General features: G+C 64.2%; 97 protein-coding genes and 1 tRNA gene (1 of these 98 running past the window's edge). 19 read left to right on the top strand and 79 right to left on the bottom strand.

The annotated features are described in order from the left end of the window. Positions 1–499, bottom strand: partial view of a GAF domain-containing sensor histidine kinase gene (locus tag GTP90_RS10630; protein ID WP_371875042.1) — the beginning only. It extends 800 nt beyond the left edge of the window; the window shows 499 of its 1,299 coding nt (coding positions 1–499); it begins with the start codon at positions 497–499; the stop codon falls past the left edge of the window. Positions 500–810: 311 nt separating this feature from the next. Between GTP90_RS10630 and GTP90_RS10625 the strand changes: the two genes are divergently transcribed. Next, positions 811–1,275, top strand: a complete 465-nt coding sequence (locus GTP90_RS10625) for a cache domain-containing protein (protein WP_161083485.1) — start codon at positions 811–813, stop codon at positions 1,273–1,275. Positions 1,276–1,436: 161 nt separating this feature from the next. Here GTP90_RS10625 and GTP90_RS10620 read toward each other — a convergent pair whose 3' ends face one another. The 4 genes from GTP90_RS10620 to GTP90_RS10605 all read right to left on the bottom strand — a co-directional run bounded on the left by GTP90_RS10620 (position 1,437) and on the right by GTP90_RS10605 (position 4,497). Then, a complete protein-coding gene (locus GTP90_RS10620; RefSeq protein ID WP_161083484.1) occupies positions 1,437–2,162 on the bottom strand; it encodes a hypothetical protein in 726 nt (241 codons plus the stop codon). 33 nt (positions 2,163–2,195) lie between these two features. Next, positions 2,196–2,942: a helix-turn-helix domain-containing protein gene (locus tag GTP90_RS10615; RefSeq protein ID WP_161083483.1), complete on the bottom strand. Its 747-nt coding sequence runs from the start codon at positions 2,940–2,942 to the stop codon at positions 2,196–2,198. 162 nt (positions 2,943–3,104) lie between these two features. Then, a tRNA-Asn gene (locus GTP90_RS10610) sits at positions 3,105–3,180 on the bottom strand. A 114-nt stretch (positions 3,181–3,294) separates the two neighbouring features. Next, complete coding sequence (locus GTP90_RS10605; RefSeq protein ID WP_175048044.1) at positions 3,295–4,497, bottom strand: amino acid aminotransferase; 1,203 nt, start codon at positions 4,495–4,497, stop codon at positions 3,295–3,297. 113 nt (positions 4,498–4,610) lie between these two features. Here GTP90_RS10605 and uvrB point away from each other — a divergent pair, with 113 nt between their 5' ends. Further along, positions 4,611–6,683, top strand: coding sequence for an excinuclease ABC subunit UvrB (gene uvrB / locus GTP90_RS10600; protein WP_161083482.1), 2,073 nt, complete (start codon positions 4,611–4,613; stop codon positions 6,681–6,683). Positions 6,684–6,687: 4 nt separating this feature from the next. Here the strand turns inward: uvrB and GTP90_RS10595 are convergent, their stop codons facing one another. The 13 genes from GTP90_RS10595 to GTP90_RS10535 form a co-directional block, all read right to left on the bottom strand. After that, the gene (locus GTP90_RS10595) at positions 6,688–7,632 is read right to left on the bottom strand and encodes an alpha/beta hydrolase (RefSeq protein WP_161083481.1); all 945 of its coding nucleotides are present in this window, start codon (positions 7,630–7,632) and stop codon (positions 6,688–6,690) included. A gap of 2 nt (positions 7,633–7,634) precedes the next feature. Continuing rightward, on the bottom strand, positions 7,635–8,282 hold the full coding sequence (locus tag GTP90_RS10590) for an SdpI family protein (protein WP_161083480.1): 648 nt from the start codon (positions 8,280–8,282) through the stop codon (positions 7,635–7,637). Beyond that, complete coding sequence (locus GTP90_RS10585) at positions 8,279–8,566, bottom strand: autorepressor SdpR family transcription factor (protein WP_161083479.1); 288 nt, start codon at positions 8,564–8,566, stop codon at positions 8,279–8,281. Before GTP90_RS10585 ends, GTP90_RS10590 begins: the two co-directional genes overlap by 4 nt. Before the next feature lie 92 nt (positions 8,567–8,658). Next, on the bottom strand, positions 8,659–9,738 hold the full coding sequence (locus GTP90_RS10580; RefSeq protein WP_161083478.1) for an ABC transporter ATP-binding protein: 1,080 nt from the start codon (positions 9,736–9,738) through the stop codon (positions 8,659–8,661). Between the two features lie 22 nt (positions 9,739–9,760). Beyond that, entirely contained in the window at positions 9,761–13,570 is a 3,810-nt protein-coding gene (locus tag GTP90_RS10575) for a GH36-type glycosyl hydrolase domain-containing protein (RefSeq protein ID WP_161083477.1), read from the bottom strand. A 4-nt stretch (positions 13,571–13,574) separates the two neighbouring features. Then, positions 13,575–14,933 (bottom strand): GH1 family beta-glucosidase, encoded by a 1,359-nt coding sequence (locus tag GTP90_RS10570; RefSeq protein ID WP_161083476.1) that lies wholly within the window; start codon positions 14,931–14,933, stop codon positions 13,575–13,577. A gap of 24 nt (positions 14,934–14,957) precedes the next feature. Then, positions 14,958–18,107 (bottom strand): discoidin domain-containing protein, encoded by a 3,150-nt coding sequence (locus GTP90_RS10565; protein ID WP_161083475.1) that lies wholly within the window; start codon positions 18,105–18,107, stop codon positions 14,958–14,960. Further along, positions 18,104–18,934, bottom strand: a complete 831-nt coding sequence (locus GTP90_RS10560) for a carbohydrate ABC transporter permease (protein WP_217431958.1) — start codon at positions 18,932–18,934, stop codon at positions 18,104–18,106. Before GTP90_RS10560 ends, GTP90_RS10565 begins: the two co-directional genes overlap by 4 nt. After that, the gene (locus tag GTP90_RS10555) at positions 18,931–19,806 is read right to left on the bottom strand and encodes a carbohydrate ABC transporter permease (RefSeq protein ID WP_161083474.1); all 876 of its coding nucleotides are present in this window, start codon (positions 19,804–19,806) and stop codon (positions 18,931–18,933) included. The genes GTP90_RS10560 and GTP90_RS10555 overlap by 4 nt, the downstream gene beginning before the upstream one ends. Next, positions 19,803–21,065, bottom strand: coding sequence for a sugar ABC transporter substrate-binding protein (locus GTP90_RS10550; protein WP_161083473.1), 1,263 nt, complete (start codon positions 21,063–21,065; stop codon positions 19,803–19,805). Before GTP90_RS10550 ends, GTP90_RS10555 begins: the two co-directional genes overlap by 4 nt. A 2-nt stretch (positions 21,066–21,067) precedes the next feature. After that, entirely contained in the window at positions 21,068–22,498 is a 1,431-nt protein-coding gene (locus GTP90_RS10545) for a glucoamylase family protein (protein WP_161083472.1), read from the bottom strand. A 99-nt stretch (positions 22,499–22,597) separates the two neighbouring features. Next, on the bottom strand, positions 22,598–25,453 hold the full coding sequence (locus tag GTP90_RS10540) for a TonB-dependent receptor (RefSeq protein WP_161083471.1): 2,856 nt from the start codon (positions 25,451–25,453) through the stop codon (positions 22,598–22,600). 53 nt (positions 25,454–25,506) lie between these two features. After that, positions 25,507–26,520, bottom strand: a complete 1,014-nt coding sequence (locus tag GTP90_RS10535) for a LacI family DNA-binding transcriptional regulator (RefSeq protein ID WP_161083470.1) — start codon at positions 26,518–26,520, stop codon at positions 25,507–25,509. 189 nt (positions 26,521–26,709) lie between these two features. On the opposite strand from GTP90_RS10535, the gene GTP90_RS10530 reads away from it, so the two are divergent. Beyond that, the gene (locus GTP90_RS10530; RefSeq protein WP_161083469.1) at positions 26,710–28,197 is read left to right on the top strand and encodes a S41 family peptidase; all 1,488 of its coding nucleotides are present in this window, start codon (positions 26,710–26,712) and stop codon (positions 28,195–28,197) included. Here the strand turns inward: GTP90_RS10530 and GTP90_RS10525 are convergent. From GTP90_RS10525 to ndk, 19 genes are all read right to left on the bottom strand, one after another. Beyond that, a complete protein-coding gene (locus tag GTP90_RS10525; RefSeq protein ID WP_117013366.1) occupies positions 28,194–28,790 on the bottom strand; it encodes a MarC family protein in 597 nt (198 codons plus the stop codon). The genes GTP90_RS10530 and GTP90_RS10525 overlap by 4 nt on opposite strands. Positions 28,791–28,859: 69 nt before the next feature. Next, the gene (locus GTP90_RS36875) at positions 28,860–29,540 is read right to left on the bottom strand and encodes a choice-of-anchor E domain-containing protein (protein ID WP_161083468.1); all 681 of its coding nucleotides are present in this window, start codon (positions 29,538–29,540) and stop codon (positions 28,860–28,862) included. A gap of 54 nt (positions 29,541–29,594) precedes the next feature. Next, positions 29,595–30,248: a choice-of-anchor E domain-containing protein gene (locus tag GTP90_RS36615; RefSeq protein ID WP_161083467.1), complete on the bottom strand. Its 654-nt coding sequence runs from the start codon at positions 30,246–30,248 to the stop codon at positions 29,595–29,597. Positions 30,249–30,486: 238 nt separating this feature from the next. Next, entirely contained in the window at positions 30,487–31,035 is a 549-nt protein-coding gene (locus GTP90_RS10510) for a phosphoribosyltransferase (protein WP_161083466.1), read from the bottom strand. A gap of 23 nt (positions 31,036–31,058) precedes the next feature. Further along, positions 31,059–32,369: an adenylosuccinate synthase gene (locus GTP90_RS10505; protein WP_161083465.1), complete on the bottom strand. Its 1,311-nt coding sequence runs from the start codon at positions 32,367–32,369 to the stop codon at positions 31,059–31,061. Between the two features lie 4 nt (positions 32,370–32,373). After that, positions 32,374–33,534, bottom strand: a complete 1,161-nt coding sequence (locus tag GTP90_RS10500; RefSeq protein WP_161083464.1) for an ATP phosphoribosyltransferase regulatory subunit — start codon at positions 33,532–33,534, stop codon at positions 32,374–32,376. A 153-nt stretch (positions 33,535–33,687) separates the two neighbouring features. Beyond that, positions 33,688–34,599: a protease modulator HflC gene (gene hflC / locus GTP90_RS10495; protein ID WP_161083463.1), complete on the bottom strand. Its 912-nt coding sequence runs from the start codon at positions 34,597–34,599 to the stop codon at positions 33,688–33,690. Next, complete coding sequence (gene hflK / locus GTP90_RS10490) at positions 34,599–35,891, bottom strand: FtsH protease activity modulator HflK (RefSeq protein WP_254451812.1); 1,293 nt, start codon at positions 35,889–35,891, stop codon at positions 34,599–34,601. The genes hflC and hflK overlap by 1 nt, the downstream gene beginning before the upstream one ends. A gap of 17 nt (positions 35,892–35,908) precedes the next feature. Further along, the gene (hflX, locus tag GTP90_RS10485) at positions 35,909–37,093 is read right to left on the bottom strand and encodes a GTPase HflX (RefSeq protein ID WP_161083461.1); all 1,185 of its coding nucleotides are present in this window, start codon (positions 37,091–37,093) and stop codon (positions 35,909–35,911) included. A gap of 48 nt (positions 37,094–37,141) precedes the next feature. Further along, complete coding sequence (gene hfq / locus GTP90_RS10480) at positions 37,142–37,378, bottom strand: RNA chaperone Hfq (RefSeq protein WP_117013357.1); 237 nt, start codon at positions 37,376–37,378, stop codon at positions 37,142–37,144. Between the two features lie 183 nt (positions 37,379–37,561). After that, positions 37,562–38,908: a ribosome biogenesis GTPase Der gene (gene der, locus GTP90_RS10475; RefSeq protein WP_117013356.1), complete on the bottom strand. Its 1,347-nt coding sequence runs from the start codon at positions 38,906–38,908 to the stop codon at positions 37,562–37,564. A 3-nt stretch (positions 38,909–38,911) separates the two neighbouring features. Beyond that, positions 38,912–40,048 (bottom strand): outer membrane protein assembly factor BamB, encoded by a 1,137-nt coding sequence (gene bamB / locus GTP90_RS10470; protein ID WP_161083460.1) that lies wholly within the window; start codon positions 40,046–40,048, stop codon positions 38,912–38,914. A 106-nt stretch (positions 40,049–40,154) separates the two neighbouring features. Next, positions 40,155–40,808, bottom strand: a complete 654-nt coding sequence (locus GTP90_RS10465) for a YfgM family protein (protein WP_161083459.1) — start codon at positions 40,806–40,808, stop codon at positions 40,155–40,157. A gap of 39 nt (positions 40,809–40,847) precedes the next feature. Beyond that, positions 40,848–42,191: a histidine--tRNA ligase gene (gene hisS / locus GTP90_RS10460; RefSeq protein ID WP_161083458.1), complete on the bottom strand. Its 1,344-nt coding sequence runs from the start codon at positions 42,189–42,191 to the stop codon at positions 40,848–40,850. Beyond that, positions 42,178–43,449, bottom strand: coding sequence for a flavodoxin-dependent (E)-4-hydroxy-3-methylbut-2-enyl-diphosphate synthase (gene ispG, locus GTP90_RS10455; protein ID WP_161083457.1), 1,272 nt, complete (start codon positions 43,447–43,449; stop codon positions 42,178–42,180). The genes hisS and ispG overlap by 14 nt, the downstream gene beginning before the upstream one ends. A gap of 26 nt (positions 43,450–43,475) precedes the next feature. After that, positions 43,476–44,477 carry a helix-turn-helix domain-containing protein gene (locus GTP90_RS10450; RefSeq protein WP_161083456.1) on the bottom strand — a complete coding sequence of 334 codons (1,002 nt, stop codon included), beginning with the start codon at positions 44,475–44,477 and terminating at the stop codon, positions 43,476–43,478. A gap of 13 nt (positions 44,478–44,490) precedes the next feature. After that, the gene (gene pilW, locus GTP90_RS10445; RefSeq protein WP_161083455.1) at positions 44,491–45,312 is read right to left on the bottom strand and encodes a type IV pilus biogenesis/stability protein PilW; all 822 of its coding nucleotides are present in this window, start codon (positions 45,310–45,312) and stop codon (positions 44,491–44,493) included. Next, positions 45,312–46,484: a dual-specificity RNA methyltransferase RlmN gene (rlmN, locus tag GTP90_RS10440; RefSeq protein WP_161083454.1), complete on the bottom strand. Its 1,173-nt coding sequence runs from the start codon at positions 46,482–46,484 to the stop codon at positions 45,312–45,314. Before rlmN ends, pilW begins: the two co-directional genes overlap by 1 nt. A gap of 81 nt (positions 46,485–46,565) precedes the next feature. Continuing rightward, positions 46,566–46,973 carry a nucleoside-diphosphate kinase gene (gene ndk / locus GTP90_RS10435; protein ID WP_090314593.1) on the bottom strand — a complete coding sequence of 136 codons (408 nt, stop codon included), beginning with the start codon at positions 46,971–46,973 and terminating at the stop codon, positions 46,566–46,568. A 270-nt stretch (positions 46,974–47,243) separates the two neighbouring features. On the opposite strand from ndk, the gene GTP90_RS10430 reads away from it, so the two are divergent. Next, positions 47,244–47,924, top strand: coding sequence for a Bax inhibitor-1/YccA family protein (locus tag GTP90_RS10430; protein ID WP_161083453.1), 681 nt, complete (start codon positions 47,244–47,246; stop codon positions 47,922–47,924). 65 nt (positions 47,925–47,989) lie between these two features. Here GTP90_RS10430 and rlmD read toward each other — a convergent pair whose 3' ends face one another. The 7 genes from rlmD to GTP90_RS10395 all read right to left on the bottom strand — a co-directional run bounded on the left by rlmD (position 47,990) and on the right by GTP90_RS10395 (position 55,647). After that, positions 47,990–49,327, bottom strand: a complete 1,338-nt coding sequence (gene rlmD / locus GTP90_RS10425) for a 23S rRNA (uracil(1939)-C(5))-methyltransferase RlmD (protein ID WP_161083452.1) — start codon at positions 49,325–49,327, stop codon at positions 47,990–47,992. A gap of 78 nt (positions 49,328–49,405) precedes the next feature. Further along, positions 49,406–50,413, bottom strand: a complete 1,008-nt coding sequence (rpoS, locus tag GTP90_RS10420) for an RNA polymerase sigma factor RpoS (protein ID WP_117015800.1) — start codon at positions 50,411–50,413, stop codon at positions 49,406–49,408. 7 nt (positions 50,414–50,420) lie between these two features. Continuing rightward, on the bottom strand, positions 50,421–51,359 hold the full coding sequence (locus GTP90_RS10415; RefSeq protein WP_161083451.1) for a peptidoglycan DD-metalloendopeptidase family protein: 939 nt from the start codon (positions 51,357–51,359) through the stop codon (positions 50,421–50,423). 29 nt (positions 51,360–51,388) lie between these two features. Then, entirely contained in the window at positions 51,389–52,264 is an 876-nt protein-coding gene (locus tag GTP90_RS10410; protein ID WP_161083450.1) for a protein-L-isoaspartate(D-aspartate) O-methyltransferase, read from the bottom strand. After that, positions 52,261–52,998, bottom strand: a complete 738-nt coding sequence (gene surE / locus GTP90_RS10405) for a 5'/3'-nucleotidase SurE (protein ID WP_161083449.1) — start codon at positions 52,996–52,998, stop codon at positions 52,261–52,263. The genes GTP90_RS10410 and surE overlap by 4 nt, the downstream gene beginning before the upstream one ends. Before the next feature lie 69 nt (positions 52,999–53,067). Beyond that, the gene (locus GTP90_RS10400; protein ID WP_161083448.1) at positions 53,068–55,032 is read right to left on the bottom strand and encodes a KGGVGR-motif variant AAA ATPase; all 1,965 of its coding nucleotides are present in this window, start codon (positions 55,030–55,032) and stop codon (positions 53,068–53,070) included. A gap of 9 nt (positions 55,033–55,041) precedes the next feature. Next, entirely contained in the window at positions 55,042–55,647 is a 606-nt protein-coding gene (locus tag GTP90_RS10395) for a toll/interleukin-1 receptor domain-containing protein (protein WP_161083447.1), read from the bottom strand. Positions 55,648–55,824: 177 nt separating this feature from the next. Between GTP90_RS10395 and GTP90_RS10390 the strand changes: the two genes are divergently transcribed. After that, positions 55,825–56,799, top strand: a complete 975-nt coding sequence (locus GTP90_RS10390; RefSeq protein ID WP_161083446.1) for an NADPH:quinone oxidoreductase family protein — start codon at positions 55,825–55,827, stop codon at positions 56,797–56,799. 58 nt (positions 56,800–56,857) lie between these two features. Here the strand turns inward: GTP90_RS10390 and yoaA are convergent, their stop codons facing one another. Both yoaA and GTP90_RS10380 read right to left on the bottom strand, forming a co-directional pair. After that, the gene (gene yoaA, locus GTP90_RS10385) at positions 56,858–58,894 is read right to left on the bottom strand and encodes a DNA repair helicase YoaA (protein WP_175048043.1); all 2,037 of its coding nucleotides are present in this window, start codon (positions 58,892–58,894) and stop codon (positions 56,858–56,860) included. Positions 58,895–58,924: 30 nt separating this feature from the next. Beyond that, positions 58,925–59,125, bottom strand: coding sequence for a YdcH family protein (locus tag GTP90_RS10380; RefSeq protein ID WP_008450659.1), 201 nt, complete (start codon positions 59,123–59,125; stop codon positions 58,925–58,927). A gap of 148 nt (positions 59,126–59,273) precedes the next feature. Here GTP90_RS10380 and GTP90_RS10375 point away from each other — a divergent pair, with 148 nt between their 5' ends. Beyond that, positions 59,274–60,077, top strand: a complete 804-nt coding sequence (locus GTP90_RS10375; protein ID WP_161083445.1) for a PP2C family protein-serine/threonine phosphatase — start codon at positions 59,274–59,276, stop codon at positions 60,075–60,077. Between the two features lie 13 nt (positions 60,078–60,090). On the opposite strand, the gene GTP90_RS10370 is transcribed toward GTP90_RS10375, so the two are convergent. The 6 genes from GTP90_RS10370 to GTP90_RS10345 form a co-directional block, all read right to left on the bottom strand. After that, a complete protein-coding gene (locus tag GTP90_RS10370) occupies positions 60,091–60,813 on the bottom strand; it encodes a hypothetical protein (protein WP_254451811.1) in 723 nt (240 codons plus the stop codon). A 23-nt stretch (positions 60,814–60,836) separates the two neighbouring features. After that, positions 60,837–61,934, bottom strand: coding sequence for a cell division protein ZapE (gene zapE / locus GTP90_RS10365; RefSeq protein WP_161083444.1), 1,098 nt, complete (start codon positions 61,932–61,934; stop codon positions 60,837–60,839). Between the two features lie 73 nt (positions 61,935–62,007). Further along, the gene (lpdA, locus tag GTP90_RS10360) at positions 62,008–63,438 is read right to left on the bottom strand and encodes a dihydrolipoyl dehydrogenase (protein ID WP_161083443.1); all 1,431 of its coding nucleotides are present in this window, start codon (positions 63,436–63,438) and stop codon (positions 62,008–62,010) included. A gap of 14 nt (positions 63,439–63,452) precedes the next feature. Continuing rightward, positions 63,453–63,764: a PspC domain-containing protein gene (locus GTP90_RS10355; RefSeq protein ID WP_161083442.1), complete on the bottom strand. Its 312-nt coding sequence runs from the start codon at positions 63,762–63,764 to the stop codon at positions 63,453–63,455. A gap of 54 nt (positions 63,765–63,818) precedes the next feature. Next, on the bottom strand, positions 63,819–65,069 hold the full coding sequence (gene odhB / locus GTP90_RS10350; protein ID WP_161083441.1) for a 2-oxoglutarate dehydrogenase complex dihydrolipoyllysine-residue succinyltransferase: 1,251 nt from the start codon (positions 65,067–65,069) through the stop codon (positions 63,819–63,821). Positions 65,070–65,142: 73 nt separating this feature from the next. After that, positions 65,143–67,998 (bottom strand): 2-oxoglutarate dehydrogenase E1 component, encoded by a 2,856-nt coding sequence (locus tag GTP90_RS10345; protein WP_161083440.1) that lies wholly within the window; start codon positions 67,996–67,998, stop codon positions 65,143–65,145. 330 nt (positions 67,999–68,328) lie between these two features. Between GTP90_RS10345 and GTP90_RS10340 the strand changes: the two genes are divergently transcribed. Continuing rightward, the gene (locus GTP90_RS10340; protein ID WP_161083491.1) at positions 68,329–69,642 is read left to right on the top strand and encodes a leucine-rich repeat-containing protein kinase family protein; all 1,314 of its coding nucleotides are present in this window, start codon (positions 68,329–68,331) and stop codon (positions 69,640–69,642) included. Positions 69,643–69,648: 6 nt separating this feature from the next. Here GTP90_RS10340 and GTP90_RS10335 read toward each other — a convergent pair whose 3' ends face one another. Next, positions 69,649–70,566 (bottom strand): LysR family transcriptional regulator, encoded by a 918-nt coding sequence (locus GTP90_RS10335; protein WP_161083439.1) that lies wholly within the window; start codon positions 70,564–70,566, stop codon positions 69,649–69,651. A 104-nt stretch (positions 70,567–70,670) separates the two neighbouring features. On the opposite strand from GTP90_RS10335, the gene GTP90_RS10330 reads away from it, so the two are divergent. Continuing rightward, a complete protein-coding gene (locus GTP90_RS10330) occupies positions 70,671–71,534 on the top strand; it encodes an MBL fold metallo-hydrolase (protein ID WP_161083438.1) in 864 nt (287 codons plus the stop codon). Positions 71,535–71,599: 65 nt separating this feature from the next. Next, positions 71,600–71,977, top strand: a complete 378-nt coding sequence (locus tag GTP90_RS10325; protein WP_161083437.1) for a BlaI/MecI/CopY family transcriptional regulator — start codon at positions 71,600–71,602, stop codon at positions 71,975–71,977. An 8-nt stretch (positions 71,978–71,985) separates the two neighbouring features. Here the strand turns inward: GTP90_RS10325 and GTP90_RS10320 are convergent, their stop codons facing one another. Then, on the bottom strand, positions 71,986–72,279 hold the full coding sequence (locus GTP90_RS10320; RefSeq protein ID WP_161083436.1) for a type II toxin-antitoxin system RelE/ParE family toxin: 294 nt from the start codon (positions 72,277–72,279) through the stop codon (positions 71,986–71,988). Continuing rightward, the gene (locus GTP90_RS10315; RefSeq protein ID WP_161083435.1) at positions 72,267–72,560 is read right to left on the bottom strand and encodes a CopG family transcriptional regulator; all 294 of its coding nucleotides are present in this window, start codon (positions 72,558–72,560) and stop codon (positions 72,267–72,269) included. Before GTP90_RS10315 ends, GTP90_RS10320 begins: the two co-directional genes overlap by 13 nt. Positions 72,561–72,702: 142 nt before the next feature. Between GTP90_RS10315 and GTP90_RS10310 the strand changes: the two genes are divergently transcribed. Continuing rightward, positions 72,703–73,122 carry a hypothetical protein gene (locus GTP90_RS10310; protein WP_161083434.1) on the top strand — a complete coding sequence of 140 codons (420 nt, stop codon included), beginning with the start codon at positions 72,703–72,705 and terminating at the stop codon, positions 73,120–73,122. Between the two features lie 21 nt (positions 73,123–73,143). Here GTP90_RS10310 and GTP90_RS10305 read toward each other — a convergent pair whose 3' ends face one another. The 8 genes from GTP90_RS10305 to GTP90_RS10270 all read right to left on the bottom strand — a co-directional run bounded on the left by GTP90_RS10305 (position 73,144) and on the right by GTP90_RS10270 (position 82,085). Further along, entirely contained in the window at positions 73,144–75,894 is a 2,751-nt protein-coding gene (locus GTP90_RS10305) for a M16 family metallopeptidase (protein WP_161083433.1), read from the bottom strand. Between the two features lie 157 nt (positions 75,895–76,051). Further along, complete coding sequence (gene gltA / locus GTP90_RS10300) at positions 76,052–77,353, bottom strand: citrate synthase (protein WP_070268581.1); 1,302 nt, start codon at positions 77,351–77,353, stop codon at positions 76,052–76,054. A 62-nt stretch (positions 77,354–77,415) separates the two neighbouring features. Continuing rightward, complete coding sequence (locus GTP90_RS10295) at positions 77,416–77,697, bottom strand: FAD assembly factor SdhE (protein ID WP_161083432.1); 282 nt, start codon at positions 77,695–77,697, stop codon at positions 77,416–77,418. A gap of 58 nt (positions 77,698–77,755) precedes the next feature. Continuing rightward, a complete protein-coding gene (locus GTP90_RS10290; protein WP_090314620.1) occupies positions 77,756–78,466 on the bottom strand; it encodes a succinate dehydrogenase iron-sulfur subunit in 711 nt (236 codons plus the stop codon). A gap of 10 nt (positions 78,467–78,476) precedes the next feature. After that, positions 78,477–80,255 carry a succinate dehydrogenase flavoprotein subunit gene (gene sdhA / locus GTP90_RS10285; protein WP_161083431.1) on the bottom strand — a complete coding sequence of 593 codons (1,779 nt, stop codon included), beginning with the start codon at positions 80,253–80,255 and terminating at the stop codon, positions 78,477–78,479. Between the two features lie 2 nt (positions 80,256–80,257). After that, a complete protein-coding gene (gene sdhD, locus GTP90_RS10280; RefSeq protein ID WP_161083430.1) occupies positions 80,258–80,623 on the bottom strand; it encodes a succinate dehydrogenase, hydrophobic membrane anchor protein in 366 nt (121 codons plus the stop codon). 1 nt (position 80,624) lies between these two features. Next, positions 80,625–81,047 (bottom strand): succinate dehydrogenase, cytochrome b556 subunit, encoded by a 423-nt coding sequence (gene sdhC, locus GTP90_RS10275; RefSeq protein ID WP_161083429.1) that lies wholly within the window; start codon positions 81,045–81,047, stop codon positions 80,625–80,627. Positions 81,048–81,275: 228 nt separating this feature from the next. Further along, on the bottom strand, positions 81,276–82,085 hold the full coding sequence (locus tag GTP90_RS10270; protein WP_161083428.1) for a GntR family transcriptional regulator: 810 nt from the start codon (positions 82,083–82,085) through the stop codon (positions 81,276–81,278). Positions 82,086–82,321: 236 nt separating this feature from the next. Between GTP90_RS10270 and GTP90_RS10265 the strand changes: the two genes are divergently transcribed. From GTP90_RS10265 to GTP90_RS10245, 5 genes are all read left to right on the top strand, one after another. Next, positions 82,322–83,314, top strand: coding sequence for a malate dehydrogenase (locus GTP90_RS10265; protein ID WP_161083427.1), 993 nt, complete (start codon positions 82,322–82,324; stop codon positions 83,312–83,314). A 102-nt stretch (positions 83,315–83,416) separates the two neighbouring features. Further along, on the top strand, positions 83,417–84,421 hold the full coding sequence (locus GTP90_RS10260) for an HpcH/HpaI aldolase/citrate lyase family protein (RefSeq protein ID WP_161083426.1): 1,005 nt from the start codon (positions 83,417–83,419) through the stop codon (positions 84,419–84,421). Beyond that, complete coding sequence (locus tag GTP90_RS10255; protein ID WP_161083490.1) at positions 84,421–84,927, top strand: hypothetical protein; 507 nt, start codon at positions 84,421–84,423, stop codon at positions 84,925–84,927. Before GTP90_RS10260 ends, GTP90_RS10255 begins: the two co-directional genes overlap by 1 nt. A 98-nt stretch (positions 84,928–85,025) precedes the next feature. Then, positions 85,026–87,734 (top strand): aconitate hydratase AcnA, encoded by a 2,709-nt coding sequence (gene acnA, locus GTP90_RS10250; RefSeq protein ID WP_161083425.1) that lies wholly within the window; start codon positions 85,026–85,028, stop codon positions 87,732–87,734. 144 nt (positions 87,735–87,878) lie between these two features. Continuing rightward, positions 87,879–89,147: a DUF2863 family protein gene (locus tag GTP90_RS10245; RefSeq protein WP_161083424.1), complete on the top strand. Its 1,269-nt coding sequence runs from the start codon at positions 87,879–87,881 to the stop codon at positions 89,145–89,147. Between the two features lie 26 nt (positions 89,148–89,173). Here the strand turns inward: GTP90_RS10245 and GTP90_RS10240 are convergent, their stop codons facing one another. From GTP90_RS10240 to scpC, 4 genes are read right to left on the bottom strand one after another with little or no spacing between them, the layout of a single operon-like run. Beyond that, positions 89,174–89,461, bottom strand: a complete 288-nt coding sequence (locus GTP90_RS10240; RefSeq protein WP_161083423.1) for a hypothetical protein — start codon at positions 89,459–89,461, stop codon at positions 89,174–89,176. A 28-nt stretch (positions 89,462–89,489) separates the two neighbouring features. Then, entirely contained in the window at positions 89,490–89,954 is a 465-nt protein-coding gene (locus GTP90_RS10235; protein WP_161083422.1) for a CYTH domain-containing protein, read from the bottom strand. Between the two features lies 1 nt (position 89,955). Continuing rightward, positions 89,956–91,080, bottom strand: coding sequence for a M14 family metallopeptidase (locus GTP90_RS10230; RefSeq protein WP_161083421.1), 1,125 nt, complete (start codon positions 91,078–91,080; stop codon positions 89,956–89,958). A gap of 31 nt (positions 91,081–91,111) precedes the next feature. After that, the gene (scpC, locus tag GTP90_RS10225) at positions 91,112–92,605 is read right to left on the bottom strand and encodes a succinyl-CoA:acetate CoA-transferase ScpC (RefSeq protein WP_161083420.1); all 1,494 of its coding nucleotides are present in this window, start codon (positions 92,603–92,605) and stop codon (positions 91,112–91,114) included. A 93-nt stretch (positions 92,606–92,698) separates the two neighbouring features. On the opposite strand from scpC, the gene GTP90_RS10220 reads away from it, so the two are divergent. Next, on the top strand, positions 92,699–93,580 hold the full coding sequence (locus GTP90_RS10220) for a LysR substrate-binding domain-containing protein (protein ID WP_161083419.1): 882 nt from the start codon (positions 92,699–92,701) through the stop codon (positions 93,578–93,580). Here GTP90_RS10220 and GTP90_RS10215 read toward each other — a convergent pair. The 4 genes from GTP90_RS10215 to GTP90_RS10200 all read right to left on the bottom strand — a co-directional run bounded on the left by GTP90_RS10215 (position 93,577) and on the right by GTP90_RS10200 (position 101,144). Beyond that, positions 93,577–94,647, bottom strand: a complete 1,071-nt coding sequence (locus GTP90_RS10215; protein WP_161083489.1) for a patatin-like phospholipase family protein — start codon at positions 94,645–94,647, stop codon at positions 93,577–93,579. The genes GTP90_RS10220 and GTP90_RS10215 overlap by 4 nt on opposite strands. Positions 94,648–94,775: 128 nt before the next feature. Next, positions 94,776–96,239 carry a catalase gene (locus GTP90_RS10210; RefSeq protein WP_161083418.1) on the bottom strand — a complete coding sequence of 488 codons (1,464 nt, stop codon included), beginning with the start codon at positions 96,237–96,239 and terminating at the stop codon, positions 94,776–94,778. 142 nt (positions 96,240–96,381) lie between these two features. Next, positions 96,382–98,952, bottom strand: a complete 2,571-nt coding sequence (cphA, locus tag GTP90_RS10205; RefSeq protein WP_161083417.1) for a cyanophycin synthetase — start codon at positions 98,950–98,952, stop codon at positions 96,382–96,384. 26 nt (positions 98,953–98,978) lie between these two features. Further along, entirely contained in the window at positions 98,979–101,144 is a 2,166-nt protein-coding gene (locus GTP90_RS10200) for a cyanophycin synthetase (protein WP_161083416.1), read from the bottom strand. Between the two features lie 261 nt (positions 101,145–101,405). On the opposite strand from GTP90_RS10200, the gene GTP90_RS10195 reads away from it, so the two are divergent. The 3 genes from GTP90_RS10195 to GTP90_RS10185 all read left to right on the top strand — a co-directional run bounded on the left by GTP90_RS10195 (position 101,406) and on the right by GTP90_RS10185 (position 104,883). Then, entirely contained in the window at positions 101,406–103,679 is a 2,274-nt protein-coding gene (locus GTP90_RS10195) for a cyanophycin metabolism-associated ABC transporter (protein ID WP_161083415.1), read from the top strand. 12 nt (positions 103,680–103,691) lie between these two features. Continuing rightward, positions 103,692–104,159, top strand: coding sequence for a cyanophycin metabolism-associated DUF1854 family protein (locus tag GTP90_RS10190; RefSeq protein ID WP_161083414.1), 468 nt, complete (start codon positions 103,692–103,694; stop codon positions 104,157–104,159). Between the two features lie 259 nt (positions 104,160–104,418). Then, positions 104,419–104,883, top strand: a complete 465-nt coding sequence (locus GTP90_RS10185; RefSeq protein WP_161083413.1) for a hypothetical protein — start codon at positions 104,419–104,421, stop codon at positions 104,881–104,883. Here the strand turns inward: GTP90_RS10185 and GTP90_RS10180 are convergent. The 8 genes from GTP90_RS10180 to GTP90_RS10150 all read right to left on the bottom strand — a co-directional run. Then, positions 104,875–105,714, bottom strand: a complete 840-nt coding sequence (locus GTP90_RS10180; protein WP_254451810.1) for a hypothetical protein — start codon at positions 105,712–105,714, stop codon at positions 104,875–104,877. The genes GTP90_RS10185 and GTP90_RS10180 overlap by 9 nt on opposite strands. A gap of 39 nt (positions 105,715–105,753) precedes the next feature. After that, complete coding sequence (locus GTP90_RS10175) at positions 105,754–107,325, bottom strand: oleate hydratase (protein ID WP_161083412.1); 1,572 nt, start codon at positions 107,323–107,325, stop codon at positions 105,754–105,756. A gap of 96 nt (positions 107,326–107,421) precedes the next feature. Next, on the bottom strand, positions 107,422–107,583 hold the full coding sequence (locus GTP90_RS36385) for a hypothetical protein (protein ID WP_175048042.1): 162 nt from the start codon (positions 107,581–107,583) through the stop codon (positions 107,422–107,424). A 160-nt stretch (positions 107,584–107,743) separates the two neighbouring features. After that, the gene (locus GTP90_RS10170) at positions 107,744–109,033 is read right to left on the bottom strand and encodes a sugar MFS transporter (protein ID WP_161083411.1); all 1,290 of its coding nucleotides are present in this window, start codon (positions 109,031–109,033) and stop codon (positions 107,744–107,746) included. Positions 109,034–109,053: 20 nt separating this feature from the next. Beyond that, complete coding sequence (locus tag GTP90_RS10165; RefSeq protein ID WP_161083410.1) at positions 109,054–111,588, bottom strand: glycoside hydrolase family 3 protein; 2,535 nt, start codon at positions 111,586–111,588, stop codon at positions 109,054–109,056. Between the two features lie 30 nt (positions 111,589–111,618). Then, the gene (locus tag GTP90_RS10160; protein WP_371875041.1) at positions 111,619–112,977 is read right to left on the bottom strand and encodes a GH1 family beta-glucosidase; all 1,359 of its coding nucleotides are present in this window, start codon (positions 112,975–112,977) and stop codon (positions 111,619–111,621) included. Positions 112,978–113,066: 89 nt separating this feature from the next. Continuing rightward, positions 113,067–114,077: a LacI family DNA-binding transcriptional regulator gene (locus GTP90_RS10155; RefSeq protein ID WP_161083408.1), complete on the bottom strand. Its 1,011-nt coding sequence runs from the start codon at positions 114,075–114,077 to the stop codon at positions 113,067–113,069. Positions 114,078–114,166: 89 nt separating this feature from the next. Next, positions 114,167–115,343 (bottom strand): ABC transporter substrate-binding protein (locus GTP90_RS10150; RefSeq protein ID WP_161083407.1); only part of this gene is annotated, 1,177 nt, incomplete at its 5' end.

Here is a 115,343-nt window from a genome sequence, read left to right as displayed (position 1 = left end):
CCTTCAAGTCGGCGTTGCTGCGCAACAGGGCTTGGTTGGCGTCGAGCAGGCTGGCATTGCTGACCATTAATTTCTGCTGTTGCTCGATCACCTGGAAGTCGGCCTCGATCGCCCTCTTGATCTCCCACAATAAATCGACGTAGCGCTGCTGATAGTTGCGCTTTTTGCTGTCGAGCACACAGATGGTGCCGAACACCTCGTCGTTCGGCCATACCAACGGCACGCCCAGGTAGGAAATCATGTTCAGCGCGACGTCGGGATTGTCCTTCCAGTGCTCGTCCTCCAGCGCGTCGGGCACATGCAGCAGCGAGCGCGTGGCCATCACCGTCTCACAGTACAGGCCGGTGTTCAGATTGGCTTTCTCGTGCGCTTCGTAAGGATTGCCCGGTGTGTGGCTCGACACCAGCACCTCGATCTGCTGCGGCCTGACACGCATGATCAAGCCGGCCGGCACGTCGAAGACCTCCGCCATGACGTTCGTGGTTTGTTGCCACTTCACGAGGAAATCATCTGACACGACACGTTGTTCAACCATTGCGGCGGGCTCCTTGATCAGTCAACACGGCCCGTACGGCTGACCGGTAGGCAAGCACGCAGGCATGTAAATGGTAGGCCCATTTGAGGCATCTTTGTGAAAATACTGCTGCAGCAAAGCAAAAATACCAACTTGCGGTGCACGCCGATGGGAAGCGGGGACACTCGGATTGACATTGCCGTGTATTGAAGCAGAGAATACTTTCCATGGCTGTCTCAGCCATCGAAGGCAATAATGCCTGACTATCAAATTTTCAATAAAGACAGGGGAACAGCATGAAACGCTTTTTCAGGATTGTCGCCATCATCGCCGCCTTTGCGCTGTCCAACGCGGTTTCCGCGGCCGACGCCGAGCGAGGAACGCCCGAGCAGGCGGTCGCCTTGGTCAAGCGGGTCATCGCGGATATCAAGAAATACGGTAAGGATAAGGTTGTCCAGGACGTCCAGAATCAGCTTCCGATATACCGGGAGCGCGACCTCTACGTAACGATCGGCACGATGGAGGGCTACACCCTGGCGAACGGAAACACCCCCAAACTTGCCGGCAAGAACGTTCTCGACATCAAGGACGTGAACGGGAAATTCATCATGCGCGAGCGCATCGAAATCGCCAAGACCAAGAATTCGGGATGGCAGGAATACTCATGGCCCGATCCGGTGACCAAGGAAGTGCAAAAGAAATCGATGTACGTCGAGCGCGCCGGGGATCTGGTTGTCGCCTGCGGGGTGTACAAGCTCTGACCCCCGGGACGGAGTTTTCCACGCCCTGCCGGCAACGCCGCGATGGCTGCCGCGACACCCGCGGCCGCTCAACCATCATCAGATGTCCGCAACCAGGCATGACTTTCATGCCTGCGCAGCACTTGACAGCCTCACATGGCGCGCAAGGCGTAGAGTCCTTCTTAATTGGTCGGGTCGATCGACTTGAGCACCTTGCCCTGCTCGTCCAGCATCCGGATCTCGGCCTTGCCGTCGGCAGCCACCATCAGCACCATGCGCGCGCGGCCTTTGGCATCCTTCAGTTGCAACACCGAACCTTTATCGCGGGTATTGCCAAGCCAAATGCGATTCTGGCTCAGGCGACCTTCTTCCGACAATTTTTTCCAGTAGGCCTGCTGTTCGGCGGCAGGCAGCTTGCCGGCTTCCGCACCGAAGCGGGTTACATCCTCGTTCGAAGTGATCTTGAAGCTGGGCACATCGTTGATTTTAATCGCGGTCATCTGGTGCGTGCCGCTGTCATCGCTCAGGAGCTGCAGGGCCTGGTCCTGGCGGAAACGGTCGAAGGTCAGCGACAGGCCGGCCAATATCTTGCCGTCGGCTGTCATGCTGCCCCGCTGGATCAGGCCACCGTTTTCCGTGCCTTCCTCGTTGATGAATAACATGCCAGCGACGTCGCGGCGGTCAGGCCGGGCACCCTCCTTGCCTTGCTGGAAATCGCCCGGGAATTGGGCCTTGTTCGAGATGATGATGCGCTTCGTTCCGTCCGGCTCGACGATATTAATCCGTCCCACAGTGATTTCATCAAAAGTTTCCTTCTTCTGGGTCTTGGCGGCAGTCAACGCGAACACGGCGGCCAGGGCAGCGGCCATGGTGGTGGCGCCGGACAGGAAGGTACGGATCTGGGACATGTCATTCTCCTTTTTTGTTTTCGAGGGGGGGGGTTATTTGCGTTTGTTTTTCAGCCGGCGCAGGCGCCATTCGGTAATCACGCCGACAAAGCCGCACATGAAAATGATGGCGCCGAGGAACTGCAGGATGCGGTTGCCAGTCGACTGGGCACGCTCGGATTGAATCAAGGCGTAGCGGCGCACGCCCTGCCCCTCTCTCTCCGTAAAGAAGCTGCCGCGGTTCTCAGGCGTTTCCACTGTCAGCGGACTGACGCGCCTGGCCTTGAATTCAGCCCGCGCCAAAGCATACTGCTCGCCCGTCATGACCTTGGCCTGCCACCGCAGAAACAGGATGCCGTCCTGCGTTTCAAAGATGCTCTGCGGCTCGCCAGCCAGGATCACGCCAGGGGACGAATACTTGTAAATCCTGTTTGAGAAGAAAATGCCGTCGTTGGCCGCCAGCATCAATGCAAAGCCGACGATCCAGGCCAGCGCCGAGCCGTACAGCCAGCGCTTGAAGTTGTGCTCCTGCACTGCCTCGGTCCGGGTATTGAACTGGCCGACAGCCGGAATGTGGCTCAGCGTCGTGTCCAGGACTTCCTTATCAATATCCCGCAGCATGGTTGCCGCGTCGATTCCCAGGCCGGCCACGATCGTATTGAACATATCGGCCGACGGCAATGACTTGTCGTTCTCGAGTTTGGACAGATACGATTGCTCGATCCCCAAGGCCGCCGCAAACTGTGGCTGAGTTTGGGCACGCTCGGTCCTGATCTGCTTGAGCTTTTCGCCGAAATTCATAACAACCTTTCCAAGAAGTAAATCGAATGACCGTATTCTTAGTCATTCATGCAAGACTTGGAAGATGAATATTGATGAATTCCCATGAATTTGGGGAATTGCGGCGCTGAAAAGCAAAAAAGCCCAACCTTTGCAGGCTGGGCTTTTTTTCTTACTGAATTCTGGCTCCCCGACCTGGACTCGAACCAGGGACCTGCGGATTAACAGTCCGTCGCTCTACCGACTGAGCTATCAGGGATTAGAGGCAACATTTTATACTGTTTAGATCATTCCATCAAGGTTTCTGACAGAACAAGTATTTCATGTTGCCTTACGAGTTAAGCTTAGTCGCTCAACCCGAAGAAGCAAGATTTTAAAGGACTTTCGCGATGGCGTCAATAACGATGTCGATATTGCGGGAGTTGAGCGCCGCGACGCAGATCCGGCCGGTATCGACGGCATAGATCGACTGCGCGCGCAGCTGGTCCACCTGGGCCTTGGTCAGGCCGGAGTACGAGAACATGCCGACCTGGTCGCGCACGAAAGCGAAATCATGGGTAGGAGCCTTGGCCTTGAGCTTGGCCACGAAGGCTTCGCGCATTTCCTTGATGCGCACGCGCATGCCGGCCAGTTCGTCTTCCCACATCTGGCGCAGTTCCGGCGTGGTCAGCACGGTGGCCACCACTTTGCCGCCGTGGACCGGAGGATTCGAGTAGTTGGTGCGCACCACGCGCTTGAGCTGCGACATCAGGCGGCTCGCCTCTTCGCCGCTGGCCGCGACCACGCTCAGGGCGCCCACGCGCTCGCCGTACAGCGAGAACGACTTGGAGAACGAATTCGACACCAGCAGCGGACCGCCGGCTGCGGCAAAGCGGCGCACCACGGCGCCGTCTTCGGCGATGCCGGCGCCGAAGCCCTGGTAAGCCATGTCCAGGAACGGCACCAGGCCGCCGTTGGTGACCACGGCGATGATCTCATCCCACTGGGCCGAGGTCAGGTCGGCGCCGGTCGGGTTGTGGCAGCAGGCGTGCAGCAGCACGATGGAGCCGCGCGGCATGGCCTTCAGGTCGGCCAGCATGCCGGCGAAGTTCACGCCGTGGGTAGCCGCATCGTAGTAGGTGTAGTTGTTGACGGTGAAGCCGGCGCTTTCGAACAGCGCGCGGTGGTTCTCCCAGCTAGGATCGCTGATGTAGACCTGCGAATCCGGCGCGAAGCGCTTCAGGAAGTCGGCGCCGATCTTCAGTGCGCCGGTGCCGCCGATGGCCTGCACGGTCACGGCGCGCTTCTCTTGAATAACGGCGCTGTCGGCGCCAAATACCAGTTCCTGCACCGCCTTGTCGTAGGCGGCCAGGCCCTCGATCGGCAGGTAAGTGCGCGGGGCCGGCGCGGCGATCAGGATTTCCTCCGCTTTCTGCACGCACGACAGCAGCGGCACTTTGCCATTGTCGTCATAATAGACGCCCACGCCCAGATTGATTTTGGCCGGATTCTGGTCGGCGTTAAAGGCTTCGGTAATGCCCAGGATAGGGTCGCGTGGTGCCATGTCGATGGCGCTGAACAAGCTAGGATTCGTCATGATAAGATTGGATTCGATTGGAAGCGGTACGCAGCGGTTGAAGGTAGACAGCGCCCCATAAATAACTGCTTCAGGCCGCTGGCAGGCCATTATTTTAACAAAGGTCGGACAAGATGGCTGATTTACCCGTAGTTGACACCCCAAACGCAACGGTTGTGACCTTCCCGGACTCGCCGTTCAAGCTGCACCAACCCTTCCCGCCGGCCGGCGACCAGCCCACCGCGATCGACCAGCTGTGCGAGGGCATCGACGACGGCCTGTTTTTCCAGACCCTGCTCGGCGTGACCGGTTCCGGCAAGACCTACACGATGGCCAACGTGATCGCCCGCAAGGGCCGCCCCGCCATCGTCTTCGCGCCGAACAAGACGCTGGCCGCGCAGCTATACTCGGAGTTCCGCGAGTTCTTCCCGGAGAACGCGGTCGAGTACTTCGTTTCCTACTACGACTACTACCAGCCGGAAGCCTACGTGCCGCAGCGCGACCTGTTCATCGAAAAGGATTCGTCCATCAATGAGCACATCGAGCAGATGCGCCTGTCCTGCACCAAGTCGCTGATGGAACGGCGCGACGTCATCATCGTCGCCACCGTGTCGGCGATCTACGGTATCGGTAACCCGACCGAATACCACCAGATGATCCTGACGCTGCGCGCCAAGGACCGCGTCTCGCAGCGCGACATCATCGCGCGCCTGATCCAGATGCAGTACACCCGCAACGAAGTGGACTTCGGCCGCGGCACCTTCCGCGTGCGCGGCGACACGCTCGACATCTTCCCGGCGGAGAATGCGGAACTGGCGGTACGCCTTGACCTGTTCGACGACGAGCTGGAATCGATCCAGCTGTTCGACCCGCTGACCGGCCGCGTCAAGCAGAAGATCCCGCGCTTCACCGTTTATCCCGGTTCGCACTACGTCACGCCGCGTTCGACCGTGCTGCGCGCGATCGAGACCATCAAGCTGGAACTGCGCGAACGGCTGGAGTTCTTCCGCAAGGAGAGCAAGCTGGTGGAAGAACAGCGCCTGGAGCAGCGCACCCGATTCGACCTGGAGATGATGGCCGAAATCGGCTTCACCAAGGGCATCGAGAACTACTCGCGCCACCTGAGCGGCGCTCTGCCCGGCGAACCGCCACCGACGCTGGTCGACTACCTGCCCAAGGACGCACTGATGTTCCTCGACGAGTCGCACGTGCTGATCGGCCAATTGAGCGCCATGTACAACGGCGACCGTTCGCGCAAGACCAACCTGGTGGACTACGGCTTCCGCCTGCCGTCCGCGCTGGACAACCGCCCGCTGAAGTTCGAGGAATTCGAGCAGAAGATGCGGCAGACGGTGTTCGTCTCCGCCACGCCGGCCGAATACGAAAAGACCCACGCCGACCAGGTGGTCGAGCAGGTGGTGCGCCCCACCGGCCTGGTGGACCCGCAGATCATCGTGCGTCCGGCCAGCTCGCAGGTGGACGACCTGATGTCCGAGATCACGCTGCGCGTCGCCAAGAACGAGCGCGTGCTGGTGACCACGCTGACCAAGCGCATGTCCGAGCAGCTGACCGAATACCTGAGCGACCATGGCATCAAGGTGCGCTACCTGCACAGCGATATCGAAACGGTGGAACGGGTCGAGCTGCTGCGCGACCTGCGCATCGGCACCTTCGACGTGCTGGTGGGGATCAACCTGCTGCGCGAGGGCCTGGACTTGCCGGAGGTGTCGCTGGTGGCCATCCTGGACGCGGACAAGGAAGGCTTCCTGCGTTCGGAACGCTCGCTGATCCAGACCATCGGCCGCGCCGCGCGTAACCTGAACGGCGTGGCGCTGCTGTATGCGGACCGCATGACCGATTCGATGGAACGCGCCATCGGCGAGACGGAACGCCGCCGCGCCAAGCAGATCGCCTTCAACACCGCCAACGGCATCGTGCCGCGCGGTGTGCACAAGCAGATCCGCGACATGATCGACGGCGTCTACAGCCCGCAGGATGCGAAGGAAGAGCTGCAGGTGGCGCAGGAGACGGCCAAGTACGAATCCATGAGCGAGAAGCAGATCAGCAAGGAGATCAAGCGCCTGGAGAAGGCCATGCTCGATCACGCCAAGAACCTGGAGTTCGAAAAAGCCGCACAGGTGCGCGACCAGCTGCATCACCTCAAGCAGCAGCTGTTCGGCGCACCGGGCGCGGACAATATCGCCTGATCGCTTACGGCGCCTTGACGAAACCGGTCAAGGCGTCGATCAACTGGGGCGCCACCGGCAGATCGGGGCTGCTGTAGGACTTCATCTGCAAGGCCTCGTCGCTGCCGACAATCTTCAGCACGTGGTTCATCCCTTCGACCATCACCAGCCTGGCGCGCGGCGCGGCCGCCGCCAGCGCCTGCGCTTCCGACGCCTGCACCTGGATATCCGACGTGCCTTGCAGGATCAGCACCGGCATCGCCAGCGCCGCAATCGCCGCGCGCGGATCGTGCTTCAGCGACGAGATCAGGTAAGGCTGCACCGACGGGTGGTACAGCATCATCAAGCCCTGCGGCACATCATCAACCGGCTTGCCCTGCTTGAGCGCGGCCAGTATGCGTTCGTTTTGATCGTTCAAGGTCGGCGGCAGCTTGGACTTCAACTGCTCACGCAGGATCTCGTCCAGCGGGTGGCCGGCGCCGGCGATCAGCACACAGGCATCGATGGCCGCTTGCTTGCACGCCTCGGCGGCGATCTGCGCGCCTTCGCTATGCCCGGCCATCACCACGCGCGAGAAGCGCGGATCGGCGCGCAGCTTGCGCAGCCATGCGGTGGCGTCGCCGATGTAATCGTCCAGGCGCAGGTCCTGCTCCTTCCACACCGGCAGCGCGCTGGCACCGATGCCGCGCTTGTCGTAGCGTACCGACGCGATGCCGCGCTTGGCCAGCTCCTCGGCCACCATGCGCAGCGAGTCGTTGGGGCCCGGCAGCATTTTGTTGTTGCCATCGCGGTCCGTGGGGCCGGAGCCGGCGTGCAGCAGCACCACCGGCACCTTGCCGCCGCCATCCGGCAGCAGCTCCGTTCCATACAGGGTTCCGCCGCCGACATCGAGCGATACCGGCCGCTGGACGGCATGGACTTGGGCAGACACCGACAATATCAACAACGACAGCAAAAGCTTGAAGCGCATATCTATTCTCCGATCTGGTGAGGAAGACGTTTATAAAGCAGCAGCGAGTAGGCCACCGCCAGCGGCGCCCATGCCAGCATCAACGCCAGCAAGGCCCATGTCGGCGCGCCGAGCCAAACAGCGAACAGGCCAAGCGCCCCGCTGGCCACCATCAAGCGTGCCGCCAGCCTGTGTGTGGCGTACCAAACGCGCTCGCTGGCCAGCGTCCACGGCGTGCGGATGCCCATGAAGAAGTTGCGGCGCACCTTGCCCAGCGGATTGCCGGCGAGGACAAGCAGCATGAAGATGCCGGCCGGGATGGCCCGTCCCATCGGCACCTGGGCGTGCAGCGTGGCGGCCAGCGTCAGTGCATAGACGTAGGCCAGCAGGCACAGAACGACGCCGCTCACGTAGTAGTAGGTCGACTCGAAGCCGTCGATTTCGAAGCGGCGCGGCGATATGCCTGGCATTGCGGCGCCCAGCAAGGCCACCATCGCCATCATGCCGGGCCCCAGCAGCCACAGGACCGCGCGGGGACCATAGCCGTTGACATTGCCGGATGCATCCCAGTGTATCGGCACGCTTTCGGGCAGCTGCGGCCAAAAGTACGCGGTGGCCGCGCAGGCGGCGGCGATCAGCGCAAAACAAAACAGCAGATAACGTGTTCTCATTTTTTCCTCGCTTTCGTTTCGGGACCGGCCAGGTCCATCATCCACGACAGCACGTCCTGCAGCACCGTGGTGTTCAAGCCGTACCAGATGGTCTGCCCTTCCCGCCGGCGGGTGATCAGGTCGGCGTCGGCCAGCACCGCGAAGTGATGCGACATGGTGGGCTTGCTCATGTCGAAATGCGCCGCCAGGTCGCCGGCCGTCATCTCGCCAGGACGCAGCAGGCGCAGTATCTCGCGCCGCGCCGGGTCGGCGATGGCCTTGAAGGCGTTGTTGGAAGCATTCATAGTGAGACAGGCATCTAATTAGACAGTCATCTAACTATAGGCCGATAAAAAACGGCGGTCAAGCGATATCCGCTCCCCGCCGCCTTGCCAGGCTAGATCGCCAGGCCGTCCCGGTCGAACACATGCCAGCGCGCAGGGTCCACCCGCACTGCGGCCACCTGCCCGTTCTGCCAGCGCACCTCCGGATCGATACGGGCGATGAACTGCGTCGCGCCGCCGTCCGGCGTCAGGTAGACGTAACTGGTGTCGCCCAATAGCTCGGCCGCCAGCACCGTGACGGCGATGCCCTCGCCGCCGGCACTCTCCAGCGCCATGTGCTCCGCGCGCACACCCAGCGTGACGCTATCGCCCACGGCCAGGCCGGCACGCGGCGCGACCTGCGCCAGCGCGCCGCCGGCCAGGCGCACGGCCATCGCCTGCGGCGCCACCTGCTCCACTGTGCCGCTGATGAAGTTCATCGCTGGAGAGCCAAGGAAGCCGGCCACGAACAGGTTGGCGGGATGCTGGTACAAATCCAGCGGCGCCCCCACCTGCTCCACCACACCGCCGCGCAGCACCACGATGCGGTCGGCCAGCGTCATCGCTTCCACCTGGTCGTGCGTCACATAGATCATCGTGCTGCGCAGCGTGCGGTGCAGGTTCTTCAACTCGATGCGCATCTGCACCCGCAACGCCGCGTCCAGGTTGGACAAGGGCTCGTCGAACAGGAACACCTGCGGCTGGCGGACGATGGCGCGGCCTATCGCCACCCGCTGCCGCTGCCCGCCGGAGAGCTCCTTCGGCTTGCGCTGCAATAGCGGTTCGATGCGCAGGATAGCCGCGGCCTGCTCCACCTTGGCGCGAATGTCATCTTGCGGCAGGCCCGCCAGCTTGAGCGCGAAAGCCATGTTGTCGTACACCGTCATGTGCGGATACAGCGCATAACTCTGGAACACCATCGCGATGCCGCGCGCCGCCGGCGCCACCTTGGTCATGTCCTTACCGCCGATCAGCACCGCGCCCTCGTCGCTGTCTTCCAGTCCGCAGATGGTGCGCAACAACGTCGACTTGCCGCAGCCGGATGGGCCGACGAACACCACGAACTCGCCGTCGGCTATGCTCAGGTCTATACCGCGCAGTATCTGCTGCTGGCCAAACCCTTTTTTGATGCCTTGTATTTCCAGTCCCGCCATTCCGTTCCCCTGTCAACCTCTGTTAGCCCAGCACCAGTTCGACGCGATGCGCCGCGCCGTCGCGCAGCATCGGTATGCGCGCGACACCGCCGTGCACCGGCAGCGACACGCCATCCAGCGCGGCGTGCAGCACCGAGCCGGCGCGGCGCTGCGGATTGCGCACGACGATCTCGTAGCTGCCGCCCGCATCCGGCAGTTGATGGCGGATGGTGAACTCCGGCCACTCGTCCGGAATGCGGGGCGCCATCACGATGGTGTCGCCGTCTTCGATGCGGAAGCCAAGCACCGATTCCAGTCCCACGCGATACATCCATCCTGAAGAACCGGTGTACCACGTCCAGCCGCCGCGCCCGACGTGCGGCGCTTCGCCGTAGATGTCGGCGGCGATCACGTAGGGCTCGACCTGGTACACGGCCACCGTTGCGGGATCCAGCGCGTGGCTGACGGGGCTGAGCATCTCCAGCAGCCTCGCGGCGCGGTCGCGGCGTCCCGCCTCGGCCATCGCCCGCACGGCCCAGCAGGCCGCGTGCGTGTATTGGCCGCCGTTCTCGCGCACGCCCGCCACGTAACCCTTGATGTAACCGGGGTCGTTCGGCGTATTGACGAAGGCTGGCGTCAGCAGGCGTATCAGCTTGTCCTGTTCGGACACCAGGCGCTGCTCCATCGCATCGAGCGCCTGCTTGGCGCGCTGCGGCGGTGCCACTTCCGAGATGATGGCCCAGGCCTGGGCCAGCGCATCGATCTGGCACTCGTCGCTGTCCCTGGAGCCGATCACCGCGCCGTTATCGTAGAACGCGCGGCGGTACCATTCGCCATCCCAGCCGTCGGCGTTCAGCGCGTGGTCCAGATGAGCGTGATAAGCACGGTAGATCTTCGCGCGCGTGCTGTCGCCGCGCTTCTCGCAGATCGGCAGGAAGTCCTTGATGATGCGGGACAGGAAAAAGCCCATCCACACGCTTTCGCCGCGCCCTTCCCGGCCGACGCGGTTCATGCCATCGTTCCAGTCGCCCGTGCCCATCAGCGGCAGGCCATGCGCGCCTTGCGTCAGCGAGCGGTCCAACGCACGGCAGCAATGCTCGTAGACGTCGCCGCTGATGTCGGACAGTTCCGGCTTCAGGTACACCTCGTCCTCGCCATCCTCCAGCAGCCGCGCGGTCAGGAACGGCTCCACTTCATCGAGCACGCTCCAATCGCCGGTGGTATTGATGTAAAAGGCCGTTATGTACGGCAGCCATAACAGATCGTCCGAGAAGCGCGTGCGCAGGCCCTGCTCCATCGGTGCCGTGTGCCACCAGTGCAGCACATCGCCCTCCACAAACTGGTGCGCGGCGTGAATACGGATCTGCTGGCGCGTCAGGTCCGGGCGGGCGTAGATCATCGCGCTGGAATCCTGTAGCTGGTCGCGGTAGCCCAGCGCTCCACCGGATTGGTAGAACGCCGAGCGGCCCCAGATGCGGCAGCTCAGGTTTTGATAGGCCAGCCAGCCGTTCTGCATCAGGTCCACGGCGGGAGCCGGCGTTTTCACCTGCACGGCGCCGACGGTATGGCGCCAAAACGCCGTGATCTCATCGAACGCTTTTTGCACCGCGCCCGGTTCGCGGTAGCGCCGCACCAGGTCCAGCGCGGCCTTGCGTTCCACCGTTTCGCCCAGCAGGAACACACATTCCAGCCTGGCGCCTGGGGCCAGTTCATGCACCGTCTGGAGTGCAGCGCAAGGATCAAGGCCGGCGCCGGTGGCACCGTCCAGCCGGGGCGCAGCCAGCGCCGCCGGATTCGCCGGGCTGCCATGACGGCCGATGAAGGCGGCGCGGTCGGCGCTGTGACAGACGGCGGCGCCGTCGCCGGCCAGGGCGGCGGCGAAGGTCACGCCATCAGCGAACTGGCCGGCCAGCGGATTATGTGCCAGCAGCACGCCGCTGGCGTCATGCTCGGTGACGACGAAGCGGCTGCTGTCGGCCGGCGTGCCGCCCAACACCAGGCGCTGGTAGGAGAACAACGATAGCCGGCGCACTGCGACGCCGCGATTGGTCACGCACACCCGCACGATCTTCACCGGATCATGGCGCGGCACGAACATGACGGTTTCCTGCTCAAGCTCGTGGCTGGCGTGACGGAAGCGCGAATATCCGAATCCATGCGCGGCCTCGTACCCGGCGCCGGCGGGAACCGGGCCGGGAAGCGGCGACCAGAATACTCCGCTGTCCTCGTCACGCAGGTAGAGTGCTTCGCCGTGCGGATCGCGGATCGGGTCGTTGTACCAAGGGGTCAGACGGTGCACGCGGCTGTTGCGGCTCCATGTATAGCCTGCGCCGCTCTCGCTGACCAGGAAGCCGAAGCCTTCGTTGGAGATGGCGTTGGTCCACGCCAGCGGTGGCCGGTGCAGGCCACGCTCCGCATCCCAATTCATACGAATCACATATTCATCCCCAGCCTCGGAGAAGCCGCCATTGCCGTTGAAGAAACGCAGCAGCGGCCTGCCCGGCAGCGCGGAGGGTCCATCGGCCAGCGCCGCCGGCATCCGGGGCGGCGCATGGGCCGCCCCGTCGACGTCGCCCAGCGCAGGCAAGCCTCCTCGTACGATCAGCAAGGCGTTCAGTTCGATGTGCGCCATCTCGGCCGGCGGGATCTGGTCCGGCCTGCGTTGATAGACGCCATCCTGCTGCGGCACACGGCCATCGGCCACCAGCAGCACGTTCAGCGGCACGCCCAACGCGGCCCAGTAGCGGCGCGCGCGCAGCATCAGATCGACGCTCGCGTCGACGCGGCCCACGCTGCGCAGCAGTATCATCGGACCGGCGGGCAAATCGGAGCTTCGCATGCCGGTCGCCTCCGCGGTCCCGCTGACCACCGCACTGGCGATGGCCGCCGTCGATGCCGGCACGCGCACAGCCGACTGACCGTACAACATGGCGGCCACCAGGCGCTGGCAATACTCGGCCTGCGTATCCGTGAGCCCGATCCGCTGCTGCAACGCGCTGCCTGCAGCGCGCGCGGCATCGAACAATGGCTGGCCACCGGCGTCCATCGCCGATGTCAGCGCCAATGCCTGGTCGCGGCCCGGCGCCGCGCCCAGCATGAAGACCAGCCGTACCTGTTCACCCGGCCGGAGCACAACGCGGCGGCGCAGACTGAAGGCCGGATCAAGCACGTTGCCGACGGTGTCGGACAACTCGCCGTCCAGTCCCGCCGGCGCGCGCAGATCCCGCCCCCGGCCGATAAAGCGGGTGCGGTCCGTCTCGTATCCGGCCGCGGCGCCACCGGCTGCGGCGTGCGCCATCCACAGGCCGGCCTCCCCTTCGCCGCGAGGACGGCGCCGCGCCAGCAGGGCGCCGGTTGCGGCGTCGAACTCCGTCTGCACAAACAGTTTGGAGAATGCCGGGTGCGAAGCCTCATCGGACTGGCGATTTAGCACGACCTCCAGGTAGCTGGTCACTTCGATCGTGCGCTCGATGTCCGACAAATTATTCAGCAAGACGCTGCGCAGCTCCACGTCGTGCCGAGGGTCGACGGCGATTCCCAGGCGCGCCTCGATGCCATGGGCAACCACGCCGATCCAGCAGCTGCCCGCATCGCCGCCCGCCCAACGCCGCACGCCGGCAGCGTCGGTACCGTCGGCAGCGCCGGGCTGCGTGGCCAGCGACCAAAGCTGGCCGCCCGCAACGTCACGCAGATAGAAGAAATAGCCCTCCGCATCCTCGATGCGGTCGCCGCTCCAGCGCGACAGCGTGGTGTCGCCAACGCGACTGAAGCCGGTGCCGGCGCCGGTGATCAATGTAGTAAAGCTGCCGTTGGAGAGCAGTTGAGCGTGACGCGACAATTCAGGAGTAGGCATGGCGTTATACCGGTTGGTTCAGGCAGGCGCCATTGCTGGCGACGATGTCGGCATACAGCAGCGCGCTGTCCTTCAGGGTGCGCTGCTGGGTTTCGAAGTTGACGTGGATGATGCCGAAGCGCTTGGAAAAACCCAGCGACCATTCGAGGTTGTCCAGCAGCGACCACACCATGTAGCCGCGCAGGTCCACGCCCAGCTCCAGCGCCGCGTGCAATGCGCCCATGTTCTTGCGCAGGCAGCTTACGCGCAGCGGATCGTGCACCCGCCCATCCTCGGCCTGCGGCGGGTCGTAGAAGGCGGAGCCGTTCTCCATTACATACAACGGGGTGTCGCCGTAGCGCTGCTTGAAGTTGACCAGTGTATCGGTCAGGCCTTGCGGGAAGACTTCCCAGCCGGTTTCCGTATAGGTGGCCTGCGTCTGGCGAACCGGCGCAACACGCAGCGGCCAATGCGCCGGTTCGTGGCGCACCACGCTGCGGGTGTAGTAGTTGATGCCGACGAAGTCCAGCTTCTGGCCGATCAGGTCGAAATCGGCGGCGGGCCAATCGGGCCAGGCCGCACCGAAGATCTCCTTCATCTCCGGCGGATAAGCGCCGAGGAAGATCGGGTCCAGGTATTGGCGATTCATGTAGGCGTCGGCGCGGCGGGTCGCATCGAGATCGGCTTGCGACTGGCTGGCTGGGTATTTGGGTTCGATGTTGACGACGATGCCGATCTGGTACTTGCCCTCTTCACGATAGGCCTTGACGGCGCTGCCGTGGGCGCGCATCAGGTTATGGCTGGCCAGCGCCGCCTCGTGCAGGTTGCGATGGCCGGGAGCGAGCGTGCCATGCAGGTAGCCGCCGTCCGTCACCACCCACGGTTCGTTCAGCGTGGCCCAGGATTTGACGCGGCCATCGAAGGCGCGGAACAGCACACGTGCGTAGTCGGTGAACCAGTCGGCGATATCGGGATTGAGCCAGCCGCCGCGGTCATCCAGCGCCGCCGGCAGATCCCAGTGGTACAGCGTCACCATCGGCTCGATGCCGTTGGCCAGCAGCTCGTCGATCAGGCGGCTGTAGAAATCCAGGCCGGCCTGGTTCACCGCGCCACGACCTTGAGGCAGGATGCGGCTCCACGATACGCTGAAGCGGTAGGCTTTCAATCCCAGCTTGACCATCAGCGCCACGTCCTCCTTGTAGCGGTTGTAGTGGTCGCAGGCGATATCACCGTGGTCGCCGTCGCGCACGTTGCCGGGCACCGCGCAGAAACGCTGCCAGATACTGGCTCCCGCGCCATCGGCCAGCGGCGATCCTTCGATCTGATAGGCTGACGTGGCGCTGCCCCACAGGAAGTTGGCTGGAAATTGAATGGCTTTGTTCATGTAAAAATCCCTTTGAGGCGGAAGTTAAAACGGTGCGGCATCGATCTGCAAAACCGCTGGAAGACTGGTGATCGTGATCTGTTTTCCCTGCATGGCCGCTGGCTGCCCGTTCAGGCGCACGGCGACCGGTGTGCCGGCCCACGGCCAGTTGTAAATCACGCCGCCGGGGGGTATGCGCTGCAGCGCTTCTATTCGCAGCGTGAGCCGCCCGCCTTGCGCCGCCAGCGTGTAGCTGAGCGGGCCATATGGCGTGCGCAAGCCGTGCAGGCCGATGCCGTCGCCTTGCAGCCAGGCGTTGGGAATGCCCTCGCCCAGCAGCAGCGCGTGGTCGGATTCGCGTTCGTAGGCGAAGGAATCGAGTGCGGCGCGGATGTAGTCGGAAGAGATCCACCCGTGCGGCATATCGCCGAGGAAGCGCGGCTGGCGCGCGTCGCGGCCGACCACTTCGGCCCACTGGTTCCACGCGGCCGGGCGTTGATCGGCGTAGAAGTAGTCCAGCAGCTGGGCGGCGCGCTCGCGCCAGCCCAGGAGGATGAAGGCGCTGACGTTGCGCAGTTCGTAGGGAGTGTAGTCTTCCCATGCTTTGCCGCCGTCGCGGCGGGCGCGGAAGAACTCCCAGTATTTTTCGTAGGTTGCCCGCAGCAGCGCCGGCGGCAGTTGCTGCTGTTCGCCGCCTGGCGTCAACGCGATGGTGGAAGAGGTGGGATCGAAGTCGCCCAGTTCAGCCGCGCCGGGCATGTAGTCCACTTTGTGCGCGGCGGTGCTGGCGGCCAGCGACGCGTACAGGTCGTGGCGGAACTCGTCACGCTGGGTCGCGAGCCGTCGTGCGGCGGCGCCGTCGCCCAATATCGCCGCCATGTCGGCCGCGTCCTTGTAGCCGCGCAGGGCCCAGAAATCGTCCCAGTAGGAGTGCATCGGCTTTTCGGAATAGCCTTCGTGGCTGATCGATGCCGGCATCAGGCCGAAGAGCGAGCGGCGTTCCGCCGTCCGGTTGGCGTCCGTGCGTTCGGACTGGCGCAGGGATTCCATGTAGCGCGCGGCGGCATCCATGCGCGGCCAGGCTGCGGCCAGCGCGGCCTTGTCCTGCGTGTAGCGATACAGTTCGGCGGCGAGGAAGATCAGTTGGCCGTGGCTGTCGTTTTCCGGTACGGGATCGGCGCCCCGGCGGTCCACGCAGCATGGCACTTTGCCGCTGTCGAACTGGTAGGGCGCGTACCAGCGCAGGTAGTCGGCGGCGATTTCCGGCTGGCCAAGCCGCAGCAGCGCTTCGGACATCATGGCGCCGTCGCGTATCCATGAGCGGCGGTAGGAGCGTGTGCCCGGCTGCAGCGCCGCGCCTTCGCGGGTCATCAGGATGTGGGCCAGCGATGAACGCAGCGTGTCGGCCATGTGCTGGCCGGCCGGCGGCATGCGGAGCGTGACCTGATTCAGCCTGGCGCGCCATTCCTTCACCACTTTTTCCTGCTCCCGCGTCAGCCAGGCGGCGCGCGCGCCTTCCGGTGCGTGGACTTTGGCGCCGCCGGCCATCGGCAGGACGGCTCCCAGCACCACGCTGCCGTGCGGCGGTAACGTGATCTCATAGGTCAGCGCGGCCGAGGCCATGCCGGTATCGTCGTGCGCGGTTCGCGCGATGGCGGAGGGCGCGCGCAGCGTCGCAGCGCCATCGCCGCCCGGCAGCAGGCCGGCATCGAACGACGCCAGCGCCACGCTGGCGGGACGCTCCAGCGGATAGACCCTGGCGTCACCGTTGATGGCCAGCGCCTTGCCGTCCCATGCCAGGTCGCTGATCGCGCTGAAGCCGCCCGGCGTGTTGAGGAACTGGCGCGGCGCGTTCACCTGGAAGGGCCGCACGGCCAGCACCAGTTTCAATTTCCTGCTTGTGCCGGTGAGATTTTTCAGTGCGTAGCGAGCCAGCAGTTGCGACGATGCCGGCGTGCCTGCCGCCGCTGCGGTCACGTCCAGCATCCATGAGGGATGCAGCCACCGCACCGTGGGCACGGGAAGATAGCCGTCGCGCAGGCTCTGTGTGACTTTGACGTCGGCCCAGCTCACCAGCTTTCCGCCATCCTCGACGAAAGGCTCGACCGAGAAGCCGCCCTGGCGCGCCTCGATGGCGCCATCCTCCGAAATCAGTGCGCTATGATCGCCTCCGCCATCCACGCCCACCAGCGTCCAGTAAGGCTGCTGGCCAGAGAAGCCGCGCGGATACAGGCCGCGTTGCGCACCTCGCGCCACTGCGGAAATGAAATCGTTGGGCGTGGCGCCGTAGGCCAAGTCTTTCAGCTCCACTTCAGCCAGTGCATAATTGGCTGCCGGGCCGTCGTGAAGGGCAAGGCGAATGTAACGTGCTTCCGACTCGGGCAACCGCAGCGGATCGTCGCCGCCGTTGCCGTCGATGACGCGGCGCACCGTGCGCCAACTAGCGCCATCGGTGGACAGTTCAATATCGTAGCGGCGCGCATAACGGCGGCCCTGCCAGTGCAGCACCAGCCCGCCGAATTCACGCTCGGCGCCAAGGTCGACCACCAGCTGCTGCCGTTTGCCCGCTGCGCTGATCCAGGCTGTCGACGGATTGCCGTCCAATGCCAGCACCGCCCCGCCCCGCGCGGCCGCCGACGAAGCCTGCGCCGTCGCTTGCGGCCACGCCTTGGGCGCGGGTGGCAGCTCGCGTATCGCCAACTGGCGGATGTAGACCGAACCGCTACCGCCGCCGCTGCCCGCGCTGACCACGAATTCGATGCGGTCGGCATGCGTCAACGTGTGGTCCTTGGCCGGCCCCCAGGCGAACAGGATCTGGCGCTTCTTGACGCGCACCAGTTGCCACTGTTTTGGAAAAGCGTAGTTCTGCTGCTGGAACCACCAGACGTTGTCGCCGCTGGCGTCGGTCAGCTTGAACTCGAAGTGATTGACCGGCGCATCGGCGCGGATGTAGAACGATATCTCGTAGTTCTCCGGCAGATCGAGGGGCAGGCTGCGGCGCGCGAAGGCATAGCCGCCACGGCCCGCGAAGTCGAAATCCAGCCGCAGGCCGCCGTCGGCGGCGCTGGCCCTGGACTGCACGCCGTCCGAAGCCTGCGCCTGCCACAAGGCGATATTCGAAAAGTCGTCGAGCACACCGGCGTGCGCCGCCACCGTGATGCAGAACGCGGCCAATAATGTGAAGAGGCGCATCATCCCTTGACGCTCCCCACCAGCAAGCCCTGTATGTAGTACCGCTGCAGGCCAAGGAACAACAGCAGCACCGGCAGGATGGTGAGCACCGAGCCGGCCATCATCAGTTCATTGTCCTGCACATGCTCACGCGACAGCGACGCCAGCGCCACCGGCAGCGTGTACAAGTCCTTGTCGGTCAAGACGATCAACGGCCACATGAAATCGTTCCACGTGCCGAGGAAGGTGAAGATCCCCAGCGTGACCAGGATGGGCGTCAGCAACGGCAGCACGATGATGCGGAAGATCTGGAACTCGCTGGCGCCGTCCATGCGCGCCGCCTCCAGCAAGGCGTCCGGTATCGTCAAGGCATACTGCCGCACCAGGAAGATGCCGAAGATACCGGCCATCGCAGGTACCAGCACGGCGCCGTAGCTGTTCACCAGCCCCATATACTTCAGCAGCAGGAACAGCGGCAGCATCGCCACCTGGCTCGGTATCACCAGCGCACCGAGCATGGCCTTGAAGATGCGGTCCCGCCCCTGGAAGCGCAGCTTGGCGAATGCATAGCCGGCGCTGACATTGAACAGCAATGACAGCAGCGTCGCCGCGCACGACAGCAACACGCTGTTGAGCAGGTACTGGCCTATGCCCGCGTGGCTGAACAGTTCACGATAGTTATGCAAGGTGGCGGAGCGCGGCAGCAGCGGCAACGGGAAACTGCTCGATTCGCCCGGCGCCATCAACGATGTCGACACCATCCACCACAGCGGGAACAGCGTCAGCGCGCCCGCGCCCAGCATCAGGATATTGAGCAGCAGCGCACGTGGTTTATTTTGCAGGGCGCTCATGCATCCACTCCCTTGGCGACGCGCAGCTGCAGCAGCGTGACGCAGAACATGATCGCGAACAGGATGAAGGCCACGGCCGACGCCGCGCCCAGGTTCCACCACTTGAAGCCCTGCTCATACATGAAGTACAAGACGCTGACCGTGCTTTGCACCGGCCCGCCCTGCGTCATCACATACGGCTCGGCGAACAGCTGGAAGTAGCCGGACATGCTCAGGATGCTGACCATCAGCAGCGTTGGCCCCAGCATCGGCCAGGTGATGTAGCGGAACTGCTGCCACACGCCCGCGCCATCCAGTCCCGCCGCCTCGTACAGATCGTCCGGTATGCTTTGCAGCCCGGCCAGGAAGATGATCATGTTGTAGCCGAAGTTCTTCCACAGCGCGAACACGATAATCGCCGGCATCGCCCAATGCGGATCGTTGAGCCAGTCCACCGGCGAGATGCCAAGCAGTTCCAGGCCATGGTTGATCATGCCGTAGCGCGTATGCAGCAGGTAGCGCCAGATCACCGCCACCGCCACCAGCGATGTGACCACCGGCGCAAAGAAGGCGGTGCGGAACAAGCCCTTGAAGCGCGTCAGCCGCGAATGCAGCAACAGCGCGGCGCCCAGCGAGGCGGCGATCGACAGCGGCACGCCCACCACGACGAAGTACAAGGTATTGCCCAAGGCCTGCCAGAACAACGGCGTTTGCAGCAGCTCGACGTAATTGCGCAAGCCGACGAAGCGCAGGTTGCGCAAATCGGCCAGCGCGTAGATATCGAAGTCGGTCAAGCTCATGACCAACGCCGCCAGCACCGGCAGGAAGAAGAAAACGCCGATGACCAGCAGCGCCGGGCCGGCGAAACACCAGGCGGCGCGCTGCGAGTTCATTTACCCTCCTTCCGCGCCAGCATCCAGCGGCGCTTTTCGAGGATATGGTCGGCCTTCGCATCCAGTTCGACGGTGGCCTGTTCGACCGTCAGTTCGCCGTGCGTCACGCGCTCGGTCACCAGGCGCATCTCGGTCGCGATCTGTTCCCACTCCGGCACCTTGGGCGCCGGCTTGACGCGCTCCAGCTGCTCGCCGAAGGCTTGGGCGTACTTGTCGCCGGCGAGGCGCGGATGCGACCAGTTGCTGCGGCGTGGCGGCAGGTCTCCGGTCAGCTCATGGAAGCGCGCCATGGTGTCGGTGCGCGACAGGTATTCGATCAGCTGCCAGCCCGCGCGCTGGTGTTTCGACGACGCGGCCAGCACCAGGCTGGAGCCGCCCGCCACCGACGCCGCCGGCCCCGACGGACCTGGCAGGATGGCTGTCATCCAGCTGTCCTGCTGCTCCGCGGGCAGGCGGCGTTTGAACTCGCCCATATTCCACGGACCGGAAATGTAGAACGACACATAGCCCATGCCGAATTCGTGGTACACATTGGTGATGCGGTTCAACGGCGCCAGCTTCTGCGCGTACATGTCCGCATACAGCTGCAGGCTGCGGCGGAATCCCGGCGTGCGGAAATTGCCATACCGGCCGCCATCGCGCAGCAGCGGCTCGTCCTGCTGCAGGGCCAGTGCCAGCAGCGGTTCGAATTCGTCGCTGGGCAGCAGGATGGCATAGTTGTCCGGCCCGACGATGCGCTTGATCGCGGTCATCGCCTTCATCCAGTCCGCCCAGTTCTGCGGCGGCTTGGCGTAGCCGGCGCGGGCCAGCATGTCGCGGCGGTAGAACATCACGCGGGTGTCGACATACCAGGGTACGCCCCAAAGCTTGCCGTCGACGATGTTGGTGTCCCAGATGCCGGGGAAGTAGTCGGCCGGCGTGACCAGCTGCGATGTCGCCACTTCGCCGTCCAGCGCGCGCAAGGCGCCGATGGCCTTGAACTCGGGCACCCATGTATTCCCGAGCTGGAAAATGTCCGGCATGACGTCGCCGGCGAAAGCCGTCAGCAGCTTTTCATGCGCGGCGGTCCACGGCAGTTGCTGCACTTCGACGCGCACACCGGGATGGGTGCGCTCGAACTCCGGCATCAGGGCGGTGACCACCTCGCCCTCGCGGCCCATGGCCCAGAACTTCAGGACCACGCCCTCCTCCCGGCGCGGCGCGCAGGAGGACAGCAGCGCGGCGATGGCCAGCGCCAGCAGGACCGGAGAAAAACGCATCTTCATTTCGACAGCCAACCACCGGTGAAGCCTGCGCGTTCAAGCCCGCGACGGATGGCGGGGTTGCCGCGCATGACGCGCCAAACCAGATCGCTGCGGTAGTTCTCGGTCATGGCGATGATCGGTCCCTGGTCGATGCCGAGGTAGTCGTTGTCCACCCAGCCTTTGCCGGCCACCACGCGGCCCTGCTGCAGCGGCACCTTGTAGTCGAAGCTTGGATTGAACGCGTCCAGGAAGCCATAGCGGTCGTAGATGAAGTCTCCATAGCGCTGCTTCATTTCCAGCACGGCGGGGATGACGATCTCCGGCGCGAACGGCAGCGACGCGGCGGCGGCGGTTGGCGCCAGCGTGCAGTCGTCGTAGGTTTTCAGGCCGCCGATGCCGCGTGCGGCGTAGGTGCGGAACGGCAGCTTCTGGCCCTCGTAGTCCAGCGTCTTGTCGACCGGACCATCGCTGGCGGTGATGCCCCAGACATTGGCGCCATAGCCTTTGCAGCGCAGCGGATTGCTGATCGCGTAGTCGCGCTGCGCATAGGTGGCGCGGCGGCTGTTTTCGAAATAGTCGTAGCCGCGCTCGCGCATGTAGTCGTCGCGGATGTTGCGGAAGTCGATCCATACATGGCTGTACTGGTGGATGAACATGGACGGGAAGCCCAGGTGTTCCTTGTCGCCCTTGCCCTCCAGGCTTTTGGCGTAGTTGCTGGTCCATGCCTTCCACGCCTCCGGCTGCACCGGATGCGATGGCGATCCCAGTGCCAGCACGTAGATCAGCATCGCTTCGTTGTAGCCCTTCCAGTCGTAGCCGATGAAGCCCGACTCGGGATGCCAGCCCAATGCGATGGACGGCTTGCGCGCCTGCGCCCAGGTCCAGTCCACACGCTCGTAGATTTCCGCCGCCAGCTTGCGGATTTCCTGCTCGGCGGCGTCGTCGCCGTCGAAGTAGGATTGGGAGAACAAGGCGCCGGCCAGGAACAGCGCCGTGTCCACGGTGGACAGTTCGACGTTGTCGTTGTAGCGCAGCCCCGTCTTCATGTCGAGGAAGTGGTAGAAGAAGCCCTTGTAGCCGCTGGTGCTCGTGCCTTTAGCCGGGCCTTGCGGCGCATTGCGGAAGAAGCGCAAGGTGGCCAGCACACGGTCGCGCGCCTGCTGGCGCGTGATGTAGCCGCGTTCGACGCCGATCGGATAGGCGGTCAGGCCGAAGCCCACCGCCGCGACGCTGGAGAACGACGGCGTCGGATAACGGTCCGGCACCAGGCCGTTGGCGGGGTTGGCGGTGTCCCAGAAGAAGTTGAAGGTGCGCTGCTCCAGTTGGTCGAACAGCGGCGGCAGCTGGTTGTCGCGGGCGGCGGCGGTACCGGAGCACAGTGCGGAAACCACCAGGGCCAGGCCGGCCAGGACCTGCGGCGTACGTCGTAAAGCAAGGGGCAATGACATGGATCGTTTTCTTCCAATGGCGAGCGCACATGGCGCGTCAGGAAACCGCCGCTCCCATCGCACAGGGAGCGGCACCACACAACGGAACTACGGCCTGAATCAGAAGGCGTAGCGGGCGCTGAACTTCAAGGTCCGCATCGGACCACCGACCGAGTTCGGCGTGCCCAGGTTCTTGTTGTCGCCGCCGAGGCGGTTCTGCGGATTGCCGGGACCACCGCCCCAACCATCGTAACCACCGTAATTGACGCTGTTGAACAGATTGAGCACGTCAGCACGCAGCGACACTTTGCCGTAGCGGAAACCGACTTCCTTCGACAGGCCGACATCGACCTGGTGGAACGCGCTGCCATTGCCCTTGGCCGATACGCAGTGATCGAAGCCGGTCGAACAATCCGTGATGCGGTAAGGGAGGCCGGAACCCAGCGTCAGCTTCCCGGACAACATCAACCCGAACGGCAGCACGCCGTCGCTCACGCCGGCCACCACCAGCCGGTGGCGCTCGACGTCGGTCGATGGATGCCAGCCCGCGGTACTGCGGCCATAGGTCCAGTTGAAGATATCGTTGGTCCATTCCTTGTTGGTGGTCTCGCCACGGCTGTAGGTATAGGTCGCCCCCAGGCTCCAGGTGGAGGCCTTGGTGTATGGCTTGTCCATCTTCAGGTAGGCCGAATCGGTTTTCGCCTCGGTGATGAAGTCGCCCAGGATCAAGGTGCTGAATCCTGGCACAGAACCCCACAGCGGATCGATCGGGCTTTGCGTGCCCCAGCCGCCCTGCGGATCGCGATTGCCGCCAAACCAGTTGAACTGATTATGGCTGCGCGAGTTGGTGTAGCCCGCCTCGCCGTTCCACATGCCCAGCGCCTGCCGCAAGCCAAAGCTGAACTGGTCGGTGTAGGCCATCTTGTGGTCGCTCTTGATCATCCATATCTCGCCACCGGGCTGCGCGTTCTTCTGCGATTCGTCCAGCGCGTGGTTGGCGATGGTACGGTCGTACGCCCTGCCCCAGCCGGCGAACAGCACCGAGGCGCGGTCGCCCTTGATGTCGTAGGACAGGCCCAGTCGCGGCGCCCACGCGCCCTTGAACGGCTTGCGGTTGCTGCCGGTGCTGATGTAGTCGCGGATATTGACGCCGCCCTTGGCCAGCGACTGCGCATAGGTCTGGCCTGCCGGCGCGCCGTCGCGCGGGTCCTGCTTGTCGAAGATGGCGACGCGGTCGGCCGGCGTGACATAGCTGTTGTTGAGCATATTGTCTTCGTAGTCGTAGCGCAGGCCGAGATTGAGCAGCAGCTTGCTGGTGGCCTGCCAGTCGTCCTGGAAGTAAAGGCCATACTGGTTGTTGGCGAAGTCCACGCCGCTGGGGGCGATGGCCTTGTCGGTGCGGATGATGCTGGCCAGGCCGGTCACGGTGTCGATGCGTTCATAGATCTGGTCCACCGCGCGGGCCGTGCCGGACAGGTCGTAGCTGATGTGCTTGACCTTGACGCCGCCCTTCATCGTATGGCCGGCCAGGCCGTTGTAGGTCAGGTCGTCCTGCAGCAGCGTGCCGCTTTGCTCGCGGAACTGGTTGTTGGGCGAGCCGCCCACGATGATCACGTCGACCACGTTGTTGTCGGTATTGCTGGGCGAGACCTGGTAGCGGATGTACGGCTTGTTGGCGTTCGAATGCGGATTCCAGCTGTATTTTTCGTAGCCCAGGCGCGCCTCGTTGAGCCAGCGGTCATTGCTCCACTCATGCTTGAAATCGAAGCGGTCCTCGTCGTTGCTGCGGTTGAGGACATTCTCGGCCACGCTCAATTTGGCGTCTTCCGGTATCAGGTCGGTCTCGCGCCGGATGCGGGCGGTGGCCTCGACGCGCTGGTCGCGGTCGATCTGCGCGTCCACCTTCAACAGGAACAGGTTCTCCTTGAACGACGACACCGACGAACCCTGTTGCGCCAGCAGTCCAGGCACCACGCCGGCGTTGGGCAGCAGGTCGGTGCGCTGCGCCACCACCTGGCGCGGACTGTCGATCTTCTTGCCTTCATACGCGAAGAAGAAGTGCGCCACGTCCTGCTTGATCGGCCCGCCCAGCGTCACGCCATACTGGTCCTGCGACGATGCCGGGCGCGATATGCCCTGCCGCTCGGCGGCCTTCTGGAACGGATCGAGCGCGGTCAAGTTGGTGCCGGTGTGGTCCCAGAACACGTCGCCGTGGAACTGGTTGCCGCCGGACTTGGTGACGGCGGTGATCGCCGCGCTGGACACCTGGTCATACTCCGCCTTGTAGTTCTGCGAGATGACCTTGTACTCGGCCACCGCCGATTGCGGGAACGGATTGCCACGGCTGGAATCGAGGCCGGAGACGCCGCCGCGCAGGATGTTGTTCTTCTGGCTGACGCCATCGATGAAGACGTTGACGTTGTCCTGGTTCTGCGCGCCGCTCTGCACCTTGACGTTGCCGCTGTTGTCGACGTTGAAGCGCACACCCGGCGCGAGGTCGGCAAAGGACAGGAAATTGCGCGTCACCTGCGGCAGCTTCTCGATCTGCTCGCGCGAGACCGCGGTGCCGATCTCGGAACCGGCGACATCGCGCCGCGTGGCCGAACCGGTGATCACCACCTGCTGCACGCCGCCCTGCAAGGCCAGGTTGACCTGGCTGGTCTGGCCGACGCTGACGGTGACCAGCTCCGCCTTCTGTTCGCCGACCCTGATCTCGTAGGTGCCGGGAGCGACCCCGCTCAGCACATAGCTGCCGTCGGCGCGCGTGACGGTGCGGTAGACGTAGCCATTGAGCTGGTTGGTGGCGCTGACCGCCGCGCCGGCCGACGGCGCCGCGTTGGCGGCCGTGACCTGGCCCTGAATGGTGGCGCTGCTCAGTTGTGCGCCGGCGTAGGGTGCTGCCAGCAAGGCGGCGGCCAGCGAGGCCGCCATGACGGACAGGCGTAAAGCGGGTAGATGTCGTGTGCTTGTTTTCATGTTTGTCTCCTGATTTTTGTTGTGTGAATCTAGGCATGAAGCGGAACTGCGGTTTATGTGGGTGTGCTCTCCCCTGTCGACGCACGGGCCACCAGCTCTGCGCCCAGCGTCTGCGCGCTTGCGGGCACGCTGCCCGGCTGGCCGATCTTGGCAACCAGGCTTTCCAGCGCCCGCACACCCAGATCGGCAATCGGAACTCGAACGGTTGTCAGCGCCGGGCTGACATACCGCGCAATCGGAATATCGTCGAAGCCCGCCAGGGCCATGTCTTGCGGCAGCCGCAGGCCGCCCTGCTTGAGCGTCAGCAGCGCGCCGATGGCCATCATGTCGTTGGCGGCGAACAGCGCGTCGGGGCGCTGCCCCGCGTCCATCTCCAGCAACGCCTGGCCGACCACCTGGCCGGACTGCTCGGAGAAGTCGCCTTCGTAGACAAGTTCGGCGGCGCCTGGCGCCAGCTCGGACAGCGCGGCGCGGTAGCCGCGCAAACGCTCCTGCGCCTCGAAGTTGCCCGATGGCCCGGCCAGGAAGGCGATGCGGCGATATCCGCCCTCGATCAGGTGCGCCACCATGGCGTGCGCGCCGCTGTAGTTGTCGACCGAGATGGACGGATACTGGGTGCCGCCGGCGGCGGTGTTCATCAGCACGATGGGCAAATCTTCCGGCAGGTTATCGGACAGGAAGGCGGCGTCGACGTGGGGCGACATCACCAGCAGGCCGTCAACCCGGCCGCGCATGGCGCGGATCGCGAGTGCCGCTTCGTCGGCGTCGCCGTGCAGGCTGGAGACCATCAGGTGCAGGCCGCGGCGGCGCGCGGCGCCGTCTATGCCGCGTATCATCTCCGAGAAGAATTCGCCGTACAGGTCCGGCAGCAGCACGCCGATGGTGTTGGTAAAGCTGGTGGTCAGGCTGCGCGCGCCCACGTGCGGCATGTAGCGCATGCGCTTGACCACCGCCAGGATGTGCTTGCGGGTGTCGTCGGTGATGCTGGCATGGCCGTTCAGCGCGCGCGAAACGGAGGCGACGGAAACGCCCGCCTCTTGTGCCACATCCTTGATGGTGATCGCCATTGATGCCCTTTTAACGAAATGTAACCGGTTACATTGTGATCAAAAAGAAAACCGGCTACGTTTCAACGGGATGTAACCGGTTACATTTGATGTCGCAAAGTCTACGCGCCTTTTGACGAGCCTGTAAAGAGATTTTTGCAATATTGCTCAAAGCTGCTACGATTGGCTTTTTTACAAGCAACTCGCCGGATGAAAACTTTGCTGGCCGCAGCCCTGTTATTGACCGCCTCCACCACCGCTTGCGCCTTCGAGCGCAAGGACTGGCTGGACGACTACGCGGCGCTGAAGACGGCGCTGGAACAGCGCTACGCCAACCTGGCGTGGTTTGCCTCGCCTCAGGGCGGCGTGGACCTGCCGGCGCTCGACCAGCGCACCCGCCGCCTGCTGGACACCGCCGAGGACGAATCCATGGCCAAGGCCGCGCTGTCGGCCTTCGTCAGCGGCTTCCATGACGGCCACTTCTCCTCGGCCGGTTCGGTGCTGCAGCCGAAGATCGCACAACCGCTGGCGCTGCCCAAGGTGGACTACTCGCGCTTGAGCGCCACGCAGGCCTGCGCCGCGCTGGGTTACGGGCCGGTACGCGGCGCGGCGTTCTCGCTGCCGTTCGAGAGCCTGCCGGGCACCGTGCTGGAGGCCGACGGCCTGACGCGCGCCTTCCGCTCCGGCGTGGTCGCGGCGCCGGACGGCACGCGGTTCGGCGTGGTGCGCATCGCCCGCTTCCGCCAGCAGGACGCCTCCCCTGCCGCCTGCGAGCAGGCGTGGTCGGAGCGGCAGGCCAAGGGGGCGATGAGCGAGGCCGATGTCAAGCCGGTCAAGCAGGCCGCCAACGCGGCCTGGCTGCGCACGCTGGCGGCGCAGCTGCGGCGCTTCCACGAGCAGAAGGTGGCGGCGGTGATCGTCGATGTCGGCGGCAACCCCGGCGGCAACGACACCGGCGACTGGGCGGTGCGCCTGTTCACCGCTCGCGATGTGCATTCGGCCCGCATGATGATGAGCGCCGCGCCGCTGGCGGCCATGTATTTCGACGAGCAGCTGGACGGCCTGCGCCAGGCGCAGAAGGAACAGGACCCGACGCCCGAGGCGCGGGCCATGCTGGAGCAATCGATCGCAGCGTTCGAGGCGCGCAAGGCCGGCATCGCGGCGCGCGACTGCGACCTGTCGTGGGCGTGGAGCGAGCAGCGGCCGTGGAAGCCCAATGGGTGCAGCCGCCTGATCGACGCCGGCTACGCCAGCGGCCAGGCCAGCTACCTGCCGCCCAGGGCGTTCGGCAACCTGAAGATCGCCTCCAGCATTTACTGGGCGGCCGAGGTGGATGATCTGCGCGGCGCCTGGAACGGGCCCGTGTACGTGCTGACCGACGGCGGCACCGGATCGTCGGCGGAGATGTTTTCCGCGCTGATGCAGGACGCGGCCGGCGCGCGTATCGTCGGCCGTGCCAGTGCCGGCGACGGCTGCGGCTTCATGGCCGACGCGCCGCCGGTGGTGCTGCCGCACTCGCATCTGCGCTACCGCGTCCCCAACTGCGTGCGCCTGCGGGCCGATGGCAGCGACGAGGTGGCCGGCGTCAGGCCCGACCTGCCTGTCCTGCCGGCCGAAGGCGAAAACGACCGCGAACGCGCCTGGCGCCTGATGGACACGGTGGCGGCCGACCTGCGCGCGCGCAGCGCCAAGCCTTAAAGCGTCTTGACGAACTCGCGTATGCCGCCCAGCAGCATCTCGATCGACATCGCGGTCAGGATCAGGCCCATCAGGCGCTCGAAGGCGGTCATCACCTGAGGGCCCAGCACTTTCTGCAGGCGCTCGGCGCTGAGGAACACCGCCAGCCACACCACGCCCACGGCCGCCAGCGCGGCCACGTGGACCAGCACCTCGCCAGTGCTCTCGCGCGAGAACAGCAGCACCGTGGCCAGCGCCGACGGTCCGGCCAGCGCGGGGATCGCCAGCGGCACGATGAAGGGCTCGCCGCCTTCGGTGCGGCCCAGCACGCCGTCCGGATGCGGGAAGATCATGCGGATCGAGATCAGCAGCAGGATCACGCTGCCGCCGATGCGCAACGACACTTCCGACAACTGCAGCGCGGTGAGGAAGTGGCGGCCGAAGAACATGAACACCAGCAGCAGCACGAAGGCGATCGCGCACTCGCGGATGACGATGCGCGAGCGGCGCGCCACCGGCACCGGGTTGAGCACGCTGGCGAACAGCGGCACGTTGCCGAACGGGTCAGTCACCAGCAGCAGCAGGATGAAGGTCTGGAAAAAATTCTGGGTCATGGCATCTCGAAATCAAAAACAAAAAACGGGAGCCGAAGCTCCCGTTTGCAGTGTACCACCAGATCCAGCTTAAACCGACTTGCGGCGGCGTGCCACCACACCCATCAGGCCCAGGCCGGCCAGCAGCATGGCGTAGGTTTCTGGTTCAGGCACTGGCTGCGCGTAGGTGTAGGTCACACTGGCGTAGCCGTTGAAAGCGGTCACGCTCAGCGACTTGGTGTTGCCCGACGTGCCATTGAAGGACGAGGTGGCGGTGCCAGCCAGGTTGGCGTGAACGGCGCCAACGCCAGAGAACAGCGACAGCGTGTCGGCGTCCGAGAACACTGCCGAATTGCTGAACAGCTTGGCGCCAGGGGCGTAAGTCGCGCCCGACAGGCCGGCGTAGTTGGCGTTGCCGTCAAAGACGGCTTCGACGAAGGTGTTGCTCACGGAACCTTGCAATACAACCAGCGTGCCGGTCGCAGCGCTCAACACCAGTTTTTCGCTGGCGACCGCATCGATCGTCGAGCCCGAGCTGGTGCTCAGGTTTTCCACCTTCAGCGTGGGCGTGAACGAGCTGAACAGGTCAACCTTCACCGATTGCAGGGTGCCCAGCGTGGTGTCGAATTTGGTCAGGTCCAGTACGCCATTGCTCACTTTGGCGTTGGCGATGACGTTGGAATTAACGGTAACGGTCTGGGTAGCTGCGTGGGCAGCGGCAACGCTGGTGAATGCCGCGATGGCGACGAGGGTCTGAGTCAGTTTTTTCATGTTCTATCCGTAGTATGGTCCGGTTTATCGGCAAGCGTATCGTGATCGGGCGGCTCAGGCCTTGCGCGATTTGCGCTTGGCGGCAACGCCTACCAGGGCCAGGCCAGCCAGCAGCATGCCGTAGGTTTCTGGTTCAGGTACTGGAGCGGCGGTATAGGTGTAGGTAACCTTGCCGTAGCCGCCGACCTTGGTCAGGAAGTCCGATTCGACGCCATCGCCGTTGGCTTGGGTGTACGCCTTGGCTGCGAACAGCGTGGCAACGTTGCCGTTACCGGTGAACAGCGACAGGTCGCCGGCGCCGTTGTAGCTGGCGCTGTTCGACATCGAGAAGGCGTTGTTCAGGCTCAGTGTGCCGTTGCCGTCGATGGTCGCGTCCTGGTTCAGCAGCGGGGCCGAAAACAGGACCAGGGCGCTGTGATCCGGACGGTTCAGCCAGACGTCCACGCTCAGGCTGACCGGAACGGTGATTGCGTCATTGTTGTAATTGCTCAGGTCAACCTTGCCGGACACGTCGGCGAACAGATCAAACTTAACGGAGGTCAGCGTCCCCAGCGAAGCATCGAACTGGGCGAAATTCAGCACGGCGGCCAGGTCGGTCTGGGTGCTGGCTACGACATTGCTGGTGAAGGTTTGGGTTGCTGCCGATGCGGTGGCGCAAACGAGGCAGCCGGCCACGAACAGAGCTTGTGCAATTTTATTCAGATTCATAAATGTTCCAATTCAGATTATTTTTTGACAGGGAAATTTGCTTGCCCAGCTAAATGACGTGGCGCGACTTCCAAACTTGAAGTCATCATAACACAAAATATCCTATTGGCATTTCTTTTTGCACATGTAAGAGAACGAATTTGCAACTTTTATTGCTCAAAAGTATTTATTCGTTGTCCAGAACAGACAAATGAAAAAAGCGGCCAGTGGCCGCTTTTCTGCAGAGCAACAAAACAGCTTAGTTGCCGCTCTCGCCCTTCTTGATCCAGGCCGCCAGCTGGTGCGGGCGGATGCCGTCGTAGTCTTCGAACGGCTGGTGGATCCATGGGTTGTGCGGCAGTTCTTCCATCTGGTAGTCCGGCTTGAACACCGAGCTGCCCTTGGTCCAGATCACCGCCGAACGCACTTCGGTCACGCCATCGAAGTTTTCCTTCAGGTGCTTCATCACCTTGACCAGCGTGACGCCCGAATCGGCCAGGTCGTCGACCAGCAGGATGCGGCCGCTCAGCGGGCCCTTGGTCATCGTCATGTATTTGGCGATGTCCAGGTCGCCGCGCACGGTGCCGGCTTCCTCGCGGTACGAGCTGGTCGACAGGATCGCCAGCGGCACGTCGAAGATGCGCGAGAACACGTCGCCGGGACGCACGCCGCCGCGCGCCAGGCACAGCACCTGGTCGAACTTCCAGCCCGACTCGTGCACCTTGAGCGCCAGGCGCTCGATCAGGCGGTGGTATTCATCCCAGGTGACCCAGAGGTGTTTTTCATTGCTTTGTGGGGTCGTCGTCATGACTGATTCCTTTTGTTACCCAGTTACTCGAATGGATGACGCAGCACGATCGTTTCTTCACGATCAGGACCGGTCGAAACCATGTCGACCGGCACGCCGACCAACTCTTCGATACGTTTGATGTAAGCGCGGGCGGTGGCCGGCAGCGCCGCCAGCGACTTGGCGCCCACGGTGCTTTCGGTCCAACCCGGCATTTCTTCGTACACCGGCACGCAACGGGCGGCTTCTTCAGCGCCGGACGGGAAGATGTCCACGGCCACGCCGTCGATGGTGTAGCCGGTGCACAGCTTCAGCGATTCCAGGCCGTCCAGGACGTCCAGCTTGGTCAGGCACATGCCCGTCACGCCGTTGATCTGCACCGAACGGCGCAGCAGCGCCGCGTCGAACCAGCCGCAGCGGCGGGCGCGGCCCGTCACGGTGCCGAATTCGTGGCCCACTTGCGCCAGGTGATGGCCGACGCCTGCATCGGTAGGCAGTTCCGAAGGGAACGGGCCGGAGCCGACGCGGGTGGTGTAGGCCTTGGTGATGCCCATGATGTAGTGCAGCATGTTCGGACCGACGCCGGCGCCGGCGGCGGCATTGCCGGCCACGCAGTTCGACGAGGTGACGAACGGATAGGTGCCGTGGTCGACGTCCAGCAGCGAGCCCTGCGCGCCTTCGAACAGCAGGTTGGCGCCGGCCTTGTGCGCGGCGTACAGCGCGCTCGACACGTCGGTCACCATCGGACGCAGGCGCGGCACGTAGGCCAGCGCGTCTTCCAGCGTCTTCTGATAGTCGACCTTGGGCGCCTTCAGGTAGTTTTCCAGCACGAAGTTGTGGTAGTCCAGGTTCTCGGCCAGTTTTTCAGCGAAGCGCTTTTCGTTCAGCAGGTCGGCGACGCGGATCGCGCGGCGCGCGACCTTGTCTTCGTAGGCCGGGCCGATGCCCTTGCCGGTGGTGCCGATCTTGGCTTCGCCGCGCTTGGCTTCACGGGCCAGGTCCAGCGCCGAGTGGTAAGGCAGGATCACCGGCGCGGCGTCCGACACCTTCAGGCGCGAGGCGACTTCGACGCCGACTTTTTCCAGCTTGTCGATTTCGCGCAGCACGTCCGGCACCGACACCACCACACCGTTGCCGATGTAGCAGGCCACGCCCGGGCGCATGATGCCCGACGGGATCAGCTGCAGCGCGGTCTTGACGCCGCCGATGACCAGCGTGTGGCCGGCGTTGTGGCCGCCCTGGAAGCGGACCACACCTTGTGCATGATCGGTCAACCAGTCGACGATCTTGCCTTTACCTTCATCGCCCCATTGGGTACCGATGACGACGACGTTTTTTGCGTTTTTCTTTGACATCACACTAACCTAAGTTTTTAAGAATCCAGTTGCTACCATTATCGTCGAGTACCAGAGCGCGGTCGCACTCGAACTCGTCCAGCTCGTTGCTGTGACCCGGCAAACTTTGGATCACGACTTCGCCGGACTTGCGCAGTTCGGCGATTTTTTCCTTCAACTCCGGCGCGTTGCCCCACGGTGCGCGGATCGAATGCTTGCGCTCCGCGGTCGGCAACAGGCGCGCCAGTTCGCGCAGGTCGAGCGAGAAGCCGGTGGCGGGACGTGCCCGGCCGAAGGCCTCGCCTACGTGATCGTAACGGCCGCCGCGCGCCACCGCGTTCGGCAGGCCCGGCACGTACAGCGCGAACATCGCGCCGCTTTCGTACTGGTAGCCGCGCAGGTCGGCCAGGTCGATCGCGACTTCGGCGCGGTCTATGGCGGATGCCGCCAGCGCGGCCAGCTCGGCCAGCGCCTTGGCGATGCCCGGCAGGTCCGGCAGCACTTCGCGTGCGCGCTTCAATACTTCGACGTCGCCGTACAGGTTCGGCAGCGCCAGCAGCGCGTCGCGCACGGCCGGCGAATAATCTTGCGTCAGCGCCTGCAGGCCCGGCACGTCTTTGGCGCGCAGCAGCAGGTAAAGCTGGGCTTCGTCCCTCTTGGCGGCGGCGTCGCACTCCAGGATGGCGCGCAGCACGCCGACGTGCGTCAGGTCCAGCCGCACTTCGGTGAAGCCGGCCAGGGCCAGCGAGGCCAATGCCAGTTCCTGGATCTCGGCGTCCGCCTCCAGGCCGGCGTGGCCGTAGATCTCGGCGCCGATCTGCAGCGGCTCGCGGGTGGCGTGCAGGCCCGACGGACGGGTATGCAGCACGCTGCCGGCGTAGCACAGGCGCGTGACCGAGGCGCGGTTCAACAGGTGGGCGTCGATGCGCGCCACCTGGATCGTCATGTCGGCGCGCAGGCCGAGCATGCGGCCCGACAGCTGGTCCACCAGTTTGAAGGTGCGCAGATCGGTGTCCTGGCCGGCGCCGGTCAGCAGCGACTCCAGGTACTCCAGCAGCGGCGGCATCACCAGTTCATATCCGTACAGACGGAAATTATCCAGCATCAGACGACGCAACTCTTCGATCTTGCGTGCTTCCGACGGCAAAACGTCGGCGATATTCTCAGGCAAAAGCCAATTCGGCATGGGGAGGCAGTTTAAAAATGAACAATGTGGCGCACGCGCCGAGGCCCGTGAAGCGGAAGGCCGAACCTGATATTTTACGCGAAAATGCGTTGCGGGAGGGGAAAAAGATACGGGAGTAGCCATTCCCGCCCTGGGCGGAAATGGCTATACAACTTATTTTTTGGCGGGAGCGGCGGCCGGGCCGGCGGCGCCGGAACTCTTGAAGTACTTGAAGAAGTCCGAGCTCGAATCCATCACCATCACGTCGCCGTGGTTCTTGAAGGTTTCGCGGTAGGCCTGCAGGCTGCGGTAGAACTTGTAGAACTCCGGGTTCTTGCCGAACGCTTCGGCGTAGATCGCCGAGGCCTTGGCATCGCCCTCGCCGCGGATCTGCTCGGCGTCGCGGTAGGCCTCGGCCAGGATCACGGCGCGCTGGCGGTCGGCGTCGGCGCGGATCTTCTCGGATTCGGCGTTACCGGTCGAACGCAGCTCGTTGGCCACGCGGGTGCGCTCGGCCTTCATGCGCTCGTACACCGAGTTGTTGATCTGCTCGACATACTCCACGCGCTTGAGGCGCACGTCGATGATCTCAACGCCGATCTGGGCCGATTCCGCCACCACCTTGGAGCGGATCGCTTCCATCACCTTGCCGCGCTGGCCGGAGATCACCTCGCCCACGGTGCGCTTGGTGATTTCCTCGTTCAGCGCCGCCTTGACGATCTGCGACATGCGGTCGCGGGCGCGGCCCTCGTCGCCGCCGAAGGTCACGTAGTACAGCTTGGGCTGGTTCTCGGCACGGCCGATGCGCCACTTGACGAAGCTGTCGACCAGGATGTTCATCTTCTCGGCCGTGATGAAGCGTTCGGCGTCCGGGGTCTCGATGGTCATGATGCGGTTATCGAGGTAGACCACGTTCTGGAACGGCGGCGGCAGCTTGAAATGCAGGCCCGGCTCGCGTATCACTTCCTTGATCTGGCCCAGCGCGAACACGATGGCGTACTTGCGCTGGTCGACCACGAACATGGTGGACGACAGCAGCAGGAACGCGACAAAGGCCGCAATGAGGGTACTGGCTATGCGGTTCATTAACGACCCTCCCGTTCACGTAAGGCATCGCGGGCGCGTGAATCGCGCTGGCGACTGACTTCCACCTGCGGCATCACTTCGGCCGGCAGCGCGGACGACGACGGCGAGGAGGCAGCCTGCGAGGCGGCGCGGGCCGCAGCGGCGGCGCTGTCGGTGGCCGCGGCCTGGGCGATCAATTTATCCAGCGGCAGGTACAGCAGGTTGCTGCCGGACTTGGCGTCGACCATCACCTTGCTGGCGCTGGAGAAGATCTGCTGCATCGTCTCCAGGTACATGCGGTCGCGGGTGACGCCCGGCGCCTTCTGGTACTCGGCCAGCACCTGCTTGAAGCGCGAGGCGTTGCCGGTGGCGTTCTCGGTGATCATGGAGCGATAGCCTTCGGCCTCCTCCAGCAGGCGCGAGGCGCTGCCGCGCGCGCGCGGGATCACGTCGTTGGCGTAGGCCTGGCCTTCGTTCTTCTGGCGCTCGCGGTCCTGCCCTGCCCTGACGGCGTCGTCGAAGGCGATCTGCACCTGCTCGGGCGGCTGCACCGCCTGCAGGGTCACGTTCGAGACCAGCACGCCGGAGGCGTAGCGGTCGAGGATGTGCTGCATCAGCTGCTGGGTTTCGAGGGCGACCTTGTCGCGGCCCTCGTACAGCACGAAGTCCATCTTGTTCTTGCCGACGATTTCGCGGATCGAGGTCTCGGCCACCTGGCGCACGGTTTCCTCTTCGTCGCGGTTGTTCATCAGCCAGGCCACGGGGTCCTTGAGCTTGAACTGCACGGCGAACTGGATGTCGATGATGTTCTCGTCATCGGTGAGCATCAGCGATTCGCGCGGCTGCTTGTTCTTGAGGTCCTTGCGGTAGCCGATTTCCACCATGCGCATTTGCGAGACCCTGACGGTTTCGTCGCTCTGGAACGGATACGGCCAGCGCCAGTTGAAACCGGAACCGGTGGTGTGGCTGACCTTGCCGAAGGTGTAGACCACGCCGGTCTGGCCTTCCTGCACGATGAACGAGCCGCTGGCGAGCCAGATCAGCGCGATCACCGCGCCGATCGCGCCGGCGGTGGCGCGCATGCCGGCCAGGTCGGGACGGCCGCCGCCATTGCTACCGCCGCCGTTGCCGTCGGGACGGTTCTTCTGGCCGAAGAAGCTGTTCAGGCGCTGGTTGAAATCGCGCCACAGCTGCTCCATGTCGGGCGGCCCTTCGCCGGGCTTCTTGCCTTCATTGGCTTGCGGCTTGCGGTCCTGCTTGTCCGAGCCCCAGCGGGGATCGTTCAGCGACAGCTTCAAGCCGAGACGTTTCATAAGTGACGAGACACGCATTAGTGTGATCCGACATGAGTAAGGGTGGGACTGCTATCCGGCTCCGCTGCTTCTTCGCCTGCTTCTTGGTCGGTTTCCTCGCCGGTGTCGTAGGCCTGGTTGAGCCGGGCACCCGGCGCGCTCTTGGCCCATTCGACGATGGCGCCGCGCAAAAGGTCCAGTCCTTGACCGGTGCGCGCGCTGAGGAAAACGCGGGAAATCTTATCATATTCATCCCGCTCGACCGAGGGCTCCAGCCCGGCGGCGTCGATCTTGTTCCACACCAGGATCTGCGGGATATGATCGGCGCCGATTTCCTTGAGCACCAGGTTGACCTGCTCGATCTGCTCCATGCGCACCGGCGACGAGGCGTCGACGACGTGCAGCAGCAGGTCGGCATGAATGGTCTCCTCCAGCGTGGCGCGGAACGCCGCCACCAGCTGGTGCGGCAGCTCGCGCACGAAACCGACCGTGTCCGAGATCACCACGTTGCCCACTTCCTGGCCCATGTAGACGCGGCGCGAGGTGGTGTCCAGCGTGGCGAACAATTGATCGGCGACATAAACCCCGGCCTTGGTGACGGCGTTGAACAGCGTCGACTTGCCGGCATTGGTATAGCCGACCAGCGACACCGAGAACGTCTGGCTGCGGCCGCGCGAGCGGCGCTGGGTTTCATGCTGCTTGCGCAGCTTGTCCAGGCGCGCGCGCAGGGCCTTGACCCGCTCGCCGATCAATCGGCGGTCGGTCTCGAGCTGCGTCTCGCCAGGGCCGCGCAAACCGATACCGCCCTTCTGACGCTCAAGGTGGGTCCAGCCGCGGATCAGGCGCGTGGCCAGATGCTGCAGCTGGGCCAACTCCACCTGCAGCTTGCCCTCGTGGGAGGCGGCGCGCTGGGCGAAGATGTCGAGAATCAGGCTGGTGCGGTCCAGCACCCGGATGTTCAGGCGCTTTTCCAGGTTGCGCTGCTGGGCAGGCGACAAGGCGTGATTGAAGATGACGATTTCAATGCGGTGATCCTGCACGGCCAGGCCGATCTCGTCGGCCTTGCCGCTGCCGACGAAATAGGCGGCGTCCGGTGAGGAACGCTTGGCCGTGATCGTCGTCACCGGTTCCGCACCTGCCGAACGGGCCAGCAGGTTCAGTTCCTCGACGCTGGCGGCAAAGTCGCCTTGACCGAAATCGATACCGACTAGGGCTGCGCGCATACGACGGTCAAGGCTGGGTGAGTTGAAAAGAAGCGGTGTTGCAAGCGCTTATTCCGCGTCGGATTCAATGTTGAGGTTGACGGCGCGTGCCGGTACCACGGTGGAGATGGCGTGCTTATAGACCATCTGGGTCACGGTGTTACGCAGCAGTACGACGTACTGGTCGAACGATTCGATATGGCCCTGCAGCTTGATGCCGTTGACCAGGTAGATCGAGACAGGAACATGCTCTTTGCGCAAGGCATTGAGGAATGGGTCTTGTAACAGTTGCCCTTTGTTGCTCATAACAGCTCCATTTTATGTTGTTGTGTTGGAATTGGAGGCGAAACGCTTAATTTCAAGTACGTGGCCCAGCGAAAGTCAAACAATTTTCGCTGAAACACCGTTCGCCAAGCCGGGAATGGTGCTTCTAAGCCACTGTAACCTGTTTTTGCCTTTTTTGCAGGGCACACCTGCAAAAAAAACCGCTTATTTCGACTGTGTTTTTGCGAATGGATTTTTACCGGTGCGCAGTTCGATGCGCAGCGGCGTGCCCACCAGCTGGAAGGTGTCGCGGAAATGCTTTTCCAGATAGCGCTTGTACGGCTCGCCGACCGCATCCAGGGCATTGCCGTGGATGACGATCACCGGCGGATTCATGCCGCCCTGGTGCGCATAGCGCAGCTTCGGACGGATCGAACCCTTGCGGCGCGGCTCCTGCTTCTCCACGGCCTCGATCAGGGCGCGGGTCAGCTTCGGCGTCGACAGGTTGCACATGGCGGCGGCGTAGGCCGCGTCCACCGACTTCATCAGCGGGCCGATGCCCTGCGACTTCAGCGCCGAGATGAAGTGCATCTTGGCGAAGGACAGGAAGTCCAGCTTGCGGTCGATGTCGATCTTGATTTCATCGCGTTCGTCGCTGCGCAGGCCGTCCCACTTGTTGACGGCGATGACCAGCGCGCGGCCGGTCTCCAGCACGAAGCCGGCGATGTGGGCGTCCTGCTCGGAGATGTCCTGCTGCGCGTCGAGCATCAGCACGACCACGTTCGCTTCCGAGATCGATTGCAGCGTCTTGACGACCGAGAATTTCTCGATCGCCTCGAACACCTTGCCGCGGCGGCGGATGCCGGCGGTGTCGATCAGCGTGTACTGCTTGCCTTCGCGCTCGAACGGAATCTCGATCGAGTCGCGGGTGGTGCCCGGCATGTCGAAGGCGATCACGCGCTCTTCGCCCACCAGGGTGTTGATCAGCGTGGACTTGCCGACGTTCGGACGGCCGACCAGCGCGATCTTGATGCCGTGGTCGGTCTTTTCCAGTTCCTCGGGATCTTCCGGACGCTGGGCGAAGGCCAGGTCCAGCGCCTCCTCCACCAGGTCGGCGACGCCGTCGCCGTGCGCCGAGGAGATCGAGTATGGCTCGCCCAGTCCCAGCTCGTAGAAGTCGGCGACGACCGCGGTGTAGCGCATGCCTTCCGACTTGTTCACGACCAGCATGACCGGACGGCCGCTTTTACGCAGGAAGTCGGTAATGGTTTTGTCATGCGGCGTCAGGCCCTGGCGGCCGTCGACCAGGAACACGACGATGTCGGCTTCGGCCACGGCCTGCTTGGTCTGCAGCGCCATCTGATGCATGATGCCTTCCTTGGCGACCGGCTCGAAGCCGCCCGTGTCGATGACGAGGAAGGGACGTTCGCCGACACGGCCCTCGCCATAGTGACGATCTCGCGTCAACCCAGGCAAGTCCGCCACCAGCGCATCGCGCGAGCGGGTCAGACGATTGAACAAGGTCGATTTCCCTACATTGGGTCGACCCACTAGTGCGATTACCGGCTTCATTTTTTACTCGACCGCGAGAGCGGTCACTGTCCCTGATTGGGTTTGGAAAATCAAATTCGTGCCGGCGATGACAGGGTCCGATTGAATCGGGCTGCCATCGGTCGCGGCGCGACCTATAAGTGCGCCATCTTCCCGCGAGAGCAGATGGACGTAACCCTGGTAGTCGCCGACGGCCACTGCGCGGCCGTAGGAGACTGGCGTCGACAGGCGGCGGTAGGCCAGCTTGTCGTTCTTCCAGGCGTTGCTGCCGTTTTCACGGCTGTAGGCTGCAACTTCGCCTTTGTCGTCGGAGACGAATACAAAACGCTGGTCCACCGCCACGCCGACGTCGGACGAAGCAGGCTTGCTCCAGTGCGGCGCGCCGGTCTGGGCGTCGAAACAGGCCACGCGGCCCTGGTAGGACACGGCGCAGACATCTTTTTCCAGGATCACCGGCGTGCCGGCGATGTCGGTGACGCGTTCCAGTTCGGTGGCGCCGCGCGGTTCGCCGACCACCACTTCAAAGCGCGACAGGCCGGTGGCCAGGGTCAGCGACAGCAGCTTGCCGCCCGGCTGGGCCACGTACACATTCGGGCCGTTGATGACCATGCCCGGCGCGTTGCGCAGGGTCAGAGCCGGCGTCACGCGCGGCACGGTCCAGCGTTTGACGCCGGTCTTGGCTTCGTACGCGGTGATCTGGTTGTCGACGCTGCGCACCACCACCACGCCGCCGCCCACCACCGGCGACGACAGCACTTCGCTGGTCGCCTGGGCTTTCCACAGCGGCTTGCCGTTGGCGTCGAACGCCAGGATGGTGCCCTTGACGCCACCGACCACGATCACTTCGCCGTCGCTGCCGACACCGGCCGTGAGGTCGGAGCCGGTGCGCACGCGCCATTGTTCCTTGCCGGTGGCGACGTTCAGGCGCGCCAGCGCGCCGTCGGCGTCGGCCACGTACAGGCTGTCGCCCACCAGCGCCGGCGTGAAGACGGCGGTGCCGGCCTTGCCGATCGAGTATTTCCAGACCGTCTTGGGCGTGACGCCGCCCTTCAGTTCAACCAGCGGCGCCGGCTGGTTCTTGGTATCTTTGGACGAGAACAAGGAACAACCGGCCAACATCGCAAACACGCTTGCAGCAATAACTTTTTCGGTAATACGCATAAATTTTCAACCTTGATCGTTACGGACATCGTCGCCCTCGCGAAAGCGGGGGCCCATGCTGAATATGCTCAACATGGCTTCCCGCCTGCGCGGGAATGACGGTGGGTTATGCTGCGTCCTTGGCGGCCGGCACGGAGCCGCCGATGGCTTCCAGTTTCAGCTGGATCAGCTGGCGGCCAGGGTTCTTCTTGTCGGTCGCTTCCAGCGCTGCCTGGTAGGCGGCGCGGGCTTCGGTCAGCTTGTTCTGCGCGGCCAGCACGTCGCCCTTACGGTCGGCCACCGAACCGGCGAACTGCGGCGCGACTTCGCCGGCCAGCACTTTCAGCGCTTCGTCGTAGGCTTTCTCGTCCAGCAGCAGGCCAGCCAGGCGTACCTTGGCCACCGCCTTGAACTCGTCGCCGCCGTGTTCCACCGCCCATTGCAGCTGGGCCTTGGCCGATTTCAGGTCGTTGGCCTCGAAGCTGCTCTTGGCCGCCGTCAGCGCGCTCATCGCGGCGTAGGCGGTGCCGCCGAATTTGCTCTCCATGTCGCCGGCGGCGCGCAGCACCTTGGCGTTGTCCTTCGCCTCCACCGCAGCCTGCACCTCGTCGTACAGCGCCGACGCTTGCGCGGCCTGGTTGCCCTGGTATTTATTCCAGCCGACGAAACCCGAATACGCGGCCAGGCCGGCAATCAGCACCCACGAGGTCAGGTTGCCGTATTTGTCCCACCACGCCTTGAGGGTCGCGATTTGTTCTTGTTCTTCGAGATCGTATGCCATGTCAGTTCGTCTACTCGTTATAGGTTATAAAAAAACGGCTTAGTGATTGCAATGCTCGTCGTGCACGTGGTGGTGATGGTCGCCGCTGTCGGTGATCTGGTCGACCACGAAATCGACGACGTCGTCGAACGGCACCGTCGACTGCTGCTGGGCGCCCTCTTCCCCGCGCATCGCCTTGACGCTGGCGGTGTGGTTGGCCACTTCGTCCTCGCCGATGATGACGGCGAAGGTCGCGCCGCTGCCGTCGGCTTTCTTCATCTGCGTCTTGAAGCTGCCAGGGCCGTTCGCGGTCGAGGCGTGCATGACCACGTCCAGGCCGGCGTCGCGCAGGCGCTCGCCCAGCACGAACGCTTGCAGCTGCGCGGCCTCGCCCTGGTGCACCAGGTAGACGTCGCACTGGTCGGGCGCGTCCGGCTCGCCGGCTTCCTTCATCAGCTCCAGCAGGCGCTCGATGCCCATCGCGAAACCGACGGCGGGCGTCGGCTTGCCGCCGAAGGAGGCGATCAGCGGATCGTAACGGCCGCCGGCGCACACGGTGCCTTGCGAGCCCAGTGCGTCCGTCACCCATTCGAACACGGTGCGGTTGTAGTAATCGAGGCCGCGCACCAGGCGCGGGTTGATCACGTACGGGATGTTGTTGTGGTCGAGGATCTTGCGCACGCCGTTGAAGTGGGCCAGCGATTCCTCGCCGAGGTACTCCAGCAGCTTCGGCGCGGCGTTGACCATCTCCTGCATCGCCGGGTTCTTGGTGTCCAGGATGCGCAGCGGGTTGCTGTGCAGGCGGCGCTTGGCTTCGGCGTCGAGGATGTCCTCGTGCTTTTCCAGGTAGGCGATCAGGTCGACGCGGTGGCGCGCGCGCTCTTCGGCGTCGCCGATCGAGTTCAGTTCGAGGCGGATGTTTTCCAGGCCCAGGTCATCCCACAGGCGGCGGCACATCATGATCATTTCGGCGTCGACGTCCGGGCCGTTGAAGCCGACCGCTTCGCAGCCGAACTGGTAGAACTGGCGATAGCGGCCGCGCTGCGGACGCTCGTGGCGGAACATCGGGCCGGTGTACCACAGGCGCTTCGGACCTTCGTAGACCAGGTTATGCTCGATCACCGCACGCACCACGCCGGCCGTGCCTTCGGGGCGCAGGGTCAGCTTGTCGCCGTTCATCGAGTCCTCGAACGAGTACATTTCCTTTTCCACGATGTCGGTCACGGCGCCGATGGCGCGCGAGAACAGCGCGGTGTTTTCCACGATGGGCGTGCGGACCTGCTGGAAGCCGTAGCTCTGCACCACCGATTGCGCGGTGTTCTCGAACAGCTGCCACAGATGGGAGTCGGTCGGCAGGATGTCGTTCATGCCTTTGACGGCGGTGATTTTTTCAGTTTTGGACATATTCTTTACTGTAGTTCTTCTTAACGTAATTCAGCACGATTTCCTGGAACTCTTCAACGATGCGCTCACCGCGCAGCGTGGCGAACTTGGCGCCGTCGACAAACACAGGCGCGGCCGGCGATTCGCCGGTACCCGGCAGGCTGATGCCGATGTTGGCATGCTTCGATTCGCCGGGGCCGTTGACGATGCAGCCCATCACGGCCACGTTCATCGCCTCCACGCCCGGGTAGGTCTTTTTCCATTCCGGCATCTGGTCGCGCAGATAGGTCTGGATGTTGTCGGCCAGTTCCTGGAAGGTGGTCGAGGTGGTGCGGCCGCAACCCGGGCACGCGATCACCATCGGCGTGAATTTGCGCAGGCCCATGGTCTGCAGGATCTCCTGGCCGACCACCACTTCCTTGGTGCGGTCGCCGCCCGGTTCCGGCGTCAACGAGATGCGGATGGTGTCGCCGATGCCCTCTTGCAGCAGCACCGACAGCGCGGCCGTCGAGGCGACGATGCCCTTGCTGCCCATCCCCGCCTCGGTCAGGCCAAGGTGCAGCGGATAGTCGCAGCGCTTGGCCAGTTCGCGGTACACGGCGATCAAATCCTGCACGCCCGAGACTTTGCACGACAGGATGATCTTGTCGCGGCCCAGGCCCAGTTCCTCGGCGCGCACGGCGTTCTCGATGGCGGAGGTGATCAGCGCCTCGTACATCACCGCCTGTGCGGACCACGGCTCGGCGCGGCCGGCGTTTTCGTCCATGATGCGGGCCAGCAGCGCCTGATCCAGGCTGCCCCAGTTGACGCCGATGCGCACCGGCTTGTCGTAGCGCGCGGCCACTTCGATCATCTGCGCGAACTGCGTATCACGCTTGGCGCCCTTGCCGACGTTGCCCGGATTGATGCGGTACTTCGACAGCGCCTTGGCGCAGTCGGGATATTCGTTGAGCAGCGTGTGGCCGTTGTAGTGAAAGTCGCCGACCAGCGGCACGTCGATGTCCATCTTGTCCAGCTGCTCGCGGATGTACGGCACGGCGGCGGCGGCCTCGGGACGGTCCACCGTCAGGCGCACCAGCTCCGAACCGGCACGCGCCAGTTCCTTGATCTGGATGGCGGTCTCGATCACGTTGGCGGTGTCGGTATTGGTCATCGACTGCACCACCACGGGGGCGTCGCCGCCCACCCAGATCTTGCGCTGGCCGTGCGAAACCAGCACGCTGCGGCTGGCGCGGCGATTCGATGGTCCCGAAGGAATAGCTGTTTGCGTTGAAGACATGATCGTTCTATTCGTACTCGTTTAACTTATTTGATGTTCACGCGCGAGATCGTGCCGCCGGCGACCGGCGGCAGCGGCAGCGGCGCACCGCCCAGCGTCGCTTCCACGCCGCCCGGTTTGCCGACGATCAGCAGCGCCGGGTCCTTGATGTCGAAGGTCTCGGTGCTGCCGGCTTTCACCAGGCGCGAAATCAGCGGCGTGGTGCCTGGGCGGCGGATCTCCACCCACGAATCCTGCGTTACCTTCAGCACCAGCTGGTTGCCGCTGGCGGCCACCGGTGCGGCGGCTGGTGGCGATACCTGTGCCACCGGCGCGGCCGGAGCCGGAGCTACCGGTGCGGGCGCTGGTGCGGCGGCCGGCGGCGTCGTTTGCGCGGCGGCCGGCGCGGCGTCGTTGCTGGTCCCACCAGGCGGCGGCACGGAAATCAGTGGCACGCTTGGCGACTGCAACGGCGCGGTCTCCTGGCCTGGCTTGACCAGCGTGGTCTCGATCGGCGCGACGGCGGCTTCGGCAGGCTTGGACGCCTCGGCGGCCGCGCTGGCTGGCGCTTCCTTGCCCGCGCGCTGGAACAGCGTGGCCGGAATCAGGCCGGCCTGGTAGGCGTACGCGCCGGCGGCGGCAACCACCACCACGGCCGCTGCGCCCACCAGCCATGCGGTGGGCGTCGACGAACGGCCGGTCATCGACGGGAAGCGCGACTCGGTGAAGGTGGCCGCGATTTCCTTGCGCGGCGGCGCCGCTTCATGGCTGGTCGGCGAGATCACTTCGATCATCGCCACCAGCGGCGTGGCGTCGATCTTCACGACCTTGGCGTAGGCGCGCACGAAACCGCGCACCACGGCCATGTTGGGCAGCGCGGCGTAGTCGCCCGCTTCGAGCGCCTTGACCTGGCGCGGCGCCAGTTTCAGCTGGTCGGCAATCTGTTCGACCGTCAGCCCCATCGCTTCGCGCTGGGCCGCCAGTTGTGCTCCGGGCGTGGCCAGGCTGCTGCCCTGGTCCTTTGGCGGTTCTGCCCACTCTGAATTCATTGGTATCCCTGTTTCACTCATCAAACGCCCCACGTTGATAAGCAGCATACTCGGCCGAACCGGGGTGGTGGCGGCGCAATTGCGTCGCCCAGCCAGCTTCCGCACCGGTGTCGCCCAGCTTATGCTGCACCTTAATCCCGAGCCACAGCACGTCGGCCGTCAGGCTCTCCATCTTTGCCACCTTGTTCAGACGGGTAATGAAGAAATTGGCGCGGATATAATCGCGCTTTTCAAAATAAACCCGCGCCAGATTGGCGTTGGTGGCCGGCAGGTCGGGCGTCAACTGCAAGGCTTGCAGCAGATAACGCTCCGCGCTGGCGTAATCCTTGATCTTCAATGCGCAGGAACCGGCATTGTTCGCGGCGTTGGCCGGCGAACGGTAGGCGTGGTTGGCGAGGGCCGCGTCGAACAGCGGCAAGGCCTCGGCCACCCGGCCGGTCTGGCACAGGAAGGACCCGTAATTGTTGGCCAAATCCGGGTTGGCCGGCGCCAGTTTGCGGGCCCGCACGAAGTTGTCCTCGGCCAGCGCGGTCTCGCCCATGGCCTGGTAAATCAGGCCGCGCATGCCGTAGCCGTCGGCGTAATTCGGGTCGGCGGCCAGCGCCAGCTTGACTTCGTCCAGCGCGAACGGGTACTGGCCCTGTTCGTAGTAGCCGACCGCCAGCTGCATGCGGATGTCGACCTTGCGCTGGGCCGCGGTCTGGTCGGACACCGTCGCCAGCTCGGCCTGGCCGCTCTTGCCGCGTTCAGGTCCCGGCGACGCGCAGCCAGCCAGCGCCCCTGCCGCGCACAAGGCGGCGAGACTGAGCCGGCTCCGCTGCACCAGGAAGGTCATCAGGAACGGATCTCCACGATCTTGCCGAAGTTGGCGCCGAATTTTTGCTGGTATTCGGCCATCTTCTCCATGCGCTGGGCCACCTTGGTACGGTCCTGGACTTCGCCGGCCAGCTGGCCGCAGGCGGCGTCGATGTCGTCGCCGCGCGTCTTGCGGATGGTGGTGACGATGCCGCCGTCGACCAGGATCTGGGCGAAGGCCTTGATGCGCGGGTTCTTCGAGCGCAGCAGGCCCGATTCCGGGAACGGATTAAATGGAATCAGGTTGAATTTGCAGTTGACGCCGAACTCGCGGTCCTGCACCAGGGCCAGCAGTTCGCGGGCGTTCTCGTCGGAGTCGTTGACGCCGTCGAGCATGCAGTACTCGAAGGTGATGAAGTCGCGCGGCGCAAATTCCAGGTAGCGCTTGCAGGCGGCCATCAGCTCCTTGAGCGGATATTTTTTGTTCAGCGGGATCAGGCTGTCGCGCAGCGGATCGTTCGACGCGTGCAGCGAGACGGCCAATGCCACCGGCACTTCCTGCGACAGCTTGTCCATCATCGGCACCACGCCGGAGGTGGACAGCGTGACGCGGCGGCGCGACAGGCCGTAGGCGTTATCGTCCAACATCAGCTTGAGCGCGGTGGCGGTCGGCTCGAAGTTCAGCAGCGGCTCGCCCATGCCCATCATGACCACGTTGGTGATCTGGCGCTCGCCCTTCGGGCCGGGCTCGATGCCCTTGGTGCGGCGCAGTTCGAACTCCGCCATCCACAGCTGGCCGATGATCTCGCCCACGGTGAGGTTGCGCGAGAAGCCCTGCTTGCCGGTCGAGCAGAAGCGGCAGTTGACGGCGCAGCCGGCCTGGGTGGAGATGCACAGCGTGCCGCGGTTTTCTTCCGGGATGTACACGGTTTCAACCGCGTTGCCGTTGCCGACGTCGACCAGCCATTTGCGGGTGCCGTCGGTGGACGTGTGGTCGCTGATGATGGCGGGCGCCGTGACGTGGGCGCGGGTTTTCAGTTTGTCGCGCAGCGACTTGGCCAGATCGGTCATGCTGTCGAAATCCGACGCACCGAATTGGTGGATCCAGCGTTGCAGTTGCTTGGCGCGGAACGGCTTCTCTCCCAACTCGGCGCAATAAGCGATGAGCTGCGCGGGATCGAAGTCCAGCAAGTTGGTCGAAGTAGCGTTCATATTCAGGTTCAAAACAGTTCTAGAAAATTCCGTTTCCGCACGCGCTGTACAAGGCGGCGGAAACGGTGGTCTTACAAAAAATTACTTACCGAAGAAGTAAGCGATTTCAACAGCAGCAGCTTCAACAGCGTCGGAACCGTGAACAGCGTTGGCATCGATCGAGTCAGCGAAGTCGGCGCGGATGGTGCCTTTTTCTGCTTTCTTAGGATCGGTGGCGCCCATCAGTTCGCGGTTCTTCAGAACTGCGTTTTCGCCTTCCAGGGCCTGGATCATGACTGGGCCGGAGACCATGAAGTCAACCAGGTCCTTGAAGAAACCGCGCTCTTTGTGAGCGGCGTAGAAGCCTTCGGCCTCTTCACGCGACAGCTGCTTCATCTGAGCGGCAACGATCTTCAGGCCAGCGCCTTCGAAACGGCTGTAGATTTGGCCGATTACGTTTTTAGCGACTGCGTCTGGTTTGATGATCGACAGGGTGCGTTCGATTGCCATTTAAAAAACTCCAATAAAAAGAAAGGTTTAAAACAAAATTGATAACTCAATCAACCTTTGATTTTACCATAGAACACCCCATATACCGAGAATCAGGCATAGATAAGCTTGCAAGACCGGCCATATTTGCCGCCCAGGCGGGTAAATATTGGGAGGATGGCCAGATTAAGCCATCTTTAAGCGGGTATCGGGGGCAATTTTGCGCATTTTTACCCCGGCGTGCTATGCTTTTGGCAAGCGGTATTCGAATCACTCTGAAGGAGGTTCTTTATGAACAATATGCAAAACACCTACGACCTGGCGGGAAGCCGCTCGGTCCAGCACGCTGTGCTGCGCAACACCTACTGGCTGCTCGCGCTGTCCATGGTGCCGACCATTTTTGGCGCGGTGCTGGGGGTAGGCCTGCAGTTGCCACTGGGCGGCGGGTTGATGACCCTGCTGTTCCTGGCCGTCGCCTTCGGTTTCATCTGGGGCATCGAAAAGAACAAGGATTCCGGCGTGGGCGTGGCCCTGCTGCTGGGCTTCACGTTCTTCATGGGGTTGATGCTGACGCCTATCCTGTCGTTCACGCTGCGCTCCTACACCAACGGCGCCTTCCTGATCATGACGGCGTTCGGCGGCACGGCCACCGTGTTCGCGGTGCTGGCCACCGTGGCCACCGTCTCCAAGCGTGACTTCTCGGGCATGGGCACGTGGCTGTTCGCCGGCGTCATCGTCCTGCTGCTGGCGTCGCTGGCCAACATCTTCCTGCACATCCCGGCCATGTCGCTGGTGATTTCGGTGATCGCCGTGGCAATCTTCTCGGCCTACATCCTGTACGACGTGCAGCAGATCATCAACGGCGGCGAGACCAACTACATCCGCGCCACGCTGAACATCTACCTGGACGTGTACAACATCTTCGTCAACCTGTTGCGCCTGCTGGGCATCTTCGGCGGCAGCCGCGACTAAGCGTAGCAGCCACCCCATCGAAAGCCGGCCCAGCGCCGGCTTTTTTTATTGCGCAATCGTTGGGATCAAGCGAGGTTGAACACGCCCATCGATTCGACGTGCGAGGTGTGGGGGAACATGTTGACCACGCCAGCCTTGTCGAGCACGTAGCCGGCGTTGACCAGGATGCCGGCGTCGCGCGCCAGCGTGGACGGGCTGCACGAGACGTAGACGATGCGCTTGGGCAGCAGGTCGGCGCGGGTCTGACTCAACGCCACCAGCGCTTCGCTCAGCGCCATGGCGCCGTCGCGCGGCGGATCGATCAGCATGCGGTCGAACTTGCCGAGCGCGACCAGGTCGTCGGCCGTCACCTCGAACAGGTTGCGGGTGTAGAAGGTGGTCTTGTCGGACAGGCCGTTGGCCTTGGCGTTGTCCAGCGCACGCTCGGTCAGCGAGGTCGCGCCTTCGATGCCGACCACTTCGCGTGCCTGCGTGGCCAGCGGCAGCGTGAAGTTGCCCAGGCCGCAGAACAGGTCGGCCACGCGGTCTTCCGGCTGCACTTCCAGCAGGCGCAGGGCCTTGGCCACCAGCACGCGGTTGATGTAATGGTTCACCTGCGTGAAGTCGACCGGCTTGAACGGCATCTTGATGCCGAATTCCGGCAGCAGGTAGTACAGCTCAGGGCCCAGCGGGTAGTACGGCGCCGCCGTTTCAGGGCCCTTGGTCTGCAGCCAGAACTGCACCTGGTGCTGGTCGGCGAAGTCCTTCAGCTTGACGTCGTCGCCGGCGCCCAGCGGCGACATGATGCGCAGCACCAGCGCGGTCACACCCTCGCCGATCGCCACTTCGATCTGCGGCACCTGGTCGAACAGGGTCAGCGAACCGATCAGCGCGCGCAGCGGCAGCAGCAGGTCCGACACGTGCTTGGGCAGGATCTGGCAGCTCTGGATGTCAGCCACGAAGATCGAGCGCTTTTCCTTGAAACCGACCAGCACGGTATTTTTCTTGGCCACGTGGCGCACCGACAGGCGGGCGCGGTAGCGGTAGCCCCAGGTCGGGCCGTACATCGGGCGCATCACCGTCAGCGGGCGCACCTTGCCGATGTGCTGCAGGTTATCTTCCAGCACGCGCTGCTTGATCGCCACCTGCGCGGTCGGCTCCAGGTGCTGCATGGAGCAGCCGCCGCACATGTCGAAGTGCGGGCACTTGGGCGTCACGCGCATCGGCGATTCGCGCAGCAGTTCGTCCATGCGCGCCATTTCCCAGTTTTTCTTCTTCTTGAACGTGGTGAAGCGGACCGTCTCTCCCGGCAAGGCGCCTTCGACGAACACTACTTTGCCTTGGGAGCCGTCTTCATTTTCCAGATGGCCGACGCCGCGGGCGTCCATATCGAGCGACTTGATGAAGATAGTATTTTCTTGCATAACGTTCAATTCAAAAAGGGAATGGCTAGCGCCGGCGCACGATGGCCGGGGCCGACATGATAGCAGAATGGGAAGAGACTACAGCAGGGAATCGCGCACCACGCCGCGCGCGGCCATGGCCCGTTTCAGCTTGACCAGCGCTTCCTGCTGGATCTGGCGCACGCGCTCGCGGGTGACACCCATCTCCTCGGCCAGCGTTTCCAGCGTGGCCGGATCGTCGTTGTCCAGGCCGAAGCGGCGCATGATGACGATGCGCTGCTTGTCCGGCAGCTTGGTCAGCCAGTCGCGCACCAGCAGCGTCATTTCGTGGTGCTCGGCGCGCGCGTCCGGACTGTCCTCGGCGTCGCCGGGCAGCATGTCCATCAGCGACGATTGCGGATCGTTGTCCAGCGGCGCATCGAGCGAGGTGGCGTGCTCGGACAACGCCAGGATGTCCTGCACCTCCTCCACCGGCCGGCCGACCAGCTCGGCGATGTCTTCGGCGGTGGCGTCCTTGCCGTTGTGGTGCTGGGCTTCAAGGTGGTATTTGCCGCGCAGGATCTGGTTCAGCTCGCGCACCATGTGCACCGGCAGGCGCACCGTGCGGGCCTGGTTCATGATGGCGCGCTCGATGCTCTGGCGTATCCACCAGGTGGCGTAGGTGGAGAAGCGGAAGCCGCGCTCCGGCTCGAACTTGTCGATGGCGCGCATCAGGCCGATGTTGCCCTCCTCGATCATGTCGAGCAGGACCACGCCGCGGTTGATGTAGTGCTTGGCGATGGAGACCACGAGCCGCAAGTTGTGCTCGATCATGGTCTGGCGGGCGGAGAAATCGCCGGCCTTGGCCAGCGTGGCGTAGTGCACTTCCTGCGGCGCCGTCAGCAGCGGCCGGGTGCCGATCTGGTTCAGGTAGTGCTGGGTGGTGTCGGTCGACAGCTCGGCCGCCAGCACTTTTTTCAGTTCGTCGACGCTTTCGAGCACCGCGCCCGGCTCGACGGCCCCGGCCTCGCCATCCGCGGATTCGATGGCGACATCATCATTGCTCTCGTCCGGGAATTCGTCCGGGGCCGAGTCGTCATCCATCGAATCGTGCGGCGTCTGTGTCATGGCTCAGCTACCGGTTAGGCAGGAATCTGGACGGGTCGACCGGCTTGCCTTGCTGCCTGATTTCAAAGTGCAGCTTGACGGAATCGGCATCGGAATCGCCCATCTCGGCAATCATTTGTCCCTTGTTCACGCTCTGGCCTTCCTTGACCACAATGGTGCGATTGTGGGCGTAGGCCGACAACAAGCTATTACTGTGCTTCACAATAACGAGATTACCATAACCACGGATGCCGCTGCCGGCATACATCACTTTTCCGGCGCCGGCAGCCACGACTTGCTGGCCCGCCTTGCCGGCGATGTCCACGCCCTTGTTCTTGCCTTCGTCGAAAGTGGCGACGACACGGCCTTCGGACGGCCACATCCAGCTCAGTTTTTCATCCTCGGCGCTGGCGGCAACCGCAGCCGCGGCAGGCGGCGCGGCCGTCACGGCGGGCGACGGCGCCGGGGCAGGCCTGACGCTGGCTTCAGCCTTGCCGTTGCCATTGCCGTCGGCGCGTTGCAGCTCGGCCAGCGCGCTCTCCGAGTACGGCTTTTTCTCGCCCTTCGGCTCGGTCTTCTTGACCACCGGCGGTGGCGGCGGCGTTTTGTCCACCGGCGGCATGACGATGGCGCCGGTCTGCACGCCGTTCGATGCGCTATCCGGCGGCAACACGCGCAGCACCTGGTCGACCTTGATGTCGTTCGGATTGGACAGGTTGTTCCAGGTCACCAGGTCGCGGTAGTTCTGGCCGTATTCCAGCGCGATGCGGATCAGCGTGTCGCCTTTTTTAACCGTGTACAGGCCGCGCTCGTCGCGGGCGATCTGCGCCGTTTCGCTGGGGGTGGCGGGCTTGACTGGCGGCGGAGGGCTGCGGTCGACAACCGGCGCCTGATTCGGGGTGGTGGTGCAAGCGCTCAATAAAGCAAGCGCGAAGCTCAATGCGAGCAAGTTACTTTTGTTTGTCATTCTCATCTTAGTCTAAGGGTACGGGCACGTCATATCGTGCCCGGACGCAGCGGGACGAAGTGGCAATCTTCCAGCGTAACGCTGGCCCACTCCGCCTTGCCGGTGCGTGTAATTAATTCCAGGTGCTGCGCGCGGGCGCCCACCGGCGCCACCAGACGGCCGCCTATGGTCAGCTGTTCCAGCAGTGCTTGTGGCACCTCCAGGCCGGCCGCGGCCAGGATGATACCGTCGAACGGGGCCGCTTGCGGCAGGCCAAGCATACCATCTCCGTAATGCAAACGCAGGTTCGGCACGCGCAGCGGGCGCAGGTTGGCCTTGGCCAGCTCGTGCAACGGCTTGATCCGCTCGATCGAATACACCTCCTGCGCCACGCAGGACAGCACCGCCGCCTGGTAGCCGCAGCCGGTGCCGATCTCCAGCACCCGCTGCAGCGGGCCGCCGTTGCGCATCACCTCGATCATGCGCGCCACGATGTAGGGCTGGGAGATGGTCTGGTGGTGGCCGATCGGCAGCGAGGCGTCGATGTAGGCCTGCGAGGCCAGCGCCTCGTCCATGAACATGTGGCGCGGCACGCTTTCCATCGCGCCCAGCACCACCGGGTCCTTGACGCCCTGTTTGGCGATGCGCTGCACCATGGCGCGGCGCACCGCGTCCGACACCAGCGGATTGCCGCGCGGCGCCTGGACCGGCACCGGCTGCGCCCGCTCCATGGCGTAGCTGTGCGACTTGGACGGCGCCGCCACCGGCCGCGCATTGGAATAACCGTGCTGGGGCGGCACATGGCGGGCCGCGTTCTGGGTGGCGGTCTGCGGCGTGGCCACCGGCGCGAACACCGTCGCCTTCTTGGCCCCCTTATCGACTACCGAGGATAGCGGGAGGGGAAAGCTACGGTTCTTGTCGGTCATGCCAGGGCCTTTGCCAGTGCATCGAGTTGAGTTTTGTGGGTCAGGTCGATCTGCAGCGGCGTGATCGAGGTCCGTCCCTGGGCGCAGGCATGGAAATCCGTGCCCTCCCCCGCATCCTTGGTCGCGCCCGGCGGACCGATCCAGAAGATTTCCTTGCCGCGCGGATCCGTGGCCCGTATCACGGGCTCGGCCTGGTGGCGCCGGCCCAGCCGGGTGGCGACCGGCGCGGTCAGCTGATCATAGGGCCGGTTCGGGATATTGACGTTCAACAGATACGGCGCCGGCAAGGATCCATAATAGCGCTGGATGATGTCGCGCGCATGACGGGCCGCGTCGTCGATGTGCTCCCAGCCGTAGGCGCCCTGCGAGAAGGCGATGGCCGGGATGCCGAACAGATAGCCCTCGGTGGCAGCGGCGACGGTGCCGGAGTACAGCGTGTCGTCGCCCATGTTGGGGCCGTTGTTGATGCCGGACACCACGAGGTCCGGCTTGTAGTCCAGCATGCCGGTCAGCGCGACGTGCACGCAGTCGGTCGGCGTGCCGTTGACGAAATAGAAACCATTGGCCGCCTGCTGCACCGACAGCGGCCGGTCCAGCGACAGGGAATTGGAGGCGCCGGAGCGGTTGCTGTCCGGCGCCACGACCACGATGTCGGCGATGGGGGCAAGGGCCTGCGCCAGCGCGTTGATGCCCGGCGCCAGGTAGCCGTCGTCATTACTGATCAGGATTCTCATACGGAGATTTTACCTGAAGCAATGGCCTCGCTGCGCGTGCCGGCCGCCTCCGAACCAGATAAATTTACGCTAGCGCGACGGCGGCCTCCCGACGGACAAATGACCGTCCAGCGCCATCAATTCCTCGGTGGCGCGGGTCCACAGGTCGCTCGGGTGGCGGCCGCTGCGCGGGCGGGGCTGCCGGGACAAGGCGTCGCCGTAGTCGGCCATGGCCACGTCCTGATGCAGCTCGGGCACCAGCACCGGCTCGCCGATCCGGCCAACCACCGGGCCGCCCAGCTGCGCGCGCACGTCGGCCAGTTGCGCGCGCGCCTTGCGGGTATCCGCGTGATCCGGCCCGAGACGCCGGAGCTGGGCCTGATAGACGGCGTCGAACAGGCTGCTGGCGGCGTCCAGCTCCTGCATCCGCAGCAAGGTGCACGCCAGCGCAGTCTTGCTGCGCAAGGTGTCGGCGTGCTCGGCGCCCAGCAGCCGCTTGCGGGCGGCCAGCACCTGCTCCTGCGCCGCGCGGGCCGGCTCGCTGTCGCCGCGCCGGAACAGGATGTCGGCCCGGTCGGCTTTGCAGGCCAGCGTCAGCAAGTGTTCCGGGCCCAGCAAGCGCAAGTAAACTTCCAGCACCGCGTCCATGATGGTCAGCGCCTCGGCCGGGCGCCCCTGCTGGGTCAGCGTCGCGGCCAGGTTGGCGCGCGCCGCCAGCGTATCGAGGTGCTCCGGCCCGAGCAGCCGCGTGCGCGCCTCGACAATACATTCTTCGAGGAACTGCGCCTCGTCCAGCTGCCCCTGCAGGCGCAGCACGCCGGCCAGGTTGCTCTTGCTCGCCAGCGTGTCGGGGTGGTCTTCGCTCAGCCCTCGCTGGCGCAAGCTCATGCTTTCCTCGAAACAGGTCAGCGCCTGACGCAGCCGGCCATCGCGGCGATACAGCTCGCCCAGCAGATTGAGGTCGCGCGCCAGCGGTTGCGACAGCGCGCGCACGCCGCCCTCGTCCAACGCCCGGCGGGAATCGCCGATGGAGGCCAGCAGATGGATCTCGCGGCTCGATTGCCATGGGAAATAACCTCCGGCCAGCCAGTCCAGCAAGGCTTCGAAGGTACGTGTCAGCGAGAAGCGGTCGCCGCCTTGGTCGATCCGCACCGCCAACTGCTCGCCGTAAGCGAAGGTGCGCGTCTGTTGCAGCTGCACTTCGTCGAAATAGCTCTCCAGCGACATCTGCGGCATGCCGTAACAGGAACTGAGCAGCTGTTCGAAGATCGGCTGGTAGCCCTGTATGCGCTGTTGCTGGTCGCCGCGCCGCCACTGGGCGCGCTGCACACTGTCGCTCATTTCGATGCGTGATGGCAGAGGATAGACCATCAATGGCCGCTGTTCATCCTCGTGGCTGCGGCGGTAGGCGGTTGCGCGCGTGACCAGGGCCTGCACGCCCTCCAGGCTCTGCCGGTTAGGCGTGAACACCACCACCAGCTTGCGCGGCAACAGGGTAGTGCAGATGCCGGCGCTGTCGGTACGGCCGGTGCGGGAATCGACCAGCACGTAACGGAAATACCGCGCCAGATTATCGGCGAAGCAGCGGAACAAGGCCGGGCAACTGTTGAACAGCTCGTCCCAGTGCATCGCAGCCAGACGCTCGCCGTAGCTGTCGTCGAAGCGGCCGGCGCGCATCAGGTACAACTGGCTGCCCTGGTCAACCCGGCTCACATATTGCTCCCAGCCGACGGCGGCCAGCACCTCCCGCGCCAGCTCGTCGCCGTCCAGCGCGGCGGCGCCCTTGCGGCGGCGCGCCAGTTGCTCACGGCAAGCCTCGAACAGCTCCAGAACACCCGGCTTGTCCTCGTGGTGGTCGAAATAGTGATGCAGCCCCGGCGCCTCCAGGTCCCAATCGATCATCAATACCGGGGTGGTGGCGTTTTGTTGACGCGCCAGCAACACCGCGATATTGGACAGGGCCATGGTGCGCCCGGTCCCGCCCTTGTAGGAATAAAAAGTGACAACTTCGCCGGTTCCAGTCAACGGCGGCAGCGACAAGGCAGTGATGTCCATGGCAAACCTTTAGCGTGGGAAGTGTGGAGGAGGAATGGCACGCCATTCCGGCGGAATATCCGGCATGACAAAACGTCCACAGTCATGCTCCGGCGGCGTGCATCGTTTTAAGTGGTGGTAATGCTGGGCAATGCGCAACACGATTTTTTCTATGTCTGGAAGAAACTCCGGGTTGGTTTTGAGGTCGCCACTGGCCAGCGTGTAGCGGGAGAAGTCCACGTACATGCCCGGCCCGGCGATTTGCGGCGGCAAGCCGTCCGGGTGGCGGGTCATGACAACCGGGATGATCAGGTGGCTGGGCAGCGCGTACCACTGCTTGCGCTCGCTTTCAATTAGTTGCATTGCTGCAAACTCGCGGCGGGTGTAGGGGTGCGCTTCGTACTTAGGTGTATAAATGACAATCATGCAGGCGCTCTCACACATCGCGCGCGCGATCTTCTGGTCGAGGTCGTCTCCGCCGCCGAGTTGCTCACTATCAACAAAGAGCTCGTTCTCGTTGTCGAAGTGGGGCTCCAGGTAACATTTGAGCGCTTCGATCAAATCGTTCTTGAACTTGCTCATGTACGCGTGATGGCCGTGTGCATAACTGAAAAAGCAGCCGTGACGGATAGTCATGACATCCTCCGTTGCCGCCCTACAGAGGTACGGCGTTTAACCAACTCTAACAATCCCCTCGGCAGACACCTTGAGCGAACGCAAACGTGCGATAGCCCGAACTTTGCGCAAACCGGTGGCGCTTTCGGGTATCATAAAAATCTAACGATCGTTCTATTTTTAACCAAGGAGACCACCATGAAAGCTGTCGTATGCCAGGCCTGGGGATTGCCGGACACCCTCGCCGTCCAGGAATTGCCCGACCCGCAAGCCGGTCCGGGACAGGTTGTGATTGATGTCAAAGCGGCCGGCGTCAACTTTCCGGACGTGCTCATCATTCAAGGCAAGTATCAATTCAAGCCGGAATTGCCCTTCGTTCCGGGCAGCGAAGTGGCCGGCGTGGTGCGCTCGGTTGCTGACGATGTGACAACTTTCAAGCCGGGCGACAAGGTCATCGCCTTCACTTCGACCGGTGGTTTTGGGCAACAATTAGTGGCGCCCGTGCAAGCCCTGGCGCCCATGCCGCCGGGCATGGATTTCGAGACGGCGGCCGCGATTACCCTCACCTACGGTACCTCGCATCATGCGGTGGTGGACCGGGCCGCGCTAAAAGCTGGCGAGACCATGCTAGTACTTGGCGCGGCTGGGGGTGTGGGGCTGGCCGCGATCGAGATAGGCAAAGCCCTTGGAGCCCGCATCATTGCTTGCGCTTCGACCGATGAGAAGCTGGAAGTGTGCAAGGCGCATGGCGCGGACGTGCTGATCAACTACAGCAAGGAGGATTTGCGCGAGGCGATCAAGGCGGCGACCGGCGGCAAGGGTCCAGACGTGATCTACGACCCGGTCGGCGGCCAATACGCGGAGCCGGCGTTCCGTTCGATCGCTTGGCGCGGACGTTACCTGGTGGTGGGATTCGCCAACGGCGAGATTCCGAAATTGCCGCTCAACCTGACCTTGCTGAAAGGCGCGTCACTGGTCGGCGTTTTCTGGGGCGAGTTCGTCAAGCGGGAGCCAAAGGCCAACCTGGCCGGCATGCGCCAGTTGATGGGGTGGTTGCAGGAGGGAAAGATCAAGCCGCATATTTCGGGCCGGTACAAACTGGAGGAGACGGTGCGGGCGTTGAACGATATGGCGGCCCGGAAGGTCACGGGCAAGGTGGTGATACTGCCGTAGCATCTTGCCAGCCGCCGCCATCCGGGGAGGTGGCGGCGGCAAGTTTTGATACTGAAAGTTACGAATCGGAATTCTTGTTTTTGAAGAATTCGATGACCTCGGCCTGCTCGCGGGTGCGTTTGAAGGACGGCAAACTCTGCCAGATCCGCTTGCCGTAGGGCTTGGAAATCACGCGCGGATCGCACAACATCAGCACGCCGCGGTCGCCTTCATCGCGGATCAGACGCCCTGCACCTTGCTTCAAGTTAATAATCGCCTCGGGCAAAGTGTGGTGCATAAAGCCATTTTTGCCCTGTTTTTCCATCACCTCGATGCGCGCGGCCAGCACCGGATCGTCCGGCGGCGCGAACGGAAGCTTGTCAATAATCACTAAAGACAGCGCATCGCCGCGCACGTCGACGCCTTCCCAGAAGCTTTGCGAGCCGATCAGCACCCCATTTCCAGCCTTGCGGAACTGGTCCAGCAGCTCGGTACGGCCCTTGTCGCCCTGGACAAACAGCGGATACGGCAGGCCGCGCTTCTCGAATTCGTCGCGCAAGCGCTCGGCCGCACGCTTCACGGCGCGCAAAGTCGTGCACAAAAGGAAGGTTTTTCCGCCCGCCGCCTCGATGACCGGCAGCGCATGGTCCAGCACGGCGTCGGTGTACCCCATGGAATTTGGGTCCGGCAAGCCTTGCGGCACGTACAAAATGCCCTGCTGCTCGTAGTTGAACGGGCTCGGCCAGGTCTTCGACGGCTCGCCGTCCAGCCCCATTTGCTCGGAAAAATGGCTGAAATCATTCTTCACCGCCAAGGTCGCGGAGGTGAAGATCCAGCTGCGCGGCACGCCTTCACGCTGGCCATTGAAGATCGGCGCGATCGACAAAGGCGTCTTGTGCAGCTGCAGGGACGACGCGTACGCCTCCACCCAGAACACCGCCTCGGCGCCCTTTTCCACCCGCGCCTTCGGATCGAATTTCCAATCAGCTAACTTTTGCGCCAGTTCCAGGCCGCGTTGGCGGCATTGTTCCAGCGTTTCAGCGCGCGCGGCCTGGGTTTCCAGCACCGCCAGCATGCCGTCCAGCTCGTCCTTGAGCGTCTGCAAGGCCGGGAAAAAGTCGCTCGACGGCGCGATCTGCGGCAGCGACAGGCGCACGATGTCCTGCGGGAACGTCAGGCGCAGGTCGCGGGCGGCCTTCTCCACCACCGTGACGACCTTGCCCCAGTCGGCGCCGTCGCGGGCATTGGACAAGCCTTCGGCCAGCACATCGCGGCACAGTTCCAGTACCTGCGAGGTCGAAAACGTGTCGCCAAAGAACAAGGTGGCGGTGTCGGGCAGCTGGTGCGCCTCATCGAAGATCACGGTATTGGCGGACGGCAGCAGTTCGGCGATGCCGGAATCCTTCAGCGCCACGTCGGCAAAGAACAGGTGGTGATTGACCACCACCACATCGGCCTGCTGCGCCTCCTTGCGCGCCTTCATTACGAAGCAATCCTGGTAATACTGGCACTCGGCGCCCATGCAATTGTCGCGGGTCGAGGTCACCAGGTTCCAGATCAGCGCGTTTTCCGGCACGCGGGCCAGCTCGGCCTTGTCGCCGGAGCTGGTCATTTTCAAAAAACGCGAGATTTCGCGCAGGTGGCCGACGTCGTCACGCGAGGTCATGCGGCCGTTCTGCAGCGTGCGCTCCAGGTGATAGTGGCAGACGTAGTTCGAACGCCCCTTCAGCAAGGCCACCGACACCGGCGCCTGCAAGGCGGCGCGCACGGTCGGGATGTCGCGCAGGAACAACTGGTCCTGCAAGTTCTTGGTGCCGGTGGAAACGATGGTCTTGCCGCCCCACAGCAGCGCCGGCACCAGGTAGGCGAAGGTCTTGCCCGTGCCCGTGCCGGCCTCGGCGATCAGCGTGGTCTGGTTGGCGATGGCGTCCGCCACCGCCTTGGCCATCTCGGTCTGCGAGCGGCGCGGGCGGTAATCGCCGACAGCCGGACCCAACGGCCCGCCGGCGCCAAACAGGCGCTCGACCTCGGCATCGTGTTTTCCGGGGGGCTGATCGGGTGTGGCGCCGACTACGGCGGGGATGGTGTCGGCGGGCGTGGGAAGCTGTTCGGTCAAAATATACTTAGTTGGGGCACTGAGCCGGACTCAGGCCGGAACGTCGGGCACTAGTTGCATTTTCAGCAGAGTGATATGGTCTTTTAATTGCAGCTTGCGCTTTTTGAGGCGGCGCAATTGCAGTTGATCGTGATGGCCATCCAGCGTGAGCATGTCGATGACCGCGTCCAGATCGCGGTGTTCGACGTCGAGTTCTATCAGACGACGCTGGATATCTTGTACATCAGTCATAATTCTCGGTCTTTACTCACACAAATAGTTTCACTGAAACAACAAATATCTTGCAAACAAACTGCGGCACGGTGCATAGTTTAATCTACGGCGGCCCCGCCGCCAACATAATGATCGCGCGCCCGCCGACTAGGATACAGTGTTGCTTATGAGCGCATACAAAATCGAAGCCGGCACCGCCCAGCACATCGGAAACCGATCCCAGCAAAACGACCGGGTGGGCCTGTACACGGCCGCCCAGGCGCCCGGCTATGTGATGGCTGTGCTGGCCGACGGCAACCACAGCGCCATCGGTTCGGACCAGGCGCTGCTGACCGCCAAGCACCTGTTCGACGAGTTGCGCGTCGGCGACACGCCCAGCATCCCGCGCCTGCAGGACTTGATGCGGGCCATTGCCGAGGAGGCGCACCAGGTCATCAAGATGAATCCCATTGCCAAGACCGTCGAGCCGCAAAGCGCGCTGGCGATGATGGTGCTGACGCCAGCCGGCCAGGTGGTGTGGGGCCATGTCGGCGATGCGCGGGTGTACCGCTTTGCCGGCGAGGCCTGCGCCATGCGCAGCAACGACGGCGCCTACATCGAGCATCTGGTCAACGAAGACAAGCTGCCGCTGGAGGCGGCAAAGAAGCACCGTGGCTCCAAGCTGCTCAACAACGCGCTGGGCAACAGCTTCAAGTCGCCCTTCGTCACGGTCGGCTATCACGAGGGCTTGCAGGCCGGCGATTCGCTCCTGCTGTGCTCGGACGGCCTGTGGCAATTGTTCAAGGATACGGAACTGGCGGCGGCGGTGGCCCGCAACACGCCGCGCCAGGCGGCCGAACGCCTGATCGGCAAGGCCGGCGAACGCGCCCAGGGCAAGGGCGACAACTGCTCGATGGCCATCATCAAGCTGGTCGAGCAGCCCAGGGACATACCGAACTACACCATACAGAAAATGCGCCGCGCGGTGTGACGCGCGGCTCCGCTTACTGCTTCTTGGCGGCCGCTGCGGCCTCGGCGGCGTCGGCCTTCTTCTTCTCCGACGCTTCGTGGGCGGCGCGCTTGGCGTCGCTGTCGGCCTTCTTCTTGGCCACTTGCGCCTTGCGTTTTTCCGACTCGGCCTGCTTCTTCTCAAACGCCGCGACATTGGCTGCGCGCTTGCCGGCGTCGGCCGCGTCCTGCGCCGCCTGGCGCTGGACCTTGGCAGCATGCTCGGCCTCGCGGTCCACCACCGGCTTGCCTGCGTTGGGCGCCGGACGCGGCGTGTCGTCCACAACCTTGGCTTCCTTCGGCGGCATGGCGGCGCGCTGCGCTTCCTCTTCCGCGTCCTTGCGGGCGCGCACAGCCAGGTCGGCATCGCGCTTCTCGACCGAATCGGCGCGCTTGAAATGCTCGGCCTCCACCTCGGTGGCGCGCAGCTTGGCCAGCGCGGCGCGGCGTTTTTCCTTGGCCTTGTCCAGGCAGTAGTTGACGAAGAACTTGTCGTAGCACACGCGCTCGCTGGCGGCGAATTCGTCGTGGACCGCCGCGCGGTCCCTGGCCACCTGCTGCAGCGTGGCGTTGGCCTGCTCGACCGAACGGGTCGGCTGCGGCGCGGCGGCCGTCGACGGCTCGGCGGTCTGGGCCTGCACCGGCGCGGCCAGCGCCGCCAGGGCCGCCAAGGCGGCAGCCGCGATCATCTCGCCCAGCGGTTTCAAACTTGGTCTCATATTTTTATCCTGTTGCAGCTCACTTAGGCCAGCGCACCGGCCGCGGCGCGCTGCTCTTTATCCATGTACTCGCGCGATTGCATCTCGACGATGCGCGATACCGTGCGGTGAAATTCGTTGGCCAAGGTGCCGTTGGTGTAGAGCTCTTCGGGCTCCACCTCGGCCGACATCAGCAGCTTGACGCCCTGGTCGTAGAACACGTCGATCAGCCAGGTAAAGCGCCGCGCCTCCGACGACATCGCGGCCGACATCATCGGAATCCCGGACAATATCACGGTATGGAAGCGGCTGGCGATTTCCAGGTAATCGTTCTGCGAGCGGGGGCCGCCGCACAGCGTGTTGAAGTCGAACCAGATGGTGGTGCCGGCGCGGCGCAGCGCGCGGATCTCGCGCGCCTCGATGCGCACCACCGGATCCTCGTCGGCGCTCTCGGCGATGCTGGCGTAGGCTTCGCGCAGCAGGCGGTCGGTGTGGGCGTTGAGCGGCGTCAGGTAGGAATCGACCTGCTCCAGCGCGCGGCCGCGGTAGTCGACGCCGGCGTCGATATTCATCACGTCCAGCTTGTCGTACAGCAGCTGGATGGTGGGCAGGATGCGGTCGCGGTGCAGGCCGTCCGGATACAGCAGCTTCGGATCGTAGTTCGAGGTCATGATGAAGGACACGCCGTTGTCGAACAGCGCCTTCAACAGGTTGTACATGATCATGGCGTCGGCCACGTCGGAGATGTGGAACTCGTCGAAGCAGATCAATCGGTATTTCTTGGCGATGCGCCTGGCCACCTCGTCCAGCGGATTGGCCACGCCGGTCAGCTCGTCGAGCTGGCGGTGCACGCCGCGCATGAACTCGTGGAAGTGCAGGCGCGTCTTGCGCACCAGCGGCACCACGGAATAGAAGGAATCCATCAGGAAGGACTTGCCGCGCCCCACCCCGCCCCACATGTACACGCCCTTCGGCACGTCGGGACGGTTGATCAGGCGCTTGAAGGTGGACGAACGCTGGCCCTTGTAGGCCACCCACTCGTCATAGCACTGTTGCAGGCGGTCGACCGCGCGGCGCTGGGCTGCATCGGCCTTGAAATTGCGCTCTTGCAGCGCGTGCTGATAAAACTCTTCGACGTTCATGGGGTTCGGTTCTGTGCTGCGCAAATAAAAAGGGCGGACCGCAGTCCGCCCGCAGTCCGCTTACTGGTGCTGCTTAGAAGTTCAGCGTGCGCTTGTCGATCGCCAGCGCGGCTTCCTTGGTCGCTTCCGACAGCGATGGGTGGGCGTGGCAGATGCGCGCGATGTCTTCAGCCGAAGCCTTGAACTCCATCGCCACCACGGCTTCGGAGATCAGCTCGGAAGCCATCGGTCCGATGATGTGCACGCCCAGGATTTCGTCGGTGGCAGCATCGGCCAGGAACTTGACCATGCCCGAGGTATCGCCCAGCGCGCGTGCGCGGCCGTTGGCCAGGAACGGGAAGGTGCCGGCCTTGTAGGCGACGCCGTCGGCCTTCAGTTGCTGCTCGGTGCGGCCCACCCACGCGATTTCCGGCGAGGTGTAGATGACCCAAGGGATGGTGTTGAAGTTGGTGTGGCCGTGCTGGCCAGCCATGCGCTCTGCAACGGCAACGCCTTCTTCTTCCGCCTTGTGCGCCAGCATCGGGCCGCGTACCACGTCGCCCACTGCCCAGACGCCTGGCAGGTTGGTCTTGCAGTCGTCGTCGACGGCCACGAAACCACGCTCGTCCAGTTTCAGGCCAACCTTGTCCGCGGCCAGGCCATCGGTGTTCGGGGTGCGGCCGATCGAGACGATCAGCTTGTCGAACACGGCGGTCTGCGCTTCGCCCTTGGCGTTTTCGTAGGCCACGGTGACGTTGTCGGCGCCCTTGGTGATGCTGCCGATCTTGCAGCCCAGGTTGATGTTCAGGCCCTGCTTGGCGAACAGCTTGCCGGCTTCCTTGGCGATCTGCTCATCGACCGCGCCCAGGAACACAGGCAGGCCTTCCAGCACGGTCACTTCGGCACCCAGGCGGCGCCATACGGAACCCATTTCCAGGCCGATCACGCCGGCGCCGATCACGCCCAGCTTCTTCGGCACGTCGCCGATGGTCAGCGCGCCGGTGTTCGACAGGATCAGTTTTTCATCGAACTCTGCACCAGGCAGCGCGCGCGCGTTGGAGCCGGTGGCGATGATGACTTGCTTGGCGTTGATGGTCTCGTTGGCTGGCGCGGAGATGGTCAGCGGGTAGCCGTCGGCGGTGGCGGCGCCGGCGAACGCAGCGCGGCCGTGGAAGAAGGTGACCTTGTTTTTCTTGAACAGGAACAGGATGCCGTCGTTGTTCTGCTTCACAACGGTGTCTTTACGCTTGATCATTTGCGGCAGGTTCAGCGACAGGCCGGCGACATCGATGCCGTGGTCCTTGAACGCGTGGCCGGCGTGCTCGAAGTGCTCGGACGATTGCAGCAGCGCTTTCGACGGGATGCAACCGACGTTGGTGCAGGTGCCGCCAGGAGCAGGACCGCCCTTTTCATTGACCCATGCGTCGACGCAGGCGACCGAGAAACCCAGTTGTGCCGCGCGGATGGCGGCGATGTAACCGCCAGGACCGGCGCCGATGACTACTACGTCAAATTGTTTACTCATTTTTTATTTTCCAATCAGTTCTCTTCTGGTACGAAAATCCATAGCAGAATGTAGATGGCGAGTCCGAAGCCAAAGGTCAGCACGAACAGTACGAACAGCAAGCGCCAGATCCAGGATTCGACCCCGGTGATCTGACCCAGTCCGCCACACACGCCACCCAGCCAGCGGTCGGTGTTCGAGCGGCGCAATCGGGTGATGTCGTTGGCGATGCCGGGCGCTGCTTCCTTGTCCAGCAACTTGGCTTTGGCGGAGGCGAACTCCTCGTCCGACAGCGCGCCAGCCTGGTGCAGTTCGTGCAACCGTTTGATTTCTTCAGATACGCTCATTGATGACCCTCTGAAAATTCCCCAGGCCCGGACGGGCCTGGGGATGTGGCGGTATTACAGGTCCAGCAGCAGGCGGGCTGGATCTTCCAGCGCCTCTTTCATCGCGACCAGGCCCAGCACGGCTTCGCGGCCGTCGATGATGCGGTGGTCGTAGGACATCGCCAGGTAGTTCATCGGACGGATCACGATCTGGCCGTTTTCAACCACAGCGCGGTCCTTGGTCGCGTGCACGCCCAGGATGGCCGATTGTGGCGGGTTGATGATCGGGGTCGACAGCATGGAGCCGAAGGTGCCGCCGTTCGAGATCGAGAAGGTGCCGCCGGTCAGGTCGTCCAGGGTCAGCTTGCCTTCCTTGGCTTTGGCGCCGAATTCGCCGATTTTCTTCTCGATGTCGGCGATCGACATCTGGTCGGCGTTGCGCAGGATAGGCACGACCAGGCCGCGTGGCGAACCAACCGCGATACCGATGTCGAAGTAGCCGTGGTAGACGATGTCGTTGCCGTCGACCGATGCGTTGATGATCGGGTATTTCTTCAGCGCGGCAACGGCGGCCTTGACGAAGAAGGACATGAAGCCCAGCTTGACGCCGTGCTCTTTCTCGAACTTGTCCTTGTACTTGTTGCGCAGATCCATCACTGGCGCCATGTTCACTTCATTGAACGTGGTCAGGATGGCGTTGGTCGATTGCGATTGCAGCAGGCGCTCGGCGATACGTGCGCGCAGGCGGCTCATCGGCACGCGCTCTTCCGGACGCTCGCCCAGGCTGGCGATCGCAGGCGCGGCAACTTGCTGCAGCGCTGGCTTGGCAGCTGCTGGCGCCAGCGGCGCAACGGCTGGAGCCTTGGCGCCGGCGGCCAGGGCGTCGCCCTTGGTCACGCGGCCGTCTTTGCCCGAACCGGCGACATCGCCAGCGCTCAGGCCTTTTTCCGACAGGATCTTGGCGGCGGCTGGCATGGCCACGTCGCCTTTCGAACCACCGGTGGCGGCGGCTGCGGCTGCTGGTGCAGGTGCGGCGGCTGGAGCAGGAGCGGCTGCGGCTGCTGGAGCGGCAACGGCGGCGGCGCCGTCGGTGTCGATGATAGCGATCAGTTCGTCAGCAACCACGGTGCTGCCGTCGCCCTTGATGATCTTGACCAGCACGCCAGCGGCTGGCGCCGGCAGTTCCAGAACAACTTTATCGGTTTCGATGTCAATCAGGTTCTCGTCGCGGGCGACTGCTTCGCCCACTTTTTTATGCCAGGTCAGCATGGTTGCTTCTGCTACCGATTCCGACAGCTGGGGGACTTTGACTTCGATTTGTGCCATGTAAAACTCCGTATATTTTGTTATTGCGGCGCCGCCCCGCGTAGCAGGGCGGCGCTCCGTCAGTAAGTGATGCTTATTTGGTCAGGATGAAACCTTTGAGCTTCGAGAACGCCGTCTCCAGCAGGTCTTTTTGCTGGGCGTAGTGCTTGTCGTAGTAGCCGACAGCCGGCGATGCCGACGCTGGGCGGCCGGCGTACGCCAGGCGCTGGCCTGCGTCCATGCTCTCGAAGATGTTGTGCTGAATCTGGAACCATGGGCCCTGATTCTGCGGCTCGTCCTGCGCCCACACCACTTCCGCCAGGTTCGGGAACTTCTTCAGTTCGGCGGCGAACGATTTGTGCGGGAACGGATACAGCTGCTCGACGCGGATGATGGCGGTGTCGGTCTGGCCACGGGTCTTGCGTGCGTTGACCAGGTCGTAGTAGACCTTGCCCGAGCAGGCGACCACGCGCTTGACTTTCTTGGCGTCGATTTTCTCGTCGACTTCGCCGATCACGGTCTGGAACGCGCCCTTGGCCAGCTCGTTCAGCGAGGAACCAGCGTCCTTGTTACGCAGCAGCGATTTAGGCGTCAGGATCACCAGCGGCTTACGGAACTGGCGCACCATCTGGCGGCGCAGCACGTGGAAGATCTGCGACGCGGTGGTCGGCTGGACCACTTGCATGTTGTTGTCTGCGCACAGCTGCAGGAAACGTTCCGGACGCGCGGACGAGTGCTCGGGACCCTGGCCTTCGTAACCGTGCGGCAGCATCATGACCAGGCCCGAAGCGCGGCCCCACTTCACTTCGCCGGAGCTGATGAACTGGTCGATCACCACTTGCGCGCCGTTGACGAAGTCGCCGAACTGGGCTTCCCAGATCGTCAGCGTGTTTGGTTCCGCGGTCGAGTAGCCGTATTCGAAGCCCAGCACCGCCTCTTCGGACAGCACGGAGTCGATCACGGTGAACGGTGCCTGGCCTTCGGCGATGTTCTGCAGCGGCACGTAGGTGCCCGCATCCCAACGCTCGCGGTTCTGGTCGTGCAGCACGGCGTGGCGGTGCACGAAGGTGCCGCGGCCGGCGTCCTGGCCGGTCAGGCGCACTGCGTAGCCCGAAGCGACCAGCGATGCGTAGGCCAGGTGTTCGCCCATGCCCCAGTCCAGGTTCAGTTCGCCCTTGCCCATGTTGGCGCGGTCAGCCAGTACCTTCTCGACCAGCGAGTGTACTTTGAAGCCTTCAGGCACGGTGGTGATGCGGCCGGCCAGGCGTTTCAGTTCGGTCATCGGCACGGCGGTGTCGGCCGAGTCGGTCCACTTGCGGTTCAGGAACGGCAGCCAATCGACCGCGAACTTGTTCTTGAAGTTGGAGATCACTGGATCGATGGTGTGCTTGCCGGCGTCCATCGCATCGCGATAGGCAGCCTGCATCTGCTCGCCGCCATCGGCCGGGATCACGGTCTGCGTCACCAGCTTGTCCGCGTACAGCTTGCGGGTGCCTGGGTGCTGGCCGATTTTCTTGTACATCAGCGGCTGGGTCAGCGCTGGGGTGTCTTGCTCGTTGTGGCCCAGTTTGCGGTAGCAGATGATGTCGACAACGATATCCTTCTGGAACTGCAGACGGTAGTCCATGGCGATCTGCGAAGCCAGAACCACGGCTTCAGGATCGTCGGCGTTCACGTGCAGCACCGGTGCTTCGATCATCTTGACGACGTCCGAGCAGTAGATGGTGGAACGCGCATCGCGCGGATCCGACGTGGTGAAGCCGATCTGGTTGTTGATGACGATGTGCACCGTGCCGCCCGTGCCGTAGCCGCGGGTCTGCGCCAGGTTCAGGGTTTCCATCACAACGCCCTGGCCTGCGAACGCGGCGTCGCCGTGCACCAGGATAGGCAGCACTTGCTTGCCCAGGGTGTCGCCGCGACGGTCCATGCGCGCCTTGACCGAACCTTCAACCACAGGGTTGACGATTTCCAGGTGCGACGGGTTGAACGCCAGCGACAGGTGGACAGGACCGCCGGCGGTCGAGATGTCCGACGAGAAGCCCTGGTGGTATTTGACGTCGCCGGCTGGCAGGTCGTCGCCGTGCTTGCCTTCGAATTCTTCGAACAGTTCCTTCGGTGCCTTGCCCAGGGTGTTGACCAGCACGTTCAGGCGGCCGCGGTGGGCCATGCCGATAACGATCTCCTGCACGCCTTTTTCGCCGGCGCGCTGGATGATTTCATCGATCGAGGCGATGAAGGTTTCGCCGCCTTCCAGCGAGAAGCGCTTCTGGCCGACGTATTTGGTGTGGAGGTAGCGTTCCAGGCCTTCGGCCGCGGTCAGGCGCTCCAGGATGTGCTTTTTCTTTTCCGGCGTGAAGTTCGGGGTCGAGCGGATCGATTCCAGGCGTTCCTGCAGCCAGCGCTTTTCAGCCGGGTCGGAGATGTACATGTACTCCGCGCCGATCGAGCGGGTGTAGGTGTCGCGCAGGAAGTTCAGCAGGTCGCGCAGGGTCGCGGTCTCAGGGCCGAAGTAGGTGTTGCTGATGTTGAACACGGTGTCCATGTCCGCATCGGTGAAGCCGTAGAAGCTCGGGTCCAGCTCAGGGATGGACGGACGCTCCTGGCGCTGCAGCGGATCCAGGTTGGCCCAACGGGAACCCAGGTAGCGGTAAGCGGCGATCAGCTGGGTGGCGGCGACGCGCTTGCGGCCCATTTCAGCGTCGGCGGAGGCAACCACGGTGCGGATCGGGCCGGCTTTCGCGCGTTCGGCGAAGGAGGCGATGACCGAAGCGTGGGCGACGTCTGGTTTATTGGAACCGTCGACGGCCGGCACGTGTTGCATGGCGTCGAAGTAGGCGCGCCAGTTGTCTGGCACGGAACCTGGGTTGTTGAGGTACGCCTCGTACAGTTCTTCGACGTACGGTGCGTTCCCACCAAACAGGTAGGAATTGGACGTAGATTGTTGCATCATCTTGCTCACCTTTCTTCGCGCTTCGCGAGGAATTAGCGGGTTAATCTAACCTTCCGCGACACGGCCTGACCGGTTAGCGGATTGCACATCAAGTTGTGGGGAAGGGCTATAGTTCTTCAGGTACTACAAAATCGGGTCATTCAGGATAGCACCGGTATTGTATCCCAACAACCATTTATTCGACAGAAACCGTAACAAATCTTACGATATTAATCTTCGCTTAAGCCGCATGACTGCTCGGCTTGCCGGGAATGTTTTCATATTTTTAACGTCCTCTGGCGCCGGCCGCCGAGGCTGTAGAATGGCGCTTTGCCATCCCGCCCCACCTTCATGCACACCCTAGAGCAGCTACGCGCCGGAGCGCTGGCCGGCATCGTCCGCCTGCAACTATCCTGCGGCCTGACCGAGTTCCCCGACGAGATATTCACGCTGGCCGATACGCTGGAAATCCTCGACCTGTCCAACAATGCCCTGTCCTCGCTGCCGGACGATTTGCCGCGCCTGCACAAGCTGCGGGTGATCTTTTGCTCGGGCAACCGGTTCACCACGTTGCCGGCGGTGCTGGGCGAGTGCCCGGCGTTGACGATGATAGGCTTCAAAAGCAACCAGATACGCGAGGTTCCGGCAGCAGCGCTGCCGCCGCAGCTGCGCTGGCTGATCCTGACCGACAACCGTGTCGAGGCGCTGCCCGCCGCCATCGGCCGCTGCGGGGACCTGCAAAAGCTGATGCTGGCGGGGAACCGGCTGAGCGCCCTGCCGCCGGAACTGGCCGCCTGCACGCGACTGGAATTGCTGCGCATCGCCGCCAACCGCCTGACCGCACTGCCGGCCTGGCTGCTCGACATGCCGCGCCTGTCGTGGCTGGCTTTTGCCGGCAATCCCTTCTGCGAGGCGGACGAGCAAGCGGCCGATGCCGGCGCGGGCATCGCCGGCATCGGCTGGGATCAGCTCCAGCTTCAGCGGAAACTGGGCGAAGGCGCATCCGGCGTGATCCACCAGGCCGCGCTGCGGCACGCCGGCGGCGAGCAGGCTGTGGCGGTCAAGATGTTCAAGGGCGCCGTCACCAGCGACGGCCTGCCACGTTGCGAGATGACGGCGTGCGTCAGCTCGGGCGACCACCCCAACCTGATCCCCGTGCTGGGCGAGGTGCTGGGCCACCCGGACGGCGCCAGCGGGTGCGTGATGCCGCTGATCGATCCCGGCTTCGGCAACCTGGCCGGCCCGCCCAGCCTGGAGAGCTGCACCCGCGACACCTACCCGGACGGCAAGCGTTTCAGTCCAGCGGAATTGTTCGGCATCGCGGGCGGCGTCGCCTCGGCGGCGCGGCACTTGCACCAGCGCGGCATCATGCACGGCGACCTGTACGGCCACAACATACTGCATTGCGGCCGGGGCCGCAGCCTGCTGGGCGACTTCGGCGCGGCCTCGCTGTTCGCGCCGCAAGCGCCGCACGCGGCCGGGTTGCAACGGCTGGAAGTGCGCGCCTTCGGCCTGTTGCTGGACGAGCTGATGGCGCGTTGCGAACTGCCGGTCGCGCAGCAGGCGGCGCTGGCGGCGCTGCAGGCAGCCTGCGTTGTGGAAGATGCCGCCGCCCGTCCGTCGCTGGCGGAAGTGGAGCGCAGGATCGCCGCGCTGCTGGCCTGACGCCGTTCAGCGCGGCGCCGTGTGCGCCAGCCAGGCCGGGTCGCCGGCGAACCAGTCCAGCAGGAAGTCCAGCATGGCCCGCAGCGCGGGCGACATGTGCTGGCGCGAAGTGTAGATGCCGTAGATGCCCATCTGCTGCGGCACAAAGTCCGGCAGCAGCGCCACCAGCCGGCCGTCGGCGATCAGCGGCGCCGCGCTGTACAGCGGCTGCAGCGCGACGCCGGCGCCCTCCTCCGCCGCCTTCAGCAAAATCAGGTCCTCATTGGCCGACAGATTGCCGCTGACCGGCACCGAGACCGCCTCACCGTCGCGATCCGTGAACTGCCACAGGCTCTTGCCGAAGTAGGTGTAGGTCAGGCAGTTATGCCGCGCCAGGTCCTCGGCCAGCAACGGCGTGCCGCGTTCGGCCAGGTAGGACGGCGCCGCACAGACCACCGAATCGCACTGCCCCAGCTGGCGCGCGATCAGATTGGGCTCCAGCGCGTTGGTGATGCGCAGCGCCAGGTCGATGCGCTGTTCGACCAGGTTGACGGCGCGGTTGTTCATCTGCAGGTCGACCGCCGTGCGCGGATAGCGCCTCAGGAAAGCGGTGACGGCGATCGCCAACGCCGCCTGCGCCAGCGACTGCGAAGAGGTGATGCGCAGCAGGCCCTGCGGCGTATCGGCGTCGGCGCCGCTTGCCACCTCCATCGCCTCGGCCAGTTCCAGCATGCGGCGGCAGCGCGCCAGCGTGACGTCGCCGGCATCGGTCAGGCTTAGCCGGCGCGTGCTCCGGTGCAGCAGCCGCGCGCCGGCCCACTCCTCCATCTCGGCCAGATAACGCGTCACCATGGCGCGCGACATGTCCAGTGCCTCGGCCGCCGCGATCATGCTGCCGCGCTCGGCGATGCTGACGAAAACTTGTGCCGCAGTGATCCTGTCCATCGATTCATCCGATTCATGCAATTAATAGGTGCAGATTACCCTATTTTTCTCTCGGATAAAGAAATTTAAGATGGCGTCATTCCAACTCCACACGAAAGACCATCATGATCAAGCAAAGCCTGTTGTCCGCCGCCCTCGCCGCCACCGTAGCTGGCGCCACCGCCGCGCCGCTAAAACTGGATGTGTTCAATCCGGGCGAGGCCGCCATCTTCCCGGTCGCCTCGGTGATCGTCAGCGGCGCCAAGGATGCGGTCCTGATCGATGCCCAGTTCTCGCGCGGCGAAGCGCTCAAGCTGGTCGAGCAGATCCGCGCCACCGGCAAGCACCTGACCACCGTGTACGTCAGCCACAGCGACCCGGACTTCTACTTCGGCCTGGACGTGATCCACGCCGCCTTCCCTGATGCGAAAATCGTCGCCACGCCGCAAACCATCGCCGGCATCGAGAAGAAGAAGGATGCCAAGGTCGCATTCTGGGGCCCGATCCTGAAGGACAACGCGCCGCAAAGCATCATCGTTCCGCAACCGCTGAATGGCGACACCATCAAGCTGGAAGGCCAGACACTGAAGATCGAAGGCCTGAAAGGCCCGACGCCGGACCGCAGCTACGTGTGGATTCCATCGATCAAGGCGGTGGCGGGCGGCGTGGTGCTGTTCAACGACCTGCACGTGTGGACCGCCGATACGCAAACGCCCGAGTCGCGCAAGCAATGGCTGGCAACGCTGGACGGCGTGGCCGCGCTGAAGCCGGCCACCGTCGTGCCGGGCCACTTCAAGGTCGGCGCGGCGCTGACGCCGGACAGCATCGCCTACACCCGCGACTACCTGGTGCGCTTCGAAGCCGAAACCGCCAAGGCCGCCAACTCGGCCGCGCTGATCGCCCGCATGAAGGAGCTGTATCCTGGCGCCGGCCTGAACGCCGCGCTGGACACCAGCGCCAAGGTCGCCAAGGGCGAGATGAAGTGGTAAGCCGGTAGAACTGGACAAATGCATCTAGATATTTTATTCTAGATGCATCGTCCCGGAGTTCCATCATGAGCACAGCCCCACCGAAGCCCACCCCGTCCGAACTGGAAATGCTGCGCCTGCTATGGCAAAGCGGACCGGCGACCGCCAGGCAGGTGCACGAGGCGGCGGTGGCAACGCGGCCCGACATGAACTACGCCACGGTGCTGCGGCTGCTGCAGGTCATGCACACCAAAGGCCTGCTGACGCGCGATGAAAGCCAGCGCGCGCATGTGTATGCGCCGGCGCAGGAGCAGGATTCGCTGCAGACCAATCTGCTGAAGGAGCTGATCCAGAAAGCCTTCTCCGGCTCCGGCAAGGCGCTGGTGCTGGCCGCGCTGCGCGGCGGCCATGTCAGCAAAAAAGAGCGTGAAGAAATCCAGGCGCTGCTGGATCAGGAAAAATAACGGCAGGCCTAACGATTTACCTGCCGTTGGTGGAGAACTGCGAGAATCACGACGTCGTCTTTCTCCAGCACATAGTGCAAGACATATCCGCTACGACGGCCAAACGGCAGCAACAATTCCTTGCGTGGTGGCCGCTGCCCAAAGACAGGACGCCCTAGTTGCGGCTGGCTTTCCAGTAGCTTCGCCCCGCCATGAATCGCCTTGAGCGCCCGCTTGGCAAGCGCTTTATCCCGTGCTGCCAGGAAGTGGTAGGCGCGCTCCAGATCCAGCTTCGCCTCCTGAGTCCATATCAAGTGTGGCATGCTGGCGGCTCAGCATCATCGTTACCGGCATCCAGCTCGGCGATCCAATCACCGATTTCATCATTCGTGACATGCAGGCCCGTGCGCTTGTAGTGGTTCCAGGCATCGGTACCGTCCCTTAACATTGCCCGATAACCCTCGCCATGGTCCAGGTAAAAACGAATCGCGTTTTTTATGGCCTCATCCTGACTAATGCCTTCCGCCTCAGCCACTCGCGCCAGCTCCAGCAAGCTGGCGCCATCCATTTCCACCGCGATACTCGCCGACTTTAAGGTATCCATCGCCATCTCCTCCATGCATCGAGATGTTACCTTAGCATAGACCTTCGGGCACCATTCAATCCGCATCAAACACCGCTGTCCGCCGTGACGATTGCGACAAGTTCAACTACAATGAGGCCCCATTCAATAGAGTCCCCCCCCGATGATCAGCCGCTTCAATCAATGGCCCGGGCGCCCTCACCCCGTCATCGCCGTCATGCTCGCGCTGGCGATTTGCGCCGTGCCTATCCTGCTGCCGCATTTCCGCCTGCAAGATCTGATGGCCAATCTGTTCGCCTATTTCGCCTGCTGCATCGTGGTGTATCCGGTCGCGGCGCTGCTGCGGCGTCGGGTCACCAGCTTGCCGTCGATCTGGGGCATCGCCATGGTGCTCCTGTTCGGCGCGTGCCTGTATCACACCAACATCGTCGCGGAAACCGCCACGCTGCCTTGGCCGCAGCGCCAGCCGGTCGTCATCGACAAGTTCCTGTTCAACCTGCCGCAGGTGACGCTGGGCGTGATCGCCTGGTGGCTGCTGGTGGTGCGGCCCGACCGGCGCAGCCCTCCATCCGCAACGGACTGAGGCCGCGCCGCCAGGCACGCATTACTTCAGCGGCTGGCCGTTGGCGTCAAGCTTGATGACTTCGCCCCAGCCCAGCTCGCGCACACCCGCCTCGATCTTGCGCACGTCGCCCACCACCAGCCAGACCAGCTGCTCCGGATGGATGTACTTCGGCGCCGTCTCGTTCAACTGGGCCGGCGTCAGCGCGCCGATGCGGCTGGCGTAGCTGGTCCAGTAGTCGTCCGGCAGGCGCAGGTTCACGCTCTGCAGGGCCGCCGATTCCAGCGCGGCGATGGGCTCGAAGCGCGCCGCCAGGCGCGAGCTCATGTTGCGCATGATGCTGGCGTATTCGTCGCCGGCCAACGGACGCTCGCCCGCCGCGCCCTTGATCTCCTTCGCCACTTCCAGCATCGCCTCCCTGGTCTTGTCGGTCTGCACCGGCGCCATCACCGTGAAGGCGCGCTGGCCGCGCACATTGGTCAGGAACGCCGAGGTGCCGTAGCTCCAGTGCTTGTCCAGCCGCAGATTGCGGTTCAGTCGCGAGGTGCTCATGCCGCCGAAGTTCTGCATCACCGGCTCCATCGCCAGCTCGTCCGGCTGGCCGTGCGGCTGCGACACATGCGCCGCCATGATCATCGATTGCGGCGCGTCCGGACGGTCGATCAGGTACACGCGCCCGCCCTGCGTGGCCGGCGCCGCGACCACCGCCTTGGCCGGCGCGCTGCCCGCCGCCCATTTGCCGAACGACGATTCCAGCATCGGCATCAGCTTGTCCATGGTGGTATCGCCGGTGACGACCAGCGTCGCGCTGCCCGGCTTGAACCAGTCGCGGTGCCAGTTCACCAGGTCGTCGCGGGTCAGCGCCTCCACCGTCTTGTCGTCGCCGCTGGCCGGCTTGCCGTAGGCGCTGTCGGCGCCGTACAGCAGGCCGCTCATCACACGTTGCGCGCTGCCGCCAGGCGAGGACTTCTCCTGCGCGATCTGGGCGATGCGGCGCTGCTTCTGCAGCTTGAACTGCTCGGCCGGGAAGCTGGCGTTCAGCACCGCGTCGGCCATCAGGCCGAGCGAGGCGCCAAGGTTGGCGGCGGTCGATTGCAGCCGCACCAGCGACTGGTCGGCCTGCGTGGCGGTGTTCAGCTGCGCGCCCTGCGATTCCAGCGCGTTCGACAACTGGAACGCGTCGCGGGTCCGGGTGCCCTTGTCGAGCAACTCCAGCGCCAGCGAGGCCAGGCCGGACTTGGCCGCGCTGTCGCTGGCCACGCCGGCGTCGACCGCCAGCGCGGCATTGACGATCGGCGCGCCGTGGCGTTCGATCAGCAGCACGTTCAGGCCGTTGGCCAGGCGCGCGCGCTGCATCGGCGGGAAACTGACCGCAGGCGGCTCGCCCAGCGCCGGCAGCGCCTTGCGGTCGATCGTGGTCTTGCCGGCGGCCAGTTTAGGGAAAGGCTTGACCACCATCGTGTAGTGGTGCGCGCCACGCAGCCACTTGTTGGCGGTCGCCTTGACGTCGGCCGGGCTAGCGGCCTGCGCGCGCAGGTCGTCCAGGTAGGCGTCCGGCGAGCCGCCGAACATCATGCTCTCGGCCAGCAGGCCGCTGCGGCCGCCACCACCGCCCAGCCTTTCGAGCTCGCGCGCGGCTCCGGCGAAGGCCGTGGTGCGCACGCGCGCCAGCTCTTCCTCGGTCGGGCCTTGCGCCAGCAGCTCATTCGTCACCGCATCGATTTCGCGCTCGACCACGGCGACCTCCACGCCCGGCTTCAGCGTGGCGCGGATGTCGAAGGTGCCGGCCAGTTCGTTGCCGTCGGCGCGGGCGCTGACACTGGTCGCCAGCGCCTTGTCGTACACCAGGCGCTTGGTCAAGCGCGCGCTCTTGGAACCGGTCAGCACCTCGGCCAGCATGCCCAGGCGCTGGATCTCGGGATCGCCCCAAGCCGGCGCGTGATAGCTGCGCGTGACGCGCACCTGCGCCACCTGGTCCTCCATCTCGTCGCGGATGTCACGGTCCAGCGCGGGTATCCAGGCCTGGCTACGCACCAGCGGCGGGCCCGGCGGGATGCCGTCGAAGTACTTCTTCACCATCGCCAGCGCCTGCTCCGGCTTGATGTCGCCGGCCAGCACCAGCACCGCGTTGTTCGGGCCGTAGTAGGTGCGGTACCACTCCTTGATGTCGTCCAGGCTGGCCGCGTTCAGGTCTTCCATGTAGCCGATCACCGGCCACGAGTACGGATGCGAGGCCGGGTACATGCGCTGCACCTGCTCGGTGTGCGCGCGGCCGTAGGGCTGGTTCTCGCCCTGGCGCTTCTCGTTCTGCACCACGCCGCGCTCGCGCTCCAGCATGGCCTGGTTGATGTAGTTGCCAAGGAAGCCCATGCGGTCGGCCTCCAGGTACAGCGTGCGCTCCAGCGCCGACACCGGCACATCCTCATAGAAGTTGGTGCGGTCGTTGCTGGTGGTGCCGTTGCGGCTGCTGGCGCCCAGGTCGTCCATCGCCTCGCGGAAGCCATGCGGATAGTTTTCCGAACCGTTGAAGAAGAAGTGTTCGAACAGGTGGGCGAAGCCGGTCTTGCCGCGCTTCTCGTTGCGCGAACCGACGTGGTACCAGACGTTGACGCTGACCAGCGGCACGCTGTGGTCTTCATGCACGATCAGCGTCAGGCCGTTCTGCAGCGTGAACTTCTGGTAAGGCACCGTGTAGGGCTTGAGGTCGACAACGGTGGACTTGGGCGCGGCCGGCGCGGCAACTGCCGGGGCGAAGGCGGAAGCCACCAGGGCGGCAACCAGGGTAAGACGCATGACGCTGTTCATGGGATTTGACAGTGAGGGATGGGATGGCAATCCTACAATGTTTCCCCAGCAACTCCAAGCGCAAAAAAAAAGCCCGCCGGCCCGAACGCGACCAGGGTCGCGCTCGGTGCCGGCGGGCTTTGCGTGTACCGCGCCTCAGCGAAGATTAACGCTGGTCCAGCGGCTTGACTTCGCGGGTGGTCGAACCGACGAACAGCTGGCGTGGACGGCCGATTTTCTGTTCTGGATCGGCGATCATTTCGTTCCACTGGGCGATCCAGCCGATGGTGCGGGCCATGGCGAAGATACCGGTGAACAGCGACACAGGAATACCCAGCGCCGATTGCACGATGCCCGAGTAGAAGTCGACGTTCGGGTACAGCTTGCGCGAAACGAAGTATTCGTCGTTCAGTGCAATCTTTTCCAGTTCCATCGCCAGCTTGAACAGTGGGTCGTCTTGCAGGCCCAGTTCGTTCAGCACTTCGTAGCAGGTTTCGCGCATCAGTTTGGCACGCGGGTCGAAGTTCTTGTACACGCGGTGACCGAAGCCCATCAGCTTGACGCCGGAGTTCTTGTCTTTCACCTGGGCGATGAAGGCAGGAATGTTCTCGACGGTGCCGATTTCCTTCAGCATGTTCAGTGCCGCTTCGTTGGCGCCGCCGTGGGCAGGACCCCACAGGCAGGCGATACCGGCAGCGATACAGGCGAACGGATTGGCGCCCGACGAACCGGCCAGACGCACGGTCGAGGTCGATGCGTTCTGCTCGTGGTCCGCGTGCAGGATCAGGATGCGGTCCAGCGCGCGCACCAGCACGTCGTTGACCTTGTATTCTTCGCATGGATTGCCGAACATCATGCGCATGAAGTTGGCGCTGTACGACAGGTCGTTGCGTGGGTACACGAACGGCTGGCCGATCGAGTATTTGTACGCCATCGCCACCAGGGTAGGCATCTTGGCGATCAGGCGGATGGCCGACACTTCACGGTGCTTGGCATCGTTGATGTCCAGCGAGTCGTGGTAGAACGAGGCCAGCGCGCCGACGGTGCCGACCAGCACCGACATCGGGTGCGCGTCGCGACGGAAACCGCGGAAGAAGAATTGCATCTGCTCGTGAACCATGGTGTGCTTGGTCACGGTTTCGACGAACTTCTCTTTTTCAACCTTGTTCGGCAGTTCGCCGTTCAGCAGCAGGTAGCACGATTCCATGAAGTCGGCGTTCACGGCCAGCTGTTCGATCGGGTAGCCGCGGTACAGCAGCTCGCCCTTGTCGCCGTCAATGTAGGTGATCGACGAGTTGCATGCCGCGGTCGACATGAAGCCTGGATCGTAGGTGAACTTGCCGGTGCCGGCGTACAGTTTGCGGATGTCGATCACGTCAGGACCGACGGTGCCTTTGTAGATCGGGAATTCTACCGACGGGCTGCCATCGGAAAACGACAGGGTGGCTTTGTTATCAGAGGTGTTCATGGACTCTTCCTTCTTGGAGAGATGCGACAAATAAAAAAAACGAAACTTTTCTGGGTGTCTCTTTATGCCAGGCGCAGCCGCTGCAGCAGTGCGCGCACGTGCGGCAGATCAACTTCGCCCTCCGGCTCCTTGCGGGCCAGTACCAGATCCATCAGGGCATTGTCCGACAAATCGAGGAGCCGCGTGAACGCGTCCACTTCCTCGTCGGTCAATTCGGTTTCATGCGCATCGAGAAAACGGGTCAGGATAATGTCGTTTTCCAGCAGGCCCCGGCGGGAACGCCACCGCAGGCGCGCTCGGTTGGCGGGGTCGGCCTGATGCGCTGAGCTGTTCGGTTCAGTCATATGGATGTGCTACTTTATATGAAAACGGGCGACGAGGCCGCCGCCCGTGCGGTGCCGCTTAGATCGCGCGGCGGACCATCAATTCCTTGATCTTGCCGATCGCCTTGTTCGGGTTCAAACCTTTAGGGCAAACGTCGACGCAGTTCATGATCGAGTGGCAGCGGAACAGGCGGTACGGATCTTCCAGGTTGTCCAGGCGCGCGCCGGTGGCTTCGTCGCGCGAGTCGGCGATGAAGCGGTAGGCTTGCAGCAGGCCGGCAGGACCGACGAACTTGTCCGGATTCCACCAGAACGATGGGCACGACGTCGAGCAGCAGGCGCACAGGATGCACTCGTACAGGCCGTCGAGCTCTTCGCGCTCGGTCGGCGATTGCAGGCGTTCTTTTTCAGGACGGATGGAATCGTTGATCAGGTAAGGCTTGATCGAATCGTACTGCTTGAAGAACTGGGTCATGTCGACGATCAGGTCGCGGATCACCGGCAGGCCTGGCAGCGGACGCAGCACGATAGGCTCGGTCAGCTCGTTCAGGTTGGTGGTGCAGGCCAGGCCGTTCTTGCCGTTGATGTTCATCGCGTCCGAACCGCACACGCCTTCGCGGCACGAGCGGCGCAGGGCCAGCGAGTCGTCGACGTCGGACTTGATGCGCTGCAGTGCGTCGAGCAGCATCTTGTCGGTGTCCTTCAGCTCGACCGTCACGTCCTGCATGTACGGCTTGGCGTCCTGGTCGGGATCGTAACGGTAAATTTTCAGTTTGAGAGTGCGTGCCATGTTCTAGCCCTTAGAAAGTACGTGGTTTCGGTTTGAAGGTATCAACCGTCAATGGCTTGGTAACGACCGCTTTGTAATCGAGTCGGTTGCCTTCCGAGTACCACAGGGTGTGCTTCATCCAGTTGTCGTCGTCGCGCTGCGGATAATCGTTGTGGGCGTGGGCGCCGCGCGATTCCTTGCGGGCCACGGCCGACGTGATCGTCGCTTTCGCGGTTTCGATCAGGTTGTCCAGCTCCAGCGCTTCGACGCGCGCGGTGTTGAACACCTTGGACTTGTCCTTGAACGAGACGTGCTTGCGGCGCTCGTCGAGCACCATGATTTCCTTGGCGCCCTGGGTCATCATCTCTTCGGTACGGAACACGCCGCAGTACTTCTGCATCGTGGCGCGGATGTCGTTGGCGACGCCCTGCACTTTTTCCGAGCCGGTCGAGGTTTCCAGGCGGTTCAGGCGGTCCATGGCGAAATCGGCGGCGTCCTTCGGCAGCGGCTTGTTCTCTTTCTGCTTCAGGTTCGAGGCCACCACGTGGTTGCCGGCCGCGCGGCCGAACACCACCAGGTCCAGCAGCGAGTTGGTGCCCAGGCGGTTGGCGCCGTGCACCGAGACGCAGGCGCATTCGCCGATCGCGTACAGGCCGTTGACGACCTTCTGCGTGCCGTCGCCGTTAGGCGTGACGACCTGGCCGTGGATGTTGGTCGGAATACCGCCCATCTGGTAGTGGATGGTCGGCACGACAGGGATCGGTTCCTTGGTGGCGTCGACGTTGGCGAACTTGTGGCCGATTTCCAGGATCGACGGCAGGCGCTTCTGGATGGTGTCGGCGCCGATGTGGCGCAGGTCCAACATCACGTGGTCCTTGTTCGGACCGCAGCCGCGGCCTTCCTTGATCTCCTGGTCCATCGAGCGGGACACGAAGTCGCGCGGCGCCAGGTCCTTCAGCGTCGGCGCGTAGCGTTCCATGAAGCGCTCGCCTTCGGAGTTGATCAGGATACCGCCCTCGCCGCGCACACCTTCGGTGATCAGCACGCCGGCGCCGGCCACGCCGGTCGGGTGGAACTGCCAGAATTCCATGTCCTGCAGCGGCAGGCCGGCGCGTGCCGCCATGCCCATGCCGTCGCCGGTGTTGATGAAGGCGTTGGTGGAAGCTGCGAAGATGCGGCCCGCGCCGCCGGTGGCGAAGATGGTGGTCTTCGCTTCCAGGATCATCGTTTCGCCGGTTTCCATTTCCAGGGCCACCACGCCAACCACGTCGCCTTCGGCGTCGCGGATGATGTCGAGGGCCATCCACTCGACGAAGAAGTGGGTGCGGGCGCGGACGTTGCGCTGGTACAGCGTGTGCAGCAGGGCGTGGCCGGTGCGGTCGGCCGCGGCGCAGGCGCGCTGCACGGCTTTCTCGCCGAAGTTGGCGGTGTGGCCGCCGAACGGACGCTGGTAGATGGTGCCGTCAGGATTGCGGTCGAACGGCATGCCGAAGTGTTCCAGCTCGTAGACGACCTTCGGTGCTTCGCGGCACATGAACTCGATGGCGTCCTGGTCGCCCAGGTAGTCGCCGCCCTTGACGGTGTCGAACATGTGCCAGAACCAGTTGTCCTCGGCCATGTTGCCCAGCGAGGCGCCGATGCCGCCCTGCGCCGCCACGGTGTGCGAGCGGGTCGGGAAGACCTTGGACAGCACCGCCACGTTCAGGCCGGCTTCAGCCAGTTGCAGGGATGCGCGCATGCCGGAGCCGCCGGCGCCGACGATTACCGCGTCAAAGCGGCGGGTAGGGATTGCAGATTTGATAGCTGCCACGATTACACACTCCAGAGTATCTGTACCGACCAGGCGGCACAAGCGACCAACCACAGGATGGTGGCGATTTGCAGGGTCAGGCGAAGGCCGACGGCTTTGACGTAGTCCATCCAGATGTCACGCACGCCAACCCAGGCGTGGAAGAACAGGCCGAACAGGGTGACGGCGCTGATCAGCTTGAACCATTGCTGGGCGAACAAGCCGGCCCAGCCTTCATACGTGAAGTTCTGGCCGGTCAGGAAGGAAATCAGCAGGATGGCGGTGTACAGCACCATCATGATGGCGGTCACGCGTTGTGCCAGCCAGTCGCGCATGCCGTAGCCGGCGCCGACGACCAGGCGTTTAGGTCCGATGTTATTGTTTGCCATCTCAGAAAACTCCAAACAGTTTGAGGGCGACGACCACGGTCAGCGACAGGCTGACGATCAGCACGCCGGCCGACGATTTGCGGGCCGAATCCTTGTCCAGGCCGATGTGGGCATCCATCACCAGGTGGCGTACGCCAGCGCAGAAGTGATGCATATAACCCCAGACCAGGGCCAGGATGATCAGTTTGACCAGCGGATAGGACACAATCCCCTGGTAGTAGGCGAAGGAGATCTCGGAGCGCAAGCTCTGCTCCAGCAGATAAAGCACGAAAGGCAGCAACGCAAACATCATGAAGCCGCTGATGCGGTGCAGGATGGAGACGAGGGCAGCCAAAGGCATGCGGTAGTTGGACAATTCGGTAACATGAATGTTACGGAACTCCGGCCGTTCTTTTTTTGGGGCTTCCCTTACGGCTTCTGACATAACAAGACCTCCTAAGCTTAAACAAAAATATCGAGACTGCGATTTTCGCCGATTTTCGCACTCATAACCAATATCTATTGTTACATATAACCAAAATAGTGTTTGGCAACACTATGCGACGGCTACTTTCCGTAGCTCAACGTATTATCAGCGCAACAATGCTACCGGGGTGTGACGGCGCCCTGTTTTCGCTGCCTGAAGCGGCTTTTTCTGTGCTTCAGGGTCTCCCTAATTCAATTCATTGTGATAGTGATGGCGCTCCGTGGAGTACAGGCCGCGGCGCAGTTCCACCGCCTTGTCGCCATACGTGAATGACACACGCTCGGACGCCAGCAACGGCGTCTCGGCGGGAATATGCAGCAATTGGGCGTCCTCGGCGCCGGCGCAGACGGCGCGGATCTTTTCCGTCGCGCGTATCATGCGGGTGCCGAACTCGGACTCGAACAGGCCGTACATCGGCCCCTTGTACTCGACCAGGCGCTCGGCGGTCAGGCCCTTGAAGGTCACGCCGGGCAGCCACAGCTCCTCGACGATGGTCGGCACGCCGTCGAACGATTGCACGCGCTTGATGAAGATGACGGCGTCGCCGGACTTCAGGTCCAGCAGGCGCGCCACGTCGGCCGGCGCGCGCATGCGCTTGACTTCAATGAATTTGCTTTCAGGGTAGTGCGGCACGCCTTCGTCGGGCATCAGGCGCAGGAAGCGGAAATGCGCGCGCGCCTCGTGGTGGGTGGACACGAAGGTGCCCTTGCCCTGCTTGCGCATCACCAGGTTCTCGGCCGCCAGTTCGTCGATGGCCTTGCGCACCGTGCCCTGGCTGACCTTGAAGCGGTTGGCCAGCTCCACTTCGCTGGGGATCAACTCGCCCGGCTTCCACTCGCCCGATTGCAGGCTTTGCGTGATGAGCGCCTTGATTTGCTGGTACAGTGGGGAGAAAGTCGGCGACGGCGCGGCCGCAGCGCCCGCGGACGCCCCGGCAACCCCGCCGGTGCTGGCGGCAGTGGAATTACTGTTCGGATTGGGCGGGACGGAATTCATAGACCAAGATTTCACCACAAATGCCCGGTGCCGTCCAGCAAAAACAAGCAATAACTTATCTGTCTTATATAAGACATAAGATAGGATTGACAGATACCTGCCACACGCCTACACTCCCCGGCGAGACGCTTGCGCTGACGCATATAAGCACTCGATTTGCAGTATGATTACGATTTTCCCGGACCGGCACCGGTCCAGCTTAGAGAACGTTTTACTTCCCACTTTGGAGATTCATCATGGCTAAAACCCCAATGCGTGTTGCTGTCACCGGCGCCGCCGGTCAAATCGGTTACGCTCTGCTGTTCCGCATCGCCAATGGCGACATGCTGGGCAAGGACCAACCAGTCATTCTGCAACTGCTGGAAATCGCCGACGAAAAAGCCCAGAAAGCCCTGAAGGGCGTCATGATGGAAATCGACGACTGCGCGTTCCCGCTGCTGACCGAGATGACCGCCCACTCCGACCCGATGACCGCCTTCAAGGATGTCGACGTCGCCGTGCTGGTTGGCGCCCGTCCACGCGGCCCAGGCATGGAACGCAAGGACCTGCTGGAAGCGAACGCCCAGATCTTCACCGTGCAAGGCAAGGCGCTGGATGCCGTCGCATCGCGCAACGTCAAGGTCCTGGTGGTCGGCAACCCAGCCAACACCAACGCCTACATCGCCATGAAATCGGCGCCATCGCTGCCGGCCAAGAACTTCACCGCCATGCTGCGCCTGGACCACAACCGCGCGCTGTCGCAAGTGGCCGCCAAGACCGGCACCGCCGTCAAGGACATCGAGAAGCTGTGCGTATGGGGCAACCACTCGCCTACCATGTACGCCGACTACCGTTTCGCCACCGTCAACGGCAAGGCTGTCAAGGAACTGATCAACGACCAGGAATGGAACGCCAACGTGTTCCTGCCAACCGTCGGCAAACGCGGCGCGGCGATCATCGAAGCGCGCGGCCTGTCGTCGGCAGCGTCGGCAGCCAACGCAGCGATCGACCACGTGCATGACTGGGTACTGGGCACCGCCGGCAAGTGGACCACTATGGGCGTTCCTTCGGATGGTTCGTACGGCATCCCTGAAGGCACCATGTTCGGCTTCCCAGTGACCACCGAAAACGGCGAATACAAAATCGTCCAGGGCCTGGAAATCGACGCCTTCTCGCAAGAGCGCATCAACATCACCCTGAAAGAACTGACCGAAGAGCGCGAAGGCGTCAAGCACCTGCTGCCGGCCTAAGTTCCGACACCACCGCACGTGGAACCGGTTAATCCACCGATCCGCCGCACCCGCCGCGCTGCCGAGAGCAGCGCGGCGTCCGTTCCTACTGACCTATCCCGCATGCACCCATCCGAGGTTTTATTCCAGGGCAATCGCCAGCCGCTGCTGCTGCCGGCCTGCGACCATTACGCCGGCTCCGAAAAGCTGATGCGCAAATCGATCGCCCTGCAACAAGAGCTTGGCCCCCTGTTCGACATCACCCTCGATTGCGAAGACGGCGCCAGCGCCGGCAACGAGGAAGCGCACGCCCGCCTGGTGGCGGCGCTGCTGCTGTCGGACGAGAACAAATTCAACCGCATCGGCGCCCGCGTGCACGATGTCGCCAGCCCGTTCTTCGCGCAGGACGTCGCCATCATCTGCGCCGCCGCGCCGCGCCTGGCCTACCTGGTGCTGCCCAAGGTGCACAGCGCCAAGGAGGTGGCCGCCGCCATCAAGCTGATCAACACCCACGCCGCCAAGGCCGGCCGCAAGGACCTGCCGGTGCACGTGCTGATCGAGACCCACGGCGCGCTGCGCGAGGCCCACGACATTGCCGCCCTGCCCCAGGTGCAGTGCCTGTCGTTCGGCATCATGGATTTCGTCTCGTCGCACTACGGCGCGATCCCGGCCAACGCGATGCGCACGCCGGGCCAGTTCACCCACCCGCTGGTGGTGCGCGCCAAGCTGGAGATCGCCGCCGCCTGCCACGCGCACGGCAAGGTGCCGTCGCATAACGTGACCACCGAGATCAAGGACACGGCGGTCGCCGCCAACGATGCCCAGCGCGCCGCCGCCGAATTCGGCTACACGCGCATGTGGAGCATCCACCCGAACCAGATCAAACCAATTATCAAGACCTTCACGCCGCGCCTGTCCGAGGTCAGCGAGGCGGCCGCCATCCTGCTTGAGGCTGAGGCGGCTCAATGGGGGCCAATTTCCCAAAACGGGCGCTTGCATGACCGTGCAAGCTACAGATACTATTGGACCGTTTTACAGCGCGCCAAGCTGGCCGGGCTGAGCTTGCCCGAGTCCGCCGTCGCGCTGATCAACGGCAGCCCCACCGACCCCACACTGGAAACACCATGATGTCCATCTCCAAACTCCTTATGGCATGCAGCTTCGCGCTGGCTTCCCTGACCCTGGCCACCGGCGCGCAAGCGCAGAACGCCGCCCCCGCCAAGAAATCCGTCAAGAAGGCGGGCAAATCCAAGGCCGCCGCCAAGCCGGCCGAGGCCAAGACGCCCGACGAGGACGCCGACGAGCCGGCCGTGGCCGATGCCGCGGTGACCGACTTCGACTGCGAACTGGGCAACAAGATCACGATCTACGCCAACGCCAACGACGAGTCGCACATCGCGCTGCGCTGGAAGAAGCGCCTGCACCGCCTGACCCGCGTAGGCACCACCACCGGCGCCCAGCGCTTTGAAAACAAATTGTACGGCCTGGTCTGGATCGGTATTCCGGCCAAGGCCATGCTGCTGGACTCCAAGCAGAACCGCCAGCTGGCCAATGAGTGCCGCAACGCCGAACAGCTGAAGCCGGTCACCACCAGCGCGACGGAGCCGGCCAGCACCAAGGTCACGATTCAATAACAGGTTTCGATAACACGTTCCAAAAGGGGCGCGCCGGCACGGGCGCCAGCACCACGGTTTTAACTTCAATAATAGACGATACCCACGAAGGAGAGGTCATGTCCCGCAACACTCTGAACACGCTTAAGGATTTCAACATTTCCGGCAAAAAGGGCAAGTTCTACTCGCTGCCAGCCCTGGAAAAGAGCCTGGGCGCCAAAATCTCCCGCCTGCCGGTATCGATCCGCGTTGTGCTGGAATCCGTGCTGCGTAACTGCGACGGCAAGAAAGTCACCGAAGAACACGTCAAGCAGCTGGCCAACTGGGGCGCGACCGCCGACCGTACCGACGAGATCCCGTTCGTGGTCGCCCGCGTGGTGCTGCAGGACTTCACCGGTGTGCCGCTGCTGGCCGACCTGGCCGCGATGCGCAACGTCGCCTACAAGATGGGTGTGAACGCCAAGAAGATCGAGCCGCTGGTGCCTGTGGACCTGGTGGTCGACCACTCGGTCACCATCGACCACTTCCGCGAAAAGGGCGCGCTGGACCTGAACATGAAGCTGGAATTCTCGCGCAACAACGAGCGCTACCAGTTCATGAAGTGGGGCATGCAAGCCTTCGACACCTTCGGCGTCGTGCCACCTGGCTTCGGCATCGTCCACCAGGTCAACCTGGAATACCTGGCGCGCGGCGTGCACAAGACCGCCGACGGCGTGTACTACCCTGACACCCTGGTGGGCACCGACTCGCACACCACCATGATCAACGGCATCGGCGTGGTCGGCTGGGGCGTGGGCGGCATCGAGGCGGAAGCCGGCATGCTGGGCCAGCCAGTGTACTTCCTGACCCCGGACGTGATCGGCGTGAACCTGACCGGCGTGCTGCGCGAAGGCTGCACCGCGACCGACCTGGTGCTGACCATCACCGAACTGCTGCGCAAGGAAAAAGTCGTCGGCAAGTTCGTCGAGTTCTTCGGCGAAGGCACCGAGACGCTGTCGCTGACCGACCGCGCCACCATCGCCAACATGGCGCCTGAATACGGCGCGACCATGGGCTTCTTCCCGGTGGACGACGCTACCGTCGAATACTTCGAAGGCACCGGCCGCACCAAGGATGAAATCGCAGCGTTCGCCGCCTACTTCAAGGCCCAGGGCCTGTACGGCGTGCCGAAAGCCGGCGAGATCGACTACACCCGCGTGGTGGAACTGAACCTGACCTCGGTCACGCCTTCGCTGGCTGGTCCCAAGCGTCCACAGGACCGTATCGAAATCGGCAACGTGAAGAACAACTTCACCGAACTGTTCTCGAAACCGACCACCGAAAACGGCTTCAACAAAAAAGCCGACGACCTGAACAAGACCTACACCACCACCAACGGCGTGAACGTGAAGAACGGCGACGTGCTGATCGCCGCGATCACCTCGTGCACCAACACCTCGAACCCGAGCGTGCTGCTGGCCGCCGGCCTGCTGGCCAAGAAGGCGGTCGAAGCCGGCCTGACCGTCGCTCCGCACATCAAGACCTCGCTGGCGCCTGGCTCCCGCGTGGTGACCGAGTACCTGACCGCCGCCGGCCTGCTGCCATACCTGGAGCAACTGGGCTTCGGCGTGACCGCCTACGGTTGCACCACCTGCATCGGTAACGCCGGCGACCTGACCCCGGAACTGAACGCCGCCATCGCCGCCAACGACATCGTCGCTTCGGCCGTGCTGTCCGGTAACCGTAACTTCGAAGCGCGTATTCACCCGAACATCCGCTCGAACTTCCTGGCATCGCCACCGCTGGTCGTGGCCTACGCCATCGCCGGCAACATGACCGTCGACCTGATGACCCAGCCGGTTGGCAAGGGCAAAAATGGCAAGGACGTGTACCTGGGCGACATCTGGCCGACCTCGAAAGAGATCGCCAAGCTGATGAAGTTCGCGATGAACTCGAAAGTGTTCAAGTCGAACTACGCCGACGTCAAGGGCAACCCGGGCAAGCTGTGGGAACACGTGTCGTCGACCGAAGGCAATGTGTACAACTGGCCAGCGTCGACCTACATCGCCGAGCCACCGTTCTTCGACGGCTTCGAGATGACCCCGAAAGCGGCCGCCACCGGCATCACCGGCGCGCGCGCACTGGGCGTGTTCGGCGACTCGATCACCACCGACCACATCTCCCCTGCCGGCTCCATCAAGGAAGACGGTCCAGCGGGCAAATGGCTGCTGGCCAACGGCGTGCAGAAGGCGGACTTCAACTCCTACGGCTCGCGCCGCGGCAACCACGAGATCATGATGCGCGGCACCTTCGCCAACGTGCGTATCAAGAACAAGATGATCCCTGCCAAGGCGGACGGTTCGGCGGTTGAAGGCGGCATCACGATTCACCAGCCATCGGGCGAACAGCTGTCGATCTACGACGCGGCGATGAAGTATGTGGCCGAAGGCACGCCAACCATGGTGTTCGGCGGCGAAGAGTACGGCACCGGCTCGTCGCGCGACTGGGCAGCCAAGGGCACCCAGCTGCTGGGCGTGAAGGCTGTGATCGTGCGTTCGTTCGAACGTATCCACCGCTCGAACCTGGTGGGCATGGGCGTGCTGCCGCTGCAATTCATCGGCAACGACAGCGTTGAATCGCTGGGCATCACCGGCAAGGAAGTCTACGACCTGAAGGGTCTGGAAGGCGAGATCAAGCCACAGCAACTGGCTACCCTGGTCATCCACCGCGAAGGCAAGCCGGCACAGGAAGTGAAAGTGCTGCTGCGTATCGACACCCCGATCGAAGTCGACTACTACAAGCATGGCGGCATCCTGCCGTTCGTGCTGCGCCAGCTGCTGGCCGCTTAATCCCGTAGTTGTTTCATCAGGAACGCCGGCTAGTCCGGCGTTTTTTTATGCACGTTTGCCGAATCAACTACAATACGGTTCATAAGGGTTATCATCTGCATGACTGATCCGCTTTATCCACTTTTATGAGACTCTTATTGCGCTATGCGTCGTCCAAACAAAGATTCATCCCATAAGTTGTCTGCCGAGAGCCAACGCCTCGTCACCTATGCCCTCGCAGTCGGGCAGGCGGCCAGCCGTATCGAAGAGCGGGCCTGGGAACACAGCCTCGATGCGCAGCTCCAGAAACTCCTCAAGTCCGGCCACCAGGACACCATCGATTCAACCTTGAACAGCCTGTTCAAGGAAGACCTGAACGCGTACGACGTGTTGATGGATGGCGTGGAAGCGGCCAGCGAATCGGGCACCATTACGGTGGAAACCGACGGCGTCGCCAAGCAGTACGACGTGCTGCTGGTGGCCGCGCCCATCCTGGCCTGGACCCGCTTCGCCATCGCCTCGGGCGCCATCCCGCCCGACCTGCTGACCACGCTGTCGGCGCACTTCTCGGCCCACCTGCTGGCCGACGGCACGCGCATGGCGATGTCGCCGACGCTGTTCTCGATCGACCAGCTGCCGCGCAGCCATGTCGAGACCTACGGCAAGGTGCACAAGCTGGCCCAGGCCGCGCTCAAGGGCACGGCGCTCAAGGCCGACACCAAGGTGCCGGAGACCGCGCCCTTCCTGGCCGACACCCGCTACCTGATGGTGGCCGTGGTGGCGCCGGCCGGCGGCCCGCTGTTCCGCTGGCAGATGCCGGCCAACCAGGCCAACTTCGTGGCCGAGCGCACCAACGCGCTGGAGCAGTGGCGCGCGCAGGTCACGCCAACCATCAACCGCCTGCTGCCGGGTTGCGGCGTCGAGCTGCTGCTGCCGGAGGCCTACTACATGGCCTGCCGCGAGGCGGACAAGCTGATCCGCCCGGTGTCGATCCGCGCGGCCGTGCACTACCTGACGCACACGCTGGCGGTCGAGCCGTCCGAACTGCGCGCGGTGATCGCCGGCTTCGGCGAGGAAAACTCCGACGGTCAGATCGACGAGTACCGCGTGGCCTTCACGCAGCGTTCGTCGCCGGACGTGATCTACGGTGTGGTGTGGCCGCTGTACGGGCAGGAGGACGAGGAAGGCACGCCGCCGGAAGGTCCGCTGCAAGGCGGTCCGGGCGGCATCCTGCAGAAGCCGGTGACGCCGGTGGAAGAGATCGTCAGCCACCTGAACGCGGCCGGCATCACGCAGATCAAGAAGCATAGCGAGCGCTATGTGGCCGAGTTCTGCGACGACTGCGGCGCGCCGCTGTTCGCCGACCCGGTCGGCGAGCTGGCCCACGCGGAAATGCCCGAGGACGCGCCCACCGGCACCGAGCACTTCCACTAAGCACAACGCCCTCGATGAGGGCGTTGTTATTTGGGGGATGGCGGCGACAGGTAGATGACGATGGGCTGCGCTGGCGGCGCGGCCGCCTGCACTGTCGCAGGCTGGACTTGCGGCTTCAATATCTGGCTCAGTGTAATACCTAGTCCGCCAAAGCCGATAAACAGACCAATCAAACTAGCAACCATCCACTTGTGCGTATCGGCCGACATCTTGTGCATTTCGGCACGCAAAGCCTCGATGTCCGCCTTCGTCGCTAACGTCGGCAGGATGGCATTGTAGTGCGCCTCAAGCGCGGCAAACCGCTCGTTGTCCATCCAACCAGCTTAGTACAAATCCGGGCGCCTACCAAGCCGAATACGGATGCTTAATCAGACTTGAATTGAGATAGCGCAGGTCGTCGGTGACTTCCTCGCCCACCCAGTCCGGCTTGTCGAAGGCCTGGTCTTCCGAGGCCAACTCGATCTCGGCCACGACCAGCCCGGCGTTCGCACCGAGGAACTCATCCACTTCCCACACATTGCCCGCGTAGGGGATGCGACGGCGGTATTTTTCGATCAGCGGCTGCTCGCACAAACGGTCCAGCAGCTCGGCCGCGTCGGCCATCGGGATCGGATACTCCCACTCGCCGCGCGTGGCGCCGACGTTGCGGCCCTTGATCGTCATCACCGCCCGGTCGCCCTCGATGCGCACCCGCACCACGCGGTCCTTGTGCGACGACAGATAGCCCTGGCGAAAAAACACCGGCTCGCCAAGGCTCTTCCACGCATCGCCGCGCAAGAGGAACTTGCGCTCGATTTCAACGCCCATCTCAGGCGTCCAGCGACAGCAGGATCGGTTGCAGGATCGCCGCGCCCAGCGCCGCGCTGCGGGCGCCGTTCCAGCCCACGTGCGGGTCCGGCAGGTCGGCGTTGTCCTTGAAGGGCATCTCCAGCGTCAGCGCCAGGCAGCCGAAGTGGTGGCCGACGTACTTGGAGGCCAGCGTCAGCATGTCTTCCTTGTACTTGCTGGCGGCGTAGCCGTACTTGTCCTGGAAGTCCGGACTGGCGTCCTTGTAGCGATTGATGAAGTCCTGCTGCTTGACGCGGCGCTCTTCGCTGAAGTTCTCCAGCATCTCGTTACCGGCCACGAAGTTGTACGGCAGCGCCTCGTCGCCGTGGATATCGAAGAACATGTCGATGCCGGTTTCGTGCATCTTCTGCTTCACGTACAGCACTTCCGGGCTGCGCTCGACCGATGGTGTCATCCACTCGCGATTGAGGTTGGCGCCCGAGGCGTTGGTGCGCAGGTTGCCGCGCACCGAGCCGTCCGGATTCATGTTCGGCACGATGTAGAACACGCAGCGCTGCAGCAGCTTGCGGGCGATCGGATTGGCGTCGTCCAGCAGCGAATCGATCAGGCCTTCGATGAACCATTCGGCCATCGACTCGCCCGGATGCTGGCGCGCGATGAACCAGATCTTCTTTTCCGCTTCCGGCTTGCCGATGACAACCATGTTCATGTCGCGGCCATCGACGGTGTTGCCCAGGTCGTGCACGCGGGCCAGCGGATGCTCGGCCACTTCGCCCAGCAGGCGCAGATGGCGCTCGAACGAATACGGCTCGAAGTAGGCGTAGTAGACGCTGTCCGTTTCCGGCGTGTGCTTGATCGTCATGACCTGGCCGTCGAAGGCGGTCGGCACGCGGAACCAGTTTTCGGTGTCGTAGCTGGCCACGGCCTGGTAGTCCTCGTAGCCCTTGGCGTAGGTGGCCTGGCCGGCGTTCAGGAAGCGCATGCGCACCTGCTGGCCGCGCGCGCCCTGCAGGCGGAAATGGAACCACTGGTGGATATCGGCATGCGAGTCCTTGCGCAGATTCAGTTCGATTTCCGCCGCGCTGTCCGCGCGCAGCACTTCGATGGCGCCCGAGTCGAAGTTTTGGCTGATTTTGATGGTCATGTTGATCCAGTTTAAATGAATTCCGATGACCCTATTTTACCAGCATGCTTCCTTCGCGTTTGTAGCGGGCATGCCAGGACAAGGCCTGCTCCAGCACATGCGGCGTCTGGCCGCCGCCCTTGAGCGCTTCGGCGTAGTAGGCGCGCAGCTGCGGGCGGTAATCAGGATGGGCGCAGTTCTCGATGATCAGCGGCGCGCGTTCGCGCGGAGCCAGGCCGCGCAAGTCCGCCAGGCCCCATTCGGTCACCAGCACATCGACGTCATGCTCGGTGTGGTCGACGTGGGCGGCGAACGGCACCACGCTCGATATCGCGCCGTCCTTGGCCACCGACTTGGTGACGAACATCGAGATCTGGGCGTTGCGGGCGAAGTCGCCCGAGCCGCCGATGCCGTTCATCATGTGCGTGCCGCCGACGTGGGTGGAGTTGACGTTGCCGTAGATGTCGAACTCCAGCGCCGTGTTCAGCGCGATGAGGCCCAGGCGCCGCACCACCTCCGGATGGTTGCTGATCTCCTGGGGACGCAGCACGATGCGCTCGCGATACTGCTCGATATTGCGGATGAACTTCTCGTGCATCGCCGCCGACAGCGTGATCGACGACGCCGACGCCATCGACAGCTGGCCCGAATCGAGCAGCTCGATGGCGCTGTCCTGCAGCACTTCGGAATACATGGTCATGTCGCGGAACGGCGAATCGATCAGGCCATGCAGGACGGCGTTGGCGATGGTGCCGATGCCCGCCTGCAGCGGCCGCAGCTCAGGCCCCATGCGGCCCGCCTTCACTTCCCCCTGGAAGAAGGCGATCACGTGGCGCGCAATGGCGTCGGTCTCGTCGTCGGGCGGCAGCGCGTTGGACGGGCTGTCCGGACTGTCGGTGATGACGATGGCGGCGATGCGGTCGGGATGCACCGGGATCGAGGTCCAGCCCATGCGCTGCCACGGCGCCAGCAGCGGAATGGCGCCCCGGTGCGGGCGCGCACCCGGGATGTAGACATCATGGAAGCCCTCCAGCGCCAGCGGCGCGCTCAGGTTGATCTCGACGATGATCTTGCCCGCCTGCTGGGCGAAGTTGGCCGAGTTCCCGAGCGACATGGTGGGGATGATGCCGCCGTCCGGCGTGATCGCCACCGCTTCGATGACGGCGATATCGACGGGCTTCAGGTCGCCGGAGCGCAGCTGCTCCGCCGTCTCCGACAGGTGCTGGTCGATGAACATCACCTCGCCCGAATTGATCTTGCGGCGCAGCGCGGCGTCGGCCTGGAAGGGCATGCGGCGCGCGACCACGCCGGCGTTGGCCATCAAGCCATCGCTGTCGTTGCCCAGCGAGGCGCCGGTCAGCAGCGTCAGGTTCAGCGGCTCCTGGCGGGCGCGTTCCACCAGCGCGAGGGGCAGCGCCTTGGCGTCGCCGGCGCGGGTGAAACCGCTCATGCCGACGGACATGCCGTTCTTGAACAGCCGGGCCGCCTGCTCGGCGGTCATCACCTTGTCCATCAGCGCCGGGCGGCGGATACGGTCTTCATGCATTGCGATCTCCTGATTATTCGAATTTGATTTAGTATAGAATTCGGACATCAGTCGCTGTATGACTTAAATTCTCATCTTCCAGTCGTTTTATTCATGGACCTCAGATCGCTGCGCTACTTCGTCGAGACCGTTCGCCTGAACAGCTTCACGCAGGCGGCGGAGTCGCTGCACGTCACGCAATCGACCATCAGCAAGATGGTGCGACAGCTGGAGCAGGAAGTGGGCGCCCAGCTGCTGATACGCGAAGGCCGCAAGCTGACGCTGACCGACACCGGCAGCGTGGTCTACGCGCGCGGCGAGGAGATGCTGGCCACCATGCGCCAGCTGACCGAGGAAGTGCGCGACACGCAAGCCGCCCAGAGCGGCCACCTGACGATCGGCATCCCGCCGATGATCAACCTGCTGTTCACGCCCGTGCTCAAGGCCTTCCGCCAGCGCCATCCCGACATCGCGCTGACCTTGCGGGAGGATGCCGGCCAGGCGCTGGAGCGCCAGGTGGCGATGGGCGAACTGGAAATCGGCATGACGGCGCTGCCGGCCGATCCGCAACTGGGGCTGCAGACGGCGCCCATCGCCAGCTACCCGATCTGGGCGTTGGCCGCGCATGGCACCTTCCAGAAACACCGCACCACGCTCAAGCTGAAGGCGCTGACGAACATGCCGCTGGTGCTGTTGAAGGACGATTTCGCGCTGACGCGCAGCCTGCGGCACGCCTTCAGCGCGGCCGGCTTCGAGCCGCAGATCGCCGCGCAGAGCGGCCAGTGGGACTGGCTGGTGGCGATGGCGTCGGCCGGCATGGGGGTGGCGCTGCTGCCGGAACCATTCATCCACCGGCTGGCGATCGGCCGGCTGGACGCGGTGCGGCTGGTGGAGCCGGAGCTGCAGTGGCAGGCCGCGCATGTGTGGCGCGGCCCCTACCTGTCGCACGCGGCGCGCGCCTGGCTGGACGTGTGCCGCGAGGTGCTGCGCGCCTAAAGCGCCGGCAGCTCGTGGATGGCGATGCCCTCGATCGGGTCGATCTCGCGGTCCCACGGGCGCAGGGCGATCATGCGCCGCGTGTCCTCGTAGCCGGCCTGCCAGCGCGCGCGGATGCCGGCGGCGCTGAAGTCGATGTCCTTGGTGTGGTCCTCGCCGCCGATGCGCGGCGCCTTCAGCGACACCACATGCATGGTGGTGCCGCAGCCCCACGAGGCCAGTTCGCGCACCTCGGGCGACATCGCCGCCTCGTCCGACAGGTGCAGCGTCAACTGGCGGATCACGTGGCGCAGCCGGTGCAGCTTGCGCTGCTGCTCGATATTGCTGGCGCGGCTGGCATATTGGATTTCCTTGTACTTGTCGAGCACCTGCAGCATGCTTTGCGGCTCGCTGCCATCCGGGTTCCACACCTGCACCGAGAAGATCACTGAACTGCGGCGCGGCTCGTCGTCCAGCACCGCCTCGATCGGCGTGTTGGAGAAGATGCCGCCGTCCCAGTATGGCGCGCCGTCGATGCGTACTGATGGAAAGGCCGGCGGCAAGGCGCCGGACGCCATCACGTGCGACGCGCCCAGCGCTTCCTTGCGGCTGTCGAAGTAGCGCATGGCGCCGGTGCGCGCGTTGACCGCGCCGACGGTCAGCCGCGTGCGGCGGTCGTTGATGTAGTCGAAATCGACCAGCGTATCGAGCGTGGTGCGCAGCGGCGCGGTCTGATAGAAGGACGCGTGTTCGATGCCAACCTTGGCGTCGGGGTTCCACCACGACGAGAGATTGGGTTCGAAGAAGGCCGGTATGCCCTGCCCCATCGTCACCGCATTGGCCAGCGCGCGCGGCATGAAGGAAAAGCCCAGCGCGTTCTGCTCCATGCGGTGCCAGAACTGGCGCAGCCGGTCCATGCGGTAGCGCGGCTCGTTGCCAGCGATGATGGCGCCGTTGATGGCGCCGATGGACGTGCCGATCACCCAGTCCGGCTCGACGCCGGCTTCGTGCATCGCCTGGTAGACGCCCACCTGGTAGGCGCCCAAAGCGCCGCCGCCCTGCAGCGCCAGCACGACTTGCCCCGGCATCGATGGCGACGAAAGTTGGGCGGGTTTGCGATTCAAGTGTGACCTCCGGAAGAATACGGGCTGCGCTGCACCGCACCATCCGATTGTAGTGCAATTCAGCGCGGCCCGCAGCTTCGTTTATGCCACCATCATGCCAGCGTCACACCCTTGGCCGCCAGCGCCGCGCGCACGCCGGCGCCGTAGGCCGGGTCGGCCTGGTCGAAGTGGGCCAGCTGGCGGGCGATGATCTCGGCGCTCACCTGGCTCAACGGACCGGCGATGTTGTCGAACAGGTTCTGCTGCTCCTGCGCCGGCATCAGGCGGAACAGATTACCGGCTTGCGTGTAATCGTCTTCCTTGCCGCGGCCGTCGAAACGGGCCGCGCCGCCTTGCAGCGCCAGCGCCGGTTCGCCGTGGCCCAGGCCCTGCGGATTGCTGCCGTTCGCCTCGGTGGCCGCGTAGTTCTGCGCCGCGCCGCCGTTGGCGATGGCCATCGCGCCGTCGCGCTGCTGGTTGTGGAACGGGCAGCGCGGCGCGTTCACCGGCAGGTGCTGGTGGTTGGTGCCGACGCGGTACAGCTGGGCGTCGTGGTAGGCGAACAGGCGCGCCTGCAGCATCTTGTCCGGCGAGTAGCCCAGGCCAGGCACCACGTTGGCCGGCGACAGCGCGGCCTGTTCCACCTCGGCGTGGTAGTTCAGCGGGTTGCGGTTCAACTCGAACACGCCGACCGGGATCAGCGGGAAGTCCTTGTGCGGCCAGACCTTGGTCAGGTCGAACGGATTCCAGCCGGTGCGCGCTTCCCATGCGGCCAGTTCGGCCTCGGTGGCCACCTGCAGCTTGACGTCCCACTGCGGGAAGTCGCCGGCGGCGATGGCGCCGAACAGGTCGCGCTGGGCGTAGTCCGGATCGGTGCCGGCGATGCGGGTGGCTTCCGCGGCCGGCAGGTTCTTGATGCCTTGCCTGGTTTTCAGGTGCCACTTGACGTAGACGCGGTCACCGGCGGCGTTGATCATGCTGAAGGTGTGGCTGCCGAAACCGTCCATGTGGCGGTAGCCGTCCGGCGTGCCGCGGTCGGAGAACAGCATCGTCACCTGGTGCAGGCTTTCCGGCGTCTTACTCCAGAAGTCGAACATCATGGTCGGCGATTTGAGGTTGGTCTGCGGATCGCGTTTCTGGGTGTGGATGAAGTCGGGGAACTTGATGCCATCCTTGATGAAGAACATCGGCGTGTTGTTGCCGACCAGGTCCCAGTTGCCTTCCTCGGTGTAGAAGCGCATGGCGAAGCCGCGTGGATCGCGTTCGGTGTCGGCGCTGCCCTTCTCGCCGCCGACGGTGGAAAAGCGCACGAAGGTGTCGGTCTTCTTGCCGATCTCGGAGAACAGCCTGGCCTTGGTGTACTTGGTGATGTCGTGGGTGACGGTGAAGGTGCCGTAGGCGCCCGAACCCTTGGCGTGCACGACGCGCTCTGGAATGCGCTCGCGGTTGAAGTGCTGGAGCTTCTCGATCAGGTGGAAGTCTTGCAGCAGCAGCGGGCCACGCGGGCCGGCGCTGGCGGAGTTCTGGTTGTCGGCGACCGGGATGCCGGAGGCGGTGGTGATCGGTGGCTGGCTCATTGCTATGACTCCTGGTTGTTTGATAGTGAAATCATTCTACCGGCGGAGCATCATAAATAAAATCTATATATATTTATTAAATCAATAGTTATTAGCAATGATCGTGGCCGTAAAAAAACCGGGGACGAGGCCCCGGTTCGTTTTACGCTTCGCTGATGCGCTTGGCGATGTGGGCCAGCGCCTCTTCCACCTGGTCGACCAGGATCAGGCACAGGTCGCCCTCTTTCAGGCGCGCCAGGGCGGTGTCGATGGCGAGGAACTCGCCGTAGATCTCCTGAATGTGCGTGGTGCGCGGGGCGCCGTTCAGGCCCGAACGCAGCAGGCCCACCACCTCGCCGTCCACGCGGCCGCGCTGGCAGGCGTCTTCGTACAGGATCACGTCGTCGAAGGCGCGGCCCAGGATCTGCGTCTGCTGCGTGATGTCCTGGTCGCGGCGGTCGCCGGCGCCGCTGATCACCACCGCGCGGCGCTTGGCCGGCATGGTCTCCACCGCCTGCACCAGCGCCAGGATGGCGTCCGGATTGTGGCCGTAGTCGGCGATCAAGGTCGCGCCCTTGTAGTCGAACACGTTGAAACGGCCGGGCGCGTTGTCGGAATCGTTGGCGAAGGTTTTCAGGCCGAGGCGGATCGCGTCCCAGCTGATGCCCACGCCCCAGGCGGCGGCAACCGACGCCATGACATTCTCCACCTGGAAGCCGATGGCGCCGTTGCGGGTGATCGGCACTTCCGACAAGGGAATGCGCTGCACGTTCTTGCCTTCGGCGGCGACGATATGGCCGTCTTCCACGTACACGGTGCGGCTGCCTTGCGCCAGGTGCGTGGCGATCACCGGGTGGCCGCGTTCCGCGCCGAAGAAGATCACCTTGCCGCGGCAGGTCGCGGCCATGCCGGCGACGATGGGATCGATCGCGTTCAGCACAGCGAAGCCGCTCTCGGAGACGTTCTGCACGATCACGCGCTTCAGCACGGCCAGGTCTTCCACCGTGGTGATGTAGTTCAGGCCTAGGTGGTCGCCGCTGCCGATGTTGGTGACGACAGCCACCTGGCAACGGTCGAAGGCCAGGCCTTCACGCAGCACGCCGCCGCGCGCGGTCTCGAACACGGCCGCGTCGACGTCGGGATGCAGCAGCACGTTGCGCGCGCTGCGCGGGCCGCTGCAGTCGCCGCTGTCGGTCTGGCGGCCTTCGATGTAGACGCCGTCGGTGTTGGTCATGCCGGTGCGCAGGCCACTGGCCGTGAGCAGGTGGGCGATCAGGCGCACGGTGGTGGTCTTGCCGTTGGTGCCGGTGACAGCGACCACCGGAATGCGGCCGTTCTCGCCCGGCGCGAACATGGTGTTGACGATGGCCTCGCCCACCGCGCGGCCCTTGCCGAACGATGGCGCGATGTGCATGCGCAGGCCGGGGGCGGCGTTCACTTCCACCACGCCGCCGCGCTGGTTCTCGATCGGCTGCAGCACGCCGTCGCAGACCACGTCGACGCCGCAGATATCGAGGCCGATCATCTGCGCCGCTTCCACCGCGCGCGCCGCCACTTCAGGGTGCACGTCGTCGGTGACGTCGGTGGCGGTGCCGCCGGTCGACAGGTTGGCGTTGTTGCGCAGGATGACGCGCTGGCCCTTGGCCGGAATCGAATCGGCGTCCAGGTCCTGCAACGCCAGGCGCGCCAGCGCGATGTCGTCGAAGCGGATCTTGGTCAGCGAGGTCGAATGGCCGCTGCCGCGGCGCGGGTCGGCATTGACGATGTTGACCAGCTCACGCACGGTGTGCGTGCCGTCGCCCACCACTTGCGGCGGGTCGCGGCGCGCGGCCGCCACCAGCTTGTTGCCGATGACGAGCAGGCGATAGTCGTGGCCCGGCAGGTAGCGCTCGACCATGATGTTGTCGCGGAATTCCTTCGCCGTGCGGAACGCTTTGGCCAGGTGCTCCCTGGTCATCACGTTGACGGTGACGCCCTTGCCCTGGTTGCCGTCCTTCGGCTTGACCACCACCGGCAGGCCGATTTCCTGCGCGGCGGCCCAGGCGTCGTCGACGTCTTCCACCGAGCGGCCATTGGGCACGGGCACGCCGGCCGCGTGCAGCAGCTTCTTGGTCAGTTCCTTGTCCTGCGCGATCGATTCGCCGATGGCGCTGGTACTGTCCATCTCGGCGGCCTGGATGCGGCGCTGGCGCGAACCCCAGCCGAACATCACCATGCTGCCTTCGGTCAGGCGGCGGATCGGGATGTCGCGCGCGACGGCGGCGCTGACGATGGCGCCGGTGCTCGGGCCAAGGCGCACGTCTTCATCGAGGTCGCGCAGTTCGTTCAGCGCGCCGGTCAGGTCGAACGGGGTGTCGGCCAGGGCGGCGTTGATCAGGTTGTGCGCCAGCGTGATCGCCAGGCGGCCCACCGCTTCCTCGCTGTATTCGACGACGGTCTGGTAGATGCCCTCTTCCAGCGTGGCGGTGGTGCGGCTGAAGGTGACCGGGCAGCCGGCCTGCGCCTGCAGGCTCAGGGCCGCCACTTCCAGCACGCGCGCCAGCGGCACGGCGTCGGTGTAACCGGCGGTTTGCAGGGCGCCGATGGCGGGGAAGCGGGCGTGCAGGCGCTGCTCGAAGCCGGGCAGCGTGGCGATCGACTGCTCCTCGGACGGGCACGATACGATCACTTCCACCGCCGTGTGGTGGCTCCAAAGATTCGGTCCGCGCAGCGCGCGGGTGCGGATGACTTCCATAACTCTGCTTGTTCTTTCGTGATGTATCAGTGATGAGTTCGCTTCGGATTCGCGTCGAAGGTGCGCAGGCCGGCGCCGATCAATTCAGGCGTCAGGCCCAGCGCCCAACCGGCGGCGATCGCGGCCAGCACGGCTTCCGGCGGCACCAGCGGCGACAGCGGCAGGCTCGAAATATCTTCATGGCCCTGCGCCAGCACGATGCGTTCGGCGCGCTGGAACACCACGCGCTTGCCATCCTGGCGGTGCGCGGCGATGGCGGCCAGGTGCTCGTCGACGCCGTAGAACATCACGTCGCCGTCGCACAGGTCGGCCATGTCGACCACCTGCGGGTCGGCGGCGTTAAGCACCGCCACGCCGCTCGGCAGGATGACGTCGACCTGGGTGCGCAGCACGCCGTACAGCTTGTCGAGGCTGGCGATATGGAACTCGGCCACGTCCTCGAAGTCGCTGACGTCGGTCACCACGCCGACCGCGCATTTGTCGTAGGCCAGGCCTTCGGTCAGGATCATGCGGGCGCTGGCTTCGAACACGCCGGCTTCGACGTTCTTGTTGAGCAGCAGGCGTTCGCCGCTTTCCCAGTCGCTGAAGCCGTCGCGCGGCAGCAGGCGGCCGTTGACGAACAGGCCGTCCGCGCACGTCAGGCCGACCTTCTTGCCGCTGATCTGCAGCAGCCAGGCGATCAGGCGCGAGGCCATGGTGGCGCCGTGCTTGCCGGTGATGCCGACGATGGGCATGCGTCCGACCTCGTCGGGCGCGAACAGGTGGTCGACAATCGCTTCGCCGACGTTGCGCGGTTCGCCGGCGGCGGGCTTGAGGTGGGCCAGCAGGCCGGGGCTGGCGTTGACTTCGATGACAGCGCCGCCCTGCTCTTCCAGCGGACGCGAGATGTCGGCGGCCACCACGTCGATGCCGGCGATGTCCAGCCCGACCACGCGCGCGGCCAGCGTGGCCATCGCGGCCACTTGCGGGTGTACCAGGTCGGTGACGTCGGTGGCGACGTTGCCGTTGGTCTGGATCAGCACCTTCTGGCCGTCCAGCGGAATCGAGTAGGCGGTCATGCCCTGGCGCTGCAGCTCCAGGATGATCTCGGCGCCGTCCTGCGGCGCGATGACGTTCAGCGGCGCGTCCTCGGTGGTGCCGCGGCGCGGGTCGGTGTTGATCTGGGTGTCGCACAATTCGATGATGTTGGACTTGCCGTCGCCGGTGACCCACAGCGCTTCGCCGGCGGCCGCCGCCACCAGGCGCTTGCCGACCACCAGCAGGCGGTGCTCGTTGCCGGCGATGTAGCGCTCGACGATCACGCTCTTGCTGCCGCCCTTGCGCGCGGCCAGCACGTAGGCGGCGGCGACGTCGGCTTCGGTCATCAGGTTGAGCGAAACGCCGCGGCCGTGGTTGCCGTCGTACGGCTTGACCACGACCGGCAGGCCGATGTCCTGCGCCGCTTCCCAGGCCGCTTCGGCGCTGGTGACCAGTTCACCTTCCGGCACCGGCACGCCGCACGAGGCCAACAGCGACTTGGTCAAGTCCTTGTCGCTGGCGATGCCTTCGGCGATGGCGCTGGTCTGTTCGGTTTCGGCGGTCCAGATGCGGCGCTGGCGGGCGCCGTGGCCCAGCTGCACCAGGTTGCCGTCGGTCAGGCGGATAGACGGAATCTTGCGCACGGTGGCGGCGTCGACGATGTTGGCGGTGCTCGGGCCCAGGCACAGCGACTCGACCAGGTCGGTCAGCTCGGCCACGGTGGCGGCCAGGTCGTACGGCTTGTCCTCGATCATCGCCATCAGCAGGTCGCGGCCGGCGGCCAGCGCCGCACGCCCCACCTGCTCCTGGCGGGTGCGGAAGGCCATCTTGTACAAGCCGGTGTTCTCGCCGATCTGGCGCGTCTTGCCGAAGCCGGTCTTCATGCCGGCCAGGTTTTGCAGTTCCAGCACCACGTGTTCGAGGATGTGGCCGGCGTAGGTGCCGTCGCGCAGGCGCTCGAGGAAGCCGCCGTGCTCGCCCACGCCGCAGCGGTGGATGATCAGCCCCGGCAGGATCGCGGTCAGGCGCTCATACAAGCCAGGCAACAAATTCGAGGGAAAATTCTCCAGTTCGCCGATATCCAGCCATGCCTCGATCACCGGGCGATACGTCCAGATATTGGGTCCGCGCAAATGGGTGACGCGGAGAACTTCTATGTCTTTCTTCTTGGTCATGTTTCTATTCTTGTATCTTTGTTATCAGCCGTGGCCAGCCCGCGCCGTATTTTAACCTCTGTACCACCGCCGGCGGCCAAATTGCATTTGGCCCGACCTGCGCGTGCGTTATACTTGCCGCCAACAAAACACTGGTTTTCCTTGATATCAGTCAAGGATGTGACCATTGACAGAATACCGTAAATAAAGCGCTTGCATCAGTCGCAACGCCGACTAGTTCCACCTTTGTTCCACCTTTTCGCCACCGGAGTACGCAGCACGATGACAACAGAACAACTTTCCTCCAACACCAGCCAGAGCGAGCTTCCCGAGCGCTGGCGTTCCGAGGTGCAGGCACAACTTTCCCAAGGGGAAAACGCGGTAAGTGCCCTGGAGGTTGACCTGGATGAACAACTTCGTTTCTCCAAGGGCGTGATTGTCGTCACCGAACGCGGCGTGCTGGCGCGCGCACAGGGCCGCGCGGATTGGCAACATTGGCCTTTCGCTAAGGACCTGGCGCTCAAGCACCACGACCACGCGGGCGTCGGCCATCTGGAGCTGGTGAATCACGGCGGCCGGCTTGGCGCCTGGCGTTTCACGTTGGGCCAGAACCTGCAGGCGATCCGCCTGGTCGAGCAGTTCAACGCGCACCGCGACAGCCATGCGCTGGGCGTGCCGGTGGTGCGCGAGGAAAAGAACGTCTGCCCGAGCTGCAAGGCGCCGCTGGAGCCGGAGCAGGAGGAATGCCCGATCTGCACCAAGGTGGTGTACACGCCGCCGTCCACATGGACCTTGTTCCGCCTGTGGCGCTTCGCCGGTCCGTACAAGCTGCAGCTGGGCTTCGGCTTCGCGCTGATGCTGCTCAGCACCGGCGCGCACATGATTCCGCCCTACCTGACCATCCCGCTGATGGACAAGGTGCTGATCCCGTACCAGAACGGCGCGCCGGTCGATACCTCGCTGGTGGCGCTGTACATGTCCGGCCTGGTGGGATCGGCGGTGCTGGCGTGGATACTGGGCTGGGGCAAGACCTATGTGCTGGCGCTGGTGTCGGAGCGCATCGGCGCCGACCTGCGCACCGAGACCTACGACCACTTGCTGCGCCTGTCGCTGGAATACTTCGGCGGCAAGCGCACCGGCGACTTGATGTCGCGCATCGGCAGCGAGAGTGACCGCATCTGCGTGTTCCTGTCGCTGCACCTGCTGGACTTCGCGTCGGACTGCCTGATGATCATCATGACCGGCGTGATCCTGTTCTCGATCGATCCGTGGCTGGCGATCTTCACGCTGCTGCCGCTGCCGTTCATCGCGTGGCTGATCCACGTGGTGCGCGACCGCCTGCGCACCGGCTTCGAGAAGATCGACCGCGTGTGGGGCGAGGTGACCAATGTGCTGGCCGATACCATCCCCGGCATCCGCGTGGTGAAGGCGTTCGCGCAGGAGTCGCGCGAAGCGGCGCGCTTCCGCACCGCCAACAAGCACAATCTGGCGGTCAACGACAAGCTCAATAAAATCTGGTCGCTGTTCTCGCCGACCGTGTCGTTCCTGACGGAGCTTGGGCTGCTGGTCATCTGGGTGTTCGGTATTTACCAGGTGTCCAAGGGCCACATCACGGTCGGCGTGCTGTCGGCCTTCATCGCCTACTCCAGCCGCTTCTACGGCCGCCTGGATTCGATGAGCCGTATCGTTTCGGTGACGCAGAAATCGGCGTCGGCCGCCAAGCGCATCTTCGACATCCTCGACCACGTGTCGTCGGTGCCGGAGCCTGCCACCCCGGTCAAGCTGGCCAAGGTCGATGGCAACATCACCTTGCGCGAAGTGGGCTTCCGCTACGGGAACCGCGCCGTCAACCGCGGCATCTCGCTCGACATCAAGGCCGGCGAGATGATCGGCCTGGTGGGCCATTCGGGTTCGGGCAAGTCGACGCTGGTCAACCTGATCTGCCGCTTCTACGACGTGTCGGAAGGTGCGATCATGCTGGACGGCGTGGACATCCGCTCGTTCGCGGTGTCGGACTACCGCCGCAACATCGGCCTGGTGCTGCAGGAGCCGTTCCTGTTCTTCGGCACCATCGCCGAGAATCTGGCCTATGGCAAGCCGGGCGCCACGCGCGCCGAGATCATCGCCGCCGCCCGCGCCGCGCATGCGCACGAGTTCATCCTGCGCCTGCCGCAGGGTTACGATTCGATGGTGGGCGAGCGCGGACAGGGCTTGTCCGGCGGCGAGCGCCAGCGCATCTCGATCGCGCGCGCGCTGCTGATCGATCCGAAGATCCTGATCCTCGACGAGGCCACGTCCTCGGTCGATTCCGAGACCGAGAAGGAAATCCAGCGCGCGCTGGAGAACCTGGTGCAGGGCCGCACCACGATCGCCATCGCGCACCGCCTGTCCACGCTGCAGAAGGCGGACCGCCTGGTGGTGCTGGACCGCGGCGTGGTGGTGGAGGAAGGCGCGCACGACGACCTGATGGCGCGCGAAGGCGCCTACTACCGCCTGTACCAGGCGCAGGCCCGCAACGTCGACACGGATCTCGACGACAGCGGCAGCAAAGATTAAGAGAACAAGAACATGACGACGAATTTTAATTTGACACGCAATCCCTTCGGCCGCCTGGTGCTGACCACGGCCGAGGGCGAGGTGCACGAGAGCGTGGCGCCGGTGCGCGCCTTCCCGGTGCAGGCGCCGGACGACGGCATCGCGCTGGTGAGCACCGATGGCAAGGAGGTCGGCTGGATCGACCGCATCGAGGACCTGCCGGCGGCAGTCGGGCAACTGGTGCGCGAGGAGCTGGCCGGACGCGAGTTCATGCCGGAGATCGCGCGCATCAACAGCGTGACCAGCTTCGCCACGCCGTGCACATGGTCGGTGGCGACCGATCGCGGCGACACCGAGTTCGTGCTGCGCGGCGAGGAAGACATCCGCCGGCTGACGGTGGACACGCTCCTGATCTCGGACATCCACGGCATCCACTACCTGATCCGCGACGTGCGTGAGCTGGACAAGCATAGCAAGAAAATCCTCGACCGTTTCCTGTAAGCGAGCATTTCGCGGCCGGCAGCGCATGCAGCCTGCCAGCCGCCTCTACACCTTTGACATGCCGCAGCGTGTGCTTTCAAAAGCACCGCATGATTGATGCCGTGCGCCCGCCATCGTGGCGCCGCAAGGCATACAATGAAACTGCCCGAACCAAAATCCCATTTTCCGCTACTTCCGGCGCCCAAGCGCAAGCGCAAGCGGCCCAAGCCCGCCCCTGCCAAGCCGCCGGCGCATGGACCTTTGAAGAAAAGGAACAGTCATGGATGAGATCAAGGAAGAATTGCAGTTCAATTTGCGCTATGCCCAGCGTCTGTGCCAACGTACCTCGCGCTTTTATCGCCGGATACAGACCATGCTCACCTTCATCAGCCTGCTGGCAGGCAGCAGCGCGGTCGCGGCATTGGCCGCCCAGATGCTGATTCCATCCGCCTGGCTGCTGGGCGTGTTTGCGGTGTTCGGCTGTCTTAATCTGGCGATACGGCCAGCCGACAAAATCGCGGCCAACGATGCGGATGTCCGCAAGTACGGAGCTCTGCTGGCGAAACTCAACGTACTGGACGCGCCGGTGCTTCAGCAGATGCTGGACGAGGCGCGCCTTTCCGACACCATCGAGGTGGAACCTTTGCGCGCGGTGGCCTATAACGACGTCGTCATGGAAATCGACGAGCCGGACTCGCTGATCGAACTGAGCCCGATGCAGAAGCTGATGGGCGTTCTAGCCTGATGCCGCCAGCCGGCCGCGCACCGCGTCGATGAAGGCGTCTGGCTTGTCCAGGCTGATGCAGATGCGCGAGACGGGTTGCGCGCGGCCGAAGACGTTGGCCAGCTTGCTGCCGGCTTTCAGGCGGATTTCCACATTCATGCTGCCGAACTGGCGGTAGCGCAGCAGGCCGCGCTGGCGGCTCACGTCGTCGCCGCAACGCGCCACCGATTCGATCAGATGGTAAGGCACCACACGGTCGGCCGCGAACACGCCATAACGTATCAGGACCGCGCCGGCGTCCAGCGACACCGGCCGCCACTGGCTGGCGCGATACTCCGCCACCAGATACAGCACCGACCACACGCTGAGAATATCCACCGTCCACGCCATCCACGGCCTCACCGCCACCAGATGCAGCATGAAATGCGACAGCGGCATCTCGAACAGCATCACCATGATCAGCGCGAACTGGTTCGAGACGTTGCCGTCGTTCTTGTCGTAGCTGAAGTGCTGCTGGCCGGCGAAGCGCAGCCGCTCGCCGCGTCGCATGAACAAGGCGTAATACCAGATGCGCGCCTCGAACAGCGCGACCGGTGCGAAACCGGTGCCGGCGAAACGGCCGCGGATGGCGGTGGACAAGGCCTCGTCGGCGTTGCCGTCCATGCGCATCAGCGCCGCGACGCGGCGCACCATGTACACCAGCAGATACAGCTCCAGCGCGCCCTGCACCAGCGCCAGCACGGGCCAAAGCCGCTCGATGCCGCGCCACAGGTCCTTGCTGCCATTGGGGATGATCAGGCTACCGAAGGCGAATCCCGCCAACCAGTGCTTCCTTCCGATGCCGGCAAACATGGACACTCCCCGTGTGATGGACAAGGAGAGTATATCGTCTTATTGGAAAGCCTTCATGAGGGCTTCCAGTTTCACCTTCATCGACTTGTCGTGGTGGCTGACCGGCGGCACCGCGCGCTTGACGTCGAGCAGCTGGTAGACCGCCATCTGCGCCGCGCGCACCGAGTATTCGACGGTGAACACCACGTCCTCCGGCACTTCGACAAACTGGCTGACGAAGGCCAGGTTGCGCGAGTTGGGTGGCACCGGCAGCGGGCGGTCGCTCTTAAAGCGCGGCATGAACATGCTGGTGATGTAGGGCATGCGGCATGGGATGCAGTTCGCCTTGGCCATGACCTCCATGTCGAAATTCAGGTGGCCGCACAGCTCGCGCAGGATCTCCTCGCCGGTGCAATCGGCCATGGGCTTGGCGACGAAATTGCCGACGCGGTCCGGATGCAGCGAGTAGCCCCAGAATACCTGCACGCCTTCCGGCTGGCCGGCGAAGTGCGGCTGGTGCGCCAGCACGATGGACATCAGCCAGTTCGAATCCTTGAACGTCACCAGGCCGCCCGTGCCGGCCGCGTTGCCGCTGAACTGTTCCATCTTGTCGAAGAACGCGGGATCCTTCAGCGTGACGGTGAACGACTCCCACCACGATTCCGGGATGCTGGAATTGAAGACGGCCGGGTTGCCCAACTGCGGACGGTCCACCGCCAGCTTTTCCCACAGGGCCCAGCCCTGGCTGTCGCGCTTGTCCAGCTTGGCCGGGGCGCTGTGCATGCTGCCGAAGCTGGAGGCGTCGGTCATCGAGCCGTTCTGGAAGAACACCAGGTCGTGCGGGGCGACGGCGATGGTGCTGGTCTCGCCGTCACGGGTGCAGCGCAGCGCCGACGCAGTCAGCACACCGCCCTCCTCCAGCAGTTCGATGTCGTCGACCTTGCAGTCGCGGACCACCTGCACGCCCTGCTGCTGCAGCCAGTGCTGCAATGGACGCACGAAGGAGTCGTACTGGTTGTAGACGGTGCGCTTGACGCCGGCCAGCGTTTCAATGCGCGAGAACTCCATCATGAAGCGATGCAGGTAGCGCTTGAACTCCACGGCGCTGTGCCAGGGCTGGAAGGCGAAGGTGGTGGCCCACATGTACCAGAATTTGGTGTCGAAGAATTCCGGCGACAGCCAGTCGGTGATGGCACTGTCGCCCAGCTTTTCCTCGTCGGCTTCGGCCAGCGCCAGCAGCTCGGCGCGGTCCTGCATGCTGAAGCCCATTGACGTCACGTTGACGCGGAAGCGGTTGCGGTCGACCAGGCGGGCCTGCGAGTGCGACTTGTGCATTTTGTTGAAGGCCACCGTTTCGTCATAGACGCTCTGGCCTTCGTGTTCCAGCGATGGGATGCTCTTGAACAGGTCCCAGGTGCATTCGTAGTTGTCGGTGGTGAGCATGCGGCCGCCGCGCAGCGTGTAGCCGGTGTCCGCGTTGCCGCCGCCATCGAGGCTGCCGCCGGCCAGCGGCATCGCTTCGAAGATGGTGATGTTGCGGCCGTCGATGCCGGCGTCGCGGATCATGAAGGCTGCGGCGGACAGCGAACCGATACCGCCGCCGACCAGATACGCTTTGATGGTGTTGCTCATGGCTCTGTCCTTTGTCTATGTCAGTGCCATGATAGTGCGGATCTTGAGGCGCGATATCCATGCGCCAGATCAAAAAAATCAAAAGAGCGGCAGCGCTCAGTCGAAGGCGACATCCTCAAGACGGAGCCGGAATTTTCTGCGTTCTGGCTCGGTCCAGCCTTGGCCGGGGACGGCGTCGTGGTGCACCGAGACGGGGGCCGGGGCAGCAGGCGCGAACAGGGTGGAGGGGGAGACGTTCACACTCATTGTAGCAACCATGCTGCTCTCCTTACTGGAACCTACTGATTTCTGCTTCCCGTTACTGAGTTGGACAGCGGGAGTGCAGTCAAGTTCAATTCAGTAGATTTCAGCAAGGAGTTCAGCAGGTTTGCTAGAAGGAGAATGCGGCTATACCCATGGTGTGTATAGCCGCGGCAAGTTATTTATCCGAGTACATGTCGGCGTATTTCAGGCCGAAGTACAGGATGAAGGTGTAGCAGGCCGCCGGCACCAGGAAGGACATCTGCAGGCTCATGGTGTCTGCCAGCAGGCCCTGGCCGAACGGCACCAGCGCGCCGCCGACGATGGCCATGCACAGCACGCCCGAGCCCTGGCCGGTCAATGGTCCCAGCTTGTTGAGCGCCATCGAGAAGATGGTCGGGAACATGATGGAGTTGAACAGGCCGACCGCCAGCATCGCCCACATCGCCAGGTGGCCGCCGCTGAAGATCGCGGTGAGCACCAGCGCGATCACCGCGGCCGAGTTGAAGGCCAGCGCCTTGCCAGGGCTGACGTAGCGCATCACGGCGAAGCCGATGAAGCGGCCCACCATCGCGCCGCCCCAGTAGTAGCTGACGAAAGGCGCGGCGTCGGCGGCCGACAGGTTCGCCACCTTGGCGTCGCCCATGAAGTTGATCAGGAAGCTGCCGATACTGACCTCGCCGCCCACGTACAGGAAGATCGCCACCGCGCCCAGCACCAGATGGCGGTGCTGCAGCACCGCCGACCAGCCGGCGCTTTCGCCGCCAGCTTGTTCGGCGTCGACGATCTTGGGCAGGCGCGCCAGCGCGAACAGCACCGCCAGCGCCAGCAGGGCCGCCGCCAGCACCAGATACGGGCCTTGCACGCTGGCCGCCTGGGTGGCGTGGTAGGCCGCCAGCTGCTCGGTGGTGAGCTTGGCCATGTCGGCGGAGCTCATCACGCCGCCGGCCAGGATCAACATGCCGCCCAGCGTGGGCGCCACGGTGGTGCCCAGCGAGTTGAAGGCCTGGGTCAGCGTCAGGCGGCTGGAGGCGGTCTGCGGATCGCCCAGCACCGTCACGTAGGGATTGGCCGCCACCTGCAGCACCGTGATGCCGCCCGCCAGCACGAAGAAGGCGATCAGGAACAGCGTGTAGCCGCTGGTCGCCGCCGGGTAGAACAGCGCGCAGCCGGCGGCCGCGATGGTCAGGCCGGCGACGGCGCCGTTCTGGTAGCCGATCTTCTTGATCAGCATACCGGCCGGCAGCGAGACGATGAAGTACGCGCCGAAGAAGCAGAACTGCACCAGCATGGCCTGCACGTAGGTCAGCGTGTAGACCGCCTTCAGGTGCGGGATCAGCACGTCGTTCATGGAGGTCAGCAGGCCCCACATGAAGAACAGGATGGTGACGATGATCAGCGGACCGGTGTTGCCGCCGGTCTGGCTCTGGCCACCCGGCACGGGGACGGCTTGGGAATAGGTTTCCATGCTTTGAGAATCTCCTGGGTTTATTTAAAGTCGCCGCACGCCAGCGCATCCTTGTCCCTGGCGGCGCCGCCAACGATCTGGATGTTGGCGAATGTCGCTGCGAACGGCGCGTCGGCGGACACGCTGAACGGCGTGCTCAATGCCGCCAGCGACAGTCCTTTGGCGCTGAAACAGGCCAGCGGAATCTTCACCGTCTGCTTGCCCTTGCCGGCCAGGCGCTGGAACACGGCGCTGGCGTCCAGCTCCACGGTTTCGATGCCGACGCTGGCCTTGCCCTGCGGCGCAGCCGACACGATAGCATCAAACTGCAGTGCGCCGTCGGTCGAAGCGAACGCCGGCAGCTTCTGCGCGTGCGCCGCCTGCGCTTCCAGCCTGGCCGCGCCGGTCCAGGTGAGGCGCTTGGCGTCCTGCTGGGTGTTGATCTGCGCGGTTTCGACCTTCACGGTCGGCAGGTTGAACACGGCGTTCAGGTCCGCGCCCAAGGCCACGCGCTGGCCGCCGCTGCTGACGTACAGCGCGTAGGTCGAGCGGTCGGCGGGCGCGTACACCGACACCGAGGTGGCCTTGCCGCAGCCGCCGGCAGGATAGTTCGCGTCCAGCAGCGGCAGGGCGGGCTTGCCGGCCGCACCCGCGTAGGTCAGGCCGTAGCCGTACTTGAACAGCGGATCGTACGCGGCGTCGCCGACGTTGAGCGGCGACTGGCAGGCCGACTTCGGCCACGAGAACGACAGCTTGCCGTGGAAGTCCACGTTGACCTTGCCGTCCGCCTTGCGGAACAGCACATCGGACACGCCCTTGCCTTCAGTGCCCGGCAGCCAGGCCGAGACGAAGCTGTCCGACAGGTTGAGCAGGTCGTTGACGAACAGCGGACGGCCGGACATCAGCACCGTCACCACCGGCTTGCCCTTGCCCGCCACGGCCTGCAGCACGGCCAGGTCCTCGGGATGGCGGCCGGACAGGCGCAGCGTGCCCGATGGGCCGATGTCGCCGTCGCCTTCCGCGTACGGCGTCTCGCCGATGACGGCGATGACGGCGTCGAACTTGCTGACGTCGACGCCGGCGGCGTTTTCGCTGAAGGTGACGTTGTCCTTGCCGGCGGCGTCCTGGATGCCGGCCAGGATGGTGTCGCTGACCGGGTAGTCGCTGTTCTTGTTGTCGGTGCCCTGCCACGTCAGCGACCAGCCGCCCGACTGGTTGGCCATGTTGTCCGCGCTCTTGCCGACCACCAGGATCTTTTTACCGCGCGCCAGCGGCAGCACGCCGCCGTTGTTCTTCAACAGCACCAGCGATTCGCGCACCGCCTGGCGCGCCAGCGCGCGCGCCTGCAGCAGCTCCTGCTTGCCGGCGTAGACGTTCTGCGAAGGCTTCTTGCCGTCGAACAGGCCGGCGCGCAGTTTCACGCGCAGGATGCGGGTGACCGCGTCGTCGATGCGCGACATCGGGATCTCGCCCTTCTCCACCTGTGCGATGGTGTTGGCGATGAAGGTCTTCCAGTGTTCCGGCACCATCACCATGTCGACGCCGGCGTTGATCGAGGCGGCGCAGCTGTCGTTGGCGCAGCCCGGCACCTCGGCGATGGCGTTCCAGTCGCTGACCACAAGGCCGTCGAAGCCCATTTTGGTTTTCAGCGCGTCGGTCAGCAGCTCTTTACTGCCGTGCATCTTGCCGTGGTCGGAGCCGCCCTTGACGTCGTTCCAGCTGTTGAAGGACGCCATCACCGTCTGCACGCCGGCCTGCAGCGCCGGGTAGTAGCCCTGCGCGTGGATGTTGATCATGTCCGCCATCGTGGACTGGTTCTCGCCGCGGTCCTTGCCTTCGGCCGTGCCGCCGTCGCCGATGAAGTGCTTGGCGGTGGCGACCACCGTGCCATCCGATTTCAAATCGCCCTGCAGGCCCTTGACGTAGGCGCCGGCGTAGTCCTTGACGATGGCCGGGTCTTCCGAGAAGGATTCGTAGGTGCGCCCCCAGCGGTCGTCGCGCACCACGGCCAGCGTCGGCGCGAACACCCAGTCGATGCCGGTGGCGCGCACCGCCCTGGCGACCGACCTGGCCATCTCGCCAACCAGTTTCGCGTCGCGCGCGGCGCCCAGGCCTATGTTGTGCGGGAACAGCGTGGCGCCGTACATATTGCTGTTGCCGTGCATGGCGTCGATGCCCCAGATGACCGGCACCTTGACCTTCATGTCGGTGCTCATCGAGGCGTCGTAGTAGGCGTCGGCCAGCTTGACCCAGTCGGCCGCCGTGGCGTACTTGTTCCCCTGCGGCCAGCTGCCGCCGCCGTTCAACACCGAACCGACGTAGTATTCGCGCACCTGCTCGGGCGTGATGAACTTGATTTCCGGCTGCGTCATCTGGCCGACCTTCTGCGCCAGCGTCATGCCGGCCACGATCTGCGCGATGCGCGCTTCCATGGCCTTGTCCTGCTTGACGGCGCTGGTGATGTGCGGCCAGTCGGCCAGCGGCTTGGCGGCCGGCGCGGCGGCGATGCCGGCGGCGCTAAACGCCAGTGTGGCGGCCAGCACGGCGCGGCGCAGGATGTGGTTGTTGGTCTTCATTTGGTGCTTGTCTCCGTCGTTGATGTTGTTTCAGGCGCCGCGCACGAAGGCGCTGTACCACTGGCCGCTTTGCTTGAGGATGCGGCGCTGTGTCGGGTAGTCGATGTAGGTCAGGCCGAAGCGGCGCAGATAGCCTTCCGCCCATTCGAAGTTGTCCAGCAGGCTCCAGGCGAAATAGCCCTTGATGTTGCCGCCCGCGCCGATGGCGTCGCGCATGGCGGCCAGGTGGCGGATCAGGTAGTCGCGGCGCGCGGTGTCGTTCACCGCGCCGTCGGCGGTCAGCACATCGTCGTAGGACGAGCCGTTTTCGGTCACGTACAAATCGCCGGTCGGGTAGTCGCGCGCCACGCGCTCCAGCAGGTCGACCAGTCCTTGCGGCGACACCTCCCAGCCGAAGTCCGTGCGCTGGCGGTCCTGCGGGTAGACGATGGAAGTGCGCAGCGGGTACTGCTCCGGCGCGTCCCGCACCACCTCGGGGAAGTAGTAGTTCACGCCGAGGAAGTCCATCGGCGCGGCGATCGCCTCCATGTCGCCCGGCAGCACCTGCGGCGCGTCCCGGCCCACCAGTTGCAGCGCCAGTTCGGGATAGCCGCGGCCATACAGCGCGTCGAGGAACCAGCGGTTGCGCAGCGCGTCGTGGCGCACCACGGCCTCGCGGTCGGCGGCGCTGTCGCTGGCCGCCTTGACCGGATGCAGGCTCAAGGCGATGCCGACCTGCGCGCCCGGCACATTGGCGCGGATCAGCGGCACCGCCAGGCCGTGCGACACCAGCACGTTGTGGCACACCTGCAGCGCCAGCGGCAGGCTCTTGTTGCCCGGCGCATGCATGCCGTCCCAGTTGCCGTGCATGGCCGTGCACCATGGCTCGTTGTGTGTGATCCAGTGCTTCACGCGGTCGCCCAGGTGCTTGCTGATCACGTCCGCGTAGCGCAGGAAGGCGTCCACCGTGGCGCGGTTGGCCCAGCCGCCCTGGTCCTCCAGGTACTGCGGCAGGTCCCAGTGATACAGCGTGCACCACGGCTGCAGGCCGCGCGCCAGCATGCCGTCCACCAGCTTCGAATAGAAGGCCAGCCCCCGCGGGTTCGGCTGCGCGTCCACGCCGTTGAAGATGCGCGGCCAGGCGATCGAGAAGCGGTAGGCGTTCAGGCCCATCGACTGCGCCAGGTCCAGGTCCTCCTCCCAGCGGTGGTAGTGGTCGCAGGCCACCGCGCCGGTCGAGCCGTCGCGCACCTTGCCCGGCGTGGCGCTGAAGGTGTCCCAGATCGACGGCACGCGGCCGTCCACCGCGGCGGCGCCCTCGATCTGGTAGGCCGACGTCGAGACGCCCCACAGGAAGTCGCTGGCAAAGTCGCTACGCTGGATCGCGGTGGGCAGGTCGGTAAGTATCATGGTCATATTTTTAGGTGGAACTTTTTTAGTGGAATCGTTTCCATTGCACTGCAAAAAAAGAGCATGCGCCAGCGCATACTCCTCGTTCTTTACTGCCTGGGCGCCGCCAGCGATGCGCGCCGGGTGACGTGCAGGCGGTAGTCCCGCGCCACCGGCCGCTGCAACTCGTAGCAGTGGTTCAGCAGGTAGTTCAAGCCGTTCAGCGTCATCTCGCTCCACGGGATGTGCACGCTCGTCAGGCGCGGCGCGGTGAACTCCGCGCTGTGCGTGTCGTCGTAGCCCAGCACCGAGACCTGCTCCGGCACCGCCACCCCGGCCTGCTGGAAGCAGGACAAGGCCCCCACCGCCATCTCATCGTTGGCGCAGAACACCGCCGTGAATTCGTAGCCCGACGCCATCAGCCGCTCGGCGCAGGCCCAGCCGCCCTCCGGCGAAAACTGCCCATCCTCCATCCACACCGAGGCCGGAGCGATGCCGGCCGCCGCCAGCTCGGCCAGGAAGCCGGCGATGCGCTGCTGGTTGTCCGGCGCGCTGGCGCGGCCCGCGATCACGGCGATCCGGCGGTGGCCCAGCTCCAGCAGCGTGCGCGCCGCCAGCCGGCCGCCGGCCTCGTGGTCGACGGTGAAGCACTGTTCGGCGATGCTGGCAAAGCCGTGGTTGATCACCACCACCCGCGACTGGAACGGCCCCAGCGCGACAAAGTCCTCGTCCTCCAGCGCGTTGCTCATCACGATCAGGCCGTCGCTGCCGCGCTCGATCAGGAAGTTGATGCCCTCGATCGCCTGCTGCCGCGCGTCGCCGTCGCCCACGCCGAAGGCCACCACCATGTTCAGGCCGGCCGCCCGCAGCGCGGTGTAGATCGACTGCAGGATGGGCGTGTAGAACGTCCCGCTCAGGTAGGGGATGTACACGCCTATCATCTGCGAGCTGCCCGACAGCAGCGAGCGCGCCGCGTGCGAGGGCCGGAACTCCAGCTCCTCGATCGCCTTGCGCACCTTTTCCAGCGTTGCCTGCGACACCGAGCCCTTGCCGCTGATCACACGCGACGCAGTGCCCAGCCCCACTCCCGCCAGGCGGGCTACGTCCTTGATAGTTGCCACTGGTTCCCTTATCCGTTCAGTCCATGCGGCGGCAAGCATACCGCATGGCGCCCGGCGGTGACAAGCACGCCGCCGTCCGGCCCCTGCCGTCAGTCGCGCAGCGCGGCGGCGATGCTCTTCTGCGCCTTCTCCACCGGCATGCGGGTGTTCCAGAAGGCCGTCAGCACGTCCTGCAGCGCGCCGTTCTGGTCCGGCGTCAGGTAGACCTCGATCATGCCGACCTGGCGCGACTTGTCCTTCATGATGGCCATGCCGGCCTGGGCGCAGGCGTCCATCGACGACACGTCGATGTCGCTGCGCACCGGCAGCGAGCCTTTGAGCTTGCTGAACTCGAGCTGCGCGGCCGGCGCCAGCATGGTGGTGGCCAGCAGCTTCTGCGCCTTGACGGCGTCGGGGTTGGCGGTTTTCGGGAACACGAAGGCGTCGCCCTGGATCAGGTAGGGCACGGCGGGGCCCAGGCCGGCGATGCAGCCGAAGTCCTTGCCGGCGCTCTGTCTGGCGGCGGCGAATTCGCCCTTGGCCCAGTCGCCCATGATCTGCACCCCGGCCTTGCCGCTGATGAGCATGGCGGTGGCGTCGTTCCAGTTGCGGTTGGGCGAGCCGGCGTCCACATAGCTTTGCAGGCGCTTGAAGGCCGCCAGCACCTTCTTGAACGCCTCGGAGTTGAGCGCCTTGGGGTCGCGGTCGCGCAGCACCTGCAGGTACAGCTGCTTGCCGCCGACGTTGGCCAGCATGGCCTGGAACAGGATGTTCTCCTGCCACGGCTGGCCGCCGTGCGCCAGGCCGACCAGGCCGGCCGCCTTGAGCTTGTCGAGCGCGGCGAACAGCTGGTCCGGCGTGGTGGGCTCGGCGGCGATGCCGGCCTTCTTGAAGGCGGCCTTGGAGTACCAGATCCAGGTCGACATGTGGATGTCCACCGGCAGCGCGTAGTAGTGGCCCTTGACGCGGATGACGTCGAGCATCGGGCCCGGCATCAACTGGTCCCAGTGGTCGCGCGCGGCGATGTCGTCGACGTTGTTGAGCGAGCCCTGGTCGATCAGGTCGCGGAACTGCTTGGTGGTGTTGAACTGGGCGGCGGTGGGCGGGTTGCCGCCGACGATGCGGTTGATCGCCACCGCCTTGGCCTGGTCGGCCCCGGCCACGGCGGTGTCGGCCCAGACGCCGCCGGCGGCGCGGTAGGCGTCGGCGAACTTGCGCACGGCGGCCGACTCGCTGCTGGAGGTCCACCAGTGCATCACTTCGGCGCGCGGCCCGGCGGCCGGCGCG

It is taken from the genome of Duganella vulcania (assembly GCF_009857655.1).
GTDB classification, from domain to species: Bacteria; Pseudomonadota; Gammaproteobacteria; order Burkholderiales; family Burkholderiaceae_D; genus Rugamonas; species Rugamonas vulcania.
This window is presented reverse-complemented; position numbering and strand designations above follow the sequence as displayed.

Bases quoted from the DNA above. Each gene is read 5' to 3' on its own strand.
- GTP90_RS10585 (WP_161083479.1), bottom strand. From the start codon at position 8,566: ATGAATGCTTCCAACAACGCCTTCAAGGCCATCGCCGACCCGGCGCGG.
- der (WP_117013356.1), bottom strand. From the start codon at position 38,908: ATGAAGCCGGTAATCGCACTAGTGGGTCGACCCAATGTAGGGAAATCG.
- GTP90_RS10410 (WP_161083450.1), bottom strand. From the start codon at position 52,264: ATGACCGACAAGAACCGTAGCTTTCCCCTCCCGCTATCCTCGGTAGTC.
- GTP90_RS10190 (WP_161083414.1), top strand. From the start codon at position 103,692: ATGACGACGAATTTTAATTTGACACGCAATCCCTTCGGCCGCCTGGTG.
- GTP90_RS10415 (WP_161083451.1), bottom strand. From the start codon at position 51,359: ATGACAAACAAAAGTAACTTGCTCGCATTGAGCTTCGCGCTTGCTTTA.
- GTP90_RS10255 (WP_161083490.1), top strand. From the start codon at position 84,421: ATGTCCATCTCCAAACTCCTTATGGCATGCAGCTTCGCGCTGGCTTCC.
- rpoS (WP_117015800.1), bottom strand. From the start codon at position 50,413: ATGACACAGACGCCGCACGATTCGATGGATGACGACTCGGCCCCGGAC.
- GTP90_RS10510 (WP_161083466.1), bottom strand. From the start codon at position 31,035: ATGACGACGACCCCACAAAGCAATGAAAAACACCTCTGGGTCACCTGG.
- GTP90_RS10325 (WP_161083437.1), top strand. From the start codon at position 71,600: ATGAGCACAGCCCCACCGAAGCCCACCCCGTCCGAACTGGAAATGCTG.
- GTP90_RS10215 (WP_161083489.1), bottom strand. From the start codon at position 94,647: ATGCCGGGGCAAGTCGTGCTGGCGCTGCAGGGCGGCGGCGCTTTGGGC.
- GTP90_RS10560 (WP_217431958.1), bottom strand. From the start codon at position 18,934: ATGAGCGCCCTGCAAAATAAACCACGTGCGCTGCTGCTCAATATCCTG.
- GTP90_RS10605 (WP_175048044.1), bottom strand. From the start codon at position 4,497: ATGACGAATCCTAGCTTGTTCAGCGCCATCGACATGGCACCACGCGAC.
- GTP90_RS36385 (WP_175048042.1), bottom strand. From the start codon at position 107,583: ATGGTTGCTACAATGAGTGTGAACGTCTCCCCCTCCACCCTGTTCGCG.
- GTP90_RS10545 (WP_161083472.1), bottom strand. From the start codon at position 22,498: ATGTCATTGCCCCTTGCTTTACGACGTACGCCGCAGGTCCTGGCCGGC.
- ndk (WP_090314593.1), bottom strand. From the start codon at position 46,973: ATGGCAATCGAACGCACCCTGTCGATCATCAAACCAGACGCAGTCGCT.
- GTP90_RS10465 (WP_161083459.1), bottom strand. From the start codon at position 40,808: ATGGCATACGATCTCGAAGAACAAGAACAAATCGCGACCCTCAAGGCG.
- GTP90_RS10165 (WP_161083410.1), bottom strand. From the start codon at position 111,588: ATGAAGACCAACAACCACATCCTGCGCCGCGCCGTGCTGGCCGCCACA.
- GTP90_RS10295 (WP_161083432.1), bottom strand. From the start codon at position 77,697: ATGACTGAACCGAACAGCTCAGCGCATCAGGCCGACCCCGCCAACCGA.
- GTP90_RS10525 (WP_117013366.1), bottom strand. From the start codon at position 28,790: ATGACCCAGAATTTTTTCCAGACCTTCATCCTGCTGCTGCTGGTGACT.
- hfq (WP_117013357.1), bottom strand. From the start codon at position 37,378: ATGAGCAACAAAGGGCAACTGTTACAAGACCCATTCCTCAATGCCTTG.
- GTP90_RS10210 (WP_161083418.1), bottom strand. From the start codon at position 96,239: ATGAGCCAGCCACCGATCACCACCGCCTCCGGCATCCCGGTCGCCGAC.
- GTP90_RS10625 (WP_161083485.1), top strand. From the start codon at position 811: ATGAAACGCTTTTTCAGGATTGTCGCCATCATCGCCGCCTTTGCGCTG.
- rlmN (WP_161083454.1), bottom strand. From the start codon at position 46,484: ATGAACGCTACTTCGACCAACTTGCTGGACTTCGATCCCGCGCAGCTC.
- zapE (WP_161083444.1), bottom strand. From the start codon at position 61,934: ATGAACGTCGAAGAGTTTTATCAGCACGCGCTGCAAGAGCGCAATTTC.
- GTP90_RS10580 (WP_161083478.1), bottom strand. From the start codon at position 9,738: ATGGCGGGACTGGAAATACAAGGCATCAAAAAAGGGTTTGGCCAGCAG.
- GTP90_RS10620 (WP_161083484.1), bottom strand. From the start codon at position 2,162: ATGTCCCAGATCCGTACCTTCCTGTCCGGCGCCACCACCATGGCCGCT.
- GTP90_RS10175 (WP_161083412.1), bottom strand. From the start codon at position 107,325: ATGAGCAACACCATCAAAGCGTATCTGGTCGGCGGCGGTATCGGTTCG.
- uvrB (WP_161083482.1), top strand. From the start codon at position 4,611: ATGGCTGATTTACCCGTAGTTGACACCCCAAACGCAACGGTTGTGACC.
- GTP90_RS10450 (WP_161083456.1), bottom strand. From the start codon at position 44,477: ATGAATTCAGAGTGGGCAGAACCGCCAAAGGACCAGGGCAGCAGCCTG.
- GTP90_RS10380 (WP_008450659.1), bottom strand. From the start codon at position 59,125: ATGACTGATGTACAAGATATCCAGCGTCGTCTGATAGAACTCGACGTC.
- GTP90_RS10180 (WP_254451810.1), bottom strand. From the start codon at position 105,714: ATGTTTGCCGGCATCGGAAGGAAGCACTGGTTGGCGGGATTCGCCTTC.
- GTP90_RS10330 (WP_161083438.1), top strand. From the start codon at position 70,671: ATGATCAAGCAAAGCCTGTTGTCCGCCGCCCTCGCCGCCACCGTAGCT.
- GTP90_RS10500 (WP_161083464.1), bottom strand. From the start codon at position 33,534: ATGCCGAATTGGCTTTTGCCTGAGAATATCGCCGACGTTTTGCCGTCG.
- pilW (WP_161083455.1), bottom strand. From the start codon at position 45,312: ATGACCTTCCTGGTGCAGCGGAGCCGGCTCAGTCTCGCCGCCTTGTGC.
- GTP90_RS10395 (WP_161083447.1), bottom strand. From the start codon at position 55,647: ATGACTATCCGTCACGGCTGCTTTTTCAGTTATGCACACGGCCATCAC.
- GTP90_RS10335 (WP_161083439.1), bottom strand. From the start codon at position 70,566: ATGGACAGGATCACTGCGGCACAAGTTTTCGTCAGCATCGCCGAGCGC.
- lpdA (WP_161083443.1), bottom strand. From the start codon at position 63,438: ATGAGTAAACAATTTGACGTAGTAGTCATCGGCGCCGGTCCTGGCGGT.
- GTP90_RS10355 (WP_161083442.1), bottom strand. From the start codon at position 63,764: ATGAGCGTATCTGAAGAAATCAAACGGTTGCACGAACTGCACCAGGCT.
- GTP90_RS10505 (WP_161083465.1), bottom strand. From the start codon at position 32,369: ATGTCAAAGAAAAACGCAAAAAACGTCGTCGTCATCGGTACCCAATGG.
- sdhC (WP_161083429.1), bottom strand. From the start codon at position 81,047: ATGTCAGAAGCCGTAAGGGAAGCCCCAAAAAAAGAACGGCCGGAGTTC.
- GTP90_RS10265 (WP_161083427.1), top strand. From the start codon at position 82,322: ATGGCTAAAACCCCAATGCGTGTTGCTGTCACCGGCGCCGCCGGTCAA.
- rlmD (WP_161083452.1), bottom strand. From the start codon at position 49,327: ATGCAAGAAAATACTATCTTCATCAAGTCGCTCGATATGGACGCCCGC.
- GTP90_RS10340 (WP_161083491.1), top strand. From the start codon at position 68,329: ATGCACACCCTAGAGCAGCTACGCGCCGGAGCGCTGGCCGGCATCGTC.
- GTP90_RS10400 (WP_161083448.1), bottom strand. From the start codon at position 55,032: ATGGACATCACTGCCTTGTCGCTGCCGCCGTTGACTGGAACCGGCGAA.
- GTP90_RS10550 (WP_161083473.1), bottom strand. From the start codon at position 21,065: ATGCGTTTTTCTCCGGTCCTGCTGGCGCTGGCCATCGCCGCGCTGCTG.
- GTP90_RS10240 (WP_161083423.1), bottom strand. From the start codon at position 89,461: ATGGACAACGAGCGGTTTGCCGCGCTTGAGGCGCACTACAATGCCATC.
- GTP90_RS10575 (WP_161083477.1), bottom strand. From the start codon at position 13,570: ATGCCTACTCCTGAATTGTCGCGTCACGCTCAACTGCTCTCCAACGGC.
- hflX (WP_161083461.1), bottom strand. From the start codon at position 37,093: ATGCGCGCAGCCCTAGTCGGTATCGATTTCGGTCAAGGCGACTTTGCC.
- GTP90_RS10170 (WP_161083411.1), bottom strand. From the start codon at position 109,033: ATGGAAACCTATTCCCAAGCCGTCCCCGTGCCGGGTGGCCAGAGCCAG.
- GTP90_RS10375 (WP_161083445.1), top strand. From the start codon at position 59,274: ATGAGCGCATACAAAATCGAAGCCGGCACCGCCCAGCACATCGGAAAC.
- GTP90_RS36875 (WP_161083468.1), bottom strand. From the start codon at position 29,540: ATGAAAAAACTGACTCAGACCCTCGTCGCCATCGCGGCATTCACCAGC.
- GTP90_RS10370 (WP_254451811.1), bottom strand. From the start codon at position 60,813: ATGAGACCAAGTTTGAAACCGCTGGGCGAGATGATCGCGGCTGCCGCC.
- GTP90_RS10220 (WP_161083419.1), top strand. From the start codon at position 92,699: ATGGACCTCAGATCGCTGCGCTACTTCGTCGAGACCGTTCGCCTGAAC.
- odhB (WP_161083441.1), bottom strand. From the start codon at position 65,069: ATGGCACAAATCGAAGTCAAAGTCCCCCAGCTGTCGGAATCGGTAGCA.
- GTP90_RS36615 (WP_161083467.1), bottom strand. From the start codon at position 30,248: ATGAATCTGAATAAAATTGCACAAGCTCTGTTCGTGGCCGGCTGCCTC.
- GTP90_RS10235 (WP_161083422.1), bottom strand. From the start codon at position 89,954: ATGGGCGTTGAAATCGAGCGCAAGTTCCTCTTGCGCGGCGATGCGTGG.
- GTP90_RS10270 (WP_161083428.1), bottom strand. From the start codon at position 82,085: ATGAATTCCGTCCCGCCCAATCCGAACAGTAATTCCACTGCCGCCAGC.
- cphA (WP_161083417.1), bottom strand. From the start codon at position 98,952: ATGGAAGTCATCCGCACCCGCGCGCTGCGCGGACCGAATCTTTGGAGC.
- GTP90_RS10530 (WP_161083469.1), top strand. From the start codon at position 26,710: ATGAAAACTTTGCTGGCCGCAGCCCTGTTATTGACCGCCTCCACCACC.
- GTP90_RS10200 (WP_161083416.1), bottom strand. From the start codon at position 101,144: ATGACCAAGAAGAAAGACATAGAAGTTCTCCGCGTCACCCATTTGCGC.
- GTP90_RS10260 (WP_161083426.1), top strand. From the start codon at position 83,417: ATGCACCCATCCGAGGTTTTATTCCAGGGCAATCGCCAGCCGCTGCTG.
- GTP90_RS10310 (WP_161083434.1), top strand. From the start codon at position 72,703: ATGATCAGCCGCTTCAATCAATGGCCCGGGCGCCCTCACCCCGTCATC.
- GTP90_RS10345 (WP_161083440.1), bottom strand. From the start codon at position 67,998: ATGATGCAACAATCTACGTCCAATTCCTACCTGTTTGGTGGGAACGCA.
- GTP90_RS10590 (WP_161083480.1), bottom strand. From the start codon at position 8,282: ATGAGAACACGTTATCTGCTGTTTTGTTTTGCGCTGATCGCCGCCGCC.
- GTP90_RS10615 (WP_161083483.1), bottom strand. From the start codon at position 2,942: ATGAATTTCGGCGAAAAGCTCAAGCAGATCAGGACCGAGCGTGCCCAA.
- GTP90_RS10230 (WP_161083421.1), bottom strand. From the start codon at position 91,080: ATGACCATCAAAATCAGCCAAAACTTCGACTCGGGCGCCATCGAAGTG.
- GTP90_RS10565 (WP_161083475.1), bottom strand. From the start codon at position 18,107: ATGATGCGCCTCTTCACATTATTGGCCGCGTTCTGCATCACGGTGGCG.
- surE (WP_161083449.1), bottom strand. From the start codon at position 52,998: ATGAGAATCCTGATCAGTAATGACGACGGCTACCTGGCGCCGGGCATC.
- GTP90_RS10195 (WP_161083415.1), top strand. From the start codon at position 101,406: ATGACAACAGAACAACTTTCCTCCAACACCAGCCAGAGCGAGCTTCCC.
- bamB (WP_161083460.1), bottom strand. From the start codon at position 40,048: ATGCGTATTACCGAAAAAGTTATTGCTGCAAGCGTGTTTGCGATGTTG.
- GTP90_RS10570 (WP_161083476.1), bottom strand. From the start codon at position 14,933: ATGAACAAAGCCATTCAATTTCCAGCCAACTTCCTGTGGGGCAGCGCC.
- GTP90_RS10290 (WP_090314620.1), bottom strand. From the start codon at position 78,466: ATGGCACGCACTCTCAAACTGAAAATTTACCGTTACGATCCCGACCAG.
- hflC (WP_161083463.1), bottom strand. From the start codon at position 34,599: ATGAACCGCATAGCCAGTACCCTCATTGCGGCCTTTGTCGCGTTCCTG.
- hisS (WP_161083458.1), bottom strand. From the start codon at position 42,191: ATGTCCAAAACTGAAAAAATCACCGCCGTCAAAGGCATGAACGACATC.
- GTP90_RS10535 (WP_161083470.1), bottom strand. From the start codon at position 26,520: ATGGCGATCACCATCAAGGATGTGGCACAAGAGGCGGGCGTTTCCGTC.
- GTP90_RS10245 (WP_161083424.1), top strand. From the start codon at position 87,879: ATGCGTCGTCCAAACAAAGATTCATCCCATAAGTTGTCTGCCGAGAGC.
- GTP90_RS10540 (WP_161083471.1), bottom strand. From the start codon at position 25,453: ATGAAAACAAGCACACGACATCTACCCGCTTTACGCCTGTCCGTCATG.
- GTP90_RS10390 (WP_161083446.1), top strand. From the start codon at position 55,825: ATGAAAGCTGTCGTATGCCAGGCCTGGGGATTGCCGGACACCCTCGCC.
- GTP90_RS10320 (WP_161083436.1), bottom strand. From the start codon at position 72,279: ATGCCACACTTGATATGGACTCAGGAGGCGAAGCTGGATCTGGAGCGC.
- acnA (WP_161083425.1), top strand. From the start codon at position 85,026: ATGTCCCGCAACACTCTGAACACGCTTAAGGATTTCAACATTTCCGGC.
- sdhD (WP_161083430.1), bottom strand. From the start codon at position 80,623: ATGGCAAACAATAACATCGGACCTAAACGCCTGGTCGTCGGCGCCGGC.
- GTP90_RS10305 (WP_161083433.1), bottom strand. From the start codon at position 75,894: ATGCGTCTTACCCTGGTTGCCGCCCTGGTGGCTTCCGCCTTCGCCCCG.
- GTP90_RS10185 (WP_161083413.1), top strand. From the start codon at position 104,419: ATGGATGAGATCAAGGAAGAATTGCAGTTCAATTTGCGCTATGCCCAG.
- GTP90_RS10555 (WP_161083474.1), bottom strand. From the start codon at position 19,806: ATGAACTCGCAGCGCGCCGCCTGGTGTTTCGCCGGCCCGGCGCTGCTG.
- ispG (WP_161083457.1), bottom strand. From the start codon at position 43,449: ATGTCTTCAACGCAAACAGCTATTCCTTCGGGACCATCGAATCGCCGC.
- hflK (WP_254451812.1), bottom strand. From the start codon at position 35,891: ATGAAACGTCTCGGCTTGAAGCTGTCGCTGAACGATCCCCGCTGGGGC.
- GTP90_RS10430 (WP_161083453.1), top strand. From the start codon at position 47,244: ATGAACAATATGCAAAACACCTACGACCTGGCGGGAAGCCGCTCGGTC.
- scpC (WP_161083420.1), bottom strand. From the start codon at position 92,605: ATGCATGAAGACCGTATCCGCCGCCCGGCGCTGATGGACAAGGTGATG.
- GTP90_RS10595 (WP_161083481.1), bottom strand. From the start codon at position 7,632: ATGCGCTTCAAGCTTTTGCTGTCGTTGTTGATATTGTCGGTGTCTGCC.
- GTP90_RS10315 (WP_161083435.1), bottom strand. From the start codon at position 72,560: ATGGATACCTTAAAGTCGGCGAGTATCGCGGTGGAAATGGATGGCGCC.
- GTP90_RS10160 (WP_371875041.1), bottom strand. From the start codon at position 112,977: ATGATACTTACCGACCTGCCCACCGCGATCCAGCGTAGCGACTTTGCC.
- gltA (WP_070268581.1), bottom strand. From the start codon at position 77,353: ATGAACACCTCTGATAACAAAGCCACCCTGTCGTTTTCCGATGGCAGC.